This window comes from Halalkalicoccus jeotgali B3, assembly GCF_000196895.1.
Taxonomy (GTDB): Archaea; Halobacteriota; Halobacteria; order Halobacteriales; family Halalkalicoccaceae; genus Halalkalicoccus; species Halalkalicoccus jeotgali.
Genome location: NC_014297.1, coordinates 2,675,945 through 2,783,089 on the forward strand (window position 1 = coordinate 2,675,945; position 107,145 = coordinate 2,783,089).

A 107,145-nucleotide genomic window follows, 5' to 3' on the forward strand; every position below is an offset into this window, starting at 1 on the left:
GGTGCCGGCGTCGGGCAGGAGGTCCCGATGCTCGCGGATCGCGTCGTAGGGGACGAACGCGTCGGTCCCTTCGATGTGTCGTTGCTCGGGAGTGTGGACGTCGAGGGTGTAGACCGCCGGGCGGGCAACGACCGTGTGAAACGACTCCGGGCCGTGCTCGATAACGCCGTTCGATGGGGTCGCGTGCCGCTCGGGCTCGTCTTTCATACCGTAAGGGCAGCTCGATTACGGATACCCGTTGTGGCCGAGGGCTCGGGACGGCTCAGCGCGTCACGAGGTGGGTGATCACAACCAGACCGGCCGTCGCAGCCGCGAACAGGAGCCATGAGAACTCGACGGCACCGACGAATGCGAGCCCGCGGAGAGCGACGTAGCAAAAGGCCGCCGAGAGGAGGAGGTTCATGACGACGAGCACGCGCGGGTCGCCCTGTGACCGGGCCATACCGCCCCATCCGACGAGAGGGACTTATCGCTGCCGGCCCGCCTCCCAGTCGATCCACTCCTGTTCCCAGCCGTGCCGTCGCCGGGCGTTGCGCTCGGCGAACTCCCGGTCCTCGCGCTCGGTTCGGTTCCGTTCGGGCCGGCCGGGCTGTTGGCCCTCCAGGAGGAGGGGGCGGAACGCGACCGGACCGTGTCGCTCGCGGACCTCGCCGCCGGCGTCGAGTGCGACCAGCGTCTGTTCGGTCGCGCCCATGGGCATCGCCAATCGCCCGTCGGGCGCGAGTTGGTCGGTCAGCGCTCGGGGCGGGCGGACGGCCGCGGCCTCGACGAGGATCCGGTCGAAGGGGGCGTACTCCGGAAACCCCCGTGAGCCGTCCCGTCGGTCGACGAGCACCCCGCCGTAGCCCGCCTGCTCGAGGTTCCGGCGGGCGGCGTAGACCATGTTGCGGTCGATGTCGATCGCCTGGACGTTCTCGGCGCCGGCGATCTCCGCGAGGACGGCGGCGGTGTAGCCGACCCCGCTGCCGGCGATCAGTATCGAGTGGCTCGCGCGGGCGTCGAGTGCTTCAAGGAGGCGGGCGGCTGTGCTGGGGGCCAGAACGGTCGTGCCGTCGATCTCGGTCGCGCGGTCGGCGTAGGCGACGCGCTCGTCGTTGACGAACGCCTCGCGGGGTACCTCGCGCATGGCGAGTGCGACCCGCTCGGTATCGAGGGCGGCCTTGGCCTCGTGTTCGAGGCTGTCGACCATGTCCTCGCGCAGGACGGCGGGGTCCATACCGACCCTCGGCGACCGAGCACCAAGAGTCACGCGCTCGCGGGCGATACGGTCATGTCGGCTCGGGAACTAATAGTACGCATGGGGGACTCGAACGCCCTGACCAACGCGCTGATCGGCGCGATACTCACGGCGGTCCTCTCGTGGGTCGTGCCGCTGGCCCCGATCGGCGGCGGCGCGGTCGCGGCCTACCTCCAGGGGGCGGACACGGCTGCAGGCGTACGAACCGGCACGCTCTCGGGGGTGATCGCGCTGGTCCCGCTGGGAGTGCTCGGAGCGGCGGTCGTGGGGCTCGTCGGAGTGGTCACCCTCGATCCGACCGGGACGGCCGTCTCGCTTGCGGTGGTCGCGGCTGCCCTGTTCGTGAGCACGCTGTACGTCGTCGGTCTGAGCGCTCTCGGTGGATATCTCGGGACGTACCTGTTCGACGAGTACGGGCGGACGGGACGGTCGATCCGCCCCGAAGAGCGCCCCTGAGGCGGCCCGGTTGCCCGGAGAGGATCACGTCCGGACCGTGACGAACCGGACCGCACCGTGGGTCGTCCGCGCCGCGATCCCGTCGGGGCCCACCCGGGCACGGACGAGTCGCTGCCCGTCGGTGCCGACGGGCGCGACGATCGTTCCCCCATCTCGGACCTGTTCGAGGACGGGCGCGGGGATCTCGGGGACCGCACAGGTGAGGTAGGCGGCGTCGTAAGGGGCGCCCTCGGGCCAGCCCTCGCGACCGTCACCCTGCCTGATACTGATTTCGCCGTAGCCGATCCGCTCCAACGTTCTCCTCGCATTGTCGGCGAGGTCGGGACTGAACTCGACGCTGAAAACGCTCTCGGCGCCGACGACTTCGGCGGTGACGGCGGCGTGATAGCCACAGCCGGTGCCGATCTCCAGGACGCGATCCCCAGATTCGACGTCCAGCAGCTCGGTCATGATCGCGACCATGTGTGGCGCGCTGATCGTCTGGCCGTCGCCGATGGGAAGCGGACGGTCCGCGTAGGCGTCGTTTCGTCGGGGTTCGGGGACGAACACGTGGCGTGGCACCGCCTTCATCGCCGCGACGGTGGCCTCGGAGAGGCCCTCGCAGCGGGCGAGCCGATCCGCGAGCGCCTCGCGTTCGTCCTCGTACATGCCTACCAGACCGACCACGCCGTCGATGAGTCGTCCTCGCCGAACAGGCGTTTGACGTCCTTTGCGTGGACGGTGTCGCCCTCGAAGTCGAGCTTCGACTTGTGGTAGCCAGTCGCGTCGCGCTTGACGTGGATACCCGTGATGACGAACTCCTCGTCGCCCATCTCCTCTCGTTCGCCGACGGTGAACTCGTGATCGCCGGGGACCTGCAGTTTGACGCTGCGGCTCTCCTCGCGCTTCTCGTTGGGGTGGACGGTGAGATTGACCGAGACGTTGTCGACCGCGCGGGTCCAGAGCGTTTCGACCTCGTCGGCGCGGGCGCTCTCTTCCCGGCGCTCCTCGCCGAGTTCGACGCTTGTGATCCGGACGAGCATGATCGCTTCCTCGGTGTCCAGAACGAACTCCTCGCCGACGGCCAACTCCTCGTCCTCGGGGACCTCGGCACTCGCCGAGAAGGACTCGCCGTCCTGTGAGACAATCACGTCGATCTCCGCTTCGTTTTCCTCTTCGATCGTCGTCTTGTGGGTGTGTCCGCAGGCCGTACACCGGACCGTCGCCTGCCCGCCGGGTTTCAGCACCTCGTGGACCGTCTGCTCCTCGGGCGAACACGAGGGACAGACCAGCGCCACCTGACTCGCTGTGTTGCTCATTGAAGGCGAATAGTGTATCGCGCTATAAAAGTCGTCTGTGCTCGGGCTCGTGGGAATTCGATCGCCTCACTGTCTCACGGGCTACGCCCGTTCGACCGTTGGGAGGTCGACGACCTCCCCGCGTTCGCGACTATCATCGCTCACTCGATACGTGGAAGCTCCACTTCCACACCATCCGCAAACACGGTCGGCTCGCGCAGGATCCCGTCCGAATGGATCGGCGCGTCGGTGTCGCCGCCGATGCCCGCGTCGTCCCCGATCGCGATGTGGACCGTTCCCGCGGCCTTCTCATCGAGCAGGACGCTTCCGACCAGCTCCGTGACCGCGACGTTCGTCCCGATTCCGAGTTCGGCGAGGTTGTAGGCGTCCCGACCGACCGCCGCTTCGGCCTCTTCGAGCTCCGCGCGCACGTCGGGGTCGCTCACCGAGGTGACGAAGCCGTCCTCCACTTCGATCTCGATTTCGCCATCGAGCAGCCCGTGGGGGTGCATCGTCCCGTCGACCACGTAGGTTCCGGTCGCGTTCTCGGGGCTGACGAACACCTCGCCTGCCGGGAGGTTCGAGAAGTCGCCCGGCTCGTGGACGATCCCCGTATCCGCGAGCCACTCGCGGCTCCCCGGCTTGAAGGTGATGTCCGTTCCCTGCGGCGAGGTCACGCTGATCTCCGTCGCATCCGCAACCCGTTCGAGCATCCGGTCGCACTCCTGGCGGATGCGCTCGTAGTCGGCGTCGAGCCCGGTGGTGAAGACCTCCTCGGTGATCCCTGGGAGGGTCGCGGCGCGCGTCCCCGCGTCGGTCGCCGCACCGCGCGCGCGGGTGTGGCTCAGGCTCTTGCTGGTCGGGGCGAGCACCACGTCCGCGCCGCTCATCGCCGCGGCGACCGGTTCGGGCGGTTCGGCGCCGTGCTGCGGTCCGGGCGGATATCGCAGGAGGACCGCGTCGTCGGTGATCTCGCGGGCCACCGTATAAAGCGCCTCGCCGACGGGCTCGCGCTCGTCGTCGGTGACGACCGCACACGATTCGTCCCCTTCGAGCGCCATACACTGGCGCACCGCGGTCTCGGCTGCGGGTCGCAGGTCCATACCGGGCGCTCGCCCGGCGGGAGGATAGTCGTGACGATCACCGCAGGAAGTCGAGCACCCACCTGATCAGTTCGGAGCCGACGAGGACGCCGCCCTCGCCCCTTGAGAGGCGGTGGCCGCTCCACAGCGAGACGGTCACGAACCCGGTGACGGCGAGCAGCCAGCCCAGATCGGCGAGCGCGGCGGGATCGACCGCGAGCGGATGGACGAGCCCCGCGATCCCGAGGACGCCCAGCGCGTTGAAGACGTTGCTCCCGAGCAGGTTCCCGACCGATACCCCGACTCGCCCGCGCTGGAGCGCGAGCACGGAGACGGCGAACTCGGGCGTCGAGGTTCCCGCGGCGACCACGGTCGCACCGATGGCCCACTCGGAAACCCCCGCCGCCCGCGCGATATCGACCGCCGCGCCCACCAGCGTGTCGCCACTCACGAGCACGAGCACCAAGCCACTGATCAGGAGAACCGGATCGCGGGCACGAAACGGTTCGCCGTCTTCACCGCCGGTCGGCGGCGCCTCCCCGGCCCGCGCGAGCGCGAACAGGTAGGCCACGAGCGCGAGCACCAGCGCCGCGGCTTCCAACCGCCCGAGATGCAGATCCACGAGAACGAGCGCCGCGAGCGCGCTCGCGCCGAACAGGACGAGCCCGTCGCGGCGGGCGAGCGATCGGGGGACCACGATGGCACCGAACAGCGCGACGAACCCGAGGATCAACGCGAGGTTGAACACGTTCGAGCCGACGACGTTTCCGACCGCGATGTCCCCGGTGCCCGTGAGGGCGGCCCCGACGCTCACGGCGACCTCCGGCAGCGAGGTGCCGACCGCGACGACGGTCAGCCCGATGGCCACCTCCGAGAGGCCCAGCCGGCGCGCGAGTCGCACGGCGCTCCCGACGAACAGGCGTGCGCCCAGCCAGAGGCCGACCACCGACCCGGCGAGCAGCGCGATCGAAACGACGAGATCGGAGACCACTCGCTTATCGTTTCAGGGCTTCGATCGCGACCAAGGATTCGCCCGTCAGCGCCCGGACATACGCTCCGCCCGCGATCGAGACGTGCGAGAAGTCGTCCTCGTCCATTCCATAGAGTTCGATCGCCCGCGAGGTATCGCCCCCGCCCACGACCGAGAAGCAGTCGGTCCGGGCGATGGCCTCCAGCACGCCGACCGTCCCGTCGGCGAAGCGTTCGTCCTCGAAGACGCCGAGCGCCCCCTTGACGAAGACGGCCTCGCTGTCGGCGACGACCGACTCGTACTCTTCGACCGTCCCCGATCCGACGTCGAGGAAGGAGGTCTCCTTCTCGACGCCCTCGACGGCTATCTCCGCCCGGTCGCCCGCCTCGTCCTCGTAGGCGAGATCCACGGGCAGGCGGATCCGATCCCCGTAGGAATCGAGCAACTCCCGGATGGTCTCTTCCTGTTCTGCCCACTGCTCGTCGAAGAAGTCGGTGCCCTCGACGTCGTAACCCACGTCGTAGCCCGCCGCCCTGAGGAAGAGTTCGCCGACGATCCCGCCCATGAGGAACGTATCGACCGTGTCCTCGACGCGCTCCATCACGCCGATGAGGTCGTCGGCCTTCGTCCCGCCCAGCACCATCGCGACGCGGCCGTCGAACTCCCGCTGTTGAATCGCGGAGTTGGCCTCGTACTCGGTCTCCATGACGCGACCCGCGTAGGCGTCCATCACCCGCGGAAACCCGACGATCGAGGCGTGTCCCCGATGAGCGGTCGAGTAGGCGTCGTTGACGTAGGCGTCGAACTCCCCTGAGAGGGTCTCGACGAGCGCGCTTTCGGCGTGTGCTTCGGGCGTGCGGTCGGCGAGCTCCTCGTCGACCATCCGGACGTTTTCGAGCAGGAGGACCTCGCCGCCCCCGAGCCCGTCGATCGCCTCCAGAGAGGCTTCGCCGTAGGTGTCCGGGACGTATCGGACCTCGCGATCGAGGTGCTCCGAGAGGATCTCGGCGTGTTGTTCGAGTGATACGAAGGTGTCCCGGCCGGGGCGACCCTGATGGGCGAGGACGGCGACCGCGTGGCCCGCGTCGGCGAGCTCCCGAAGCGTTTCGGCGTGGCGCGCAAAGCGGCGGTTGTTCCGGACCTCGCCGTCTTCGACCGGGGAGTTGGCGTCGATCCGAACGAGCAGCCGCTGGCTATCGGGGAGATCGTCGAGCGTCTTGAACATGGCTCGTGGGTGGTCGAGCGCGATAATAAAGGTCGGTCCTACGCCGTCGCTTCGGCGGGCGTCTCCTCGTCCTGCGCGACGACGTACTGTGCGAGGTCGAGCATCCGGTTGGCGAAGCCGTACTCGTTGTCGTACCACGTCAGCACCTTGACCTGCCCGCCCTCAACCGCGATGGTCGAATCGAGGTCGACGTAGGACGAAAAGGGGAGCCCGACGATGTCCCGCGAGACGATCTCGTCGTCGGTGTAGCCGAGCACGCCGGCCAGATCGCCGTCCGCGGCCTCACGGAGCGCCTCGTTTACTTCCTCGGCCCCAACGTCGGCCGCGAGGTCGACGACGAGGTCGGTGATCGAGCCCGTCGGAACGGGCACGCGCATGGCCATCCCGTCGAGTTTGCCTTCGAGGTTCGGCAGGACCTCCGTGGTCGACTGGGCCGCGCCCGTCGAGGTTGGGATGATGTTCTCGGCGGCGGCCCGGCCCCGGCGCGTCTTGCCCGAGGGCCCGTCGACGAGGTTCTGGGTGCCCGTGTAGGCGTGGACGGTGGTGAGCAGCCCCGACTCGATGCCGAACTCCTCGTCGAGTACTTTCGCCACCGGCGCGACGCTGTTGGTGGTACAGGAGGCGTTCGAGACGACATCGTCGCCGTCGTATTCGTCGTGGTTGACGCCGTAAACGATCGTTTTGACCGGCGTCTCGCCTTTCGGCGGCGCGCTGATGATGACCTTCTCGGCGCCGGCCTCGAGGTGCTGGGCGGCGTCCTCCCGGGTTCGGAAGATGCCCGTCGCCTCGAAGGCGACGTCGACGTCCAGTTCGTCCCACGGGAGCTGGGTCGGGTCCTTCTCGCTGAACGTCGGGACCTCGGTGCCCTCGTAGACGAGCGAGTCGCCCTCCAGTTCGAGCCCGTCGAGGCGACCCTGGACGGTGTCGTACTTCGCGAGGTAGTGCATGTCCTCGACGTCCATGATGTCGTTGATCCCCACCAGCTCCACCTTGGAGGAGGTCATCGCGGCCCGGAAGACGTTCCGCCCGATCCGCCCGAACCCGTTCAGTCCCACCCGCACCGGTTCGTTTTCGAAGTTATTACTCATATTCGAGTTATTGTTCGCGGTTACTAAGTATCTTGCGCCGATTCGGGATAGGCGATGCATAACCGGCGTTCCAGTGGCTCTGCTCGCCTCATACGACGGTAGGGGCCGAACGGTCTTAGTCACTCCCCAAGGCACTGTTCGCGGCGAGTTACTCGGCACCGAGTTAATTACTTAACTATTAACTCGTAAATATTATTCCCCCCGACGGCCCACAGGGACGTGTATGCTCAAAGTCGGCATCAACGGCTACGGTACTATCGGCAAGCGCGTCGCGGACGCGGTCGCCGCCCAGCCCGATATGGACGTCTGTGGCGTCTCGAAAGCCAGTCCCGATTTCGGTGCCGACGGTGCGGTACGGCGGGGGTACGCGCTCTATTCCGCCCGGGAGGACCGTCTGAGTGCGTTTCGGGACGCGGGCTACGATGTCGCGGGAACCAGCGAGGACCTGATCGAGGAGAGCGACGTCGTCGTCGACGCCACCCCCGGTGGAATCGGTGCGGAGAACCGCCCACGCTACGAGGCCGCCGGGACGCCCGCGATCTTCCAAGGCAAGGAAGCAGACGACCTGGTCGAAACCAGCTTCAACGCGCGAGCGAACTTCGAGGCCGCCGAGGGAGCGGAGTACGTCCGCGTCGTCTCGTGTAACACGACCGGAATCTCGCGGCTGGTCGCGCCCTTGGAGGAGGCCTACGGCGTCGAGAAGGTCCGCGCGACGCTCGTCCGGCGCGGCGGCGATCCCGACCAGACCGGCCGGGGGCCAATCAACGACATCCTTCCGGACCCGATCACGGTCCCCTCCCACCACGGTCCGGACGTCAACACCATCTTTCCCGACCTCTCGATCGACACGATGGGGCTGACGGTGCCGACGACGCTGATGCACATGCACAGTCTGAACATCGAACTCGAGAGCGAGCCGACCTCCGCCGAGGTCCGCGAGCTACTGGCCGAAGAATCGCGCATCTTCGTCGTCGAGGACGACCTAGCGATCGACGGGACGGGCAAACTCCGGGAACTGGCGCGCGACCGGGGTCGGCCGCGCGGGGACCTCTGGGAGAACTGCGTCTGGGGCGAATCGATCAACGTCCAGGACTCCGAGCTCTACCTGTTCCAGGCGATCCACCAGGAGAGCGACGTGATCCCCGAGAACGTCGACGCGATCCGCGCGATGACGGGACTGGCGGACGGAGACGAGAGCATGCAGACGACCGATGAGGCCCTCGGAATCGGACTGCCCGACCCCCGGCGGGCGGCAGTAACCTCGCCGGCACCCTGAGACCCGCAAAACCTTTTGTCACACAGGGACCTACCCGGAGTATGAGACGCGACGACCGCAACGACCCCTTCGACGATATTTTCCGTGAACTCGAGCGGATGATGAACGACGTGATGGGCGGCGGCGTCGAGATCAACGACGCGGGGTTCGGCAGCGACACGCACGTCGATATCTACGAAACCGACGAGGAGATCCGCGTGATCGCGGACCTCCCGGGCGTCGAGAAGGGGGACATCGGGCTGACGTGCGACGGGAAGTCCCTGACCATCAGCGCCGCGAACGACCACCGGGAGTACGACGAGCGGATCGCGCTGCCCGGTCAAGTCGACGAACACTCCGCGCGGGCGACCTACAACAACGGCGTCCTCGAGGTCATGCTCTCGCGCGCGGACGGATCGGCCGCGATCGACGTCGACTGACCCGAGAAAACGGTTAACTCGCCACGAACCCAACGCGCGGTCATGGGCGATCCCGAGCGACCGGAGTACCACGGCGTGTTGATCTACGACGGCGAGTGTCCGTTCTGTTCTGCGGCCGCCTCGGCGCTGCGACGGATCCGGCGGGTCGGGGCGATCCCCTGGTACGACGACCCCGCCCAAGACTTTCTCGCCGCGCAGTTCGAGACGGTACCGTTCGCGCTGGTGTTCGTCGATATCGAGGAGGGGCAGGTCTACGCCGGTCACGCGGCCGCGAGCGAACTCTGTGAACGGGCCGGCCTTCCGGTGCTCGTCGGGGACATCGTCGGCGAGAACTACGAGTCGATCGCCGACGCCATCGGAACGGCCGTCGGACAGGAGCGCGATCCGGACCCCTATCACGACACCTACCCTCTCACAGAGGCAGCAAAGGGCCACTATCCTGCGCTTTCGGCGGACGCCGGGAGCATGCCACTCGTCGCTTCCCGGTGAGTCGCTTTACGAAATCTCAATCAGATTTGTCCAGAGAGAAACCTGCAATAGGTAATACGGAACCAACGGTTAAGTAGACGAAAACCCTGTATCCGACCGGAGGAAATCATGAGTGAGAAAGAACACGGAAGCGGCAGCGTTCAGCCGGGCGACACCAGCCAACGCGTCGGGATGGAGGTCATTCGGGAGCGTGGCGGTGACCCCGAGGAGATCCGCGAGAAACTGATCGACGCGATCGGCGCGGAGTTCTCGACGTACTACTACTACACGAACCTCCGTACGCATCTGGCGGGCAACGAGGACTACAAGGAGATCACCGAGGACGCGCGACTGGAGGACCGCGCGCATTTCGAGCTCGTGATGCCGCGGGTCTACGAACTCGACGGCAAGATCCCCGAGGATATCACTGACTTCATGGACCGTGCGAGCTGCCCGCACGCCGAACTCCCGGCGGATCCGAGCGCGGAGAACATCCTCGAGACGCTGCTCGAGGCCGAGCGCTGTGCGATCCGCACCTGGAGTGAGGTCTGTGACATGACCCAAGGATGTGACCCACGGACCTACGACATGGCCCAACGCATCCTCCAAGAGGAGATGGACCACGAGGCGTGGTTCATCGAGCTACTTAGCATGGAGCGCGACGGCGAGGTCAACCCGGCGGGCCACTTCGTCCGCGGCGAGCCCGGCGAGGCGCCCCTCTCGACGAACAACCGCTTCAACGACAGCGCCTGAGAACGGTTTCGCTCCCCGGTTTTCCGTTTTTCCGTACCCTAGCCGAGTGCTTCGAGTGCTCTGTGGACCCGCTGTGGTCGCGGTTCAGTCACTCTTGTGCGCGCGCGCGGATCAGCGCCGCGAGCCGGTCGTCGAAGTCCGGTTCGTACTTTGTGGCGTCGTCGACGGTCGGACGGGCGTTCGTCTCGGAGACGACGGCCCTGTCCCCGGAGACGAGTAGATCGACACCGAGAAACGGGATCCCGAGGGTTCGGGCGACCCGCTCGGCGAGGTCACGCAGGTCCTCGGGCAGAGTGACACCCGTTGCACGTGCGCCCGCGTGAACGTTGTGTTTCCAGCCCGTTCCCTCGCGTTCGACCGCGCCGACGTACTCCCCTTCGAGGACCATCGCGCGGTAGTCCCGCGCGTCGGGGAGGAACTCCTGGACGAGAAAGGATTTGTCACCGGTCGCGGGGAAGTCGTGGACGAGCCCGAGGTAATCACAGATCCCGAGGAAGGTGTCGAGGTCGCCCGCGAGCGTGATCCCGGTCCCGCGGGTGGTGGAGTTGGGCTTGACGACCACGGGCGGGTCGAAGCGCTCGAAGACGGTTCGGAGCTCCCGGCGGGAGACGGGGTTCGACACCACGACGGTCTCGGGAACCGGAATCCCGGCGCGTATGAGTCGTGCGAGGACTTCGCCCTTGTTTCGCGAGGTGAGGACCGCCTCGCGGTCGTTGACCCACGGCACGTCGAGGAGGGCGTCGACGACGCCGCCCTCCATGAGCCGCGAGGGGTAGACGAGACCGACGTCGAACTCCCCGGGTTCCCACGGCGGCTCCGAGAGAGCGAGAGTACGTCCCTCGGTTCGGAAGTGGCGGACCTCGATCCCCCGGTCGGGCAGCGTCGCCCCGAGGCGCTCGAACGTCTCGGCGCGGGTGGTGACCGCGAGTCGCACCATACCCGTCGCTGGGGGTGGACACCGAAAGACCCCTCGGATGGTTGCCGACGAGGGGTGGCCCGCGACAGAGCCATATACTCCCGTCGGATACGAGAGGACACGATGATGGCGACGACTCACGCGCTGGTCGGGATGGCGCTGGCCCTGCCGGTGGCCTACGCGGTGCCGGAGTTCGCGCCGGTCGCCCTCGGGGCGGGGCTGATCGGCGGGCTGGCACCCGATCTGGATCTGTACGCCGGGCATCGAAAGACGCTGCACTTCCCGGTGTACTACCCGACCGCCGCCGGGATCGCACTCGGCTGGATGGTCGTCTCACCAAGTTTCCTTTCTGTGACACTTGCGACCGCCCTACTGGGGGCGAGCGTTCACTCGGTCATGGACGCCTTCGGCGGGGGACTGGAGATGCGCCCGTGGCGACAGACGGCCGATAGAGCCGTCTACGACCACTACCGCGAGCGATGGATCGCCCCGAAACGGGGGGTTCGCTACGACGGCGCACCCGAGGACCTCCTGCTGGCGGTCGTGGCGGCGACACCGACGGTGGTCCTCCTCGATGGAGTCCCGTCAGAACTGGCCGTCGCTCTCGTCGTGGTCTCGGGGGGCTACGCGCTCGTCAGAAAACGGCTGGTGTGGCTCGCGATGTGGGTCGTGCCTCGATTGCCGGCGGCGATCCGGACGCAGTTACCGAACAGATACTACGAGAGATGAGGTCGAACGGCCGAAATCAGACGACGAGCAGTTCTTCGCCGCGCTCGACGCGAACGGTACACGGCGGCGAAACCTTGTTGTACGCACGCCGGAGGGCCTCCTTTGCGGCGGGAGCGTCCTCGACCTCACACCAGATGGTGAAGACGCGATCGTTCTTCTCGATCCGGGCGGCCGTCCCGACGACCTTCCCGAAGGCCTGGCGCATCCCGTCCGAAACACGGTCGGCCCCGGCACCGGTCGCCTGTTTGTTCTCGCGGATGACGTGGTGGGGGAACTTCCGCAACAGTGCGGCGTAGTTGAACTCGCCCAGTTCCTTGATGAGGTGGCGGTTCATCGCCAGCCGGGAGGCCTCCAGCGCGCCGTTTCGGATCTGGCACTCCTCGTCGAGGTAGAGGCTGATCTGGACGGGCCAGTCCTCGGGGTCGCGGTCCCGATCACCCATCCGGTGCTGTGCGATCTTCGAGCCGGGGATCCCCGTGATGTACTCACGGCGCGTATAGGGCTGCTTGGAGATCTCCCGGTACATCGAGGCAGGTTTGTCTACCATGGATACTCTTGTCGGTTCTCAGGCCGAGGCGACACATAATCCCTTCGAAGCGGCCCGGTCGGGACGGGTTAGCCCACCCCGACCCCGCAGATTGCCGGTCGCCCGTGTGGCTCAGGGGATCCGAGGGGCGCGACTCGCGGGCGAGCGCAGTCCGAGGAGGACCCAGGCGATCCAAACGGCCCCACACCCCGCGAAGGCGCCAGCGACGTTCGCGGCGATATCGATCGTCGAGAAGGTCCGGTAGGGAACGGCGGCGTGGAGCAGCTCGGTTGACACCCCATAGCCGGCGACCCCACAGAAGGCCGAAACGAACGGACGGGGCCGATTGCCGGACTGCAGCGCCACACAGAGGAGGACCGCGAGCGCGCCGTAGCCGAAAAAGTGCAACCACGCATCAGTCCCGACGGGACCGGTCGGCACCGGCAGGCCGGTCAGGACCGCGAGTGCTCCGTTGGGGACGCTCGCACCGAGAAACAGGAGCCCCGCACCGCCCGCAACGGCCGTCCAGCGCGCGACGGGATTGACCACGAACCGCCCGACTCGCTTCGCTATCGACTGTTCGCCGTTCATGTCATATATCAGTAGTTAAATTACTTATATATTCCGACAATTTAGTTATGACGTTCTCGTTACCCTATCGTGGTAGATAGTCGTTACTTTCGAACGCCACACCACCCCTCGTCGGGAGCCGTCAATCGCCGAAACGGCTTCGAGGGGCGCTGTGTAGATAATTCATCTATAGTAGCTCGGAATAAATAACCACCTCATCTTTGGAATCTCTCCCAAACACCTTTTAATTTCTATATTAATTCACAAAGCTTATTATATGACGACATCTCGATACGCCTACCCCTACCCGAAGGACGGTCCGAGTATCTCCCAATCGGTGGCCCATGTGGGTCCGACCGGGTGAGAAAGGGTTGTCGACCAAAAACGAAACATGAAACAAGAACACACACTACGCGAAAAGGGACAAGCGCTGTTCCTTGCCGCCCTGATGGTCCTCTCCGTGTTCGCCATGTCCGCTGCGTTTGCGGGCTCGGCGGCTGCGGCAGCGACCGATGTCAGTCTCACATCGTCGTCTGTTGACGCTGGCGACGGAAGTGCAACGACTGGCATTACTGTAACGGCAGATGAATCCTACACGAACTATGCGTACGCCATTGTAGACCAGAACGGTGACGTGGTTGCGAGCGACGACACCGTCCTTGAAACTGCTGGTAACAGCCACACCTTCTCAGATGTTGCTGTTGATGGCTTAGAGGCAGGCGAGTACTCAGTCGTCGCTGAAGCCAGCGCCGACGCTGCTGCGGCCACGACGGGCCAGAGTGTTGGTGACTTCGGCGACGGCAACGTCGAAGCTGCGTTGACAGTCAACCCTGAAACGCACAGCCTTACTGTGAACGTCAACGAAGGTGACGGCACTACGATCAGCGATGCTGACGTTACCGTTTCCCAGGACGGTACCGAAATCGACTCCGCATCTAGCGACTCGGCCTCGTTTGACTTAGAAGACGGTACCTACACGGTGACCGTCGAGGATGAGAACTTCGTGAACACCCAGCAGGAGATCACGATCGACGGTGCAGACGATACGCGTGAGATCGTTCTGGGTGAATACGGTGTCGATCAGGGAACTGCCTTCCAGGGTAGTGACGTGACCGCTACTGTTGCCGAGGGAGATACGGTTGAACTCCGCTCGGGCGACGCTGACGAGAACTCTTTCGTTAGCCAATTCAACAACGATGACGGTACGGTTACCATCGATACCAGCGATCTCGAAGGTGACTATGTCCTTCGTGTCAACGACGAAGACATAGAAAGCACCGAATTCGAAGTCGCCGAGCAGACGCTCGACGCACAGTGGAGTTCGGACAGCGTCGTCAGAGGCGACAGCGCTGACCTCGAACTCGACTCCAACCGCCAAGGTTACGATATCGAACTGACCTCCGAGGAACTCGATGCGACCGAGATCCAGAGCCTCTTCGGTGACGATGTTACCGTTAGTACCGACGAGGACGGTAACGACGTCGCTCAGGTTGAGGACATCTCCAGCAGCGAATCGCTGACGGCGAACTTCGCTGATGACGCCGATGTCGGTAACGTCAGTATCACGGCTTCGGCCACTGATACGACCGCCGAGGACAACGCGACCATCTCCGTCGAGGAGCAGGGCGATGCCGACATCTCCTTCGATTCCTCGACGTACTCCGAAGAAGCCGGTGACATCGTTGAGTTCACCGTTGAGATGGACAACACCGACAACGGTGTCGTGACCATCGAAGAAGACGGCGGTAACTACTGGGCCGACCTCTACGTCGAACCCGCGGAGGGTGAGGACGAGGTGACGGTTCAGTTCAACACGTATCAGGCTGGACACAGCGACGGTAGCGCGTTCTCCACGGAGAACGACGACGCGAACGTCGATGTCATCGACGAGCGATCTCTAGACGCAGGTGACGATACCTACCGTCTCCTCCCCGGTGACTTCGACATGGGTGTTCACCTGACTGGTGCACAGGACAGCGACAACGTTCCTCAGCTCGGTGACGCTGGGGATTACGAGGGGGACAACCCCGAGCGCGTTGACACTGACTCTCTCGACGAGGTCGGCGTTGCGACCCTCGTCCTGAACGACCGCTCGACGGGTGACGCCACGGTCGGCACCGCACCCGCTGACGTTGATCTCGAGGACGTCGAGACGATCAACAACGAGACGACCGTCGCCGACGAGATCGCCAAAGACGACAAGGCCGTCGTGCAGTTCGACGCCTCGGGTGTCTTCGGCTATCTCAGCGAATGGACGAACGAAAACGGCATTCTTGACCTCAGCTCCCTTGAGGAGGATGAGAACCTGGATGTCGCACTGAACATCAACCAAACCAACCCCGCACAGTACGAGAGCGGTGAACGTCTCACCGGTGAGGACGTCACCATCGTGACTGACGCGGAGAACAACCGCATCTTCGCGGTCCTGGACACCTCGGAGAATAACATTGAGGCCGGAGACGAGTACGACGCGAGTCTCACCATCGACGGTGAGAACTACGTCAGCTCCTACTCCGACAGCGATGACAACGAGGTCTCCGACACGAGCTTCAGCGTGGTCGAGCGCAACATCGAGGTCACCGGTGACTTCGAGGGCGACGACGACGAGGAAGTTCTGCAGGTCGAGAACGGTGAGGAAGCCAACATCACCGGCGAGTCCAACGCCGCACCCGGTACGGACGTGCAGATCCGACTGCGCGCCACCGGTGACAACCCGTTCCTAGAGACCCAGACCGCTGAAGTCGGCGAGGACGGCGACATCGACGCCTCCTTCGACCTCAGCGACTACGATGAAGGCCAGAACTTCACGGTCCGCATGACCGACGACAGCGGTGCTGAGGACGTGCAAGACGAGGTCAACGCGGTCCTCGTCGAGGACGTCGGCCAGCCCCACTCGGTGACGGTCACCGTCGAGGACGCTGACGGCAACGCGGTCTCCGGCGCCGACGTCTCGGTCGCCGACCAGACCGAGACCACCGACGACGACGGTCAAGTGACCTTCGAACTCTGGCACGGCGAGTACGACGTCACCGCCACCCACGATGGTGAGGAGACGACCGGTACCCTGACCATCAACGATGAAGACGACACCACCGACGAGGGCACGCTGGTCCTCGGCGAGGAGAACGAGAACATCAACGACGGTGACGATCAGAACCAGGACGATAACAACAACGACGACCAGAATCAGGACGACAACAACAACGACGATCGGAACAACGACGACAACAACAACGACGATCGGAACAACGACGACAACAACCAGGGCGGTTCCGACGACGGTAGCGACGGCGGGGACAGCTCCAACGACGGAGACGGCTCCGACGACGATGGCGACAGCGAGGATCAGCCCGGCTTCGGCATCGCCGTGGCCCTGATCGCGCTGCTGGCAGCGGCCGGCATCGCCATGCGAAACCGCGCCTGAACACCGACGACCGACCGGATTCCCTGTCCGGTCCCCGCTGACGCACTCCACCTTTTTTCGAGCGCTACCCGGAAAGCGGCGCCGCTATTTCAAATTACGGCGGAGAACCCAACAGACATATTATGTAAGCGACCCACGGGTCGGATATGCTCCCCGACCTGACACCGATAACCGACACCCTCGTCTGGATCGTCATGGGCGGGTTCGTCGCGGGGATCGCAGTCGACCGGCGCGACCGCCCGAGCGCGCGGTCGGTCACGGCCCTCGCATGGGCCGGGTTCGCGCTGTTCTGGCTGTTGATGGTCCCGTTTTTCGTCTTCGAGCACCGCAGCATCGTCGAGGCGGTCCTCGCGGCGGTCGCCGTCCCGGCCTGTGGCTACGTCGCCTACCGACTCCACGGGGGGCGGGATTCGCTGTTGATCCTCTCGCGGGCGGTCGGCGTCATGGGGCTGATCTACCTCCCCTTCGGCGCGATCCCGCTCTTTCACGACACGCTCATCGAGATCGTCGCGAACCAGACCCACGCCGGCCTCCAGTTGCTCGGATCGACGCCCGCCTTCGAGACCGACGAGGCGGGCCTGCGAAACACCTTCGCGTTCACCCTCGATTCGGGCCGGGAGTACTCGACGCGGATCGTCTTCGCCTGTACGGGCATCGGCAGCATGGCCATCTTCGGCGGGCTGATCGCGGCGGTTCGAGCCCCCATCGAGCGCCGCCTCGCCGCGCTCGTGGTCGCGGTCTCGACCATCTGGGTGCTCAACATCGGACGCAACGTCTTCATCGCCTACTCGATCGGCCACCAGCTGTTCGACCAGGCGGCGCTCGCCGGTCCCGTGATGTGGCTGTTCGGGGTCGAGGACCCGATCCGGGTGTCGTTTTTCGTCGCCGACCGGATCCTCTCACAGGGGCTTGCGGTGGTCGCGTTGCTGGCTATCGCGTGGGTCGTCGTGAAGGTGCTTCCCGAACTGTACGTGATCGTCGAGGACCTGGTCTACCTCGTTACCGGCGAGGAGTACGACCTCGCTCGTGGGCGCGGGCGATGACCCGGGACCGGATCAGCCGACGCCGGGTGCTTGGGGCGCTCGGCGTCGGCGGCCTCGGGCTCGGGTCGGCGAAGGCGATCGACAACGTCGTCCTCGGCTACGGCGTGGGCGGCGGGACGAACCTCCGGGAACAGGACCTCGACCCGCTGCTCGCCGAGAACCGCCAGTTCGGGGGTCGGATCGAGGACGGCGGGACGACATACCACGTCGACGAAGACGGGCTGTGGATCGAACGGGACGACGACCGGCGGCGCCATCCCTTCGACGAACGCCCCGGCGACCTCGCGGGGGACGCGCTGGCGCTGTTTCGCGACGCCGCAACACTGGTTGCCGAGACGACCTACGAGTACCACACCATGGCGGAGTTTTTCGAGCGGCTCGGCGAGGCGACCCCACGCCCGCTTGCGACGGCGGCCCTTCGCGGGAGCGTCTCGAACCCGGTTGCGCCCGCGGTCGTCGAACGGTTCTGTGGCGTCTCGCCGGCGAACGGTGCAAAGCTCCTCGAAGGGCTCAAGGAGGGCTTTCGCGAATACGGCCACTACGATATCCCCCGGTACGTCGCGGGCTCCGTCGAGGACAACATCGTCATCGGCAGGGTCGATCTGCGTGCGCCCTTCGAGGGACCGACCGACATCGAGACGCTCATCGAAGACGGCTCGACCGGTCTGTTCTGTTACGAACTGAGCGACCGGGCGATCGAGGCGATCCACTCGGTGGCCGCGACCGACCAGCGCCCGCCGCTTGCGGCTTTCTGGGTGCGCGACCGGCGCCACAAGCACGTCTACAACGGACTGGCGAGCGTGGTGCGCGATGACGGGCGGCTACGCGTGCCCGTGACCTTCCTCGATTACACCCACTCGACGCTGTACGACGACCTGCGGGCGAAGTGGGTCGTGGGCGAGGGACTCGACGCCTACGGGCGCAGACACCGCGCCGACGAGATCTACTGGAGCGTGTGAGCAACCGACGGCTCACGACTACAACTACAACTGCAGCCAACCGGTCGTCATCCCGCTATCGCGCAGGTACCAGCGCTGATAGAGGGTGTCCCCGCGCAGGCAGAGTTCGATCACCGCGTCGAACAGCGGTTCGAGCAGCGCGACCGTCCGGTTCGAGCGCTCGGTCGTGAGGTGGTAGTGGGCCATCCCGTCGACCGAGCGAACGCGATGGGTCAGCAGGTGTAAGAACCGAAAGAGCGATTCGGGGTCGTACTCCGAAACCAGGGGTGTAAGTGAGTCGAAACAGAGCCTGAGTTCCGCCGCCGAGAGCCCGCTGCTTGTCGCCTCGAACTCCGTGATGGCCTCCGAGATCGCGAGTCCGAGCGATCCGAGTCCCTCCTCGACGGACCGTTCGGGGACCGACTCGGGGAACGGAGACGACGAGTCCGAGGAGACGCTGCGGCTGGTCGCCTCGTATCGGACGACCGAACAGCGCGAGGGGTCCTCACAGCCGGCCGACAGACGGGTCGGGTCGGGCCCACAGGGGTCCGCACGGACGAACAGGCGGCGACGCGCCTGCGCGGAGGTCTCGCCGAGGAACTGTCGACAGGCCGCCTCGTGGGCGTCAGGCATCCGCGAACCGACGACGAGGAGGTTCGAACCGTGCTGTTTGAGCGCGTCGAGTTCCTGAACGAGCGCCGTCGTCTCCTCGTATGCCGATCCATCGGCGCCGTGCTCTCGTGGCATCCTCTCGGCGTAGTTTCAATGGATTAAAATATAAACGTTGCGCCTTTTCCTGCATCCGGCGAGCGGAACTGTCGTGATCACCGGACTCGGGCGCTCAAAGCGGGCGTTCGACTGGAAGCGGTTCGCGTCGGCCCGAGGGTTCGTCCGGGTAGCGAGAACCGGGCGGAGGGGAGGATGTCGGAAAACGGTCGATAGACTTTTGTTCGATATCGCTGATATTACACCGTGACGCGATGAGCCGATCGGCTTCGAGTGAACAGTCAGCGGCGATCCGCTTCGAGTACGACGACGGAACGCTCGGCGTCGTCGATACGGTCGAGCGACGGCGGTATTCCCTCTCGCTGGCAGGGTCGAACCGACCGACGCGGACCGATGGGGCGACGTTCCGATTCCCCGTTGACAGCGCCGTCACCGTCGATACGGAGGCGATCGTGCTCCCGACGGGGATCACGGTCTACGTCCGCGACGTCGAGGGTCGGATGCTGGCGGAGACCCGCCACACCGCCCAGCAGTCGTTCCCGGAGGGTAGTTACAGCCTCGAGTTGTGCGCGCCGATGAAGATCTACGTTCGGGTCGAGGGTCCGTTCGAGATCGGTTCGGACGCCGAGCGAACGACGATCAGCCTCCCGGAGCGCACGACGGTGTCGATCGGCGCGCGATCGAAACACGACCGACCGGCGGCGACGGTCACGACGACGGACGACCCCGAGGACGTCATGGCGGCGATCTCGACGTTCGGGTCGGCGCTGAAGACGACCAGTCCCGAGCGGTCGTATCCGACCCTCCGGGGCCACCCTCCGACGCTCGAACGCGGATCGACGCTCTCGATCCCGGACGGCCTCACCCCACCGGAAACGGGGATCACGATCGAGGTACCGGCGACGCTGCGCCACGCGTACGTGGTCGCCCCGCTGGCGTACTACCTCGGTGCGACCGTCGAACCCGGCGACCGCCCGCTGATCCGCACCGACTCGGGGTTCGTCCACCCGATGGGAACCGACGGGACGTTCGAATCGGCCGTCGAACGGACGTTGAAGCAGTCGTTCTTGCTCGATTGTGTGACGCGAACCGAGGGGCTGTACCCGATCGACCTCCACGAGCGTCGGGCGATCGAGCCCCACGTCGATCTCGATTTCGCGACGCTGTACGACCGGCCCATCGGCGATCGGCTGGAGGCGTATCTGTCAGTCCCGTACCCGACGATCGAACCACATCTCCCGGAGTGGAAACTCACCTCCCACGTCGCGCCGTTTCCCGCAAGCATCGAGATGCTGCCGTTTCTGGTCGACGACCTCGCGGTGATCCGGACGCCCGACGTCCGCCGACCCGCACCGACCCGGTCGGAGACGACCGCGATCGAGGGTTTTCTCCGGAATTCGACGCCACAGAACACCCGGAAAGCGACCGCCGCGGCGAGCGCCGCGCCGGAGTCGTACGTCGAACCGAGACGAACCGAATCGCTCGAACACGCCTGGGTCGGCGACGAGACGCCGATGGGTGCGAGCAAGGCGACGCCACAGGCCTACCGCAACCGTCTCGCACGCGAGCAGTCGGGCGGCGATATCTCGATCGCCGTCGTCTGTAACGACCCGCAGATGGACGAGGAGCGCGACCTCGTCGACGACGTTTACGGATCGCGCGAGGAACTGCCCTTCGAGGTGGCCATCCACAGGGACCTCACCCGCGAGGAGCTCTCTACCGTCCTCGAAACCGACGTCGACTTCCTCCACTACGTCGGCCACATCGAACCGGACGGCTTCGAGTGTTCGGACGGGCGACTCGACGCGAGAAGCCTCGAAACCGTCGGGGTCGACGCGTTCTTGCTGAACGGCTGTCGGTCCTACGATCAGGGAATGGCCCTGATCGACGGCGGTGCTATCGGCGGGATCGTCACACTGACCGACGTGATCAACACCGGCGCGGTCACGATCGGGTCGGCGCTGGCGCGCCTGCTTAACAACGGCTTTCCGCTTCGTGCCGCCCTCGAAGTCGCCAAGGACGAGGACGTCGCCGGCGAGCAGTACATTGTCGTCGGGGACGGCGGGATGTCGGTGACACAGGCGGAGGGCGGTGTCGCCCTCCTGTGTACGGTTGAGAAGAGCGGAGACGGGTACGACGTGAAGCTGAAGACATACCCGACGAACGTGGAAGGAATGGGTAGTATCGTGTATCCGACGATCGGCCAAAACAGGGAACACTACATCAACTCCGGCAGCCTGCGGGAGTTCGAGTGCACTACGGACGAACTACAGGATTTCTTTGTGGATTCACGATTGCCGATCCGAGTTGGCGGCGATCTTTACTGGAGCGATCAGGTTTCGATCGAGGACTTCTAATCAGGGCCCTGCGGTAACGTAGGCCCCGCCCGCTGCCGCGTTCCCGGCCTGCGTCAGCAACAGCAGGAGGGTAAACAGGACACCGGTCATTCGTGGGTGGTTCGCCAGGTACGTTTTGAGGTTGTCTTCCGACATCGCAACAGATCCATGGTCTGCAACTGATATGAATTTATTCGAATATTGAAGACACTAAATATAGTCATTTAACTTAAAACAAATAAGTAACAAAAATGTTGCTATTTTAATAAGTAGCCGAATCGATGGGGGGGAGAGCCGTCTCCACCAGCATGTTGAACATAAAGGATGAAATGTCTGTCGGTATTATTTACATATTTTACTTATGTGTTCTTTGAAATCGTATTAGATCTATCAATAGATACTACCGATAGTTCTCACCGATTAAGTAATGTCAGTTAATATACCAACATCAACGAAGGAAAGCGGTCGTTTCGGCGGTCGAATACGAGGACCCCGTCGGGCAACTCAAGGAGCGTGCGAGTGCGGTCGGAGTACGACCGTTCGGAAACCGTCTCGGTGAGTTGGGCGGGTCGTCGCCGACCGGGGACGACGGAGCCGATCGTAAGTCCGTGTTACGGATTCGAGTAGGGTTCGCGATAGACGTCTGTCGCCACTCCCATTGAGGAGTTTTTACTCGCTTTCGCTCGCAGGGACGAGGACGGTTCGGTCTTCACTCGATCGGGTATGGCTCTCAGATCCGAGTCGCGTAAAACGGGGATGCCGCCTCCCGGATTTGAACCGGGGACAGCTCGATCTTCAGTCGAGTGCTCTCCCAGTCTGAGCTAAGGCGGCCCGTCCGAAGCGACGGCGAGCGCCCCAAAAAGGATTTCGAAAGGCACCGGGGCGACCCAGTGTAGCGGGATAGCGGTCAGCACCGTACCAAATCAGTCGCGTTAACGTGGCCGTAAGGCGGTACGCCCGATGGAGGAGAGGGCGTCCCACGACGGGGCGAGACCGTATAACGTCCGGGTCGGTGACGAATTATGGTAGTAATAGTAACCACCGGACGGATCCGACTGTCGTATATGAGGACTCGTGTCCGCTGTCGTGGGGTCGAAACTGTATCTTTCGCCACGGCGGACCGCAGCATTGAATCCCCCTGCCCGTCCAGTGGAAAGTATGGTCGGTCAGCAAGAGGTGGCTGAGCGAATGGTCGGGCTCCGAGGAGCCGTCGGCCACGAGCTGCCGACGACGGGGTCGACGGTTCCCGAACGCGGCGTCGCGTCCGAACAGCACGAGGGTGACGTGTCGATACAGCTCAGTACGCATCCGCTGCTTTCGGGCGAACAGCCCGCCAAAACCGATGACGGGGTCGATATCTGGTTGCTCGGCGAGGTCTACGGGTTCGACGACAGCGCAGTCGGTGGGTCGACGGGCCACACGCCACGACCGAAACGCCGCGACAGCGTCCGGTACTGTGCGGACCTGTACGCCGAACACGGCCGCGCGTTCGTCCGCGGCCTCAACGGCAACTGCGTCGGGATCATCCACGATCCAGAGGCCGGGACCCTCTCGATTTTCACCGACCGTCTCGGCTCGGTCCCGATCTACCACGCGACCCCCGGCGACGGGATCGTCTTCGCGACGGAGATCGAGGCGATCGCGAGCCACCCGGACGTCGAAACGGAGTTCCACAGAGGATACCTCCACGAGTATCTCGTCTATCGCCGGCCGTTCGGCGTCAAGACCCCGCTGGTCGGTATCGAGGAGCTCCAGCCCGCCTCGATCACCACGATAGACCTCGCGGACGGGTCGGTCGACACCGAACAGTACTGGCGACCACGGTATCGACCGTGTGAGATGCCCTTCGGGGCGTTCGTCGACGAGTTTACCGACCGATTCACCCGCCTGATCGACGAGTGGCGCCGCGAGGACTGTCGGTACGGCGTCCTGCTCTCGGGGGGTAGCGATTCGCGGCTCAACCTCGCCGCGCTCGGTCCCGGGATCACCGCCTTCCACATGGCCGGCTGGATGAGCCGGGAGGCCCGCACCGCAGAGCGGGTCGCCATCGAATCCGGAAACGAGTTCGTCTTTCTGCGGCGCAACCACGACTATCAGGAGGAGGCGCTTGTGCGCAACCAGCCGTTCTCGAACTTCAACGGCTGGTTCACACAGGGGTACGCGACCGGTTTCGAGGGGGAGATCCGAGACCGGGTGGACGTCCTGTTGTCCGGGATGTACGCCGATACGCTGTTCAAGGGCCACGCGATCCCCAGCCCGAACTACGACCTCGGTCCGATCGGGAACCTCACGCTGCCCGTCGAGACGAAAATCGAGACGCTCCCCGAGTTCGTCGACTGGCTGTGTGAGATCGCCCCGAGCGACGACAACCTCCCGTTCCCGAACGACCTGCGTGCGACCCTCGAGGAGAACATCTACCGAGAGGACGGCGAGATCGTCCACCACGACGTGCGCTACGACTCGATCGAGGACCTGGTCTACTGTAGCGGCTACTTCCCGCTGACCAACGACGATGACGTCATCTTCCGCAACAGCCTTCGCGAGATGCTGCCCTACCGGACCCCGTTTCTCGACAATCGCCTCGTGGATCTCTCGCTTCGGATGCCGATCCGCTATCGGCTGCGGCGAAACGTCATCGACGCGGCGGTAAAGCGCCTCGACGAGCGACTCGCGTCGATCCCGCACGCCGACGCGGGAATGGGTCTGGGCCACTCGTTTCCCGTCGATTTCACGGGTCGAAAGCTGAAGGCACTCTGGCGAAAACACGTCGCCAACGAGGCCCCGCCACGGCCGTATCTCAGCAACGGCTCGTGGGTCAACGACGCCGAGTTGATCCGCCACGACGACTTCTACTGGCGGGCGATCGAGGCCCACGCCGACGTCATCGAGGGGCTCGACTTCCTCGAGTTCGACGACGTCCGTGCGTGCTACCGGGCTCACCTCGACGGACAGAACAACGTCGTGGAGCTGTACACCCTGCTGACCGTACTCACCATGCCAACCACCCAGCGACTCGCCGGGGTAGAACCCGGCCACCGAACCGCCCGCACAGACTCGAAACCGATCCGACGAGGGTCGCGATGAACGATCGCCTAGACACGCTGTTGATCGGGATCGACTCCGCCTGCGAGCGGGTCCTCGACCCCCTCATCGAATCGGGGGCGCTCCCGAACCTCGCGTCGCTCATCGAGGAGGGCGCAAGCGGCCCGCTCGAATCGCAGATCCCCCCCTGGACCGCGAGCGCGTGGCCCTCGCTGTACACCGGCGTCAACCCCGGTAAGCACGGCGTGTTCGGCTTCCTGCACTACGAGGGCTACGATTGGGACGTCGTCAACGCCACGCACGTCCGCGAGGCGTCGCTGTGGGACCTCCTGACACAGCAGGGGATGACGAGCGTCGTCGTCAATGTCCCCGTCACCGCGCCGCCCCCGGAGATCGACGGCGCGATCGTTCCCGGCTACACCGCCCCCGAAAACCCCCGATGCCACCCCGAGGGCACCCTCGAGGAGATCCGCGAGGCCATCGGCGAGTATCGGGTCTACCCCGACCCCGAACGCGACCAGCCCGGCGAGTACGTCGACCTGATCAGGATGCGCGGGGCGGCCTTTCGCCACCTCGCCGAGGAGCACGACCCGGAGTTCGGGTTCGTCGAGTTCCAGGGGACCGACAGCGTCTTTCACGAACACCCCGGTCGGGAGGACTACGTCGAGGCGATCTACCGCGCGGTTGACGAGGAAGTCGGCGACATCCTCGACTCGTGTGACCCCGAGACCGTAATCGTCGCGAGCGATCACGGGATGGGGCCCTACGAGAAGTACGAACTCCGGGTCAACGAGTTGCTCGACGAGGAGGGCTACGTCGAGACGGCCACCGGCGGGTCGGGAATGCCCGCGTGGCTCCCGATGTTGAACGGGCAGCTCCGGGAGGGCGACGACGCGAAGGCGCCATCGCCGGGGTTGGCGGGCCGGGCGATCGGCGCGGCCGCACAGATCGGAGTCACCCCCCGCGCGCGCGGGCAAGGCACTGCGGGCGGTCGGCCTCGAGGGACTCGTCAAGCGATTCGTCCCCGCCGACGCGCGTCGGGCGGGCACCGAGCAGGTCGACTTCGCCGCCTCGCGGGCGTACATGCGCTCGCGGATCGAACTCGGCCTGCGCATGAACGTCGAGGGCCGCGAACCACGGGGAGTCGTCCCCGAGGACGACTACGAGTCGGTTCGGGCGGAGCTGATCGACCTCCTCGCGGGGATCGAGACCCCCGACGGCGAGGCGATGTTCGAGGAGGTCGCCCCCCGCGAGGAGTTCTTCTGGGGGCCCTACGCCGAGGACGGCGTCGATATCGTGATGATACCCGACGACTTCGAGCAGTTCCTCTCAGCGGATTTCAAGGGCGAGGTCTTCGGCCCGCCGACCGAGCCGTACAACCACAAACTCCACGGGATGATCTCGATCAGCGGCGCGGGCGTCGATACCGACGCGGACCTCTCGGGTGCACACCTCTTCGACGTCGCGCCGACGGTCTGTGGGGCACTCGGGATCCCGAGGAGCGACCGGATGGACGGGAGTGTTCTTTCCGCAGTCGAACCAACCGAAGAATATGAGTACCCCCGACTCGATGGGTCGGTCGAGGAGACCGCCGACGAGGAGATCGAAGACCGCTTATCGGCGCTCGGGTATCTAGAGGGCAACGAATGAGTATCACAGTACGACGTGCGAGCGACGAGGAGTTCGAGGAGTGGAACAGCTACGTCAAACGGGCCGAGGCCGCGGGTCCGTTCCACCAGCGCGAGGGGATCGAGCTACTCGCGGATCATACGGACACGACCCTGCATCCGCTGGTGGCCGCCAAGGGCCAGCAGGCCATCGGGATCCTCCCCGTCTTCGAACAGGAGAAGGGACCGTTCACGATGGTCGTCTCGCCGCCCACCCACACCGAGGTCTACTACCTCGGGGCGGCGCTGCTCGACGCCCACCAGCTCAAACAGCGCAAAGAGGAGCGGCGAAACCGCCGCTTTGCCTACGCGTGTCACGAGTGGATCGAGGAGAACCTCGACCCCGATCTGACGCATATCAGAACCGTCGACCGGTATCAGGACCTCCGGCCGTACAAGGAGAAGGGATACGCTGTCGAGCCGTACTACACCTACGTCACCGACCTGACGCCCAGCGAGGACGACCTCCTAATGGCGCTGTCGAGCGACGCGCGCTCGAACGTCCGCAACACCGACGACGACGCCTACGAGATCGAGGTCGGCGGGCTCACGGAGGCAAAGGAGATCATCGAGCGGGTGCGAGAACGACACGACGATCAGGGGATGAACTACTTCATCGACGACGAGTACATCACCCGACTGCACACGACGTTTCCCGACGGACAGGTCAAACCCTACACCTGCTGGAACGCGGACGGGGAAATGGCCGGCGGGATCGTCGCCATCGAGCACAAAGACACCGTCTATCGCTGGCAGGGCGGGACGAAAGGCGACGCCGAGATCCCCGTCAACGACCTGCTCGACTGGCACGTCATGACCGACGCCAAATCGCGGGGGGTCGAGCGCTACGATCTGGTCGGCGCGAACCAACGGCGCATCTGCCGGTACAAATCGAAGTTCGCGCCCGATCTGGCGACCTATCACGGCGCGCTCAAGCGCTCGCGGCGCGCCGGAGCGGTCAACGCCGCCCGATCGCTGCTGTCCAGGTAGTCCCGGATGGCCCGTACGACCCCTCGACTCGGCCCGCGAGCCGTGTTCGGCCGGGCGAGAAGCGACGGCGTTCGATCGTTTTTCGACGATCACGGCGCTTCGCGCTACGCGTTTTACGGCTACGGGAAGGTCGCCGCACGCGACGGGATCGACGTCCTGCTCGGAGAGCGTCCCGAGGCGACGAACGTCGTCCTCCCGGCGTACCTCCCCTACGGGATCGTCGAACCGTTCCGCGAGGCGGGACTCGAACCGCGCTACTACACCTGCGATCGGTCCCTCCGGCCGGACCTCGACCGCATCGAGGAGTTGCTCGACTCGGGGTCGCTCGCGGTGCTGTTCGTCCAGTACTTCGGCCAGCCACAGCGACGCGAGGACATCGAGGCGATCACGGAGCTGGCTGCGGAGTACGACGCCTACACCATCGACGACAACGCCCATTCGGCGTTGAGTACGCTCGACGGACGGCTGCTCGGGACGTTCGGGGATATCGGCATCACGAGCCTGCACAAGACCCTGCCGATCCCCAACGGCGCAGCGCTCTTTCTCACGAACGACGCCCTCTCGGGGGCCGAATTGACCCGCTCTGCGGTTCGCGAGGGGTACACGAAAGCGGACTACCGATACTGTACGCGCTCGTTGGGCCGGTCGATAAGCGACACACCCGTTCTCAAACGGGCGCTCTCGACGTTTCGTCGGGTGAACGGCCACGAGTCCGACGGGACGAATCAGGTCCACACGGACAGCGAGGCGGATCCCCGCGAGATCTACGAGTCGACCAAGGGGCCGATGTCCCGCCTCGTGTTGCACGTCCTCGATCGAACCGATCCGATCGACGTGATCGCCGCCCGCCGGGCGAACTATCGGATCTGGGACCGCACGATACGCGACCTCGACGGCGTCGAACCGGTCTTCGAGTCGCTCGCCGAGGGTGCCTGCCCGCAGTACTACCCCGCCATCGTCGCGGATCCGGACGACCTCGGCGGGCTGGCGGGGATCGCAAAACCGTGGCCGCCGCTGCCGTACGAACTCCGGGACGAGGCGGCCTTCGAAACCGAGAACTTCCTGGCGTCGCACCTCCATACGCTACCGGTCCATCAGGACCTCGACCTGCGCAACAGGGCAAGTCTCGGCGTCGACGAATAGACGGTCCGTCGGACCGGTTCCGTGGGGGAAAGCGGACCGGACGGCTCCGAACCGCCCTCTCGTCACACTGCTGGTGCTCGTGAGTGGACTCGCGCCGGAACAGTGGGTTCGGGCGGATTCGAACCGCGAGGGCTTCGCTCCGCTTGCCCGCTGGGTTCCAATCGCCCTCGCGTTACGGTGTTGCGACTCGCGGATATGCTCGTCGCAAAACACATGGGTTCGGGCGGATTCGAACCACCGATCTCGGCCTTGTAAAGGCCGCGTCATAACCAACTAGACCACGAACCCTCATCGGAGGGTGTCGCCGCGGGCGAATAACGGTTTCTTTCTCGACCGGAAACGCTTACCCCGATCGGACCGATACCCCGACATGGACACCCGGCGTCTACCGCTGGTTATCACCGCCTTTCTCGTCGTCGCCATCGCTCTGGCCCTCGCCTACCAACTCGGGGCGGTCGGGCTGGTCACCGGCAGCGAGGACTCGGCTACGGTGTCGATCTCCGACGGGAACGAGCGGCTCGCGACGGTCGACGCGGAGGTCGCTGATACGACACCCCAGCGCTACACCGGCCTCTCGGATCACGACTCGCTGGGAAGCGACGAGGGGATGTTGTTCGCCTTCGAACGCGAGAGCACCCGAGGTTTCGTCATGCGCGACATGGCATTTCCCATCGACATGATCTTCGTCGGTGAGGACGGGACGATTACGGCGGTCCACGAAGCGCCCGTAGAGGAGGACCAATCCGACCTGCGGACGTATCGCGGCGAGGCCAAGTGGGTGCTCGAAGTCAACTACGGCTACGCCGCCGAACACGGGATCACGGAGGGCGATCGCGTGAGGATCGACTACTGACGGTTTCGGTTCGTAACAACCCTTTTTAACGTCGATCCCCGAAGTCGTTCAATGGCCGTCCACGACGCAGACGACGACCCGTTCGAGGAACAACGGGCGAAGGTGGACGACTCGATCCGTCGCCTCTTTCGGGAGTACGGGCTCGACAACACCTTCGAGTACGCCGTCGGGATCCTCGCGAGCCTCGTCGCCCGCCTGTTGGATCTGATCCCGCCGCTGATGCTGGGGGTGGCGATCGACGCGATCTTCCTCGGGGAGCGGGCCTTCAGCGTCCGGTTCGTCCCCGACGCGTGGTTGCCGACCACTCAAGAGGGACAGTTCGCGTTGACCATCGGGATCATCGCCGGGTCCTTCCTCCTCGGTGCGGTCTTTCACTGGCTGCGAAACTGGGGGTGGAACGCCGCCGCCCAGAACGTCACCCACGAGATTCGGGTCGACTGCTACGAGCGGATGCAGCGGTTGGGGATGGACTTCTTCTCCGATAAGCAGACCGGCGAGCTGATGAGTATCCTCTCGAACGACGTCAATCAGCTCGAACGCTTTCTCAACGACGGGCTGAACTCCGCCTCCCGACTGTTGGTGATGGTCGTCGCCATCGCGGGGATCCTCGTTACGATCAACCCCCAGCTCGCGCTGGTGGCGCTCGTGCCGGTCCCGCTGATCGCCGCCTTTACCTACGCGTTCATCACGATCATCCGGCCGAAGTACAAGAAGATGCGCTCGACGGTCGGCGCGCTGAACTCCCGACTGGAGAACAACCTCGGGGGGATCCAGGTCATCAAATCGAGCAACACCGAGCGCTACGAGGACGACCGGGTCGACGACGCCTCGATGGAGTACTACGACGCCAACTGGGACGCCATCTGGACCCGGATCAAGTTCTTCCCGACCCTGCAGGCGATCTCGGGCATCGGGTTCGTCCTCACCTTCCTCGTCGGGGGCTACTGGGTGTTCGCGGGACCGCCGGGCCCCTTCTCGGGCACCCTGTCGGTCGGCGACTTCGTGATCTTCATCACCCTGACCCAACAGCTCATCTGGCCGATGGCGCAGTTCGGACAGATCATCAACATGTATCAGCGCGCCGACGCCTCCAGTGCCCGGATCTTCGGGCTGATGGACGAACCCGGCGTGCTCGCCGAGGACGCCGAGGGCGAACTCGTCGTCGAGGAGGGGCGGGTGGAGTACGACGATGTGACCTTCGGCTACGACGACGAAACCATCGTCGAAAGCATTGATTTCACCGTCGAGCCCGGCGAGACCGCGGCACTGGTCGGTCCCACTGGTGCAGGGAAGTCCACTGTACTAAAGCTCCTGCTCAGGATGTACGACGTCGACGAGGGGGCCATCCGCATCGACGGCCAGGACATCCGCGAGGTCTCTCTCAGAAGCCTGCGCCAGTCGGTCGGCTACGTCAGTCAGGACACCTTCCTGTTTTATGGCACCGTCAGGGAGAACATCGCCTACGGCACGTTCACCGCCGACGACGAAGCGATCATCGAGGCGGCGAAGGCGGCCGAGGCCCACGAGTTCATCAGCGACCTGCCGGACGGCTACGACACCATGGTCGGCGAGCGCGGCGTCAAACTCTCGGGAGGACAGCGCCAGCGCGTCTCGATCGCCCGGGCGATCCTGAAAGACCCCGAGATCCTCGTACTCGACGAGGCGACCAGCGACGTCGACACCGAGACCGAGATGCTGATCCAGCGCTCGCTCGACGAGCTCACGGAGGACCGGACCACCTTCGCGATCGCCCACCGGCTCTCGACGATTCGGGACGCGGAACAGATCGTCGTCCTCGAGGACGGCCGGATCGTCGAACACGGTGGGCACGACGAGCTGTTGGAAAACGGCGGGCTGTACGCCCACCTCTGGGGCGTCCAGGCGGGGGAGATCGACGAGCTCCCCCAGGAGTTCATCGAACGGGCCGCGAAACGCCAAGCCCGCACCGAGGCGGGCGACGACTAGCCGTTAGAAGGACTCCTGGTCGTCGCGCTCCTCGTCGACCGCTTCGGATTCCGCCGACCCGCCGCGATCCGAGTATCCCTCGCGGCCGACCGCGTCGTCCCCGACCATGTTCATGATCATCGTCTCTAAGTCCTCCTCGCTCTCGTAGGTCTGGGCGTCGTCCTGGACGGGGTCGAGGACCTCCGCAAGCGTCGTCGGCTCGCCCGAGAGTTCGAGTTCGTCGTCGCCGTGTTCGTCGAGCAACTCGTCGTGTTCGATCGGGTAGTCGAGGCCCTCCATCGTCTCCTCGAACTCGCCGAACTCGACACCCTGCTCTCTGGAATCGTCGTCGCTCATAGCACTCGAACGTCGATGTCCGCACACAAAATCGTTCCTCCTGCACTCTCCGCCGGAACTAACTCGCCGCCTCCCGATCCGACCGCATGCACCTCTCGGACGCCACCTGGACTGACGCGGACAGTGTCGACACCGACCTCGCCCTGCTGCCCGTCGGCAGCACCGAACAGCACGGCCCACACGCCCCGCTTGGGACCGACGTCGAGACCGCAACGGCGGTCGCAGAGGCCGCAAGCGAGGCCTACGACGGCGAGGTAGTCGTCGCGCCAGCGATCCCCGTCGGCATCGCCGAGGAACACCGTCATTTCTCGGGAACGCTGTGGGTCAGTCCCGACACCTTTCGGTCCTACGTCCGCGAGACGGTCGCTAGCCTCGCGTACCACGGCTGGGACCGGGTGGTCGTCGTCAACGGCCACGGCGGGAACGTCCCCGCACTGGGTGAGGTCTGTGCGACGATCTGCCGGCACGACGCCGCCAACGCCGTACCCTATACGTGGTTCGAGGGTGTCGGCGACCAGCGACACGATATGGGCCACGGCGGTCCGCTCGAAACCGCGCTGTTGCGGTGGGTCGAGCCCGATCTGATTCGAGAGGACCGAATCGACGAGGCCAGAGAGGGAGCCGCCGAACGCTGGGGCGAGTGGGTTTCGAGAGTGAACCTCGCGGTCGATTCGGCGGAGTTCACCGAAAACGGCGTCGTCGGCGATCCCGAGGAGGGATCGAAAGAGCGGGGCGAGGAACTGCTCGCGCTTGCAAGCGCGGCGCTAGTCGAGCTCCTAGCAGCGATCGAGGGGCGCGATCTCACGGGGCCCGAGCGGCGCTGAGGCGGCTACTCCTCGGTTTCGTCCGCATCCTCGGTTTCGGTCTCGGCGTCTCCGTCGGCCCCGCCGACGTTCGCCTCCTCCAAATCGCTGCGCAGTTCGGGGACGGTGCTCGCCAGTTCGCCGACCCGTTCTTGGGCCTCCTCGACGGTTTCGATGAGCGCCGCCACCTCGTCGAGTTCCGCTTCGAGCGCGTCGGGGTCCTCGAATGCGTCGGCGCGCTCGCCGACCATGAACCACTTGCGCGCATCACGCAGGCTCTCGGCCGCATCGCCCGTGTCGAGGGCCGATTTCAGCGAGTTGAGCACCCCGAGCGTGTTCTCTGAATCGACCGCCCAGATCGCCTCGGCGCTCGGCAGTTCGCTTCTCGCGGCGGCCATGTTCTCCTCGACGTCGGCGCGGATCTCGCTTGCGGCCTCGCCGAGCAGGTCCTCCTCGTCCAGTGTCGACTGGCTCATGGCGAACGGTTCGACCCGCGTTGGTTTAAGAGTGACCCGCGTACGGGGTGAAACTGGAGTTACTCCCGTTCGACGCTCTCGACGCGCATCCGGGGATATCCCTCTTCGAGTTCCATTCTGGTGTGGACCGTAATTCCCTCGTACTCGACGGTGATCCCGGCGTCCAGCAGCGGTCCCTGGAGTTCGGTGTAGCCGACCGCAGGGTCGATCGCCTCGTCGAGGCGGTCCTCGCGTATCGTTACCGAAGCGTTCGTACAGTACGGTTGGTTCTCGATGGCCTCCTCCATCGCGTGCTCCAAGCCGGGTGCGCTGTCGTGGTCGACCGGCGTGCCGGTGAACTGGTGATAGAGCGTACCGAACTTGATGCCGGCCTCGAAGCAGGCGGTTTCGGCGTCGGTTGGCATGGCGAGGAAAAGGAGAACGCGCAGAAAGGCGCTTTCGGTGTCTGTGTCGGCCTATCACGAAGACCCTATACGCTCTCGGTTCGTTTTTCGGGTATGGACTACAGCGCGAGCCTCGACAGGGCGATGGACGAGGTACCCGACATCAAAGGCAGCAGCGAACGCCTCTCTATTCCCGACGCGCAGGCCCAGAAGGACGGTGCCTTCACCCGCCTGACGAACCTCGGCGAGATCGCAGACCAACTGAACCGGGAGGCCGAACACCTCCACCGGTTCATCCAGCGCGAACTGGGTACCAGCGGCAAGTTCGAGGACGGTCGCGGGCGGTACAACGGCAATTTCAGTGGGTCGGACCTCGACGCCGCGATCTCGAGTTACGTCGAGGAGTACGTCCGCTGTTCGGAGTGTGGGCTGCCCGACACCCGCCTCGTGCGCGAGGACCGCACCCCGATGCTGCGGTGTGACGCCTGTGGGGCCTTCCGCCCGGTCACGAAACGCACCCAGAGCACACAGACCCAACAGCGCGACGCCGTCGAAGAGGGCCAGACCTACGAGGTCAAAATCACCGGCACCGGACGCAAGGGCGATGGCGTCGCCGAACGCGGCAAGTACACCATCTTCGTTCCCGGCGCCGGCGAGGGCGACGTCGTGACGATCTACATCGAGAACATCAGCGGCAACCTCGCGTTCGCGCGCGTCTCCCAGTAGCCCCCCGACTCCAACCGTTCGACCGCCCGTCAGTCGCGCGCGAATCGCACGGTTCTTAGGCGTCGATAGCGACTCCCCACCTGAATGGACGCTCCCGTCTTGTTGACCGGCTCGGAGGGGCGGGTCGGGCGTGCGATCCTCGACCGACTCGCCGCCGAGTACGACTGGCGCCTGCTCGATCGCGAACCGCCGGCCGAGGAGCGTCCGGGCGAGTTCGTCATCGCGGACATCACCGACTACGACGAGGTCCGCGAGGCCATGGAGGGCGTCGGCGCGGTGATCCACCTGGCGGGCGACCCGCGACCCGAGGCGCCGTGGGATAGCGTCCTGCGGAACAACATCGACGGCACTCACACCGTAATGGAGGCCGCAGTCGACGCCGGCGTCGAAAAGTTCGCCTTCGCCTCCTCGAACCACGCCGTCGGAGCCTACGAGACCGAGGCGCGCACCCCCGAGATCTATCGGCCGGACGACGAGTTCCTGCTCGACGGGACCGAACTGCCCCGACCCGGCAACCGCTATGGCGTCTCGAAGGCGACCGGCGAGACGCTGGGGCGATTTTTCCACGACGAACACGACCTGAGCGTCGTCTGCGTGCGGGTCGGCAACCTCACCGAGGGCCACCCGCCTGAGGACTACGAGCGCGGGCAGGCGATGTGGCTGTCCCACCGGGACTGTGCACACCTCTTCGAGTGCTGTCTCGAGGCCGAGTACGACTACGAGATCGTCTACGGGATCAGCGACAACGACCGCAAGTACTACTCCATCGAGCGCGCCCGCGAAGCGCTTGGCTACGATCCGCAGGACAACTCCGCCGAGCACGACGACTGACGGGCGGCGGACGGACTACCCGTCGGGGTCGAACAGCCCCGCGACGTCGCGCTCGCGCGAGCGCCGCCGAGCGGCGTGGTCTGTCAGTCGCCCGTAGACGAGGTCCCGATGGGTCGGTCGGCGCACGTAATCGGTACAGAGCGCGAGAAACGGGTTCGACGTGCCGGTCTCGATCGCCTCCCGAGCGTACTCGCAGGCCCGCTCGACGGCGGCGACGTCCTCACCCCGGCCCGACGCCAACGGCATTGCGGCGAGCAGGCACTCCTCGGCGTCGAGGTCCGCCCCCGAGAGCGCCTCGCCGCGATGGGTGAGACGCGGCGGGCGGGCGCGCTCGATCCACTCGGGGTCGGCCCCGAGGTTGGCGAGCGCCCGCCGGACGGGGCCCAGATCGACGCCACGATGGGTCTCCGAGAGCCCGTCGAGATACTCGCGGGCGCTCCCCCCGAGCCCGGTCGCGCCCGCCCAGTTGCGCGCTCGAGCGTGATGGATCGCGGCAGTGTACTGGATCAACCCGTGGAGCAGACGTTCGTCCTCGCCATCGGGCAGATCGAGCCAGATCGCTTCCCACGCGTCGTGGGCGGCGTGGTAGTGTCCGGCGTTGTAGACGGCGATACCCGCCCGCAGCGAACGCTCTAGCCCGTCCCTCGATTCCCCGATCGGGGGCGTGTCCCGTCCGGTCATATATGAATACCCTGCGAGAGCAAGCGCCACCTATCTCGGTCGAATCGCCCGTGGATCCCGATACAATGAACCGTAGTCAAGATGAGCGACGGATCGTAGCTCGACGCGCGGGCGGGGCGACCGAACGGGGAGGCGAGAGTCATGCTTGAGCTCGCGATCCTGTTTTTCGTCCTCGCGATCGTAGCCGGGGCTCTCGGTGCCGGTGGAATCGCGGGGCTCTCGATGACGATCGCAAAGTGGCTCGTGATCGCGTTTCTGGTGCTGGCGGTCGTCTCGTTCCTCTTGTGAGGAACGATTACTGGACGGTGTAGTAGCCCGATTTGCCGGGGATGTGGTCGGATCCGTGGCAGATACCACATACCCACGTGTCGCCGTTGTACGACCCGACGGTCTTCGCTCCACACCACCCACAGTAGTGCTCTTGCATGTCCTATGGCTAGCGTTACCACGGTAAATGCTTTACTTGAGTTTATTGATACCAATGACGGCGCTGGAATCTGTCCGGGTGAACGGTCCGGACGGTTAGCACAACCGCTCGTCGTGGTGCGCCGAAGAGAAACGTCCTGACGGAGATTTGAACTCCGGTCACAGGCTCCGCAAGCCCGTAGGATGGTCCACTACCCTACCAGGACTCATTCCGACGTATGCCGGTTCCGGTTAAAGGGGTTACGATCCGCCGGCCTTACCGCGACGTGACCGCGGGCACTCACCCGGAAGTAATGTTAAATTTATATATTTATTCCATCTTGTTCTTGTCGTGATCAGTCGTGAGCGGTCCTGAACCGGGACGACGTTCCGCTCCCAACGAGGACGGTCGTGGTGTGACGCGCCGGTCGGTTCTGGCCGCTGTCCCGGTGGCCGCCGCGGCGATCACCCCGGGACTGGACGGGTCGAGAAGTGGTGTGGTCGGAACGACGAGCATGGAGTCGACGTTCGATCCGTCCCGTCACGGGTTCGGTTTTTATAACTGGCGGATCCGCGAGGGTCCGTATCCCGGTACCCCGCCTGATGCCATCGACGATGGGTGGCGCGAATCGTTCGAGCGCGCGTTCGACCGGCGCCTCTCGGAGCTCCCCGCAGGGGTAGTCGGAGCGCTGTCCCGCCACGCCCGCGAGGGGTTGCTCGAGGCGGTCCGAACCGACGGCTACTGCTACGGGATGATCTTCGCCGCCCAGCGGTACTTCGAGCGCCCGGAGACGATCCCTGCCGACTTCGGGACGGCGAGCGAGATCACCCACCCCCACGCGCCCCTCTCGGGCGAGGCGACGCCGGTCCTCGAGGACCTAATCGACTACCAGACCGCACAGTACGTCGATTTCCACGCGTGGCTGGGCCGGTACGCCCTCTTCGACGCCTCGTTGATCGACTACGAGAGCCAGATACCGGACCTGCTCGCGGCGGTCGATGCGTTCGGTACCGCCGCCATCACGCTCTTTACCGAGTCGTCGGTCCGCTCGCATCAGGTACTCGTCTACGACTACGAGCGCTCGCCCGGTCGTCTCGTCCTGTTCGCGTACAACCCGAACTACACCGCAGCGACCTACGAGGAGTACACCTACACCGTCGAAGTCGACACCAGCGGCGCGAGCCCGGTCCCTCGACCGACCGAACACGCGGGTTACGACCAGTTCGTCCACAACGAGTACGACCGCGCGATCCGCACCCGACGAGAGTCCGCCGGCGCCGGCCCGCTCGCGGACGGGAACTCGCTGTACGAGCGCCTGTTCGGGACGACGCTGTTCGTCGACGCCGATCCCGCCGTCCGGACGATCGTCGTCGATCCGGCAGGCCGACGGCTCGACCACACCGCCGGCCCCGAACCGCTTCACTACCGCTACGGGGCACCCGAAGGCACGTACACGATCGTGCTGCGGGGACGCGAGGACGCCGAGTACGCCGTCGGAATCCACGCCGCGAGCCAACACCGAACGTTTCTCGACGAGACCGTCGAGGGATCGCTCGAAGCCGGCGAAACCGACCGCTACGAGGTGCACATCGACGGCTCCGGGGCGACCCTCGAGACCGGAGTCGGAGCCACTGCCCTTCTCGGGGCGCTCGGAACCGGCTACGCGTACCGCACGCGGGGGCCCTCAAACCGAGACCACGATAATGACGTCTGATTGAGTATTTTTTAAGCAGGATCGCGAAAGCGGGCGGTTCGCCGAGATTCTGCAAGCGGAGTGCTTATCCGTTCGTTTCGTCATACTGAAACGTGAGGCATTACTCGGCCGACTTCTCGCGCGGACGCGGTCGAAGCGCGATCTGGGGCGGTTGGTCTGCGGTACGAACATAAATGGCAACGGACCACGCACATCGTAGTTTGACGGAGGGTGTATCGGCGGTAGTAAAGGAATACGGGCTCGCGTTCGTCATGGTCGCGAGCTACTTCGGGTCGGGGTCGGTTTTCATCGCGAGTCAGGCGGGGGTCGCACACGGTTACACCCTGCTGTGGGCGGTCGTCGGCGCGGCGCTGTTGGGTTTTATGGCCCAGGACATGAGCGCCCGCCTCGGGATCCACGGCACCTCGTTGATGGAGTTCATCAGGGAGAAACTCGGGCGTGGAGGGGCGCTTTTCGTCGCGCTGTTCCTCTCGATCGGCTGTGTCGCCTGGACGCTCGGACTCGTCGCGGCGGTCGGCGCCGCGGTCCAGTTCCTCTCCGGGGGGGCTGTCGGCTGGCAGCCCGTCGCGGTGGCGACGACGCTCGTCGCGATCGGGATCGGGATGCTCGATTACGACAAGGTCGAAAGCATCATGATCGCCATGATGCTCTCGCTGATGGCGATCTACGTGATCGTCATGCTGCCAAGCGGCGCCGATCCGGTGACGGTCGCGACCGGGTTCGTGCCCTCGGTTCCCAACGCCGCCGCGCTCACCGTCGCCGCCGGATTGCTCGGAACCACGGCGCTGTGGCCTAACTTCTTTCTCGAATCGATCCTCGTCGAGAGCAAGGGCTGGACCGACGAGTCGGACCTCCCGACGATGCGAAAGGATCTGGCGGTCGGCTACGCGGTCGGCGGGGTGACGACGATCGCGATCCTGATCGTCTCGGCCGCCATCCTGCCCGCGCTCGGCTACACTACCCTCGATACGTTCATCACGCCCGGCGAGGCGCTCGTCGAGGTCTTTGGCGCATGGGCGATGATCCTCTTTATCGCCGGGGCCGCGGCCGCGGCGTTCAACAGCATCATCCCGATCATGTGGACGCCCGCCTACATCATCCCGCAGGCGCTCGGCCACGAACCGACGAAAAACGGGCGGCTGTTCAAGCTCATCTTCATCGGCGGGACCGGGCTCGGCGTGCTCTCGCCGGTCGTCTCGGCGGCGCTTGGCCTCTCGGTCGTCGACATGGTCATCCTGTTTCCGACCTACAACGGCATCTTCGCGCTGCCGCTGGCGGCGGTGTTGCTGTTCTGGGCGGTCAATGACCGCGAGACCATGGGCCAGTACACCAACTCCCTGAAGCTCAACGTGGTCAACGCGACGCTCGTCCTCTTGGCGATCGTTCTCGCGGTCTCCTCTGCGCGGGACTTCGTCGGGATGCTCTTCGGCGGCGGCCTGTAGACCGTCCCGTCCCAGTGCGGGCCTCGCGGTCGATACCGCCAGCGCGGTCCGCGTATCGACCACCAGACTTACCACGCCCGACGGTTTTCGGCCGATAGTGTCGCCCGAACTCGCCGTCCTCCTCGCAGTGATCGCCCTGTTCGCGGGCGTTGGGATCACCGCGATCGGACCCGGCGGCGTCTTCGTGACGGTCGCCCTGTTCGCACTCGCGCCCCTCTCGACCGCGGAGGTCGCGGGCACCGCGAGCGCGACGTTCGTCGCGACCGGCCTGCTGGGCAGCGCCGTCTACTTCCAATCGGGCGAGTTCGCGCAGGGTCACGCCCGCGAGATGGCGATCGTCCTGAGCGCGACGAGCGTCCTCGGGGCGCTCGCGGGTTCGCAGCTCAACCTCGTCCTCCCCGAGCGCGTCTTCGGGTATCTCCTGTCGGTCTTCGTCACCACTATCGGCGCGGTGATCGTCTATCGCGAGCACGTGGGCCTAAAGCCCTCGAACCGGCTCGACAGCGTTCCCGACCGCCAGCGCCGGGTGCTGATCGGCGGGGTCGGCCTCGGGATCGGGATCCTGGGGGGGTTGCTCGGCGTCGGCGGGCCCGTCGTCGCCGTACCGGTGTTGGTGGTACTGGGCGTGCCGATGCTCGTCGCGGTCGCCGTCGCGCAGGTCCAGTCGGTCTTCATCTCGACGTTCGCGACCGCCGGCTACGCGCTCTCGGGGGCGGTGTCGATCCCCGTCGCCGTCCTGATCGGGATCCCCCAACTGGTGGGCGTCCTCGCCGGCTGGAAGGTCGCCCACCTGGTCGATCCCCACCGACTTCGGATCGTACTGGGGGCCGTGCTCGTGACGGTCGGACCGCTGCTCCTTCTCTGAAAATCCCCCGCACTCGCTCGACAGCGGGCGCTTCGCCTCCTTGTGTCCACCAGACCGCCGGTTCGCGGCGCGCGATTCCACGCTGCGTTCGAGTACCAGCCCTTTTCCGCCCTCCTCGAGCGTCGCCGGAAGTGGCGATCGTACACCTACCGGCCATCGCACCGCAACCGACGGCGACCGCACTGCTCCCGAATAGCCCCCGCGCTTTTGCCGTGGGCCGTCGTAGCTACCCGCATGGCCGAGAGGATACTCGTTCCGATCGACGACTCGGACCGGTCGACCGAGGCGGTGGAGTTCGCCTTCGACGAACACCCGGAGGCCGCGTTCGTCGCCCTGCACGTCCACGAACCGGTCTACGGCGAAGGGTTCGCGTGGCGCGAGCGCGAGGATGCGACGGAGGACGACGACGTCGAGGCACTGTTCGAGCGCCTTGAGGGGATCGCGGAGAAACACGGGGTGAGCATCGAGACGGTGACCAGCGAGGGCAAACCCTCCGACGAAATCATCGAGTACGTCGAATCGAATCCGATCGACGCGATCGTCATGGGATCGCACGGCCGGTCGGGGGCCTCGCGGGTCCTCTTGGGCAGCGTCGCCGAGACGGTCACGCGACGCTCGCCCGTGCCGGTGACGGTCGTTCGCTGAGTGGTGACAACCGGAGCGAACCGGGAAGCAACTCGTTACAACCGCGATCCACTGATCGCCCGACATCGGGGCGTTCGAGGGGCAACGACAACGCTTATGCGCGCGCCACGACACCCTTTCGAGAGAGAATGGGCGCGATAGAGGACGTGTACTCGGACCTCGATACCGACGTGTCCCTCGAGGAGTTCGAGGACGCAGTCGAGGCGAAAGTCGAGCAGATGGGCGGGCTCGCGGACGAGGAGACCGCCGCGATGTTGATCGCCCACGAACTGCGCGACGAGGAGGTGACGGGGATCAGTGACATCGAACCGGGGATGGACGAGGTGAAGTTCCTCGCGAAGGTCACCGGCGTCGGCGAACTCCGCACCTTCGAGCGCGACGAGGAGGACGAGGACGGCATGGTGATCAACGTCGAGGCCGCCGATGCGACCGGCTCGGTCAGGCTCGCCTTCTGGGACGAACAGGCCAAAGCCATCGAGAACGAGGGCATGGAACAGGGCACCGTCCTCCGGGTGAAGGGCCGCCCCAAGGAGGGGTACAACGGGCTCGAAGTCAGCGTCACCCAGGCAGAAGAGGACCCCGACGCCGAGGTCGACGTCGATATCCGGGACACCTACCGGATCGAGGACCTCTCGATGGGGCTCTCGGACGTCGATCTCAAGGGCAAGGTGCTCGCGACCGACGGCGTGCGGACCTTCGACCGGGACGACGGCTCCGAAGGGAGAGTGGCGAACCTGACCCTCGGCGACGAAACGGGGAGGATCAGGATCACCCTCTGGGACGAGCGCACCGAGGCCACGGAGGCGTTCTCGGCGGGCGAGTCCGTCGAAATCGTCGACGGCTACGTCCGCGAGCGAAACGGCGAGTTGGAGCTCCACGTCGGCAATCGCGGGGCGATCGAGGGGATAGAAGACGAAATCGAGTACGTCCCGGAGACGACCGCGATCGAGGACTTGGCAATCGAGGACGTCGCGGATATCGGCGGTGTGGTCCGTTCGGCGGACCCGAAACGCACCTTCGACCGGGACGACGGCTCGGAGGGCCAAGTGAGGAACGTACGGATCCAGGACGAAACCGGCGACATCCGGGTCGCGATGTGGGGCGAGAAAGCCGACATCGAGATGGGACCGGGCGATACCGTCCAGTTCGCCGACGTCGAGATCCAGGACGGCTGGCAGGACGACATCGAGGCCTCTGCGGGCTGGCGCGCGACGGTGACGGTCACCGATTCGGGCTCCTCGGCCCCGACGGCCGGTGGGGGCGATTCGGACTCCGCGGAACTCTCGTCGTTCGGCGACGACGGGTCGGCCGCCGGCACTGCGGAGTCGGCAGGAAGCGAGAACGCGTCGGGCTCGGCGGAATCGGTCGACTCCGAGACGGGCCCGTCGGCGGGCGACGGGGACGCAGAGACCGTCGAGTTCACCGGGACGGTCGTCCAGCCGGGCGACCCCGCGAAGCTCGATGACGGCACGGAAACCGTCTCGGTACACACGAGCGAGGAACTCTCGCTGGGCGAGGAGGTCACGGTCCGGGGGCCGATGCGCGAGGGACGGATCGACGCCGAGGACGTCGTTTAGAACCTTTTTTCATTATCGGCCCCGAGTATCGGGTATGTCACAACAGCGCATGGAGCCGGCAAGCGCGACGCTCGCTCACTGGTCGAGCCCCGACGGCGACCCGCCGACGATCGTCGAGGGCGAGGGGTGTTACGTGACCGACAGCGAGGGGACCGAGCACCTCGATTTCATCGCCCAGCTCTACTGTGTGAACGCCGGCCACGGCAACGGGCGCATCAACGCGGCGATCGAAGAGCAGCTCTCGAAGGTGGCGTACGTCTCCTCGGCGAAACACAACGACACGCGCGACCGCCTCGCAGACGAACTCGCCGAGATCGCGCCCGGAGACCTCTCGAACACCTTCTTCTCGGTGTCGGGCAGCGAGGCCAACGAGGCGGCCGTCCAGATCGCCCGCGAGTACACGGGCGCGCCGAAGGTGCTCACGCGCTATCAGTCCTATCACGGCGGGACCTACGGCGCGGGGAGCCTAACTGGCGATCCCTCCACCAGAGCGGCGCTCGAACCCTACGGCGGGACGGCCACTGGAAAGTTCCTGCCGCCGCTGCCGGAGGCGTTCGACGCCGAGGGCGAGGAGCTGGCGGCGAAGGCGGCCGATCACCTGGAGTACGTGATCCGCAACGAGGGCCACGAGACCGTCGGAGCCGTGTTGATGGAGCCGGTCGCCGGCACCAGCGGCGCGTACCCCGCCCCGCCCGGCTACTTCGAGCGGGTGCGCGAGATCTGTGATACGTACGACGTGCTGCTGATCGCCGACGAGGTGATCACCGGCTTCGGGCGCTGTGGCGAGTGGTTCGGGATCCAAACCGAGGGCGTCGAGCCGGACATGCTCACCTTCGCGAAAGGCGTCACGAGCGCGTATGCGCCCCTCGCTGGCGTGCTCGTCGGCCCGGAGATCGCTGCGAGCGTCCGGGAGGGTGGCTACGACCTCGGACAGACCTTCGGGGGCCATCCCCTCTCGTGTGCAGCGGGACTGGGCGCGCTTGAGGTCTACCGGGACGGGCTGCTCGACAACGTCCGCGAGAACGCGGCGTACTTCGAGAGCGAGCTCGGGGAGCTAGAAGCACACGACGCCGTCGCGGACGTCCGCGGCCGGGGCTTTCTGTGGGGGGTCACGTTCAGGGACGGCGACGAGCCGTTCGTCGACCCGTGGGTCGAACCGGACGTGGAGAACCCGGTGGAGGCGGTGCTCGAAGACGCTGCCGACCGGAACGTCATGTTGGGGTCGGGTCGGCCGTCGACCCAGGTCATCTGTGCGCCGCCGCTGTGTGCGGGCCGCGAGGAGATCGACGCGGGCGTCGCCGCCCTCGGGGCGGCGATCGAGCGCGTCTTCGGGTGAGACGACGAAAACGCTTAAGCGTCCCTGCGGATGGTTTGGTGTATGAGCGTCGAGTTGCCGTTCGCGCCGGTTGATACGATCATCCGGCGCAACGCCGGTGGGTTGCGCGTCAGTGCCGAAGCGACGGCGGAACTCGCCGAACTGATCCAACGACGGGGGGCCTCGATCGCAGCGGGAGCGACCGACGCGGCCGACGCCGAGGGCAGGAAGACCCTGATGCCCGCCGATTTCGGCGTCGAGGAGGTGGTCGATCCCGACACCCTCGAACTGCCGATCGCGCCGGTCGACCGGATCGCCAGACTGGACATCGACGACCGCTATCGGGTCTCGATGGACGCACGCATCGCGCTAGCACAGCTCCTGGAAGCCGATGCGGACGACGTCGCCGACGGGGCGGTAACGCTCGCACGCCACGCGGATCGGCGGACGGTGAAAGCCGAGGACATACGGACGTACGTCGAACTGGTCACATGAGACACGGGACACAGGCATGAGATTCGGATACAGCGACACCTGCCTCGAGCACGACACCGGGGGACGCCACCCCGAGACGCCGGACCGGCTCCGAGCGATCAAACGCGGGCTCACCAAGAAACACGGCGTCGAGTACGTCGAGGGCGATCCCGCGTCCGTCTCGGCCATCGAGGCGGTCCACGACCCCGAGTACGTCGCCGAAGTCGAGGAGTTCTGCGCATCGGGCGGGGGCAACTGGGACCCCGACACCGTCGCCGTCGAGGAGACGTGGGACGCCGCACTCCAGAGTGCCGGGCTCGCCCAGTGGGCGGCCGAAACCGCCCTCGCGGGCGAGCAGGGACGGGACACCCCGTTTTCGATCGGCCGGCCGCCGGGCCACCACGCGCTGTCGGACGACGCCATGGGCTTTTGTTTCTTCAACAACGCCGCCGTCGCCGCCCAGGCCGCCCGAGAGGAGGTCGACCGGGTCGCGATCGTCGACTGGGACGTCCACCACGGCAATGGAACCCAGGAGATCTTCGAGGAGCGCTCGGACGTCTTTTATGCCTCGCTGCACGAGGACGGCCTCTATCCGGGGACGGGCGACGCCGAGGAGATCGGTACCGGCGAGGGCGAGGGGACGACCTGTAACGTCTCGCTTCCCGCCGGCACCGACGACGGGGGCTACCTGTACACCGTCGAGGAGGTCCTCGCACCGGTCATCGAGCGCTTCGACCCCGGCCTGCTCGTCATCAGCGCCGGCTTCGACGCCCATCGCCACGACCCAATCTCACGGATGCGCGTCTCGACGGACGGCTTTGGCCACCTCACGATCGCGCTGCGGGAGATCGCCGACGCCGCCGATGCGCCCATCGCGTTCGTTCTGGAAGGTGGGTACGGCCTCGATACCCTCTCGGAGGGGGTCGCGATGGTCCACGAGGTCTTCGACGGTCACACCCCCGTCGAGAACGAGTCGGGGCCCGACGAGGACGTCGAGGAGCTCGTCGCCGAGCTCCGGGAGCATCACGGGCTGGGGTCGTAGTAGCGCGCGAGTTCGACCTCGAACTCGGGGAGGAGTCCGAGCAGGTCCTCGCCGACCAGCAGGTCGTAACCCGACCCGAGTGCGCGCTCGACGTCCGGGCCGAGTGCCACCGAGGACAGCCCGCCCTCCAGACACGCCGCCGCCGAGGTGTACTCCCGGTCGCGCTCGACGACGTAACGCCCCCGTTCGACGAACGGCCCGTAGGCGCCGGTTGGCTCGTACTTTTCGTAGAACGCGGCGGCGTGATCGCCGACGTGGACCGGCGGGCCGACGTGGCGCTCGACGGTCGGCAGCGAATCGATCGCGGGTTCGAACAACAGGAGCGCCCGGTCCTCGGCGAAGGCCGCCGAGCGGACGAGGCCAAATCCCCGCCGGTCGAGTTCGTCGGCGAGGTTCGCGCGGGTCTTTTCGAGCTGGGGGTAGAGCTGGTCGTCGACGATATCGGGCGCCCGAAACCCGAGCGCAAGGGGCGTCGTCCCACGGGAGGCGAGGTGGCTCTTTAGGGCCTCCCGGGAAATCGGTTCGGGGTCGGACGGCTCGAAGCGCTCGGCATCGGGGTCGGCAAGCAACGCGCGGGCGTGGTGCTGGAAACGCGCGAGGTTCGTCTCCGAGAGGACGGCCGCGACGTTTCGCTCGGGATCCGTGGGGTCGACGACGACCAGCGGATCGGCGAACGTCCGAATGCCGTGGCCCTCGGGATCGAGTTCGATCGGCGGGTGCCAATCGGCGACCGCCTCGATCAACGGGCGAACCCCGCCGAACTCGAGGACGAGGAGTTCACAGAGATAGCCCGAAAAGCCCTCCGTCCGGAGGTCGCTCCCGTAGATCCCACGAGCGGTGAGAAACGCCTTGAGGGTACGAACGTCCGCGGCGAGGGCGGGCGTGACCGCGCGTTCGACGTACTCGGTGTGAAACGGGGTGCGATCGACGGCCGAGCGCGCATCCGTAGCGGATTCGACGCGAAAGCAGGGGACGAGATCCACGTCGTAGCCCTCGAACTCTCCCGTGATGTAGGGGTGTTCGGCGTACTCGGCCCGGCCGTCGGGCAGGACCGCACGGCCGATCGCAAGCCCGAGGGACTCGAGGTCCTCGCGTGGCAGGTCGGGGGGAAAGCGCACGAAGAGGTCGATGTCCTGATCGCCGGGCAACCACGTTCCACGAGCGGTCGAGCCGACCCGGACGAGATCGGTTTCGGCGGGACAGTCGGCGGTCGCGGACTCGGCGCGGGCGAGGAGTCGGTCGGCCGCCCGCGAGAGGTGTCGGCGTTCCTCGCGCGAGGGGGTCGTCCGCTCGCGGACCGCGGCGAGAACGGTAGCGAGGACGTCGGTCATGGACGGAGGTTCCGCCGGAACGGGCGAAAGGGTATCGATGGGACGACGGCAAAACGAAAGCCCTATTTGACGAGTGCAGTTAGATGGGAGTGAAGCCGCCGTAGCTCAGTTGGTAGAGCACCTGGTTGTTACCCAGGTTGTCCCAGGTTCGAGTCCTGGCGGCGGCGTGAATTCCTGTAGACAGTTACTCCCCATGGGAATCGGCGAGTTCCCGCGACGGTGGATTCTCCGCGACCGGCACGGGCCACCGACCGAACTGGCGGACACTCGGCGACGCCCGGATCCGCGAACGAACCGACTGTACGGTGGTCGCAGTCGAGCGGGACGGGACCGTCCTCACCGATACCGGTCCGGAGTTCCGTCTGCACTCGGGCGACGAACTGGTCATCGCCGGCACCGACGACGGGACGAACCGATTCGTTCGGCCCTTCCCCTGAGTCGCCGGCGCGACATCCGGCAGAATTTTGGTCGACGATTCAGTACCACCGGGATGAGGGCCCGTATCTCAGTCTGGTTAGAGAGGTCGGCTCATAACCGACTCGTCCTTGGTTCAAATCCGAGCGGGCCCATCGATTCTCCGAGGAGCGGGCGAGCGGATTGATAGTATTCAACTGATATAAACGGTACTGGACCGGCCGGGAACCCCGGACGATCCAACGCGCCTGCTCGCGCCGTCGGCCCCGCCGTCTGCCGGTCGGGGAAAGATACGACCGCCCGAACGGTTGAGGTATATCTATTTCGAGTGATAAGTCAGAGTTATATCAATTGGGGTTGAACGGGTGATGGGGGAAAGACAGATGTCGATCAGTACGCTGCTGGAGACGGTAGCACTGGCTGTGGTTGGGGGTGTAGGGATCTACCTGCTCGTCGCGTTCGCCGTCGGGTTCCTCATCGAGTACCGACGGCGCGACCGGTCGCGATCGGAATCGGACCCGCGGCCCGAGGACGACTACTGGGCGTAGGCGGCGTCGGGTCCGGGTGAGGGCCGGCCCGTCACTCGTGGGTGAACAAGAACAGGCGGCCGTCCTCGTTGGTCACCGTACAGAGATTCATCACCTTTCCCAACGAGAGGCTCGTCTCCGGACGTTTACAGACCACGAGGTAGTCGAAGGACTCCTCGCAGACCGGGCACGCGATCGATGTGGTGTTCTGATAGCTCGCGGTCATCTCGTTTTCCTCGCGCGGCGTCAGGTAGCTCTTCATCTCGTCGATGTTCTCGACGCTGGCCATGAGAGGGAGAGGCAGGTGTGGAATGATAAAGGTACGTTTCAGGCGAGGCGCTCCGACGGAAGAGAACGTCCAAAGGACGGCTCCGGCCCATCACGACGAACGCTCGGTTACTGTGTGGCCGTCCGTTGAGGGGCGATATCGGAGGACGTGACCGCCCACGTGCGAAACCGTGCCCGCCCGACGGATCGCCGCCCCGAGTGCGACAACCTCCGGAACGACAGGTATGCACCCTCACTGGCCGACAGGGTCCGAAATCGCGTGAAGGCGACGCGAACCCGTCGCAATCGAGGGTTCAGGGATTCGATAAAATTCTTGGGCTGCAGCGAAGACTACATTACGGATAGACAATCTTAACAGGCGAGAGCGACAATTCCCCGCCGATGACCAGGTCCAATCACGACTGGTGGCCGAACCAGTTGAACATACAGATCCTCGACCAGAACGCTCGCCCGGTCGACCCGATGGGCGAGGAGTTCGATTACGCCGAGGAGTTCGAAAAACTCGACTTCGACGAGGTGAAGGCGGACATCGAGGACGTACTGACGACGTCCCAGGAGTGGTGGCCGGCGGACTACGGCCACTACGGCCCGTTGATGATTCGAATGGCATGGCACAGCGCCGGGACGTACCGCACCACCGACGGCCGTGGTGGCGCTTCCGGGGGCACACAGCGATTCGCGCCGCTCAACAGTTGGCCCGACAACGCGAACCTCGATAAGGCCCGGCGGCTGCTCTGGCCGGTCAAGCAGAAGTACGGCCGCAGTCTCTCGTGGGCCGACCTGATCGTCCTGACCGGGAACGTCGCGCTCGAATCGATGGGCTTCGAGACCTTTGGCTTCGGCGGCGGGCGCGAGGACGAGTTCGAACCCGACGAGGCCGTCGACTGGGGTCCCGAGGACGAGTGGGAGGCCTCCGACCGCTTCGAGGAGGAGGGCGAACTCGAGGGGAACCTCGCCGCTACCGTCATGGGGCTCATCTACGTGAACCCCGAGGGGCCGGACGGCAATCCGGACCCCGATGCGTCGGCGACGAACATCCGCGAGTCGTTCGGCAAGATGGCGATGGAAGACGAGGAGACGGCCGCACTCATCGCGGGCGGACACACGTTCGGGAAGGTCCACGGTGCCGAGAACCCCGACGAGCACGTCGGCCCCGAGCCCGAAGCGGCCCCCATCGATCAGCAGGGCTTCGGTTGGGAGAGCGACCACGGCTCCGGTAAGGGAAGCGACGCGATCACCAGTGGGATCGAGGGTCCGTGGAACGCCACGCCGACGATGTGGGACACGAGCTACCTCGACAACCTCCTCGACCACGAGTGGGAACCCGAACGGGGTCCCGGCGGCGCGTGGCAGTGGACCACGGCGGACGACTCCCTCGATAACACCGCACCAGGCACCGAGGACCCCGACGAGAAGGAGGACGTGATGATGCTGACGACTGATATCGCGCTGAAGCGCGACCCCGAGTACCGCGAGATCATCGAGCGCTTCCAGGAGAACCCCAAGGAGTTTCAGGACGCGTTCGCGAGGGCGTGGTACAAGCTGATCCACCGTGATATGGGCCCACAGTCCCTGCTTTTGGGCCCGGAAGTTCCAGACGAAGAGATGCTGTGGCAGGACCCCCTCCCCGAGGTCGATCACGAACTCGTCGGCGAGGAGGAGATCGCCGAGCTCAAAGACGAAATCCTCGCATCGGATCTCTCCACCTCCGAGCTCGTCAAGACCGCCTGGGCGTCGGCATCGACCTATCGCTACGGCGACAAGCGGGGCGGGGCGAACGGCGCTCGGATCCGGCTTCGACCCCAACGCGAGTGGGACGTAAACGACCCCGAGCAGCTGATGACCGTTCTGGACACCGTAGAGGAGATCCAAGAGGAGTTCAACGGTTCGCGCTCGGACGACGTGCGTGTCTCGCTTGCGGACCTGATCGTGCTTGGCGGCAACGCGGCCATCGAGCAGGCGGCGGCCGAAGCCGGCTACGACATCGAGGTGCCCTTCGAGCCGGGTCGTGTCGACGCCTCCCAGGAACAGACCGACGTCGACTCCTTCGAGGCACTTGAACCGAGAGCCGACGGGTTCCGTAACTACCTCGGGAGCGAGACCGACGACTCGGCCGAGGAGCTGCTGGTCGACAAGGCCGACCTCCTGAACCTCACCGCGCCGGAGACGACGGCGCTGGTCGGCGGGATGCGCGCGCTGAACGCGAACTACGACGACTCAGACCACGGCGTCTTCACGGACCGACCGGGGACGTTGACCAACGACTTCTTCGAGACCGTCCTCTCCATGGACTACGAGTGGGAGGCGGCCGAGGGATCCGAGTCCGAGGACGTCATGGAACGGGAGGAGCCCGGGGACGCCCACGACGTCTACGAGCTACGCGACCGTGAGACGGGCGACGTCGAATGGACGGGTACCCGCGTCGACCTCGTCTTCGGGTCGAACGCCCGGCTCCGAGCCCTTGCGGACGTTTATGCGTCCGCCGACGGCGAGGAGCAGTTCGTCCAGGACTTCGTGGACGCGTGGCACAAGGTGATGACCCTCGACCGCTTCGACCTCAAGTAATCGCGGCCGAGTCTGCGGGATTCTTTTCGGATCGGTGCGATTTCGAGGGACGAACTCTGTATCGAGAAGTGCTAAAACCGTTGCTTCCTACGCCCGTTTGTCACAGGATCGCATAGCAATCCGGTTTGCCAATCGGACTGCTCAGCAGTCCGATGACGTCGAAAAAAACAGTGAGCGCGACGGGAGTCCCGTGAGCGACAGCGAACGGGACGCAGGAGCGTCCGTGAACGAGCGAGGCGGGAGAACGGGCGCGACGGGATTTGAACCCGCGGCATCTTGGTTCGGAACCAAGGACTCTATCCACTGAGCTACGCGCCCTCACTGTGGGATATCCGCGGAAATCGTTTAACCGTTGTGAAGTACGGTCACTCCTCGCCGGCGACCCTCGGCACTGTGGGATCCTCGATCACGGACTCCTTCCAGGTCCCCCGCAGGAACCACGCCCCCGAGAGTACTGCGCCGACGACGTGGCCCATCGTCATCCCGACCCAGATCCCGGTCGGGCCCCATCCGGCACTAAAGGCAAGCAGGTAGACGGCGGGCACGCGCACGCCCCAGAGGTTGAGCCAGGACAGCGCCATCGCGGTCTTGGTGTTGCCGGCGCCGCGGAAGGCTCCGAGAACGACCTGCATCACCCCGATAAAGGCGAACTCCGCGGCGCGGATCCGCAGGTAGTCGGTCGCGAGCGCGATGGTTTCGGCCGCACCGGGGACGTCCTCGCCGAGGAAGACGGCGTTGATCGGGCGGGCGAAGACCACGGCGACTGCTGCGACCCCGAGCATCACGCCACCGCCCGTCCCGGCCGCGAGCCGGACGGCCCGTTCTGCCCGCTCGGGTTTCTGGGCCCCGAGGTTCTGGCCGACGATCGTCTCGGTGGCCTTCGAGAGTCCGAGTGCGGGCAGGAACACGAGCGAGATCAGCCGATTGCCGAGCCCGTAGGCCGCGACGACCGGCGGGGTAAAGGAAGCCACCATTGCGGTCAGGACCACGAGCGCGAGGGCGTTCGCGGACTGCTCCAAGGAGGTCGGCACGCCCAGACGAACGATCTCGCGGACGTTCGCGGGATCGAGGCGCAGGTGCGAGAGCGAGAGGTCGGGGCCGAACGAGGTCCGAAAGAGGACGTAGAAGGCAAGCGCGCTGGCGACGCCCCGCGAGAAGACGGTCGCCAGCGCCGCGCCCTCGATGCCGTAGCCCGAAAACCCGGTCAGCGAGAACAGCAGCCCCTCGAGCGAGGACAGCGAGAGCCACGCGAACAGGGGGTTGCCGTCGAACCCGAAGATCAGGAACGGGTCGATGGCGACGTTCAGGACGACGCTGACGAACATGAGCCGCATCGGCAGGCGGGTGTTTCCCGACCCGCGCATCAGCGCCTCGAAGACGTAAAAGCCGAACAGGAAGGGCAATCCAAGGAAGAACACCCGCATATAGTCGGCCGCGAGCGGGATCACTCGTTGAGTCGTCTGGGGGTCACTGGGAAGCAACGAGAGGGCCGGCGCGGTGTAGAAGTATCCGATCAGCCCCAAGAGGGTGGCGAGCAGGCCGACGAACGCAAGCGTCTGGCCGGCGAACAGCCCGGCGGATTCGTCGCTTTCGGCGCCGGTGTACTGGGCGACGAGGATGCTGCCGGCGGTGGTGAACCCGGCGGCGATCGCAATGAGCAAGAAGACGAGCGGGAAGGCGAGGCTGATCGCGCCGACGGCGTCGGCCGAAAGCTGGCCGAGCCAGAGGGTGTCGGCGAGGTTGTAGGCGACCTGCAACACCTGAAAGACGACGATCGGCCAGGCGAGGCGGGCCATCGGGCGGATCAGCCCGCCGCTGGTGAGGGTGCTCTCGGAGTCGGCCACTACGTTTCGAAACGAAGGGAAACGCGAAGAATGTACTGAAACCGATCAGGGCGTCTCGTCGGTCTCGATGGAGAACTCCCCGCGCGGGTAGGCGACGCAGGTCAGCGTGTAGCCCTCGTCGAGTTCGTTCTCGTCGAGCATCTGCTGGTTGTCGTGTTCGACGTAGTCCTCAGAGGGGCCATCCGTGATGCGACCGCCACACGAGACACACTGGCCCTGCCGGCAGGCGTAGGGGAGGTCCCAGCCCTGGTCCTCGCCCTGATCGAGGATCGGCTCGTTGTTCGCGAGTTCGATCGTCTCGCCCTGCTTGACGAACTCGACCTCGTAGTACTCGATCTCGTCCTCGGGGATGTCGCCCGGTCCCGCGGCTTGTTCCTCGCCGCCCTCTTCGAGTTCGCCCTCGGCGCCCTCGGCGCCGCCGACGGCCGCGGCGGCCCCGCCACCGCCGCCGATCGCTCGGTTCATCGGTTCGGGGAAGTCCGTCTCGGGGACGGTCGCCGCGCGGCGTTCGAGGACCTCCTCGGCGATGTCCTCGGAGGCGGGTCGTTCGGTGCCCCTCGCGTAGTGGAGCGCGACCGCGGTGAGGGTCAGAAGGGCCCCGATCGATACCGAGAATGCGTCTACCATATGCACGGGGCTACGGAAGGGTGGGTTAAGGGTATTTTGATCCGCCCGAGTCACCCGATACGGCGCACGAGGACGGCGCTTGCGAGGAAACACCCGATCTGTCCGGCGTAGGCCACCCGGTAGCTCGCGAACTCCGCGACGAACCCGGTATAGAGGGGCCCGAAACTGCCGACGCCGAAGAAGACCGCCCGGCTCAGCCCGTAAGTCCCCGCCCAGCGAGTCGGGCGCCAGACGGGCCATCAGATACGCGTTCATTACCGGCCAGAAGCTCATCAACCCGACGGCAAAGAGGACGATCCCCGCGCCCACGGCGAGCGGGTGGCCCGCGAGGACGAACAGCGACAGCCCGGTCGCGCCGATCACGGGGGCGGCCCCGCCGATCCGATGGTGGCCGAATCGGTCGCCCAACTCGCCGATGGTCGGGCTGATCGCCAGCCCGATCAGGAAGATCGCCACGAACGCCCCGGTCGCGGGAACCGGCCCGTAGCCCTTCCCGACGCGCAGGTAGGTCGGAAGGAAGCTGACGGCGGCCTGCCAGACGAACATGTACAGGCAGAACAGCGCCAGCACGCGACGGAGCTGCCGGGAGGCGAACAGCCGTCGAACCGTCCCACGGGCGTCGAGGTCGATCGGTGAAATCACGTAGGGCTCCCCGCGCCAGCGGTGGAGCAGCGCACCGATGACCCCGAGTCCGCCGGCGACCGGGAGGAAGGCGACGCGCCAACTGGCGAGCGAAACCGCGATAGCGGCCAGCCCGCCGGCGAGCGCGCTGCCGAGGCTATAGGAGGCGGCGATGACGCCGAGCGCGCGGCCCCGGCGGTCGGCGAAGGACTCGAAGACCAGCGCCATGTTCGTCGGCTCGTAGAGCCCGACGCCACAGCCGACGACCGCGAGACCGGCGAAGAAGACGGGGACGGTCGGGGCGCTCGCGACGACGAGGAAGCCGACGACCAGCACCGCGGTACTCGCGACGAGCACCGTCTTGCGCGAGAGGAGATCCGAGGACCGACCGCCGGGATACATCGCCAGAGCGCCACAGGACCACATCAGCGTCAGCCCCGCGCCCGCAGCCGAGGACGTGATATCGAACTCCTCGATGATCGCGGGCAGCGCGGGCGAGATCACCAACTGGCCGGCCAACAGCGTCGCGACCCCCAGCGAGAGGACCGAGAGCAGCCGACCGCGGCCGGCGTCGATCGGGGAGGAGGGCGAATCGTTCACGGACGATAGGTGTGATATGAAGGTGTTTCGGCGTTTCGTTCCGGGGAACCGCTATGGGAGTACTCCACGAACCCGAGGCATGGAGATCGAGATCCTGCTGTACGAGGGGTTCGACGAACTCGACGCGATCGGGCCCTACGAGACCTTTCAGACGGCGGCCGAGGCCGGCGGCGACCTCGCCGCCTCGCTGGTGACCCACCACCCCACCGAACGGATCACGGCGAGCCACGGCCTGCGGGTCGAACCCGACGGCGAACTCAGCGAGCCGGACCTGCTGGTGGTTCCCGGCGGCGGGTGGAGCGACCGGAACGACCGCGGGACGTGGGGGGAGTACGAGCGAAACGACATCCCGCCGCTGCTCGCCGAGCGATACGATCGGGGGGCGACCGTCGCCTCGGTCTGTACCGGCGCGATGCTTTCGGAGCGAGCCGGACTGCTCGACGGACGACCTGCGATCACACACGCGAGCGCGCTCGACGACCTCCGGGAGACGGCCGCCGAGGTCGTCGAAAACGTCGAAAATGCCGGCGAGAAACGCATCACCTCCGGTCGCACGAACGAGGCAGTGCCCCGCGTTGTGGACAGCGAGGAACACGGTCCCTCTGGCCCCACGAGCGAGACAGTGCCTCGCGTCGTGGACGACGGCGACCTCCTGACGGCGGGCGGGGTCACCTCGGGGATCGACCTGGCGCTGTGGCTCCTCGAACGAGAACTGAGCGGTGGCCTCGCCGAGGAGGTGGCGACGACCCTGGAGTACGAGCGCGGCGCGGTCTATCGGTCCTGATCGCGCCGGGCGACCTCGTGGCGGCCGAAGCCGTAGCGAAGCCGGTTGGCGAGTCGCCGGGAGAACCGCCCCTCCTCTGGCGCGCGCGAGCCAAAGCGCTCCGAAAGCGCCTGATAGATCAACGGCAGGGCGATCTCCTGTTCGAGGGCCTCCTGGACGGTCCAGGTACCGGTCGAACCGCCGGCGACGTAGTCCTCGACGTCCCCCAGGTCGACCCCCTCCTCACGGAAGGCCTCCTCACAGAGTTCGAGCAGCCACGAGCGGATGACGGCGCCGTTGTTCCAGGTCCGGGCGACGCTCTCCAGATCGAGGTCGTAGCGTCCCTCCGCGAGGAGTTCGAAGCCCTCGCCGTAGGTCTGCATCAGGGCGTACTCGACGCCGTTGTGCACCATCTTCACGTAGTGGCCCGCCCCCGCAGGCCCCATCCGGTCGTGGCCCGCCGGGCCGGTCGCGATGGCGTCGAAGGCAGGAGCGAACTCGTCGTAGGCCCACTGGGGGCCGCCGACCATGAGCGAGAAGCCCGCCTCGGCGCTGGCGGGCCCCCCACTGGTCCCACAGTCGAGGTAGGCGGCGTCGGTCGCGTCGCTTCGCTCAACAGAGCGCTCGAAATGCGAGTTCCCGCCGTCGACGACGATATCGTCCGCTCCGAGGTGAGGGTCGAGTTCGTCGAGCGTGGCGTCGACGGCCTCGCCGGCAGGGACCATCAGCCAGATCCGTTTTTCCTCCCCGAGTCGCTCGGCCAGATCCGCGATCGAGTCGGCGGGGGTCGCACCCGCCTCGCGTGCGCGCTCGACGGCCGCCTCGTCCAGATCGTAGGCGACCACGTCGTGGCCCCCTTCGAGGAATCGGTCCGCGACGATCAGTCCCATCCGTCCGAGTCCGACGACGCCCAGTTGCATGGTGGGTCCTGTCCGTGGCGCGGGCATACGGGTTGCGGTTCCCCGCGCAGCGTGGCCGAACTCTAGAGGGAATTGGGTCCCATTTCAGGGAGTTTTCGGAGACAGTCCGCAAATGCCTCAAGTGAGTACGGCGCCACGGTCCACTCGCATGGTATCATTAGAGCGACGTGAGCTGCTGAAAACGGCGGGAAGCGTGGTGGTCGTCGGAACGGTCGCGGGGTGTATGGGGCAGGAATCCGGGGGCGGTAGCGGCGATAGTGAGGGACAACAGAACGAAACCGGCGGGTCGGGCAACGACAGCATGGAGAACGAATCCGAGGGCGAACAGGGGAGCCAGATGGCGATGGTTCGGGTCGCCCACCTCTCGCCGGACGCTCCGAACGTCGACGTCTACGTCGACGGCGAGGTCGTCCTCGAGGACGTCGCCTACCGCGACGTGAGCGACTACCTCGAACTCCAGCCGGGCACCTACGGGGTGCAGATCACGGCCGCCGGCGATCAGGAGACGGTGGTCTTCGATGAGGACGTGGAGGTACAGACCGGCGCGTTCACGCTCGCAGCGGTCGGCGAGATCGAAGGCGAGAGCCAGCCCTTCGACGTGCTCGTCGTCGAGGACGACCTCTCGGATCCGGGCGAGAACGCCCGCGTAACCGCCCTGCACGCCTCGCCGGACGCCCCGGAAGTCGACCTCGTCGAGGCCGAATCCGGCGATCCGCTCGCGGCGGGACTGGCCTTCGGCGACACCGCGACCTTCGAGGTGCCGGAAGGGTCCTACACCCTCGAAGTCAGGCCCGCGGGCGGGGAGGAGGCCGTCGCCGAGTTCGACGTCGAGGTCGCCGCGGGGACCGTCTACAGCGCCTTCGCCGTTGGGTACGTCGAACCGGCGAACGCGCCCGTCGACGCGCCCTTCGAACTCGAAGTGGTCGAGAACACCCAGTAACGCGGTACGCCCGGTCCTCGCCGTTTCACTCGCTGGAACGGCACGCGGGGTTTTTGCCCGACGGGCGGCTAGGACGGACGTGTCGATCGAGAACGACCTGTGGTACCTCATCGGCAGCGTTCGTGGGGGCGAAAACCGGATCCGGATCATCCGGCTGCTCGAGGAGCGACCCCACAACGCCAACCAACTCGCGGGACGACTCGGCCTGAGTTACAACACCGTCCGGTACCACCTCGACCGGTTGTGCGAGCACGGCATCGTCGAGGCCGGCGGCCAGCGCTACGGGGAGCTGTACCACCTGACCGAGCGCTTCGAGCGCCACCGGGAGGCCTTCGAGGCGGTCACCGAGCGGGCCGGCTGATCGCCGGTCGGTCGCGAAGCTTTATCAGGTCCGGGGCGTTCACTCCGGGTATGAGCGTCGCTGGGCCGGTAGTACGTCGGTAGTTCCCGCTTCGACAACGCAATTCACTTACGCTCACTGGAGAGACTCAGGACATGGACGATAGTTACGACCCCGGCGCGATCGAGCCACGGTGGCGCGAACGCTGGGCCGACGAGGACGTGTATCGCTACGACGGAGACGAAAAGCGCCCCGAGTACGTCATCGACACGCCGCCGCCGTACCCGACGGGCAACCTCCACATCGGCAACGCACTGGGCTGGTGTTACATGGACTTCGCCGCCCGCTTTCAGCGCCTCCAGGGTAAGGACGTGCTGTACCCGCAGGGCTGGGACTGTCATGGCCTCCCCACGGAAGTGAAAGTCGAGGAGAACCAGGGGATTCACCGGACGGATGTCTCCCGCGAGGAGTTCCGCGAACTCTGTGTCGAGCACACGGAATCCCAGATCGACGCGATGAAGGAGACGATGGGGTTGCTCGGCTTTTCCCAGGACTGGGACCACGAGTTCCGCACGATGGATCCCTCCTACTGGGGCAAGACCCAGCGCTCCTTTGTCGAGATGCATTCGAGCGAGTACGTCTATCGGGACGAACACCCGGTCAACTGGTGTCCGCGCTGTGAGACCGCGATCGCGGACGCCGAGGTCGAAAACGAGGACCGCGAGGGCACCCTCTTTTCGATCCGATTTGCGGGCGTCGAGAACGCCCCGATCGAGATTGCGAGCACGCGGCCCGAGCTGCTCGGAGCCTGCGTCGCGATCGCGGTTTCGCCCGACGACGAGCGATACGAGGACCGCGTCGGCGAGTCCTTCGAAGTGCCGCTCTTCGGCCAGGAGGTCGAGCTCATTTCGGATGAAGAGGTCGACTCGGAGTTCGGTACCGGCGCGGTGATGATCTGTACGTTCGGCGATAAACAGGACGTCGACTGGTGGGCCGAGTACGACCTGCCGCTCAGGACCGTGCTGACCGAAGACGGTCGGCTGAACGAGCGTGCCGGCGAGTTCGAGGGGCTGGAGATCGACGAGGCGAAAACGGAGATCGCTGCGGCGCTCGACGAAGCCGGCAACCTGCAGGGCGAAGAGCCCGTCGAGCAGTCGGTCGGCTGTTGCTGGCGGTGTGATACGCCCATCGAGATCCTCTCGAAGGAACAGTGGTTCATCCGGGTCGACGGGGAGGAGATCCTCGAGAACGCCCGAGAGATCGAGTGGATCCCCGAGCACATGTACGCCCGACTGGAGGAGTGGACCGAGGGCATGGAGTGGGACTGGGTGATCAGCCGCCAGCGCGTCTTCGCCACCCCGATTCCCGCCTGGTTCTGTGAGGAGTGTGAGTACGTTCACGTGGCCGACACCGAAGCGCTGCCGGTCAAACCCACCAGCGACGGTCCCGATATCGCGTGTCCGGAGTGTGGCTCGGAGGACTGGCGCGGCGAAACCGACGTGATGGACACGTGGATGGATTCGTCGATCTCGGCGCTGCACGTCGCGGGCTGGCCCGACGAGGAGTTCTCGCCGGTCCAACTGCGCGAGCAGGGCCACGACATCATCCGCACCTGGGCGTTTTACACCATCCTGCGGACCGCTGCCCTCGAAGAGCAGATCCCGTGGGAGCAGGCCCTCATCAACGGCATGGTCTTCGGCGAGGACGGCAACAAGATGTCCAAATCGCGGGGCAACTTCGTCCAGCCTGAGGAAGTGGTCGAGGAACACGGTGCCGACGCCTTTCGCCAGGCGATCGCACTCGGCGGGCAGCCGGGCAGCGACATCCAGTTCCAGTCGAAAGAGGTCACCTCCGCCTCCCGGTTCCTCACGAAGCTCTGGAACATCAGTCGCTTTTCGGACAACCACCTTGACGAGGACACCCCCGATGTCGACGCGCCCGCCTACCGTGACGCCGACCGGTGGATCCTCACCGAACTCGATTCGGTCGCAGAGGAGGTCGAGCGCGACATGGAAGCCTACCGATTCGACGCCGCACTCAGGAAGATCAGGGAGTTCGTCTGGCACGATCTGGCCGACGACTACCTCGAACTGATCAAGGGACGGCTCTACGAGGGACGACCGGGAGAGCGCGACGCCGCCCGCCACGCGCTCTATACGGCGCTGTCGGGCTCGCTCAGGATGCTGTCGCCCTTCTCGCCGTTTTTCACCGAAGAGGTCTACCGGGACCTACCCGGTACCGAGGGGAGCGTCCACACCGCAGAGTGGCCCGACGTCGAGGCCGATTGGGACCACGAGGAAGCGACGGCCGACGGCGAGTTGATCGCCGACGCTGCGAGCACGATCCGCGGGTGGAAGTCCGACTCCGGAATGGCGCTCAACGCCGAGCTCGACCGGGTCGAGCTCTACGCAGCGGACGACATCGAAGGACTCGACACCTACGACCTGAGCGGGGCGGTCAACGCACCGGTCTACATCGAATCGGGCCGGCCCGACGTCGAGCTGGTCCCCGTCGAGATCGAGCCGGATCAGAGCGTCATCGGTCCCGAGTTCCGCGACCGGGCCGGGGCGGTGCTCGGGGCGCTTTCGGAGGCCGACCCCGCCGAAATCAAGGCCCAAAAGCAGACCGGCGAGATCGAACTCGATATCGGTGAGGAGACCGTCGCGCTCTCGCCCGAAGCCGTCTCGGTTCACGAAGAACGGCGCGCCGAAAGCGGCGAGGAGGTCGCGGTGCTCGAAACCGAGCGCGCGACCGTGCTCGTCTTCCCCTGAGCGGCGAAAACGCTCCCGGCCAAGACCGTACCGATCGCCGCGCTTTTCTCCCCGCTGTGCGCTCTCCCGGCATGGACGAACGAACCCACGAACACGCCGAGGTACTGGTTGACTGGAGCGCACGGGTCGAACGGGGCGATGACGTCGTCCTCTCGGTCGCGGAGGGGGCCCACGACCTCGCGGTAGCGGTCGCGGAGAAGCTGGGCGAGCGCGGTGCGAACCCGCTCGTGACCTACGATTCGGACGAGGTGAGCCGGGCGTATCTCCGGGCGCACGACGGCGAGTTCGGGACCGGAGAACACGAACTGGCGATGATGGAGTCGGCGGACGTCTACCTCCGACTGGGTGGTGGGCGTAACACGAGCGCGCTTGCGGACGTCCCCGGCGAGGTCCGCCAGGGGTACGCCACGGCGACGGCGGCGCTCCGCGAGACCCGAATGGACACCGACTGGGTTTCGACCGTACACCCCACGCGAAGCCTCGCCCAGCAGGCCGGCATGGCCTACGAGGAGTATCGGGACTTCGTCTACGACGCGATCTGTCGGGACTGGGAAGCACTGGCCGAGGAGATGGCCGAGATGAAGGAGCTCCTCGATGCGGGAAGCGAGGTACGTATCGAGAAGGGGGGCACCGATCTCACGATGTCTATCGAGGGCCGAACGGCGGTGAACAGCGCCGCCTCGGTCGCCTACGACTCGCACAACCTGCCCTCCGGTGAGGTCTTTACCGCGCCCCACGCCACGGAGGGCGAGGTCTTCTTCGACGTGCCGATGACGATCAACGGAAAGCGCCTGCAGGACGTCTCGCTGGTCTTCGAGGGCGGCGAGGTCGTCGATTTCTCGGCGGGAACCAACGAGGACGAACTCGAAACGATCCTCGACACCGACGCGGGCGCGCGGCGGCTCGGGGAACTGGGCATCGGGATGAACCGCGGGATCGACCGCTTTACCGACAACGTCCTCTTCGACGAGAAGATGGGCGACACCGTTCATCTGGCGGTGGGCCGGGCCTACGACGCCTGCCTACCCGAGGGCGAGTCGGGCAACGACTCGGCGGTCCACGTCGACCTGATCACCGACATGAGCGAGGGCGTCATGGAGATCGACGGCGAAGTCGTCCAGCGAAACGGCGTTTTCCGCTGGGAGGACGGGTTCGAGGTGTAGGTAACCCTCTGTCGTGCAGGTTTGTGTGTCAGTGTAGGTCCAACGGTTCCATAGCCCGTGCGAACCGCCGACGGCGAGCGCGTCGACGACGGCGCCTGGATCCGCCGTATTCGAGGGCGTGGTAGTCGCCGGTGAGGGTTATCCGAGCGCCTCCGCGACCGGGGCGACTCGGACGTGGCGGGCGACATCCTCGGGTAGCGAGACGCGGCCGTCGTCGGTGCTGACGGTCACCATCCCGAAGGGGGCGACCTCCTCCACCGAGAGGGAGACCCCGGGGTTGACGCCGTGTTCCGAGAGGTATTCGAGGACATCGGGGTCGCGGTCGCTGACCTCCCGGACCTCGACGGTCGCGCCGACCTCACACTCGGACAGCACGTCGCCGGCGGGTTCGGCGGGCGGTTCGAGGTCCTCGTTGGGGATCGGCGCGCCGTGGGGGTCGACCGTCGGGTCCTCCAAAACAGCGGCGACACGCTCCTCGAAGGCCTCGCTGATGTGGTGTTCGAGCCGGTCGGCCTCGTCGTGGACCTCGCTCCACGCGAAATCGAGGTGCTCGCTCAGGTAGGCCTCGAGCAGTCGGTGATGCCGGATCACCTCAATGGCGACGCGCTCGCCTTCGGGAGTGAGGACGACCCCCTTGTACTTCTCGCGGTCGAGCAGTCCCCGCGATTCGAGCTTCGAGAGCATGCTCGTGACCGTCGGCGGTGTCACTCCGAGGTGGTCGGCGAGCGCCGAGGTGCGCACGCGCTCGTCGGCGCCCTCCCGCTGGAGCTGGTAGATGGCCTTGAGGTAGTCCTCCATGACGGCGCTGAGCGTCATCGCTCGCATTAGACGCGCCGAAAGCCTAAGTCTACCGCCATCGAATCCGGCGGTTGCGTCGCTATCGGTTCGACGTGTGGTTGAGGGGAGTAAGCCCCCTTCTGTTCGGCCCGGCATTCGGCTGAGCGCCCGCACCCGTGTCCGGGCTACCATGGCGACGCTCTCGCGTCGCGTGGCGCGGGCTTGCACCGGCGAGGGTGGCCGTTCCATCCGTTCTCCCCCGTCGGCGCTCGGTCGGTGACTCCCCGCCCTCTCGGGTCGGGTTCGCGGACCTCATCGCTCGGGGGGAGCGGTATCGTTTCTGTTCCAGTGCCAGCGCTCTCGCACTCCGGGTTTGCACCCGGTCGCCCGCCCGGACGGTGGGGGGACTTTCCTCGTTTGCGTGCCCGCAGGGCACGATACGGTGGCCGGGCTCCCTCTACCGAACGGGCCTAGTCGCGATCGGGTCATAAGTCGTTCGCTCGGCGCGTCAGACGTCCCGTCTCAAACAGAAGGCTTGAAGGCAAATACACCCATCATACGGGATATGTCCGAGGCCCAGACCGTACGCCTCAGCTACGAAGACGGCATTCGGGCCGTCGAACTGGCGCGCGAATCGATCGAGTCCTACGTTCGTCACGGTCAGCGCGAGCAGCCGGGCAGCATGCGCGAGGCGTTCTATCAGCGAACCGGGGCGCTGGTGCGCATCGAATCGACTCGCGGACGGGGCAGCCTGCGGGGGTGTGCCGGCTCGTATCAGTCGAGCGACCAGTTGGGTCACGCCATCGTCGACGCCGCCATCGCTGCCGCCAGTGGCGATTCGTGTGGCTCGGAACTCACCGCCGCCGAACTCGACAGCGTCGCGGTCTCGACGTGTATCGTCCGTGACGTCCTCCTGACCGACGATCCGCTTGCGGACCTCGAACTCGGCGTCCACGGGATCGCGATCGATGCCGGGGACCGGGGCGGGTGGCTCTACCCGACGATCCCCGTCGAGAACGACTGGAGCGCCCGCGAGTACCTCGATCGTACCTGCCGGAAGGCCGGCCTCCCGCCGACGGCCTGGCAGGACGACGACGTGATGGTCGTGCTCTTCGGCGGCGAGGTCTTCCGCGAGCGCGAGCCGAACGGCTCGGTCGAGCACCGCTCGAACCTATAACACGGCCGCCGCGTCCGCACGCAACCGTTCTTCCGCCACGTCGATACCGAACTCCCGGACGATCTCCCCATCCTCGATCAGCGGCTCCAATAGCGCCTCCCCGTCGGCGTCCTCGCGATCGGCGAGCGCGACGTGATGGCCGCCCTCGGACGTCCGGTAGACCTCCTTGACGCCGGGGAGCTTTCCGCGCTTTGCGATCGCCTCGCCCTCGATCTCGACGATATCGAGCGCGAAGTCGACCGGGTCGGCGCTCGTGATCGCGCCGCCGACGCCAAAGCCCGCCGCCACGTCCCGCAGTTCGCGTAAGTCCGCGGGGCCGAGCCCGCCCGAGGCGAAGATGCCCACGTCCTCGTAGCCCCGCGAGTCGAGGTGCCAGCGCAGTTCCTTGAGGATGTGTTCGAAGTCGCCGCGTCGGGAGCCGGTGGTGTCGATGCGCACGCTGTCCAGATCGTCGCCGAGCGCCTCGATCGCGCCGAGTACCTCCTCGATCTCGTCCGAAAAGGTATCACATAGCGCGATCCGGGGCACGTCCTCTGGGACGGCCTCGTCGAACGCGCGGAAGGCCGCCTGCTGGTTGCCTCGGCCGTAACACAGCAACAGGGCGTGGGGCATGGTCCCGCCGGCCTCCCGTCCCAGGACTTCGCCGGCAGCCACGTGCGAGAAGCCATCCAGCCCGGCGATCAGCGCCGCCCGCTCGACGGTGGGTGCGAGCATCGGGTGGAGGTGCCGAGCGCCAAAGGAGAGCACCTGCGAGTCGGGGGCCGCCCGGCGCACGTCGAGGGCGGCCGAGAGGAAGGCGCTGGCCTGCGAGAGAAAGCCCAGAATCGAGGTCTCGAAGCGCGCGAACTCCAGGTACGGCCCCTCGATACGCATGACGGGGCCGCCGTCGAACAGCCGCCCCTCGCGGATGGCGTGGACCGTCAGCTCGCGACCGGCGAGCAGGTTCGCGACGTCTTTGATCCCCCCGAAGGCCTCGAACTCGCCGGTGGGGAACTGATCCGCGGTCACCTCGGCGACGACGCGAGGGTTCTTCCCGGCGTGTTCGAGGGTCGTCTCGGTCCGCAGGAAGTAGGCGTCGGTCGCGGTGCCCTCGCGGATCGCCGCCGGCGAGAGCGTCTCGAATCGGTCGTCCATGCCCCGGATTCGTGGGGCGACCTCGAAAAAACACGTGGTTAGCCTCGTCGGACGAAAAGCGCCCCCGCGGCGAACACGACCAGAAGCGCCACCAGCGGGGCGGTGATCCCGAAGCCGGGCAGGGCCTCAGCGTCCACACCCGACCCCTCCTCGGCACTCGCGTCGGCCCCGGGCGCGCCCTCGTCGGAGCCGGGTCGGGCCTCGGCCGAGATCCCACCGAGCGAATCGACGTCGGGCGCGTGAGTGATCGTGACGGTATCGCCATCGACGGCCACGTGATACGCCCCGTCGTAGCCGCCCTCCTCGATGACGTAGGTGTCGCTCTCGACGCGCTCTGCGCCCCAGTAGGCGAGCAGGTCGTCGAAACCGCCCGCGAAGGTCTCGACGTCTTCGGGCGACTCGTACGTCAGTTTCAAGACGTAGCCCAACTCGTCGCCGTTCTCGTAGGCGACGAGTCGGTCGCCCGCCCAGCCCGCGGCGTACCGGCTCCCGTAGTCGAACATCCCGTACGGGGGCGGTTCGTCGCCCTCGTAGGTGAACCACTCGTCGGCGGGGATCACCGGATCCTGTCCGTTGCTGTCGTACAGCGGATTGACGAACATGGTCGTGATCGCGCCCGCCCCCAACCGGTCGTAGTCGGGCCCGCCCTCGGGGTCGAGGCGCTCCCACTCCTCGGCGGACGAGTCCTCGATACTCACCTCGCGGGGGTCGTCGTTCGGGTAGCGCTCGGGGGAGATCACCTGCTCGGTGCTTCGTGGTGGGTCGTCGTAGGCGGCGTCGACGGCGTTCCAGCCGCCCGCCCCGTGGATCGTCTCGACGAAGGCTGGGCCGGCGTCGTAGGGCAGGTACTCGAGGATCAGGACGCCGATGTTCGCGGGGCGGTTCTGGCCCTCGGCGGGCTCCCCACCGGTATCGCCGGGGATCATACACTCCCACTCGACGCCACAGCGCCGTTCGTACAGCGTCTCGGTGTAGACGGCGTCTCCCTCGATCAACCCGAGTTCGCCGCCCGAGCCGTCCTGCGTACGGGCGTCGTAGTTCGCGAGCCCCCAGCGGTCGTCCTGGTAGGCGTGGACGAGTTCGTGTGCGAGGGTGAGTTCGTTCAGTCGGGGTTCCTCATTGTTCGAGACGACGACGATCTCGCCGGTTGCGGGCTCGTAGAACCCCGCGATGGAGGTGTTTGCGTTCTCGGTCCGGACGGCGGTCGCGTTCTCCTCGTCGCCGACCAGAAACAGCGCCTGGAGGCGCGCGTTCTCGAACGTCGCCTGCTCTCCGGTCACGGTCCCGCCCAGCCCGGCGTACTGGCGCTGGAACTCCTCGCGGGTGACGACGGTCACCGGGGGCCGGTCCTCGAACTCGATCCCTCGAACCGCCTCGATGCGGACCATCGCCCGCGAGACGACCGCCTCGAGTTCGGTCTCGGAGAGGCCGTCCGAGGCGTCGACCGCGAGCTCGTCGTCGGGATTGTACTGTCGCCAGTCGCCCCCCGGTTCCGACCCCGTTTGTGCCTCGGCGGGCACGCTGAGGCCGAACGCGCCCGGAGCGGCGCCGGAGAGGACGAGCAACACGACGAGCGAGAGCACCGCGGGACGACGCATGATTCACCCACGGCTCGCCCGACCAAAAGTCACCCGACGCGGATGTTCTTGTAGCCGGACACCCAACGGCGGGTATGCGATTCGACCCTGATCGGACGGCGCTGGTCGTCGTCGACATGCAAAAGGGCTTCTGTCACGAGGAGGGGAGCCTGTACGCACCCGCGAGCGAAGCCGCGATCAGCTCGGTGAAAGAGGCCATCGAAACCGCACGCGAGGCGGGCGTGCAGGTGGTCTACACCCGGGACGTCCACCCACCGGAACAGTTCGAGGACGCCCACTACTACGACGAGTTCGAGCGCTGGGGCGAACACGTCCTCGAGGGCTCGCGGGAGGCCGAAATCGTCGGGGAACTGGCTCCCGAAGAGGGCGATCACGTCGTCGAGAAACACACCTACGACGCCTTCTACAACACCGAACTGGAGGGATGGCTCCGCGCACGCGGCATCGAGGACCTACTGATCTGTGGTACGCTGGCGAACGTCTGTGTGTTCCACACGGCGGGCAGCGCCGGCCTGCGCGATTTCCGGCCCGTCGTGATCGAGGACGCCTTGGGCTACATCGAGGAGGACCACTTGGAGTACGCCCTCGAACACTCGGCGTGGCTATTCGGGGAGACGATCGGGCGCGACGGGATCGAGTTCGATCCATGAGCGACGGGGATCCCGAGTACGATACGGATTTCCGCGAGAACCCCGAGGACTACGAGATCGGCCGCGGCGAGGAGGGCGTCTTCAAGGTCCAACCGTATAAGAGCGAACTGCTCCCGCTGTGGACGTTCAAGACGCCCGAGGAGGCCGAAGAGTCGGCGGAAGCGATCCTCGGGAAGTACGAGGAGTATCGTGAGAACGACGACTTCCCGGGGATGGACATGGCCCGCAAGTACCTCCGGATGGGCTACACCCGGTCGATGCGCTACGCGCGATATCCCGGCGGGACGAAGTACAAAGACGGCGAGGAGCGAGAACCGGAGGAGTGGGCCGACCCCGAGAAACGCGAGGCGGCGCTTCGTTTCGAGCAGCGTTTAGAGCGCGTTCGCGATGACGAGGCCTATCGGCGGGCGAAGGAGGCCCACCGGAAACGATGAGCAATCGATCGCCGGCGACGAGCGCCCGAGTCATCGAGTTCGAGCGCGGGGCCTACGACGCGATCGTCGAACACGCCCGCGAGGGGGCTCCCGAGGAGGTCTGTGGCGTTCTGGGCGGCGTCGCTGGCGAGACGTGCTCGCGGGTGCGGACGGTCCGTCGGGCGGAAAACGCCGCAGAGAGGCCGAAGACGCGCTACGCGATCGCCCCCGCCGAGGCGATCGAACTGATCGAGGGCGTTGAGGCCGAGGGCGACCTCGTGGGGTTCTATCACTCGCATCCGGCGGGCCCGCCCGAACCGAGCGAGACCGACGCGGCGCGGGCGGCGTGGCCGGGAGCGAGCTACGTGATCGTGGCGCTTGGCGGCGAGCCGTGCGTCGGCGCGTGGCGCTGGACGGACGGGGACGGGTTCGAGGCGGAGACGGTCGGCATGCTCCCGGCGGAGCGATAGCCTCACGGGGCTCGATCCCTGAGGGCACCCATGGTCGAGGAACTCACTCCCGAGGAGGTAAAGGAGAAGGTCGAAGAGGGAGAGGTACGGGTCGTCGACATCCGCTCGCCGGCCGAGTTCGAGCGGGGACACATCCCCGGCGCGATCAACGTCCCGATGACCCGGCTCCCGAGCGAGATCGACCAACACGACTGGGACGGCGAGGTCGTCGTCGCCTGCCCGATCGGCAAGAGTTCGATCCAGGCCGCCAAACTCATCGGGAGCTACGAGGGCGTCGAGAACGCGAACCGGATCGCGAGCATGGAGGGTGGCTACGACGCCTGGGAGTACGACCTCGAGAGCGGCGAGGCCTGAGAACGCTCACTCGCCCCGGAACAGCCGGTAGGCACCCTGTCCGGTGGCGACCGGCCGCGATTCCGCGTCGGGCCCGCTCTCGAGGCGGATCTCGCTGACGCCGACGCTCCCGCCCGAGCGGATGACCTCCGCGGTCGCGGTCAGATCGTCCGTGGCCCGTTCGAGGTAGTTGACGTTCAGGTTGATCGTAGCCACGCCACCCTCGAACGGGTCGTCGAGGGTGGTCCGCAGGGCGAGCCCGCCCGCGGTGTCGATCAGGGTCGCGGCGACCCCGCCGTTGATCTCGGGACGCCCCTCGCTCCCGCCGGGATGGACGTTGGTGAGTTTCTCGTCGTAGGGGATCGACATGACGAGACGGCCCTCCTCGAGCGCGTCGACGCGGGTGCCGAGCCAGGAGAGGTACTCGTGGTGGTCGTCGATGTACGCCTGGAGGAACGAGCCGTCGTCGATGGGGAACTGCGTCATACTCCCACCACAGGAGCCGGCGGCTTGAACTCACCGACCCGGTCGGATCGAGACCTCGATCCGCTCGCCGACCGCGAAGTCGTGGCCCGGGCAGACGAGTTTCGCGCCCAGCGTCTCCCGACCGGCGAACAGCGAGAGCCCCGTAATCGGGTTGCCGTTCGCACGCACCTCGATGGGATCCCACGCGAGGTCGCGTCCCGTGGCGGTTCCGATCCGCTCGCCGAGCAGCGAGAGCGGTCCTGACGCCCCCGCGAGCGCCCCCGCACCCGCGTAGTGGGGCAGGCCGCCGTCTATCGCCGTTTCGCCCGAATCGTCGGCGATGCCTGCAAAGTGCTGACCGGGTGCGGGGTGGGCCGGCGCGTCGAGGACGACGAAGGTCTCGCCGACCGCGTTCACGCGCCCCGTTCCGTCCCAGACGACCGGTTCGACACGCGCGTCGATCTCGATCGGGAGCGATCCCGACGCCCGATACGGGTTCGCGTCGGGCGCGCGAAAGCCCACGTGGAGGTGGTCGTCGACCCACGGCGCGAAAAAGCCCGCCCGAAGCGTACTCCCGAGCGGATCGCCGACTTCGACGTGATCGCCCGCCTCGACGGCGGGGTCGACGTGGAGGATCCGGGCGATTCGATCCCCGCAGTCGATCACGAGCAGGTGGTCGTGCTCGGGCGCGTAGGGTTTCGGCGGCGCACGTACCGTCCGGGTGTCGAGGACCTCGCCGGAAACGGGGCTCGGCGCGCCCTCGGCAGGGTAGAGGTCGATCGCGCGACCCCGGTCGTGGGCGGTGTACGGCGAGTTGTAGAGGCTGAATCGGGGGTAGCGCGCGAGGAGCGCCTCCGAGAGGGTCACGGCCATGACCGGGGGTTCGGGCGCGGGGGTTTAGCCCCGTCGGCTCCAACCCGTCCCATGCGCGTGCTCCGAGGGCGGGCGGCGTCGATCGAGGCCGACCGGCGGGTGATACGGGAACTGCTGGAGGCGGCCGGCGAGGAGCGCGACCCCGGGGTTCGGGTCTGGACGCCACACCGCCAGCTCGCGTTCGGCCGACGGGACACGAACGAGGCCGGGTACGAAAAAGCGCGCCGTGTTGCCGAAGGACGGGGGTTCCCGGCGCTCTCCCGGAACGTCGGTGGGCGGGCGGTCGCCTACACCGGGCGGACGCTCGCGTTCGCCCACGCGATCCCGATCGACGATCCCCGAACGGGACTGGGCGAGCGATACGACGGGGCGACAGCGCGGGTGAAGCGAGCGCTCGCGGACTGCGCGGTCGCGGTCGAGCGTGGGGAGCCCCCCAACAGTTTCTGTCCCGGCGCTCACTCGCTGTCGAGCGACGGAAAGGTCGTCGGGATCGCCCAGCGGATCACCTCGCGGGCGGCGCTCGTCTCGGGGATCGTCGTCGTCACGGATCGCGAGGAGATCGCGGGCGTTCTATCCCCCGTTTACGACGCCCTCTCGATCCCCTTCGACCCCGTTTCAGTAGGAAGCGTCGCGCAGGCGGGCGGGCCGGACGACCCCGAGCGGGTCGCGCGGGCCATCGAGGGAGAACTGGTCGGCGACGACCGAATCGAGGTCGAGCGGATCGACGGGTGAGACGGCCCACACGGGAACGGGCGGCCCCCGGACGGACCCGCGGCACTTACGACCCGTCGACTCACTCTACCGCGTATGCTCATCACGAACGCCACGCTGGCCGACGGCCGGACCGTCGACGTCCGGATCGAGGGCGAGCGGATCGGCGCCGTAAAACCGCAACTCCCGGGCGAACCCGACGTGGACGCGACCGGTAAACTCCTCATGCCCGGCGCGATCGACGCCCACGTCCACTTTCGCGAACCCGGCTTTCCACACAAGGAGACGTGGGAGACGGGGTCGCAAAGCGCCGCCGCGGGCGGGGTCACGACGGTCGTGGACCAGCCCAACACCGACCCGCCGACGGTCGACGGGGCGAGCTTCGACGCGAAGGCCGAACTGGCCCGCGAGTCGTACGTCGACTACGGGATCAACGGCGGCGTCACCGAGGGGTGGGATCCCGACGAACTGTTCTCCCGGCCCGTCTTCGCGCTCGGGGAGGTCTTTCTGGCGGACTCGACCGGCGAGATGGGGATCGGGACGGAGCTGTTCGAGCGGGCGGTCGAGCGCGCTGCCCACGAGGACACGGTCGTGACCGTCCACGCCGAGGACGCGACCCGCTTCGACCGGAGGGCGCTCGAAGCCGCGGGCGACGGAATCGGCCGCGAGGGCGACGCCGACGCCTGGAGCGCCTTCCGGAGCGCCGCGGCCGAGACCGCGGCCGTCGAACTGGCCTGCGAGGTCGGCGCCCGGAGCGACGCCGCGATCCACATCGCCCACACCTCCACGCCCGAGGGGATCGACGCCGCCGTGAGGGCGGGCGCGACCTGCGAAGTCTGTCCCCACCACCTGTTTCTCTCCCGGGACGACCTTGAGGAACTGGGCACCCTCGGCCGAATGAACCCGCCGCTCAGAAGCGAGGAACGGCGGGAAGCGGTATTCGAGCGGGTCCGTGACGGCACTGTCGATATCGTCGCGACGGACCACGCGCCCCACACCCGCGAGGAGAAGGAGGCCGGGATACGGGAAGCGCCGAGCGGGGTGCCCGGCGTCGAGACGATGGTCCCCCTCCTGTTGGCGGCGGCCGAACGCGGCGAGTTCGCCCGCGAGCGCGTGCGCGATCTGGTCGCAACGAACCCCGCGCGGGTCTTCTGTCTGCCCCGGAAGGGGAAAATCGAGGAGGGGATGGATGCGGATTTGGCGCTGTACGATCCCGACCGGATCGAGGCGATCCACGGGGAGTCCCTGCACTCGAAGGCGGACTGGACCCCCTTCGAAGGACACGAGGGGGTCTTCCCGGAACTGACGCTGGTCCGCGGAACGGTCGTCTACGATCACGGTAAAGAGGGTGAAAACGGGGAGTTCGGCCGACCGGCCGGTCGGAACGTCCGGCGGTAGCCGGCCTATTCGAGGTCCTCCCCGCAGTGGGGACAGACGTCGTGGTCGTGGCCGGTCTCCTCGGTACGAAAGCGCTCGCTGGAGCGCCGGACGTCCCGCATCACCTCCGAGATGCGGTCCTCGACGTCGAGTTCCTCGGTGGCAGCCAGATCCGTTCCCTCGACCTCCAGCAGGAATTTGGCGATCTCGGTGACCTCGTACATCAACTCGTCGAGCTCCTCGGCGGTGAAAAAGCCGCTCATCGCGCCGTAGAGGAAGGTCGCGCCGGATTTGGTGACCTTCTCCTCGAAGGCGGCCCGCGCCTGGTTGACCGCCTGCGGGGAGTAGGTGTCGGTCATGAAGGGGACCAGTTCGGGCAGGTTCTCGCCGATCTTGGTCATCTCGACGCCCGTCTCGGTTCGAAAGTCCGCACACAATCGAGCGATGGCCCACTCGCGGGCGGTGACGTAGGTGCGATCGCGCAGGAAGCCGTTGACCCGGTCGTAGGCCGCCCCGTCCATCTTCGTAAAGCGGGCATAGCGGCGGACGTCGTCGGGAACATCCCGACGATCCGACGACCCGGACGGATCGTCGACGTCATCGGGGGCGGCCCGATCGGCGCCCGAGTCGTCTGCCTCGGCGACGTCGGCGGGTCGGATCCGAGCTGCCGGGGACCCCTCCGGTCGGTCGCCGGTTTCGGGGGAGTCCTCGGCCTGGCGTGGCTCGTCGACGGGGTCGGAGGGCGGTCGGTCGGACATGGGGTGGCTTTCGGAGCCGGGGGAAAAAGCGTATCGCCCGGTAGGCTTTTGCGAGGAGCCCGCGAACCGCCGGCCATGAAACTGCTGTTGGGCATCGGCGGGAGCGACGACTCTTGGCACGCGCTCACACAGACCGCAGAGCGCGCCGCCGAGGCGGGGGACTCGCTGACGGTCGCGATCCTCGAGAACCCCGACTCGGAGATGGCTCCCGAGGCCATCGAGGGGAAAGTCGAGGAGACGCTCGACGAATACGACCTCGAGGCCGAGGTGCGCCACGTCGAGGGCGACCCCGGCGCGATGCTCGTCGAGATCGGCGACGGTGAGGGCTACGATCAGATCGTGCTCGGCGGCGGGCAGCGAAGCCCGATGGGGAAGATCCGGGTCGGGCAGGTCGCGGAGTTCGTCGTGTTGAACGCCGAAACCAGCGTCACCCTCGTGAGATAGATGGCCGAGTACGACTACCCCGAGGAGGCCGCCGGCCCGTTCGAGGCACCCCCAATCGAGTTCGAGGACCGGGAGGGGCGCTCGATAGAGATCCGCGTCTACGACGAGGGGCGGGACTTCGATGCGCTGTGTGAGATGTACGATACCTTCGACCCCGCCGACCGGGCACAGGGGATCCCGCCGGCCCGCGAGGAGCGGGTCCGAAGCTGGCTCGACGTGATCCTCGGGGAAGGACAGGACGTCGTCGCGGCCCACGGAGAGCGGGTCGTCGGCCACGCCACCCTCGTCCCCGACGGCGACGTGGCGACCGAACTCGCGATCTTCGTCCACCAGGACTACCAGGGCGCGGGCATCGGTTCGCGGCTCATCCGCGCGCTGCTTGGCTACGGCGCTCGGACAGGCATCGAGAAGGTCTGGCTGACCGTCGAGCGCTGGAACCACCCCGCGGTCACCCTCTACGAGTCGGTGGGCTTCGAGTCCAGTAGCGTCGAGAGCTTCGAACTGGAGATGACGCTCCGTCTCGACTAGGTCGAGAGGACCGGCTGGCTCGCATACAGCAGGACGTACTCGGCGGCGCGCTCTAAGACGTCGCCGGGCCCGTCGGTCGAGGGCTCGCGTGGAATGACGAGGAAGTCCGCATCGACCTCTTCGGCGCAGTCGAGGACGGCGCTGCCGGGGTGGCGGGTTTTCTGGGTCCTCGAAAAGCCATAGGCCGACGAGGAGGTCACCTCGACGCCGGTTCCCGCCGCGGTCTCGCTTGCGGCCTCGGCGAAGGCCTCGGCCTCGCTCGCGACGGCCTCGCGGTCGACGGTGTCGGTCTCGATCCCCCTGACGAGTTCCTCCCCGAGCACGTAGACGACGTGGACGGCGGCGTCGTACTTCTCGGCGATTTCGACGGCATACTCGATCGCGGTGACGGACTCGTCGCTACCATCGACCGGGACGAGGACGGTCTCGACGAACAGTGGCTCGCTCATAGCTATCCCTGCGTTACCCCTCCCCAAAAACCCATCTCCCAACGGGTGGTTTTATTCTCGCGGGGGCAGTAGCTCCGCCATGTTCGATAGCGTCGTCATCGCCACTGACGGCTCCGAGAGCGGCAAGCGGGCGGTCAGCGTGGCGCTGGATTTCGCCGCGCGCTTCGGGGCGACCGTCCACGCGCTGTACGTCGTCGACGCCACGGAGGTCGAGGCCTCCCCCGACGGCCTCCGCGAGGACCTCCGGGTGGCCCTCGAACGCGACGGCGAGAGCGCGCTCGAATCCATCAGCGAAGCGGGCGGCGACGTGATCACGAGCGTCCGCGAGGGCCGCCCCGTCGTGGAGATCTGCGCGTACGCCCGCGAGCACGACGTCGACGTCGTCGCCACCGGTACGCGCGGTCGCCACGGCGAGAACCGCCTCCTGCTCGGCAGCGTCGCCGAGGGTGTCGTCCGGACCTGCCCGGTGCCCGTCCTGACGGTCCGCCAGCTCGAAACCGCGGGCGACGGGGCCACGAACGGAGCGAACGCGGTCTGAAGGGGGTGAAACCGGGGACCCTTTGACCCCGCGTGTGTTCGTCCCCGTATGGACGACGCTCTCATCGACGAGTTGCCCCTCGCACGGAAGTCGGTTCTTCCGGGCGCGGGATTCTTCTACCCCGACGAGTTCGAGGAGGCCGCCGAGGACGCCGCCGCCGAGGAGGCTCTCGCCGGCGTCGAAACCGTCGTGATCGCGGATCCCGACGCCGACGGGCTGGCCTGCGTGGCGATCCTCCGTGCGGTCTACGGCGAGGCCGCGTTACTCCCGACCGGTCCCCACGAGATCGAAGACTCCCTACAGCGGGTCGCCGAGTACGGCGAGGACGGACTCCGATTGTTCGTCTGTGATCTGTGTCCCGATAAGTACGAGTACGTCGGGACGGAGCTCGCGGCCGCACTCGAGACCGCAGGCGAGACCCGCTGGTTCGACCACCACCAGTGGGACGCCGAGGTAGCGAAACGCGTCCGGGAGGCCGGTACGGAGCTCGTCGTCGGCGACTCCGACGAGGAGTGTACCGCCGACGTGGCCGTGCGCGCGCTCGAGGCCGAGGTGCCCCGCCATCTGGTCGAACTGGCCGCCGTGACCCGCGATCACGACCTCTGGCTCCGCGAGGACCCACGAAGCGACGATCTGGCGGACTTCTCGTACTGGAGCGAGCCCGAGGACTACGTGGAGATCGTCGCCGAACACGGTCCGGATCTGCCCGAGGAGGTACTGGAGTTCCTCGCCGAGAAGCGCGTCGAAAAGGAGGCCCTGATCGATCTGGCGGTCAAGCGAAGCGAGACCAAGGAGATCGGTCCGTGGACGGTGGGTGTCACCTACGGGCGCTGTTCGCAAAACGAGGTCGCAGAAGCCATGCGCGAGGCGGGCGCGGACGCCTCGGTGATCGTCAAGCCCGCTGGAAGCGCCTCCATCCGGGGTACAGAAGGGTTTGAGCGGTGTCACGAGGTCGCCGGACAGGTCAACGGCGGCGGGCATCCGAAGGCCGCGGGCTGCAAACCCGACATCTACGAGGACATGCTCGATTACGCCCACCACTGGACGACCCGCGGGGCGGTAACCAAACGAGTGATCCTCGATGCCTTCGGGGCGCTCGCCGAGGAAGAAGAACGGGCGGGAGTCGAGGAGGGCCCCGAAGTGGGGACCGACGAAACCGGATCAGCCCTCGAGGAGTGACGCGCCGGTCCCGACGGCGCGCTCGACGGTCGCGGCGTCGAGTGCCGGATACGGGGTCGGCGGGTCCGGGTCCGTCGGTCGCTCGGCGAGCGCACGTTCGTACCACCGGACGTCGTGCCACTCCCCGTCCTTGTGGCCGACGTCGTGATACGTGCCGACCGGTTCGAACCCCATCGACTCGTGGAAGGCGGTGCTCGCGGGGTTCGGCAGGGAGATTCCCGCGTAGGCGTTGAGAAAGCCCTGTTCGCCCGCCAGCGCGAACAGCGCGCCGTAGAGTGCGCGGGCGATCCCGCGGCGGTGGTAGGCGGGATCGACGTAGACCGAGACGTCGATCGACCAGCGGTAGGCCTCGCGCTCGCGGTGGGACGTGGCGTAAGCGTAGCCGATGACGTCCCCGTCGGTACAGACGAGCCACGGGTGGCGCTCGGTCGTCGTGGCGATGCGGGTGCCGACCTCGGTGGCGGTCGGCGGGCGGGTCTCGAAGGAAACGGCAGACTCCTCGACGAACGGGGCGTAGATCCGGCGGATCGCGGGCGCATCGTCCGCGGTCGCAGGCCGAAGCGTCGGCGTCATACGTCCCGCTCACGGCGGACCGCGAAAAATCCCCCCGCTCAGTCCGAGGGCGCTCAGCGTTCGCCGGCGACCCAGCGATCCGAGAAGGCACTCGAACAGCCACACCGGGCGTAGGCGTGGATCACGTCGCCCTCGGCGTAGATGCCCCCGACCTCCTCGTTTCGCTCCTCGGCGAACGCGAAGACGTATCGTACGTCCTCGGCGTCACAGGCCGGACAGATCCCTCCGGCAAGGTCGGCGTCGATATCGCCCTCCTCGTCCATCGCCTCCTTCGCGAAGGCCATCGCGTCCGTGCCCGCGACCGTCGAGAAGGCGTTGCGCCCGCTCTCGCCGGGGACGACCAGCACGATCCCGTCCTCTGTCTCCTCACCGTAGTCGGCGAGTTTGCCCAAGTCGTCGACGACGCGTTCGTCGAGGTAGATGGCCACGTCCTCGGGGCGCTCGCCCGCGAGGAACTCGGCGAGACGGCTCATCGCTCCTCCAGCTCCCGGGCGATGTTCGCGAGGCTCGCTTTGGGTTTCTCGACGGCCTCGTAGACGACCTCCGTACCGGGCTCGCGAAGCCCGTAGGCGAACTCGGGTTCGATCACGTCCACCAACACCGAGCTTCCGACCGGGCGTTCCGCCGCGTCGAGCCACTCGTCGAGACGGTTCGTCCCCGACCCCTCGCGGGCCATATCGGGGGTGTCGTAGGCCCCGCTGAGGTGCGGGCCGTCGGCGAACCCGCCCTCGACGCGCGCGTGGTAGGTCGTCCCATCGATCACCAGCCGGACGACCTCGCCCTCGGGCAGCGAGTCCTCGCGGAGGTCGACCCGTTTCCGGCGCGCGCCGTGGCGCGCGACCGTCGCCCGCAGCGTCTCGACTGCCGGGTTCTCGCTCGAGATTCGATCCATGAAAAGGGGGTTACTCGTCGTCGGCGTCTTCGTCCTCGCCGTCCTCACCGCCCTCTCCCAGTAGCTCCTCGACGCTCTCGTCGCCGTAGGCTGCGATCTTGGCGTTGATCTGGACGACCTCCTCGCTGATCTCGCGACCCCGAACGGTCACGCGCTTTCGCTCGCCGTCGCGCTGGGGGCGATAGCCCGTCCCGCCGGTCAAAAGCACCTGCTTCAGGTTCGGTCCCGCGACATCGTCCCGGAGCGGACGACCCGCCGTATCGGAGCCGCCGGTGAGTTCGAGCGAGTACCCCGAGAGTCCAACGGCGGTCCCGTCGACCTCCTCGCCGAGGTCCCGACCGAGGAACCGGTTCGCGTCCTGTCCGTCCACGTCGCGCTGGTAGGTCGTCCCCGCCTCGGGATCCGAGACGACGACCTTGAAGTCTGCCATGCGCGAAATCAGACGGGCGCGGGTAAAAAGGGTGTTGAACCGGCCTCGTCCCCAGAGAGAAGGTCTCGCGTATCGACGGGCACAAACCGCCCGGTCCCCGAGGAAGAGCAAATGGACATCGAGTTCCTCGGCGGTGCCGGGGAGATCGGCCGCAGTGCGATCCTCCTCGGTGGCGACGACGGAACGCTGTTGCTCGATTTCGGGATGAGCACCGACAACCCCCCGCGCCTGCCGCTTGATTGTGACCCCGACGCGGTCGTCGTCTCCCACGGTCACCTCGACCACGCCGGGGCGCTGCCCGCGTTACTCTCGGGCGATGCGCGCCCGTCGGTCCACTGGACGGCCCCCACCCGGGAGCTCGCGACGACGCTCGCGCGCGATACGCTGAAACTCCACGGAGGGTCCTACCGGTGTCCGTTCACCCGGACGGACCTCGCGCGGCTCACACAGGTTTCGGAGACCCACGAGTACGGCGAGCCATTCTCGGCCGCCGGTTTCGAGGTCACGCTGTTGGCTGCGGGCCACATCCCAGGGAGCGCACACGTCCTGATCGAAGACGGCGACACCCGTCTGCTCTACAGTGGCGACTTCCATACGGACTCACAGCGGCTAGTGTCGAAAACCACCGCACGCCCCGACGCGGACCTCGTGATCTGTGAGAGTACCTACTCGGACGTGACCCACGAGCCCCGCGACGAGGTCGAGCGGCGGTTCGCCGAAAGCGTGCGAACGACCCTCTGGGAGGGCGGGACGGTCGTCGTTCCGGCGTTCGCGATCGGACGCACCCAGGAGATGCTGCTGATCTGTGCGGAGTACGACATCCCCTGTTACGTCGACGGAATGGGCAAGGAGGTGACGCGGATGCTGCGGCGCCACCCGGAGTTCGTCCGCGATCCCGAGGCCTTCGATCGAGCAGTCTCACACGCGCGGTTCGTCACGGGCCAGGACGGGCAGCGAAAACGGATCGCGAGACAGAACGCGGCGATCGTCACCACCAGCGGGATGCTCTCCGGTGGCCCTGCTATGACGTACATTCCCGAGATCCGGGGAAACCCCACCAACAAGGTCGCGATGACGGGCTATCAGGTCGAGGGCACGCCCGGACGCGAGCTACTGGAGACCGGAAGCGCGGAGATAGATGGGAGAGTAATGCCGGTCGCCGCGCGAATCGAGTCGTATGACTTTTCGGCCCACGCCGACCGCGAGGGGGTACTGGAGTTCCTCGCGGCCTACGAGAACACCCCGATACTGGTGAACCACGGCGACAGATGTGGGGCGTTCGCGGCCGAACTCCGCGAGAAGGGCTACGAGGCCAGCGCACCGGAGCGCGGCGAGACGATCACAGTACCGTCGTCCACGCGAGCACGGCGATGAACAGGCCGATCACGAGCGCCGAGAGGACGTCGAGCGCAAAGCCACTCTCCCCGCGAAGGTCCCGCGTCGTGACGGCGAGCGCGAGCAGTCCGCCGACGGTCACCAGCAACACGAGCCCGACGTAGACGTAGTACTGAAGCGCGGCCATGGTCGCGCTAGCGTGACACTTCCACTAAGCGCTTCCGGAGACGAGAACGCAGGACGGCCTCGTGCGTGGTCGACACCGTAATGCGTCCCCGTCGGCAACTCCGAGCCATGCGAATCGAGCTTCGAGTGTGCAGACACTGTTTCGAGGGCGAGCACGGCAACCCCCAGAAGACGGCCGTCACGCGCGATATGGTCGAGTGTGCAAAACAGGTCAGGGAGTACAAGGACCTCATCGGGCTCGAGGGGCTCTACATCACGATGGTCGAGGAGGGCGACACCGGGGGTGCAGAGGCGCTGTCGGTCATCGTCGCGAGCATCGACGGCAATCGGGTGAACCTCGCGGATACCCAGCTCGTGATGGAGGACGCAGAGGGCAACATGCTCGTTTACCCCGAACCGACCGACATCCTCGAGGTACTGACGCGCAATCTCGATCAGATCGACGGCCAGACGAGAAACGACGTGACGGTCGAACTCTCCGAGGAGGCGACGGATCTGGTCGGCTAGGCCGGCTTGCGAACGCGTGGGGAGGGCCTTTACCCGCGCCGTATATAGGAGGGGTATGGAAAACGACCCTGGCGACGGAGACGACCGAATCGATGGGGAGGACGACTGGAGCGAGGATGGAGTCGACGGGGCCGACGACTTCGAGTGGACGCTCGAGGACCTCCCGCTGTCGGGGGATCTCGAGGCGACGCTCGAACGCATCGAGTTCGTCGGCGACCTGCTCGACGAGGCGATCACGATCCCGGGGACGGACTACCGCATCGGGCTCGATCCCCTGCTGGGGATCATCCCCGTGGGCGGTGACGCCGTCGCGACGGTGATCTCGCTGTACATTATCGGGGAGGCCGCCCGCATCGGCGTCTCGAAATCGACGCTCGCGCTCATGATCGGGCTGGTCCTTACGGACGCCGTCATCGGCTCGATCCCGGTGCTCGGAACGCTGTTCGACGCGGTCTGGAAGGCGAACAAGTGGAACGTCTCGCTGCTCAAACGCGAAATCGACGTGTAGGGACGACCGACAATCGGATCGTCGCCGTCGAACGAGACCGTCACGAGTCGCTACCGCGGGTGAGAACGCTCGGTAAGCGACTAAAGCGTTGGACCGCCCCGACAGTGGACGGCTAGTCGTCGGTGCCGCCGTCCGTCGCGGTCGTGGTGCTTCGGTCCTCCTGGCGGCGCTGGCGCATGTAGCGTGCCCGAAGCACGTTACCGTACATCGAGAGGAACAGCCCGATAAAGAGGACGAGGACGCCGATGTTGACGCCGACGGTCCGGAGCAGACTGCCCTCGCCGAACACCAGCGTCTCGCTGATGGGATAGCCCCCGTAGTCCATGCTCGTGATCAGGATGCTGACGACCCCGATGATCGTCAGCACGCCCATCACGTTGGTCACCCAGCCCCAACTGGGCTTCAGTCGGAGGCGTTCGATACCCGTCGCCGAGCCGGCTTCGGCCTCACCGTGGTACTCGGGGGTGTCCGATTTGGGGAGGAACGCCTTCATCTCGACCGGGTAAAAGGCGGGATGAAAGCCGTGTTCGAAGGTGTGAAACATGATCCCCATCACCATGATCACGCCCAACGACCCGTGGAACGCGACGAAGGCGATGACGACCGACTGGGTGTTGTAGAAGTCGATCAGCATCGTCTTCTGCCAGATGAGGAGTCCGGAGATCATCAACAACAGCAACTCGACGGTGAAGATGGCGATGACACCCTTGCCGACGTAAGAGAGCAGCGGGATCTCGTCGGCCGAGTAGCCAGCGAACTGCCGGGCGTTGGGATGGCGTTCCTCGGCCAGTCCGGCGGCGAACTTCAGGTCCTGAACGAACGCGGCGATGTCGCCGGGGGTTGGCAACACCTCGGTGAGGCTGACCGAGCCCCCGGCCCGAAGGACCATGTAGAACACCCAGAAGGCCGTCAGGAAGATCAGCGCGAACCCGGCGATGCGGTGGACCGCAAGCACGCCGGTGTTCCCGCCCATGAGCTCGACGAGCCACCAGAGTTCGGCGTTGAACGCGACGGCATACCCCGTAAAGAACAACAGGAACACCGTCAACGCGAGCAGCGAGTGAAACACCGTCGTCACGCGGGAGAACTTCCCGTGGTCGAGGTTGGTCACTCCTTTTCACCTCCGTCGGTCGCGACGGCGTCGCTCCGACGGGGCGCGTCGGGTGCGCGCATCCGCGCGCCGAGCCGTCGGAAGGCGATCCAGTGGATGAAGATCATCACGAGGATGAACACGCCCATGAGCACGTCCGCGAGGTGGACGAGCGTGATCAACCAGTCGAGGATCGGCTCCGTGTTACCCTGGATCCACCCCGTTCCGACCCCGCCGCCCTCGACGGTCGGGCGCACGCGCTGGAGCGCCTCGAACTGGATCGCCCGGACGCCGACCAGCCAGACCGACCCGACCGCCAGCGCCAGTGCGAGCACGGCGCTGGTCCAGAAGGCGGTCCGATCGGAGAGCCCGCGGTTCCCGCCGTCGGACTCATCGTGACCGTCGGCCGCGTCGTGATTGGGGGCGTCGTCCCCGCCGATCTCGGGGTCCGTGTCGCTCATCGGTCGAACATCTCCGCGTCGTCGCCGAAGATGATCTCCATGGCGGTGTCGTTGAAGAACGCTCCGCTGTCGCGTTTCTCGAGTTCGTCGGCGATCTCGCCCGACGAGCCCACGAGGATGGCGTCGGTCGCACACTCCTCGGCGCAGGCGGGGCCCTTTCCGACGTCCTGGCGCTCCTCACAGCCCGTACACTTGTCCATGGTACCGCCCGAGCCGACGACCGCGGTCAGCCCCTCGTTCGATTCGGGGAACTGGGGGGCTCCGAACGGACACGCCGAGAGGCAGTACTGACAGCCGATACAGAGGTCGTCGACGACCTCGACGAAGCCGTTGTCCTTCTTTTGAAGGGCGTTGGTCGGACAGACCGACACGCAGGGGGCGTTCTCGCAGTGATAACACTGCATCGGGAGGCTCGTCTCGCCGGGGCTCATCCCCTCCTCGATGGCGCTGACCTGCTGGCTGTTGAACCCGCTCTCGCCCTCGACGCCCTCGAGCATCGTCGTGATGTCGATGCGCTGGTCGTCGACCGGGACGTCCCAGGTACGCTTGCAGGCGACCACGCAGCCGCCACAGTCGATACACGCCTCGACGTCGGGGAAGATCCGCATCCCCTCGCCGGTGCTCATGACGCCCTGTCCGAGTCGCTCTTGGGCCGATTCGTTCGCTGACATTCTAGTCGTCCCCCGTCTGTGGTTGCATGCTCTGATTTCTGACGTCCCACTCGTAGGAGTCGCCGATGCCGGCCTCCTCTTGTGGGTAGTCGATGAACTCCATGTTCAGTTCCTCGATGCGCTGTTCGGTCGCCTTCTCGACCCGGACGAGCCCCGCCTTCGTCTCCTGCATCTGCGTTTCGGCGTCGAACCCGCTGGAGGTGATGAAGTTCGCGCTGTCGCCGATCGCGAGCGGCTTCGACCCGTCGGGGTAGTTGTCGCTCATGTTCTGGCCGTGTGCGACCCCGCCCCAGTGGTACGGCAGGAAGATCTCGTTGCCGCCCTGCGGGCGGTAGGTCACCTTCGCCTTGACTAAGATCGAGCCCTTGTCATTGTCCGCGGAGGTGATGATGACGTGGTCCTCGCCGCCGACCAGATCGAGGTCCTCGGCCATGTCGGGATGGATCTCCGCGTACATGTGGGGCTGGAGGTCGGCGGTGTACTGGTTGTTTCGCGTCTCGGCGCCCCCGCCCTGGTGTTCGACCTGTCGCCCCGAGGTGAGGATGACGTCCATCCCCTGATCGTAGGCACGCTGAGTCGCCTCCTGCTGGGTCGTCGCGTTGTTCTGATCGAGCCGGAAGAAGTTGGTCTGTTGGCCGTTTGCGGGCCACTGTTCGGCCAGATCCGGTCGCGGGCTCTGGATCGGCTCGCGGTGTTTCGGGACCGTGTCGATGAAGTTCCAGACGACCGCCCGTGCCCGGCCACGTCCCGTCGGCGGGTCGGGCTGGGGGTTGTCGTACTGCTCGTAGAACGCCAGATCGTGCTGGTGGCCCCGCTGTTCGTTCAGCGCGGCCGCACAGTCGTAGATCGAGACGTCCTCGCGAAGCGCGTACTCCATCGGGATCGTCATCGAGGAGGCCTCTGCCGGGTCCTCGGGAAGCGTCGTCGTAAAGCCCGGATACTGGGGGACCCCGATGACCTCGCCGTCGAACCACTCGGGCTGGTAGGACTCGCGAAGCATGTCCAGTCCCGCCTCGCCCTCCTGCTCGTAGGTCTCGGCGAGCGGGTACTCCTTGTCGACGCCCGTCGCCTCCCACTCCTCGGGCGTCGGGGCGTCGGCGCCCCAGTTCGCGCGGAAGTCGTGACCGCCCTCGGCCGGAGGGAGGTCGTCGCGCCAGATGATCGGCGTCCCGGGGTGGCCCTCGCCCCAGCAGGGCCACGGCAGCCCCCAGAACTCGCCGCTGACCGGCAGACCCTCGCTGTCGGCCCGCAGCGTCTCGGTGCTGAAGGCGTCGTCGTGGTCCTTCTGGCGCTGGAGGCGTTCGGGACTCTGCTGGTAGCCGACCGTCCGAACGCCGAGGTTGATCTCCCGCAGCGCGTCCTCGTAGGTACTCTTGCCGTTGTAGAGTTCGGGGCCGCTCCCCCAGTCGAAGTGCTCGCCGAACCCGAAGCGGTCGGCCAGTTCCTGCATGATCTGCAGGTCGGGTTTGGAGGCGTGGGCCGGCGAGGAGACGGGTTCGCTCCACTGGACCGAGCGATGGGAGTTGGTCACCGAGCGGTGGTGCTCGTACTGGCTGGCCGCCGGGAGCAACAGGACGTTGTCGGCCTCGGCGTCCGCGAGCGTGCCGGCGACCGCGGGGAAGACGTCGACGACCACCAGCAGGTCCAGCGCCTCCATCGCCTTTTTCATCTTGTCCATCTCGGTGATGGAGTTGGCCGAATGCCCCCAGAAGAAAGCCATCTTCAGCGGGTCGGGCTGATAGAGGTTCGATTCGTGGAGGCGGTCCTCCTGTTGGAGCGCGGCCTCGTACCAGCGGGCGACCGACAGGCCGTCCTGGAGCATCATCGTCCGCGGGTCGACCTGTCGCTGGGAGCCATCATCCCCGGAGCCGTCTCCTCCGGAGCCGCCGCCCTCGGTGCTGCCGTCCCCGCCCGATCCCCCTTGGGCGGCGGGATCGCCCGTCTGGGAGTCGGCCTCGGTCGGGGACTGGGAGTTCGGACCCGCGCCGGTGTCCTCGGCCTGGGAGACGTCCTCGGAGGCGTCGCTCCGTTCGGTTTCCGCCGACTGGAGCTCCCCGGCGGCGGGCGGGCCGCCCCCGCCCGCCGAGAGCTGCTGCCAGATATCGTTGGGCATCAGCGCGAAGCGGTCGTGGAGGTCCCAGAAGTCCGTCGAGCCGCTCGTCCACGGGCTCTGATCCCAGACGTTCGTCCAGTGGACCCACGAGCCGGGCGCCGACACGGAGTAGTAGCCCGGCAGGATGGTGCTGTCGACACCCAGGTCGGTCGCGCCCTGGACGTTGGCGTGTCCGCGCATCACCTGCAGGCCGCCGCCACTGCGGGCGGCGCTGCCCGAGGCCAGCGAGTGCAGCGCGTACGACCGGATGTTCTGGGTGCCGTTGTTGTGCTGGGTGCCGCCCATCGCCCACTCGATCTGGATGTTCGGCTTGTTCTCGATGATCAGATCGCCGAGTTCTTCGAGTTGCTCGACGTCGATCCAGGTGATGTCGGCGACCGTCTCGAGGTCGTACTGATCGAGTTCGGCCTCGGCGTCGGGCCAGCCGTTGACCCGCCCCGAGAGCATCTCGTCGTCGAGTTCGCCCTGCTCTCGGAGGTAGTTCATCAGCCCCATCAGCAGGGCCACGTCGGTACCCGGACGCATCCGGTAGTAGTTATCGGCGTGCGAGGAGGTCTTCGTATACCGGGGGTCGATCGAAACGACGGTCCCGTCCCTCGCTTGGCCCTCGAGGATGTGCTGCATTGCGATCGGGTGGGACTCGGCGGGGTTCTGCCCGCAGATGATGAGGAGATCGAAGTTCCGGTAGTCGTTGATCGTGTTGGTCATCGCCCCGTAACCCCACGTGTTCGAGAGGCCAGTGACCGTCGGGGAGTGACAGATCCGCGCCTGGTGGTCGCAGTTGTTCGTCCCCATGAAGGCCGCCAGCTTGCGGAAGGCATAGGCCTCCTCGTTGGCGTAGTGGGCGCTTCCCATCATCATGACGCTCTCGGGAGTGTACTCCTCGACGACCTCGGCGTACTGCTCCTCGATGATGTCGTAGGCCTCGCTCCACGAGATCGTCTCCCACCCGCCGTCGACCCGGTGCATCGGCCGTTTCAACCGACGATCCGAATGTTCGGTCTCGAGGATCCCCGCGCCCTTCGAACAGAGCGAGCCGTTGTTGATCGGGTTCTCGTGCCACGGCTCCATGCCGACGAAGGAGTCGCCGTCCTTGACGCCGCGAAAGCCACAGCCGACTGCACAGTAGTTACAGATCGTCTTGGTCATCTCGCCGTCCGGAGTGGTGCCTTCCCCCTCGTCCTCGCTCTGGGCGAGCGTCTGGCCAGCCGCGCCGCCGCCGAGCGCGACCGCACCCGCGAGCGCGCTCGCTTTGAGGAAGGACCGACGGTCCAGATCGAGCGAAACCGGCTCCGTGCTCATCCGCTGGACTCCCCCCGCCCCCAGCGGTCCGTTGCCCGATGGATCTGATGGACCGTGATATATCTACTCATGCACTATTCGTATCGAACAAACGCTCATTAACGTTGTGCTTTCAGAGGTAAACCCGGCAAGGGCGTCGGGTTCTTCGGGTCGCAAGGCCTTTCCCCGCCCCTCACTACCCATCGTCAATGAAGACCGGTGCGTTCGTCTGCTCGTGTGCGGACACCTGCGAGGTCGACCTCGAAGCCGCCCGCGAGGGGATCGAGGGGGTCGACGTCGCCGCCAGCTCCGAGCTGCTCTGTGGGGACGGCCTGCCCGCGATGGAGCAAGTCATCGAGGAGTACGACCTCGATCAGCTTCTCGTAACCTGTCCCGAACCGGGAGTCCAGAAGAAATTCGGCGGGGTCGCCGAGGACCACGGCCTCCACCCTGAGGCGGTCTCCTTTATCGACCAGCGTGAGGGCGCCGGCTGGGTCCACGCCGAAGCGGAGGCGACCGACAAGACGGCACGGATGATCAACGCCCGTCGGGCCGGCCTCGAGGAGGAGGCCGTCTCCCGAACGGTCTCGCGGGAGACCGGAGACCGGGTGGCGGTCGTCGGCGACCCGACAGCGGCCGCCACGCTCTCGTCGGACGCGGAGGTGACGCTGATCGCGAACGACGAGGAGCTCGCCGGCGTCGACGGCTTAGAGGACGTCACGATCGAGCGCGGGCGAGTGGTCGGTGTCGCCGGCGAGTTCGGCGCGTTCGAGATCGGGCTCGAAACCCGGGTGACCGACGAGTGCATCTCGTGTATGAAGTGCGTCCACGAGGGTCCGGACGGAATGGTTACGCGCCGCCCGGTCGACATCCATCCCGAGGCACCCGATGGGGAATGGACCGACGTCTGTCCGACCGACGCCATCGAGATGGACGGCGTCTCGAAGGAGCTAGAGGTCGATCAGGTAATCCACCCGGGCGGCGACCCCAAGGCCCGGGGCGGACGGATCGGCTACTATACTGATAGTGGGCCGGCGACGATGGCCGCCGTCGAGAGCCTTCTCGGCGGGATTACGAAACCCGACTTTCTGGACTTCGAGATGGACGTCTGTGCCTCGGGCGAATCGAACCAGGAGGGCTGTCGGGCCTGCTACGACGCCTGCCCGCACGACGCGGTCGCCAAGCCCCGGCCCGACGAGGTCGACATCGACCCGGTCGCCTGTCAGAACTGCGGGGCCTGCACCAGTGCCTGCCCGACCGGCGCGGTGAGCCTGCGCGAACCATCGAACGAGCGGATCGCCCGCGAGGTCGAGGCGCTGCTCGGCACCGGCGCCGATCAGGACGGCTGGTTCTCACGAGCGTCGGGCATCGAGACACCGATCGTGGCCTTCGTCTGTGGCGAGCGTGCCGACGACGCCCTCTCCGAGTACGGCAAACGCGCTGCGTCGGGAGGGCGAATCGAATACCCGCCGATCCTCCCCGTCGGCGTGAACTGTGCGGACACCGTGGGCGAATCACACATCACCCACGCGCTGGCCTGTGGCGCGGCGGGCGTCGCGGTGCTCGGATGCGGATGTGACTGTCGCCACTCCGGGCCCGACCCGAAGGAGGAACTCGTCGAGCGGCTCAATCAGGCAACGGCGGACCTCGGGCTGGGCGAGCGCGTGGGCTTCTTCGCGCCCGAAGCGGGTGAACCCGGAGAGTTCGTCGACTCCCTCTCGGAGTTCGAGGAGTCGCTCTCGCCCTCGCCGGTCCCGGAGGGTGAGCACCGCGCCGACGGCACGCTACTGCACAGCGACCACGACAATCCGGAATTCTACAACCACGGCTGGACCCTCGAGAGCGTGCGGGCGATCCTCGAACACGCCGAGCCCGACCGCGAGGTGATCCGCGGGCTCGAGGACTTCGGCCGGATGGAGGTTTCGGATGCCTGCACCCTGACTCCCACGTGCTCGAACCTCTGTCCGACCGACGCGATTCGCCGGACCGAATGGGGCCTGGAGTTCAACCACGAGAAGTGCGTCAACTGCGGGCTCTGCGAGGAGGGCTGTCCCGAGAGCGCGATCACGATGCGCGACGGGTTGGACCTCTCCTTGCTTCCGGAAAACCGCGCTGCTGCCGCGGGAACGGAGAGCGCGGACGGCGACCCCGCCTGGACCCAGACCTTCGAGGGCGAGATGCTCGAATGTGCCCGGTGTGGCGACCCGTTTACGAGCGAGCGCTCGGCCGCGAAGATCGAGGAGGAGGTCGGCGACCTCGTGGCGGGGCTGGCCCCGAGCGCCGAGGAGAGCGTCTTCGAGTACTGTCCGGACTGTCGGGCATACCTGCTCTACGATCGGGGGAACTGAGATGAGCGACGAGGAGATCTACGCCGCCCGACTCGAACTGGTCGACTTCCTGATCGAGGCGCTGTGGGACACCCCGAACGAGGAGTTCGTCGAAACCCTGCTGTCGGGGGAGATACGAACTCCGGAAGGCGTCGACGACGATCTGGATACGGGCTTCGAGAAACTGCGGGCGTACGTCAAGGAAAACGAGGGCCGGGATGTCGAGACGGTCCGCACGGAACTCAAACGCGAGTACACCCGCGTGTTCGTCGGCCCGCGACCCCCGGTGATGGCCCACGAGAGCTACTACCGCGAGGACATGGACTTCCTGGGGACGGGAAAGGCCGAGGTCGAGGCGAGTTACGGCGCCGCGGGCTGGACTCCCCCCGAGGACTACCCCGAAGAGGGCGACTTCGTCGCCGTCGAGTTGGCCTTTCTCAGACACCTGATCGAGCGCCAGCGCAGGGGCGCCGAGGAGGCCTTTGGATACGAACGGGTCTTCCTCGAGGAGCACACGACCCGCTGGATCGACGACTGTGCGGGCGACATCGTCGAGTACGCCGACAGCGCGTTCTACGAGGCGGTCGGACGCCTCCTCTCGGGCGTCGTCGAGTTCGAGGCCGAACTCGCGGGCCAGATGGCGTAGAAGGCACAACGTTTTTGCGCGAGACACGCGCTCAACGGAGTATGGCGCTCAAGACCGCACTCGAGCACAACCCCGTGCTCACGATCGCGTTCCTGCTGTTCGGCGGGTGGCTCGCGATCACGACGCTGAACGTCGCATCGAGCATGGGGCCCGTGATGGGTGCCGACTGGATCGGTCATTCGGGACCCGGCGGAGTCGTGGGACTGGCCGTAATGGTCGCCCTCGGGGTCCTGTTGATCTATCTCTACGCCGAACTCGCCGAATCGGACCCCGCACCCGATAGCTTCCCGCCCGAACGCTGATGACCGGGACCAGCGAACCGATCGCGATCGAGCCGAGCGAGCGCTTTCTCGAGGCCGCCGGCGAATGGGGCGAGCGCCGGATGCTCGACGAGGAGGCGGCGGTCCGCGCGAAGGCCGAACAGGCGCTCTTGGAGATCGAACACCTCGTGTCGGGTGCCACCGAAGTCGAGTTCGCCGTTGAGGCCGGAGTCGTACGGTACGAACCGAGCGAGGAACTGGCGGCGTTCCTCGACGAACAGGCCGCTCTGGCCGGAATCGACCGGCAGACGGTCCTCGAACTGTACGTGAACCTCTTCTCGCGGGTCTTCCTCGAGGAGTAGGGACAGGGTATAAGCGGGTCGAGCGGCACTGTGGAGATATGACACACGAGATCGAGAAGATCGACCTGCGGACCCGGCCGACGATCGAGGAGGTAGACGGCCACGAGACGTGGTCCCACACCGGCCCCCACGTGATCAACACCGGCGTGGTCGACGGCGAGGTCTCGTTCGACCTCGACCCCGAGGACCGCAAAAACGACTAATCGAGGTCCCAGCCGGCCTTTTCGGCGGCCGTTTCGATAGGAACGAACTCCCAGCCCGCTTGCTGGGCGATCCACTCCTCTCCGTTGCAGCCGAGGACGACCATCCGCTCGGCGAAGAACATCGACATCTCGGTGATCTCGGCGAGGCGCTCGGCCGGCCCCGTCCCGGTGCCGTTGAAGAAGTCGGCGTCCACACCGTGAGAGCGCTGGAAGGCGGTGATGACGTGGGCGTCGACCCCGCCGACGATGCCGATCCAGTCGGCGAAGGTCGCCGTCGCGAGCACGTAGCCCGGATCCGCGAGGCGCTTTGCCGCCTCGTAGGTGAGCGCCATCGTCATCTCGTCGGCCCCGCCGCCGTGGGGCCCCGAGGCCTCGGGGGCGTCCCCGGTCGTATCGTGCTCGCGGGCCGCTTCGCGTGCTGAGGTCCCGCCGGCCCCGCCCCGTTCCTCGGGAAGGCCGACGGGCTTGTCCCGGTTCTCGTGGGGGACGTGGGGTGTCGTCCCCTCGGGACCGGACGACTCGGAAACGGTTCTCAATTCGGGCGCCGGTTCCCCGTCGTCCGCCGACGCGTCCGGGCCGGCGTCGGTCCCGAGCGCCTCGGTCTCGTCCTCGAAGTCGCCCTCGCCGCGCCAGAACCAGTCGCCGCGGTTCGGACGTGGCTCGTCCGCCGATTCGGTCTCGATCTCGTCGAGGTCGATACTGTCGGTCACGCGCCATCGCCCCCGTCGAGAGAAGCCAGCTCCAGTCGTTCGAGCGTCCTCAGGATGGGCCGGCCCCGCTCGTCCCAACCGCGGGCGGCGTAGTAGCGATCGAGCAGCCCCTCGAACTCCTCGGGGTCGATCGACTCGCCGTCCGCGGCGGATTCGGTGAGTGGCGCGGGCACTCGGTCGGCCTCGCGGTCGAGCCCCTCGCGGACGTTAAAGAGGCGGGTCAGCGTCCAGACGCGCTCGCCGAGGGTGGCCAGATCGGCCGGCGAGAGATCGTAGCCCAGTTCCGAGAGCCAGGCCGCCCCGAGGTCGGCAAAGGAATCGCCGACGAAGTCGTCGACGATCAGGCTCCACAGCACCGAGCGGCGGTTCTGCTCGGCGATCACGCGCTCGACGCGCTCGTCGTCGCTCCAGTGAGAGAACGGTTCGTCCTCGATGGGGCGGGCCCGGCGATGACAGCCCCCCCGGTCGCTCGTGGCGTAGGCCAGCGCCATCGACCGGGCACCCCGGGGATCGTAGGCGGGCAGTTCCATCCCCTTGATCGCGGGGACGAAGTCCTCGCCGCCGAACGTCGCCGATGCCCGCTCGACCCCGTCGGCAAGCGCCTCGCCGAGCGGGGTGGTGCGGGTGGCGATCTCCGCTAACAGTTCGCGGGCGGCGTCGCGGTCGCCGAAGGCGAGATCGCGCTCGATCAGCCCCGCCTCGCTGGCGCGGATCGCCCACGCGACCGCACTACCCGCCGAGATCACGTCGATTCCGAATCGGTCGCACTGGGCCCCGAGCGCCGCGACCGCATCGAACTCGTCGATTCCCAACCCGGCGCCCAGCGTCATCTGAGTCGCACCCCGCGGGACACTCTCGCCGTCGGGCGTGGGGACGGTGAACCCCCCCGGGATCGCTCCCTCGCTCTCGCGGCCGGTCGCGGCCCCACGGGCGGCCTCGATACCGATCCCCTCGATCCCATCGAAGCGGTTCTCCTGCCAGCCACGGGTCGCCAGCGCACCGACCGCATCGGCGAAATCGACCGATTCGAGGGTTTCACTGGCGGCCTGCCAGCGCCCCGTCTCGTCGTCTACAAAGCGCTCCTCGTAGATCTCGCGCAGATCCGAGTCCTCCGTGGGGCGCTGGCCGCGGGCGACGACAGCCTTCAGTCGCTTTGCCCCCATCACCGCGCCCGCACCGCCCCGCCCGGCGTGGTGGTCGCCACCGTCCGCGGCGATGGTGGCGTAGCTCACCCGGTTCTCGCCGGCGGGGCCGATACAGGCGACCCGACCGTCGAAGGCGCCGGCGGTCGCGGCGGCGTCGGCACCCCACGCGTCGGTGGGTTCGAGGGTCGCTTCGCCGTCCTCGATCGTCAGGGCCATCGGCTCGTCGGCCCGACCCGTGACGAGCACGCCCAGACAGTCCCCGAGGGCGCCGGCGAGCGCGCCGGCGAACTCGCCGCCGCTGTACGAATCCAGAAACGCCCCCGTCAGCGGGGACTTGGTGATCGCGGCGTAGCGGGGTTCGCCCGGGGTACGGCCCGTGAGCGGTCCGACGATGAACAGCAGGGCGTTGTCGGACCCCATAGGGTCGGTACCGGGGTCGAGTTCCTCGAAGAGGTACCGTGCGCCCAGCCCCTTTCCCCCGACGTACCGGTCGAGCCACCGCTCGGGGATCGGCTCCCGCGAGGCGGTTTCGGCACCCAGATCGACCCGAAGCAGGTGGGAGAGGCGGGCCATGTGTAGGGTCCGTAAGAGCTGAAACGTCCATAAACCCTGTCATGGGGACGCCCGCCCGGGAAAACGTTATTCCTATCCTGATTGTCAGTAGCTATCATGGTAGATGACGGGGACGTAAGCGAGCGGGAACTGGCCGTGCTCCACGAGTGTCAGCTCGCGATCGAGTACCTCCATCGAGCGTACGGGAACCTGCTGGCGTTTCACCACGGGGTCGGCCACGCGATGGATCGCTTCGCAGTCGCCGAACGGGAGTTGCGCGCGCTTGGCTACGACGCGCTGGCCGACGAGTTGCGCGACGAGCACCTGCCGGCGGGAGCCGTCGGCGGGACGTGGACCTACGAACTCGTCGAGGCGTTCCAAAGCGGGATGCTGGCGACGGTCGAGGGCTTCGAGCGCGACGTTCGCGAGGAACTGGCCGACGGTACGTCCCACCTCCACGAGCGCAGACAGCAATCGGACTGGCGCGAGCGCGCCGGCTGGGGGGAAGGAAACCGGAAATGAAACCGGAACGCGGCGAAGCGAAAACAGCGTCGTCAGTCCCAGTCGTCGTCCAGCGTGTCCTCGTCGACGGTATCGTCGCCGCCACGCGATCGGAGCGCGAGCGCGATCAGGACGACCACGAGCACGAACGCGACCGTCACGCCGAGTCCGCGCCCCGAGTCCTCCTCGACCTCGCTGTCGGCGTCCGCGACCTCGTCCGCGAGGTCCGACTCGTCGGCCTCCGCCGGGTCCGCCTCGCTGTCGGCGTCCGCCTCCTCGTCGACGGCGTCCTCGCCCACGACGCTCTCGACGAACGACTCGGCTTCGGCCTCGCCCGCGCTCGCGGTAGTCTCGGCGGTTTCGTCCTCCGAGCGAAGCTGCTTGAGGATCCCCGCGAGGGTCGTCACGGCGGTCAGGATCGTGCTGGCGGTCTTCAGTGCGTCCCCGAGCCCGTCGTCGGTTTGAGTGTCGGTCGTCGAGGAGTCGACGTCGACGCCGTCGGTCGCGTCCGCGGTTTCGTCGGCCGACTGCTGGTCGTCGCCGGTGCTGATCAACGATGGGCGATCGACAGTGATCTCGATGAGTGCCATACCCTACCCACAGCGGTCACGTTCTTAAAGGTGCAGGCGGTCCGACGGGACCGTAACCCTCAGGCCCGTCGGCCACCTCCGGCGGGTATGAGCCACACGCGAGGGGGCGGCGCGACCGATGGGGACGACCCCGCGTTGCCGATCAACGAGCTCTTTCACTCGCTGCAGGGCGAGGGGAAACTTGCCGGGGTGCCCTCGACGTTCGTGCGCACGAGCGGCTGTAACCTCCGGTGTTGGTTCTGTGATTCGTATCACACCTCCTGGGAGCCCGCGGGCGACTGGATGGGTATGGAGGCGATCCTCGAAGGGATCGAGGATCACGGCGCGGACCACGTCGTGCTTACCGGCGGGGAGCCCCTGCTCCACGACGCGAGCAGTGAACTACTGGAACGGCTCGCCGAACGGGGCTATCACACCACCGTCGAGACCAACGGGACGATCGTTCCCGACGCGCCCGTCGACCTCGCGAGCGTCAGTCCGAAACTCGCGAGCAGCACCCCTACCCCGGAGAAGGACCCCAAGGGCGAGGGCGAATGGGAAGAGCGCCACGAGGCGCGCCGGATCGACTACGAGGCGCTCGCGACGATCTGCGAGCGCTACGACCACCAGTTGAAGTTCGTCGTCACGGGTCGGGAGGACATGGGCGAGATCACCGACCTGCTCGCCCGGCTGCGCGAGCGCGTCGGGATCAGGGACGAGGACGTCCTGTTGATGCCCGAAGGGGCGACCCGCGAGCGACTCGACGAGACGCGCAATCGGGTGGCCGAGCTGGCGATGGAGTACGGCTTTCGGTACACGCCCCGACTGCACGTGGACCTGTGGAACGACGCGCCGGGGACGTAACCGGTATTCGCACTCGATACGTCTACTCGCCCATGAGCGAAGCCGTCATCCTCCTCTCGGGGGGCATGGACAGCGCGACCGCCGCCTACGAAGCTAGGGAAACGGGCTACGAGATCGCGGCGTTACACACCTCGTATGGCCAGCGCACGGAAGGAAAGGAGTACGACTGTGCCCACTGGCTCGCGGAGGAACTCGACGCCGCGGACTTCCTGCACATCGAAACCGACCACCTCGCGGCGATCGGCGGGTCCAGTCTCACCGACGAGTCGATGGCGGTCGGGGACGCGAGCGAGGGCGAGGAGATCCCCGACACGTACGTCCCGTTTCGCAACGCGAACCTGCTCTCGATGGCGGTCTCGTACGCCGAGGCCCGCGGCGCGGAGGCGATCTACATCGGTGCGCACTCGGAGGACTTCGCGGGCTATCCCGACTGTCGACCCGCCTTCTTCGAGGCCTTTCAGGGGGTCGTCGATACGGGAACCAAACCCGAAACGGAGATCGGGATCGAGGCACCCTACGTCGAGTATTCGAAGACCGAGATCGCAGAACGCGGCCTCGAACTCGGGGTCCCCTACGAGCACACGTGGAGCTGCTATCGTAACGAAGCGCCGGCCTGCGGGACCTGTGATTCGTGTACCTACCGGCGCGAGGCCTTCGAGCGCGCCGGTAGCGAGGATCCCATCGCCTACGCGGGGGACTGACCTGAGCGGGCGATCCGGTGTTCGAGAAACGCCCGAACGCGATCGACCGTAGCGTCCCACGTGGGATGGCGCTCGAAACGTCGGCGGGCGGCGAGGCTCATCGCGGCGAGCCGGTCGCGATCGCTCGCGAGCGCCTCGACCGTCGTTGTGATCGCCCGTTCGTCGCTTGGATCGATGAGGTGGCCGGTGCGTCCCTCCGTGACGAGGTCGCTGGCCCCGCCCGAGGCGGCTGCGAGCGCGGGCAGCCCGAAGGCCATCCCCTCCAGATAGACCATGCCGAATCCCTCGTGGGTCGAGGGCACGGCCAGGAGGTGGGCCGATCCGAGGCGCGCGGCGAGTTCGCCGTCGTCGAGCCAGCCCGTAAAATCGACGCGGTTGGCGAACCCCCGTTCACGAACGAGGTCGCGGACCTCGGCGGCGTACGCGGGGTCGCCCGCCGTGCCGACGACGGTGAGGTGCCAGTCGCCCCCGACGCGCGCCAGTCCGCGGACCAGCGCATCGAGGCTTTTTCGGGGGAGCAGGTTGCCGACGAAGACGACCTCGAAGGGGTCCCGTCGAGCGCGCGCCGTGATCTCCGCGTCGGTCGGGAGCCCCGCGAACCGGTCGACGCCGGGCCACGCGATGAGCCCCGGCGCGGCGGTCAGTTCGGCGACCGCCGCCCGGGTGTGTCGGCTGTTGCAGACGACGGCATCGACCGTCGAGAGGTACGCGCGTTCGAGTTCGCGCGAGAGGCGACGACGGAGCCCCGAGTGCTCGCTGGCCCGGAGGTGGTGGACGATCGAGACGATCGGGTACTCGCGGTCGATCCGGCGGTTCAGCCCCACCAGCGAGGGGTGACAGAGTTCGTCCTGCAACAGCACGTCGAACGGGCGATCGAGGTCGCGCACGACCCGTCGCGAGAGGTTCTGTGTGAACGCGCGCGCCCTGCTCGTCTCGGGCAGCGAAACCACCTCAACGCGATCCCCGCGTTCCCGGAGTCCCTCGACGAGTCGGCGGTCGTAGCGATAGCCCCCCGATCGGGGTTCGAGGTCGCCGTAGACGACCAGCCCGACGTTCATACCGTTCGCTCGTAGGCCGCCCACGCGACGTCGTCCTCGCGGATCCGCACGCGAAGCGTCTCGACCTCGGGAGCGTCGAGGTCCTCGGCCAGTCGGTCGGCGACGATCCGCGAGAAGTGCTCGACGCTCGGGTTCAGTCCCGAGAACTCGGCCAGGTCGTTCAGGAGTCGATCGCGGTAGCGGTCCTCGATCGCGTCGAGCGCGGCGGTCAGGTCGTCGATGTCGAGTAAGTAGCCGTACTCGTTGAGCCCGGGGCCCTCGCATTCGGCGGCGAGGTCGTAATAATGGGAGTGGACCTCGCCCTCGGGACCGGGATCCGGGACCGTGAGGAAGTGCTGAGCGACGAAATCGCGCGAGACGGTGACGGTGTACATGGACCGTGATTGGGCACGAACGAACAAATAGCCCGGCCCCGCGTCGCGTCTCAGGTGTACAGCAGGCGGTGGAGCTTCGTGCGCTCCTGGGCGCGCAGGCGTGGCAGCGAGGCGACGATGGAGTCGTCCTCGCCGCGCAGCGGGCACGTCGAGACGAGGTCGGCGTTCCGGAGGTCCGTTAGCGCCTCGTAGGCGACGGTCTCGTCCATCGAGAGACGCTCGGTGAGGGCGCTGAACCGGACGTTGTTCTGCCGGCTGACCGCCTCGAGGATCGCGAGTCGGTCCTCGACGCTCGCCGCCTGCGGGGCCTGATAGGTGCTCATAGTGTGCTACTGTGGCTCATGGACCTTAGCCGTTTCGGTTAATTAACTACAGTCCGAATAAGCGTTGCATCGGGTCGGCGGCGCGTGGCGGGGGCTATCGGGCGGCATGTCCGGAGGAGCGGCGTCAGTCGTCGGCGGGCAGGGCGCGTTCGACGCGGGTACCGTTGTGGCGACACTCCTCTAGGGCGTGTTTGGCGGCCATCCCGGCGTCGTGGGCGCTCGCGCCCCGTCCCACGCCGACCTGGAGGTCGACACCGACTTCGCCAGAGACGTGGACGATGGCGTCCTCGTAGGCGCTCGCCGGGAGGTCGGGACAGACGGCGATGACGTTGTCGCCGCCGACGAAAAAGGAAAGCGAGTCGTGTTGGCCGTACATGTACCGCATCAACGCGGCGTACCCCTGTTCGATGGCGATGAACGTCTCGAAGGCGTCGACCCGGTCGGTGTAGGTGCCCGTGACGTCGATCACGTCGAAGTGGGCGACCTGGACGCCCTTGGCGGCGCGTTCGTCCTCGTCGAGGACGTCACCCCCGAGGATCTCGGTGCGCGTTCCGTCCTGTGCGCTGCCGGCGGTCTGAAGCACGCCGGTGGCCTCTGCGAGCGCTTCTTGCGGGGTGGTGCCGGTGCCGATCCCCATGCTGACCGAAACGGGATAGCGATTGGCGATCGACTCCTGAATCAGTTCGTGGTCGGCCCAGTCGAGGCCGTTGGTGACGGCGATCATGTTGTCGAAGCGGGCGAAGAAGACGTACCCCCCCTCGCGCCCGATCTGCTGACAGAGGTCGGCGTACAGCCGCGACTGGAGCGTCTGGAGATCGACCTCCCGGCGTGGTTCCGGGGTGACGGTCCACGGTCCGTAGTTGTCGATCTGGACCAGCGTGATCTGTGTCCTCGTCACGATGCCGGTCGTTGGGCCCGGGTCCTTATTGCGTTTCGGAAACGTCCCACCGACGGCGAACGCACCCGGCCAGTCCCCGCAGGCGCTGGACGAACGGTTCGAGGACGGGGTTCGCGCCGACACAGAGGTACGCCGACACCGGTTCGTAGGCCACACCACGCCACAGGGCAAGCGCTATCGCGGTCGCACGGTGGTTGCCGTCGGCGACGTGCCAGGGCACCGCTCCGCGCCGCGTCGAGAGCACCAGCGGCTCCGTGGTCGGCGGATCCTCCGCGAGGCGCTCGATCAGGGGGACGTCGACGCCCGTCTCGCGGGCCAGTTCCCGGGTGTCCTCGCGGTCGATCCGACGGGCACAGCCCCGGATCGTTCCGTCGGGCGAGAGCGCCCCCCAGCGCAACTCGGCGGGCCCCTCGACGACGTGCAGGCGGTCGAAGCGGGCCCGCGAGAGGACGAGTCGATAGCAGGCGTGGGGGGCGTCCCGCCAGAGGAAGGCCGCAGCACCGGGGTTCGATTCCAAAAGCGCTTCGAACGCCTCGCGGTCGGAGCGGTCCGTCCCGCACTCGCCGCTCGACTCTCGCTCGCGGGCGAGCCACGCACGGATCACCGCCTCGCGGGGGACCCGTTCGACCGTCCCGGGACCCGGGATCATCTCAGTGGAACTTGAGTTCGACCCGCCGGCCGTCGGGATCGCGGACGTACGCCGCCCAGTCGCGGCCGTAGGCGCCGAGGCGCTCGCGGGGTTCGCCCGCTTCCACCTCGACGCCGGCCTCGCGCAGGTCCTCGAGGTACGCCTCGATCGCCCCACGGGAGTCGGTCTCCCCGGAGCGAACCAGCAGACAGACGTGTTCGCCACCCACGTCGATGGGCTCGTCGGTGGGCACGAGGTGCAGGTGGCGCCCGCCGGCGACGCAGGCGACGAAGGGCAACTCGTCGTTCTCGAAGGCCTCGCGGTCCCTGATCGGCAGGCCGAGCAGGTCGTGGTAGAACGCGAGGGCCCGCTCGATGTCCCCGACGCGGATCGCGACGTGGTCGACGTCCGAAACCTCGATCATGCGCTACGGTGGGGACGGACCGACAAAACTCCGGGGGAGCGTTTATGCAGCCGACGGTCGTTCGAGGTGTATATGCCCGGAGCCGCGACGGCGGGGGTGGTGTGAGATGGTGGCCCGAGAGCGCCGGCACCTCCACGAGCACGAGCGGGCGTTCCGGCGGTTCACCGAGAACGCCGACGAGGGGTTCTGGATCAGCGATCCGGATTTTCGAACGATCTCCGTCAACTCGGCGTTCGAGGAGATCTGGGGGCGCCCTCACGAGGTGCTCTGTGGCGATTCCGGAGCGGTGATCGAGGCGATCCACCCCGAGGACCGCGAACGGGTCGAGCAGGGGATCACCCACATGACCGAGACGGGCGAGTTCGACGAGACCTACCGGGTCCAGCGCCCGGACGGGACGGTGCGTTGGGTCCACGACAGGGGGTTTCCCGTTTACGATTCGGCCGGCGAGTTCGTCAACATCGCCGGGATCGCGACCGACGTCACCGAGCGCCGGCGGATCGGCGCCGAACTCCGGCGAAACCGCGCTCGCACCGAGCGGATCGTCGAGACGAGTCCCGTGATGTTGCTGGTGCTTGGCGCGGATCGGATCATCACGTTCGCGAACGAGCGCGCCGAGGAGTTGGCCGGGGTCGAGGACGTCGCCGGCACGCCCTTCGAGCGGTTCCCGTGGGAGTTGTTGGGACCCGACGGGGGAGAAAAGAGCGACGAAAGCGACGGCCCGTGGCCCGAGAATCGAGAGCCGGTATCGTCCGACCGCAAACCGTTCGCCCTCGTCAGAGAACGGGAACGCCCGGTGTATGACCTGCAGTACCCGGCGTGGATCGGGGGGACGTTTCGCTGGCTCGACATCAACGGCGCGCCGCTTTTCGACGACGGCGAGTTCGACGGTGCGGTGTTCGCCGTCGAGGACGTGACCGACAGGAAGCGACGCGAGCGGGCGCTGGCGGCGCTCCACGAGAGCTCCCGAGAGATGATGCGCGCCGACTCTTCGGAGGCGGTCTACGAGGTCGCCGTCGCGGCGGCCGACGACGCGTTGGCGCTCTCGCGGGTCGCGTGCTATCGGCTCGAACCCGAGGGCTACGCGCTCGAACCAGCGGCCCACAGCGCCGCGGCAACCGAGTTCGTCGAGGAGAACGACCGGATCGAATCGGGGCCGATCTGGGAGGCGTTCGTCGAGGGGCGTCTCATCCGCGGGACGGGACACGCGGCGATCCCGCTCGGATCACACGGGGTGTTCGTCCTCCTCAACCCGGCCGCGGAGTCGCTCTCGCCGGTGCGGATCCTCTGTAACAACGCGGAGGCCGCCCTCGACCGGACCGACCGCGAGGGCGTCCTGCAGGCCCAAAGCGAGACGCTCAGGCGGGCCAACGACGAACTCGAACGGCTCAACGTCCTCACCGACCTCGTGCGCGACGTGACGACGGCGCTCGTCCGGGCCGATTCGCGCGAGGAGATCGCCGCCACCGTCTGTGAGCGTCTGGCGGCGAGCGAGCGCTATCGCTTCGCGTGGATCGGCGACGAGACCGGGAGCCCGACGGCGTGGGCCGGCATCACCGAGGCGGCGCTCGCGGGGATCGCCGCCGCGGGATCGGACGCGGAGTGCGAACCGCCCGCGGCCCGCGCGCTTTCGAGCGCCGATGACGATCCCGTCGTCGAGGGCGACCTGCTTTCCGGCGCCGATCCCGACCGGCGCGCCGACGCCCTCTCGAATGGCTATCGGTCGGTGGCGGCGGTCGCGCTCACACACCACGGGCGGACCTACGGCGTGTTGAGCGTCTACGCCGACCGCGAGGGGGCGTTTACGGGTGACGAACGCGAGGTGCTCTCGGAGCTCGGCCGGACGGTCGGCTACGCCATCGACGCGGTCGAGGCGCGGACCGCGCTGACCAGCGACGGGGTCACCGAACTGCGCGTGTCGATCGACGACCCCGGGGCCCTGCCCGTCGAACTGGCCGGCAGCGCCGAACTCGACCATCGGGGGCTCGTCCCGCGTGCGGACGGCTCGATCAGCTGGTTCGTCGCCGTCGAGGCCTCCCTCGACCGGGTCCGCGAGACGGCCGCCGAGGACGACCGCATCGAGAGCCTGCAGGAACTGCTCACCGAGGGGACGACGCTGGTCGAGTGTGCCGTGCGCTCGCCGTGTCTGTTCACCCCGTTCGTCGAGCACGGGGCGACGATCACGGCCGTGACGGTCGAGGGGACGCGAACCGTCATCACCGCCGAGGCGACCGCGGCCGACTCGCGGGCGCTCTCGGCGGCGCTCGAACGCGAGTACGACGCCGAACCGATCGGCAAGCGGACCTTCGACCGGCCGCCCCGAACCCGCGAGGAGCGACGCGGGGAGGCGACGGGAAAGCTGACCGACCGCCAGCGCGAGATCCTCGAAATCGCCCACCACAGCGGCTACTTCGAGACGCCCCGGCGGATCACGGGCGCGGAACTCGCCGAGCGACTGGGCGTCAACCGCTCGACGTTCCACCGCACGCTCCGGGCGGCCGAGCAGGCGACGTTCGAGGCGCTACTGGAGTGAGTGCAACCAGTTGCATTCACCGCCGAGTCAATCCCAACAGGTTGCACCCCACCCTTTCGGGCCTGAGGGGTGTATCGACGAGTGACGTGTCCGTTCGGACACGTGTGTCAGAGGCACTGAAAGCGGGGTATCGGGAGTACCTCGCACGTTCGTCCGCGGTATGCAGGGATCCTCCGGACTCCCGTCCGGGGACGGTCGTTGTCGTCCGTTCTATCGAGTTTCCGTTCCGACCGGTCCGTGGACCGCGACCCGCGGGTCTCAGTCGAGAGACCGGGGTGCAGTGAGGCGACGGACCGCGCCGGCCGGGGGGTCGTCGAACCGGTCGGGGTGGAGTGTGCTCGCGAGCGCTTCGAGCGAATCGACGAGCCGGTGGCTCGGGCGGTTGAGGTACGCCGAGCCGTCGACGAGGACGACCCGCCCCTCGCGGACGGCCGTCAGTTCGGACCATCCCTCCCGGTTCCGGAGGTCACCGAGGTTCGCGAGCGTCTGCTTGAGGTCGAACCCGCAGGGCGCGACCGCGAGCGCCTCGGGGTCGTACTCTACCACGGAGTCCCACTCGACGGGCGTCGAGGCCTCGCCGGCCTCCACCAGCCCGTACTCCGCGCCCGCGATCTCGAACAGTTCGGGCACCCAGTGGCCCCCGATCATGACGGGATCCATCCAGTCGATGTCGAGCACGCGCGGGCGCTCGGCGTCGTCCGGGCTGCGTTTGCGGACCGCCTCGACGCGCGCTCGCAGGTCCGCGAGGAGCTCGCCAGCCCGTTGCTCCCGACCCAACGCGCGCCCGATGCGTTCGATATCGACAAGGACATCCTCCAGACTGTGGGGATCGGTCGTCAGGACCTCACAGTCGAGATCGAGTTCCTCGACGGCCTCCCGGACGAGAACGGTATCGACCGCACAGACCTCACAGACCCCCTGGGTGACGATCAGGTCGGGCTCCGCGCGTTCGAGTTCGTCCATGCGGATCTCGTAGACCCCGCCCGCGCGCTCGGCCGCCAGCACCTGCTCGTCGATGGTCGCGCTGTCGGCACCGGCGTCGACCCGCGAGCGCGTGATCGTCGGAAGCTCGCCGACAGCCGGCGGGTGATCGCAGCTATGGGAGACGCCGACGGGCGTGACCCCGAGCGCACAGACGATCTCCGTGGCCGAGGGCAACAGGGTGAGGACGTTCATACCCCTCGTAGGGGGGTGAGTGACATAGCTTCCGGGACCGATGGGGACTTCGGGGCGGGCCATCGAGCCTAGGCCGATGGGACGGTGGACCTACCGGGCGACGGTCATCACGCTGTGTACGCTCGCGTTCTTCGCGACGATGGTCGCCCGGCTGGTCATCAGCCCGGTCCTCCCGGAGATCGAGGCCGAGTTCGGCGTCTCCTCCGCGATCACCGGCCTCGCGTTGACGGGGATGTGGATGGCCTACTCGCTCTCGCAGTTCCCCTCGGGCGTGCTCGCTGATCGCTACGGCGAGCGGCGGGTGATCCTCGCGGCGGTCGGGCTCACGGCGGTCGCGAGCGGCCTGCTCGCGCTCTCGCCGTCGATCCACGTCTTCGTCCTGTTGACGGTCTGTCTGGGCGGGGTCGCGGGGCTCCACTACAGTGTTGCGACCACACTGTTGACCAAGGAGTTCGAGAACATCGGCTCGGCGATCGGGATCCACAACTCGGGGGCGCCGCTTGCCGGCCTGCTCGCGCCGATCGCCGCCGCGGCGGTCGCCGGCTGGGTGGGCTGGCGCTACTCGATCGCGCTGGGGGCGGTCTGTGCGGCCCCGATTGCCCTCGTCTTCGCGTGGAAAGTGAGAGACACCGAGCCCGCACGCCCGAACCAGCCCATGGGCGAGCGGATCGCGCTCGGGCCCGTCATCGAGCTGTTGACCCGCCCGCAGATCGCCTTCACCGCGCTCGTGGCGATCTGTTTCGAGTTCGTCTGGCAGGCGACCGCCTCGTTTCTGCCGACGTTTCTGGTCGCCCACCACGGCTACTCCATCGGGATGGCGAGCGCGCTGTTCTCGGCCTACTTCGTGATTCACGGGCTGACACAGCCGGCGGTCGGCTCGCTGTCGGATCGCTTCGGTCGGGACCGCACCGCGACCGTGTGTGCCGTCCTCGGGATCGCGGGCTACGGCCTGCTGGTCCTCGGCTCCGGATTGCTCGCGATCGCACTCGCCATCGGACTCGTCGGCACGGCCATGAGCTGGGGGGCGGCGGTCCTGCCACGGTTCATGGACCACCTCTCGCCCGAGGAGCGCGGTGCGGGGTTCGGGCTGGTACGCACGAGCTACATGCTCGTGAGCGCGACCGGCAGCGCGGTCGTGGGCACCGTCGCCGACTTCGCCTCGTGGGGTATCGCCTTCTCGGTGTTTCTCCTCTTGCTCTCGGCCGTCGCCTGCGCGCTGGTGGCGAACCGGACGCTGGATCTCGGGCTATAGAGGGGCAGCCTTATGGGAGGGTCGCTCGACACACGATCATGACTCGACCGCACGGCCCGGAGGTGGACGGATGGAACTGACGCTGACGCTGCTGTTGATCGCGGCGACGCTGTCGTTGGGACTGCTCTCGCCGCTTGCGTTCGCGGCCTTCCTGTTCGTGCGGGGACGAAGCGACGAGGACCGGGCGACGACCGAGAGCTGACCGACGTGAGCGAAGATGACGGACCAACGACCACGAGCCGAACGTGTTCGGGACTGTCGTTTCGGTCTATCGGCCCCTTCGTCGGGACGTGAGCGCAATAGAGACCGCAGGCGAGGCGAGCCAGCACAGAACCACCGTGACCGTCGTCTGTACCGGCCACGTCTACACCGCGGTCGGCGAGCACCGCTTTCCCTACACGTTCGAGGGTACCACCCTGCGCGAGTTGCTCGAAGAACTGTTCGAGGAGTACGACATCGCCGACATGCTGATCGCCGAGACCGAGGCCGACGCGACCGCCCACGGCTGGGCGACACCACCCGAAACCCTTCCGGGCACCTGGAAGAAGAACCCCGAAGGCGAGCAGACCCGCGCGTACGCCCGCGTCACGATCAACGGCCGGTTCAACGAACACTACGAGGGACTCGACACCGAACTCGACGAGGGCGACCGGGTGGGGTTGATCTACCCGTTCATGTTCTGCTGTTAGCGTGGCCCGAGTGCCCGCGCGAGCGCGCTTGGAGGACCGGACAATGACCGAGGCGCGACTCGCGGTCACGCTCCCCGAGGGGGTCTGGATCGCCGACGTCACGACGGCCCACCCCGAGACGACCGTCCGGGTGCTGGCGGCGATGCCCGGCGAAAACGTCGGGTTCGGGCTGGCGCGCGTCGAGGAACCCGGCGTCGACGCGGTCCTCGAGGGGATGGACGCCGCAGCGGACGTCACGTCGCTGTCGGTGCTCCGCCGGGGCGACCGGGGGGCGCTCGTCCAGTTCGAGACGACCCAGCCGCTGCTCGTGCTCTCGGCTCGGGAGTCCGGGATCGCCCTCGAACCGCCCGTCGAGATCCACGAGGGGGTCGCCACCGTCGAGGTCACTGCCTCGCGTGAACGCCTCTCGGAGCTGGGCGAGCAGTTGCGCGCGTTCGGACTCGGCTTCGAGGTCGAGTACGTCCGCGAGGGAAGCGATCGCGAGCGGGTTCTCACCGACCGCCAGCGCGAGGTCCTGCTGATGGCCGTCGAGGCGGGCTACTACGAGACGCCACGGCGGTGTTCGCTGACCGATCTGGCGGCGGCACTCGGCGTCGCGAAGTCGACCGCGAGCGAGACGCTTCACCGGGCGGAAGGGGCGGTAATCGAGCGGTTCGCGGCCGAGCGGTTCGAGGAGACGTCGCTCTGAACCCGGACGTACTTCTCCGCGGCGGGCGAGAAGCCGGTATGGGCGGCACCTACACCCTCCTGATCGCGCTCGACTCCTCGGCGACGATCACCGTCGGCGCGCTCGGCCCGCAGGAGTTCCCGACCGGGAGCTACGCCTACACCGGCAGCGCCTTCGGGCCCGGCGGCTTCTCGCGGGTCAAGCGCCACCGCGAACTCGCCCGCGGCGAGCGCGATACGCGCCACTGGCACGTCGATTACCTGCTCGGGCATCCCGACGCGGGAATCGAGGCGGTCGTCCGCACCCCCGACCGCGACGTCGAGTGTGCGGTCGCCCGCGCGCTTCCGGACGCGGGGATCGCGGGCTTCGGGGCCTCGGACTGCGAGTGTGGGTCCCATCTGGCCTACGGCGACGGGCGCGACGAACTGCTCGGGGCGATCGAGCGCGCACACGACGCCCCCGAGGACACGTAACCCGGTTCGATTTCGGCTATTTCAGACGCAACTGAGGACAGCAGATCCGAGGGCCCGGCCCACACGGAAGGAGGACACGCGGCCACGCTCTCGCGGAGCCCGACCCAGACCCGGTTGCGCTCCTCAAGACGGTCCGTTATCGAGTCGGTCTGTTCGCGATCACGGCGGCGGTGGCGGTTCTCGTGACCGGAGCGACGGGCGAGGCGCTCAGCATCGGGTTGGCGACGAACGTCCCGAAAACGGGGACGGACTACAGCTACGAGCGCGCGTGGGCACGCGTTGCGTGGGAGAATTCGGTGATTAACGGCGTGTTTCGAGGTCGACGAGCGTCTCGGGATCGGCGCTGATCCAGGCGGTGTAGCGCTGGTCGTCGTCGGGGTCCGTTGGGGCGAGCGTCCAGCGATCGAGCGCCCGGCCGTCCTCGTGGGTGATGAGCCGAAGCGAGCCACCGGGGTCGTCCGAGAGCTGTGAGGTGCTCACACACGGAACGAGGGGGCGAACGCATAACAGCCGCCGGCTTGCACACGCCGACGCCCGAACCCGGGCGGCGTCTTGCGGTTCGACCTCACTCGGTCCCGAGGATCGCGTCGGTGTCGGCGTGGTCGGTGAGCAGCGCGCGCATCCGTGCGACCGTCTCGGGACTGCGGGTCCGCCCGCGCCTGACGACGTCCTCCGCGCGCTCGATCGTCGAGAGCGTATCCGAGCGCACGGTCATGATCGGGACGTCCCTCTCCTCTGCCTTGCCGACCACCGCACTCGACGGCTGAAGCCCGCCCGTGAGGACGAGACACTTCACGCCGGAGGCTTCGAGGGCCACCGTCTGGATATCCGAGCGGTCCCCGCCGGTAATCAACGCGGCGTTGCGGGCCCGCCGAAAGTGACGAAGCGCCGAGTCTCCGCCCATCGCCCCGACGAGAAAGCGCTCGACGAACGCGTCGGTGGCGGCACTCGTCAGTAGCTCCGCACCGAGCTCGTCGGCGAGTTCCGAGACGGTGACGCCCGCCAACTCCTGCGTTCGTGGGAGCGCACCGAGGACCGGGACGCCGCGGCCTTCGAGGAAGGGGACGGTGTCCGACTCTAGCGAGGCGAAACTCGCGTCGCCCACGGCGTTGAAGACGACGCCCGCGAGGCGCTCGCCGAGTCGATCTGCCGCTCCGAGGACCGCGTCGGTGTCGCCCGCACTCTGGTAGGGCGAGACCAGGATCACCTCGGCGTCGAGCAGTTCGGCGAGGTCGGGGTCGGTGAGCGAAACGATCCCGCCGACGTCGAGGTCGCTCGCACCCTCGACGAGCATCAGGTCCCGCTCTTCGGAAAGCGCCTCGAAGTTCTCCCTGATCGTCGCACGGAGCTCCTCGGAGTCCTCCCGGCCGCGGATCGCCTCCTCGATGAACGTCGGCGAGTAGACGACGGGTTCGAGTTCGTGCATCTCGGCCTCGATGTCGAGCAGTTCCCGGGCGAGCATCGGGTCCTCGTCGATCGTCTTGCCGACGTTGCTCTGGAGGCGGGTGCCCCGCGGTTTCATGTAGCCCACGCTCAGGCCGTTTTCGGCCGCCAACTGCCCCAACGCGAGCGCGATCGCTGTCTTTCCTGTGCTGTCCTCGGTGCCGGTGATGAGTACGGTTCGGGTCATTGCTCTACGGTGAGGGCGATGTCGATGGCCGTCGCTCCCTCGGGCGTGACGACCAGCGGGTTGATGTCCAGTTCCACGATCTCGGGGAAGTCGGTAACGAGCTGTGAGAGCCGTCCGATCGTCTCGGTTATCGCGGTCTCGTCGACGGGCTCGCGCCCGCGAGCGCCCCGCAGCAGGGGGGCGGCGTCGATCCCGTCGATCATCTCGGTCGCCTCACTCTCGCTGACGGGTGCGATCCTGACGGTGACGTCCTCTAGGGTCTCGACGAAGATCCCGCCGAGGCCGAAGAGGAGGAGCGGGCCGAACTGCGGGTCGCGGTTCGTCCCGACGATCGTCTCGACCCCGCGGTCGAGATCGACCATCTCCTGGATCTGCACACCAAGCAGCGTCGCGTCGGGCTGGTAGTTGCGCGCGCGGGCCACGAGGTCCTCGTAGGCGTCGTAGACCTCGCTCTCCGGAACGCCGACCTTCACCCCGCCGATGTCGGACTTGTGCATGATGTCGGGCGAGACGATCTTCATCACGGCCTCGCCGTCGATCGATTCCGCGACGCGCTCGGCCTCGACGGGATCGGAGACGACCTCTCTCTCCGGAATCGGGATCCCGTAGGCATCCAGTATTCCCATCGCCTCGACACCGATGCGGTTGTCGCCGCGCTCCTCGGCGCGATCGAGCAACTCCCGGACGCGCTCGCGGTCGACGTCGAACGCCGTCGGGGCGTCGTACTCCCTCGCGCTGATCTCGCGATACCGTGCGAGCGAATCGAGGCTGTCGACCGCGCGGGCGGGGTCGAAGTAGTTGGGGATCCCCGCCTCCCGCAGCAGTTCGGCCGCGGGTGCGACGCGCTCGCCGCCCATGAAGCAGGCCGCGACGGGCTTGTCGTACTCCTCGCGCAGCTCGACGGTCCGCTCGGCAAGCACCTCGTAGTCGAGCACCGCGGTGGGCGCCGAGAGGACGAGCGCCATCCCGACGTTCGGGTCGGAAAGCGCCGCCTCGAGCGCGTCCGCGAAGCGCTCGATATCGGCGTCGCCGACGATGTCGACGGGGTTGTAGATGTTCCCTTCGGCCGGGAGCGACTCGCGGAAGCGTTCGAGCGTGTCCTCCGAAAAGGAGGCCATCGAGAGTCGCGAATCGCCGACCGCGTCGGTCGACATTACGCCGGGGCCGCCGGCATTGGTGATGACGGCGACCGACTCTCCCTCGGGCAGCGGTTGGTTCGCGAGCATCTGGGCCGAATCGAAGAGTTCCTGCACCGATTCGGCCCGGAGGACGCCAGCCTGCGCCAGTCCGGCCTCGTAGGCGCGCTCGGAGCCGGCGATGGTCCCCGTATGCGAGGAGGCGGCCTGTGCGCCGGCGTCCGTCCGGCCGGACTTGACCAGCACGACCGGGGTGTCTCGGGTGACCTCACGGGCCGTCTCGATGAACTCCCGGCCCTCCTCGATCCCTTCGAGGTAGCCGATAACGACGTCCGTCCCGTCGTCTTCGTTCCATGCCTCGACGAAATCCGCTTCGTCCAGTACCGCTTTGTTCCCCAGGGAAACGACGTCGTTGAAGCCGATCCCCTGGTCGTTGGCCCAGTCGATGACCGCGGTGATGAACGCGCCCGACTGGCTCATAAACGAGAGGTTTCCCTCCAAGGCGTCGTCGGGGCCGAACGTGGCGTTCAGTCCGACGGAGGTACTCATGATTCCTAAGCTGTTGGGGCCGACG

General features: G+C 66.7%; 117 protein-coding genes, 6 tRNA genes, 1 other RNA gene and 2 pseudogenes (2 of these 126 only partly in view). 67 read left to right on the forward strand and 59 right to left on the reverse strand.

The features are described 5' to 3' along the window. The 3 genes in view from HACJB3_RS14015 to HACJB3_RS14025 are tightly spaced (at most 55 nt apart) and all read right to left on the reverse strand, a layout consistent with a single transcriptional unit that may run on beyond the window. On the reverse strand, nt 1-207 hold the 5' portion of the coding sequence (locus HACJB3_RS14015; RefSeq protein ID WP_008416349.1) for a rhodanese-like domain-containing protein. Its footprint begins 177 nt before the window's first position; 207 of the gene's 384 nt are visible here — the first part of the coding sequence; it begins with the start codon at nt 205-207; its stop codon lies beyond the left edge, outside the window. A 55-nt stretch (nt 208-262) separates the two neighbouring features. After that, the gene (locus tag HACJB3_RS14020; protein ID WP_008416350.1) at nt 263-442 is read right to left on the reverse strand and encodes a hypothetical protein; all 180 of its coding nucleotides are present in this window, start codon (nt 440-442) and stop codon (nt 263-265) included. 24 nt (nt 443-466) lie between these two features. After that, complete coding sequence (locus HACJB3_RS14025) at nt 467-1,216, reverse strand: protein-L-isoaspartate O-methyltransferase family protein (RefSeq protein ID WP_008416351.1); 750 nt, start codon at nt 1,214-1,216, stop codon at nt 467-469. Nucleotides 1,217-1,297: 81 nt separating this feature from the next. Between HACJB3_RS14025 and HACJB3_RS14030 the strand changes: the two genes are divergently transcribed. Beyond that, the gene (locus HACJB3_RS14030) at nt 1,298-1,693 is read left to right on the forward strand and encodes a DUF5518 domain-containing protein (protein ID WP_008416352.1); all 396 of its coding nucleotides are present in this window, start codon (nt 1,298-1,300) and stop codon (nt 1,691-1,693) included. Nucleotides 1,694-1,717: 24 nt separating this feature from the next. Here the strand turns inward: HACJB3_RS14030 and HACJB3_RS14035 are convergent, their stop codons facing one another. The 6 genes from HACJB3_RS14035 to gap form a co-directional block, all read right to left on the reverse strand. Further along, nucleotides 1,718-2,341, reverse strand: a complete 624-nt coding sequence (locus tag HACJB3_RS14035) for a protein-L-isoaspartate(D-aspartate) O-methyltransferase (protein WP_008416353.1) — start codon at nt 2,339-2,341, stop codon at nt 1,718-1,720. A gap of 2 nt (nt 2,342-2,343) precedes the next feature. Then, nucleotides 2,344-2,991 carry an HVO_0476 family zinc finger protein gene (locus HACJB3_RS14040; protein ID WP_008416354.1) on the reverse strand — a complete coding sequence of 216 codons (648 nt, stop codon included), beginning with the start codon at nt 2,989-2,991 and terminating at the stop codon, nt 2,344-2,346. Between the two features lie 140 nt (nt 2,992-3,131). Continuing rightward, nucleotides 3,132-4,073, reverse strand: a complete 942-nt coding sequence (locus tag HACJB3_RS14045) for an aminopeptidase (protein WP_008416355.1) — start codon at nt 4,071-4,073, stop codon at nt 3,132-3,134. 37 nt (nt 4,074-4,110) lie between these two features. Beyond that, nucleotides 4,111-5,043, reverse strand: a complete 933-nt coding sequence (locus HACJB3_RS14050) for a sodium:calcium antiporter (RefSeq protein WP_008416357.1) — start codon at nt 5,041-5,043, stop codon at nt 4,111-4,113. 4 nt (nt 5,044-5,047) lie between these two features. Further along, nucleotides 5,048-6,247: a phosphoglycerate kinase gene (locus tag HACJB3_RS14055; RefSeq protein WP_008416359.1), complete on the reverse strand. Its 1,200-nt coding sequence runs from the start codon at nt 6,245-6,247 to the stop codon at nt 5,048-5,050. Between the two features lie 38 nt (nt 6,248-6,285). Then, nucleotides 6,286-7,335 (reverse strand): type I glyceraldehyde-3-phosphate dehydrogenase, encoded by a 1,050-nt coding sequence (gene gap, locus HACJB3_RS14060; RefSeq protein WP_008416360.1) that lies wholly within the window; start codon nt 7,333-7,335, stop codon nt 6,286-6,288. A 223-nt stretch (nt 7,336-7,558) separates the two neighbouring features. Between gap and HACJB3_RS14065 the strand changes: the two genes are divergently transcribed. From HACJB3_RS14065 to dps, 4 genes are all read left to right on the forward strand, one after another. After that, nucleotides 7,559-8,611, forward strand: coding sequence for a type II glyceraldehyde-3-phosphate dehydrogenase (locus tag HACJB3_RS14065; protein ID WP_008416361.1), 1,053 nt, complete (start codon nt 7,559-7,561; stop codon nt 8,609-8,611). 41 nt (nt 8,612-8,652) lie between these two features. Further along, nucleotides 8,653-9,030 (forward strand): Hsp20/alpha crystallin family protein, encoded by a 378-nt coding sequence (locus tag HACJB3_RS14070; RefSeq protein ID WP_008416363.1) that lies wholly within the window; start codon nt 8,653-8,655, stop codon nt 9,028-9,030. A 42-nt stretch (nt 9,031-9,072) separates the two neighbouring features. Next, entirely contained in the window at nt 9,073-9,519 is a 447-nt protein-coding gene (locus HACJB3_RS14075) for a DCC1-like thiol-disulfide oxidoreductase family protein (RefSeq protein ID WP_008416364.1), read from the forward strand. A 105-nt stretch (nt 9,520-9,624) separates the two neighbouring features. Then, complete coding sequence (dps, locus tag HACJB3_RS14080; RefSeq protein WP_148258251.1) at nt 9,625-10,251, forward strand: DNA protection during starvation protein; 627 nt, start codon at nt 9,625-9,627, stop codon at nt 10,249-10,251. A gap of 88 nt (nt 10,252-10,339) precedes the next feature. On the opposite strand, the gene HACJB3_RS14085 is transcribed toward dps, so the two are convergent. Then, a complete protein-coding gene (locus HACJB3_RS14085) occupies nt 10,340-11,188 on the reverse strand; it encodes an ATP-grasp domain-containing protein (protein ID WP_008416368.1) in 849 nt (282 codons plus the stop codon). Nucleotides 11,189-11,293: 105 nt separating this feature from the next. On the opposite strand from HACJB3_RS14085, the gene HACJB3_RS14090 reads away from it, so the two are divergent. Continuing rightward, on the forward strand, nt 11,294-11,896 hold the full coding sequence (locus tag HACJB3_RS14090; protein WP_008416370.1) for a membrane protein: 603 nt from the start codon (nt 11,294-11,296) through the stop codon (nt 11,894-11,896). A gap of 16 nt (nt 11,897-11,912) precedes the next feature. Here the strand turns inward: HACJB3_RS14090 and HACJB3_RS14095 are convergent, their stop codons facing one another. Both HACJB3_RS14095 and HACJB3_RS14100 read right to left on the reverse strand, forming a co-directional pair. Beyond that, nucleotides 11,913-12,443, reverse strand: a complete 531-nt coding sequence (locus HACJB3_RS14095) for a 50S ribosomal protein L16 (protein ID WP_008416371.1) — start codon at nt 12,441-12,443, stop codon at nt 11,913-11,915. Between the two features lie 111 nt (nt 12,444-12,554). Further along, nucleotides 12,555-13,013, reverse strand: a complete 459-nt coding sequence (locus HACJB3_RS14100; protein WP_008416373.1) for a VanZ family protein — start codon at nt 13,011-13,013, stop codon at nt 12,555-12,557. Nucleotides 13,014-13,383: 370 nt separating this feature from the next. Here HACJB3_RS14100 and HACJB3_RS14105 point away from each other — a divergent pair, with 370 nt between their 5' ends. The 3 genes from HACJB3_RS14105 to HACJB3_RS14115 all read left to right on the forward strand — a co-directional run bounded on the left by HACJB3_RS14105 (nt 13,384) and on the right by HACJB3_RS14115 (nt 18,418). Then, entirely contained in the window at nt 13,384-16,416 is a 3,033-nt protein-coding gene (locus HACJB3_RS14105; RefSeq protein ID WP_081461319.1) for a carboxypeptidase-like regulatory domain-containing protein, read from the forward strand. A gap of 146 nt (nt 16,417-16,562) precedes the next feature. Further along, complete coding sequence (gene artA / locus HACJB3_RS14110; protein ID WP_008416375.1) at nt 16,563-17,459, forward strand: archaeosortase A; 897 nt, start codon at nt 16,563-16,565, stop codon at nt 17,457-17,459. Continuing rightward, nucleotides 17,456-18,418, forward strand: coding sequence for a hypothetical protein (locus HACJB3_RS14115; RefSeq protein ID WP_008416376.1), 963 nt, complete (start codon nt 17,456-17,458; stop codon nt 18,416-18,418). The genes artA and HACJB3_RS14115 overlap by 4 nt, the downstream gene beginning before the upstream one ends. A 24-nt stretch (nt 18,419-18,442) precedes the next feature. Here the strand turns inward: HACJB3_RS14115 and HACJB3_RS14120 are convergent, their stop codons facing one another. Beyond that, nucleotides 18,443-19,144 (reverse strand): DUF7504 family protein, encoded by a 702-nt coding sequence (locus HACJB3_RS14120; RefSeq protein ID WP_008416377.1) that lies wholly within the window; start codon nt 19,142-19,144, stop codon nt 18,443-18,445. 233 nt (nt 19,145-19,377) lie between these two features. Here HACJB3_RS14120 and HACJB3_RS14125 point away from each other — a divergent pair, with 233 nt between their 5' ends. Continuing rightward, nucleotides 19,378-21,480, forward strand: coding sequence for a hypothetical protein (locus HACJB3_RS14125; RefSeq protein ID WP_008416378.1), 2,103 nt, complete (start codon nt 19,378-19,380; stop codon nt 21,478-21,480). Here HACJB3_RS14125 and HACJB3_RS21085 read toward each other — a convergent pair whose 3' ends face one another. Next, nucleotides 21,481-21,615 (reverse strand): DUF7503 family protein, encoded by a 135-nt coding sequence (locus HACJB3_RS21085; RefSeq protein WP_008416379.1) that lies wholly within the window; start codon nt 21,613-21,615, stop codon nt 21,481-21,483. It abuts the gene before it with no gap. Nucleotides 21,616-22,216: 601 nt separating this feature from the next. After that, nucleotides 22,217-22,290, reverse strand: a tRNA-Phe gene (locus HACJB3_RS14130). Nucleotides 22,291-22,617: 327 nt separating this feature from the next. On the opposite strand from HACJB3_RS14130, the gene HACJB3_RS14135 reads away from it, so the two are divergent. The 4 genes and pseudogenes from HACJB3_RS14135 (at nt 22,618) to HACJB3_RS14150 (ending at nt 28,301) form a co-directional block, all read left to right on the forward strand. Next, nucleotides 22,618-24,543: an asparagine synthase-related protein gene (locus tag HACJB3_RS14135; protein WP_238532769.1), complete on the forward strand. Its 1,926-nt coding sequence runs from the start codon at nt 22,618-22,620 to the stop codon at nt 24,541-24,543. Next, nucleotides 24,540-26,151: pseudogene (locus HACJB3_RS14140) on the forward strand (alkaline phosphatase family protein). The gene HACJB3_RS14135 and the pseudogene HACJB3_RS14140 overlap by 4 nt, the downstream one beginning before the upstream one ends. Further along, nucleotides 26,148-27,158 (forward strand): lipid II:glycine glycyltransferase FemX, encoded by a 1,011-nt coding sequence (locus HACJB3_RS14145; RefSeq protein WP_008416383.1) that lies wholly within the window; start codon nt 26,148-26,150, stop codon nt 27,156-27,158. Before HACJB3_RS14140 ends, HACJB3_RS14145 begins: the two are co-directional and overlap by 4 nt. 6 nt (nt 27,159-27,164) lie before the next feature. Beyond that, nucleotides 27,165-28,301, forward strand: a complete 1,137-nt coding sequence (locus tag HACJB3_RS14150; protein ID WP_008416385.1) for a DegT/DnrJ/EryC1/StrS family aminotransferase — start codon at nt 27,165-27,167, stop codon at nt 28,299-28,301. Between the two features lie 214 nt (nt 28,302-28,515). On the opposite strand, the gene HACJB3_RS14155 is transcribed toward HACJB3_RS14150, so the two are convergent. Further along, nucleotides 28,516-28,589, reverse strand: a tRNA-Val gene (locus tag HACJB3_RS14155). Between the two features lie 82 nt (nt 28,590-28,671). Here HACJB3_RS14155 and HACJB3_RS14160 point away from each other — a divergent pair. Then, nucleotides 28,672-29,154 carry a DUF192 domain-containing protein gene (locus tag HACJB3_RS14160; RefSeq protein WP_008416386.1) on the forward strand — a complete coding sequence of 161 codons (483 nt, stop codon included), beginning with the start codon at nt 28,672-28,674 and terminating at the stop codon, nt 29,152-29,154. A gap of 51 nt (nt 29,155-29,205) precedes the next feature. Further along, nucleotides 29,206-31,119: an ABC transporter ATP-binding protein gene (locus tag HACJB3_RS14165; RefSeq protein ID WP_008416388.1), complete on the forward strand. Its 1,914-nt coding sequence runs from the start codon at nt 29,206-29,208 to the stop codon at nt 31,117-31,119. A gap of 3 nt (nt 31,120-31,122) precedes the next feature. On the opposite strand, the gene HACJB3_RS14170 is transcribed toward HACJB3_RS14165, so the two are convergent. Further along, nucleotides 31,123-31,455, reverse strand: a complete 333-nt coding sequence (locus HACJB3_RS14170) for a DUF5789 family protein (protein ID WP_008416390.1) — start codon at nt 31,453-31,455, stop codon at nt 31,123-31,125. Nucleotides 31,456-31,541: 86 nt separating this feature from the next. On the opposite strand from HACJB3_RS14170, the gene HACJB3_RS14175 reads away from it, so the two are divergent. Beyond that, complete coding sequence (locus tag HACJB3_RS14175) at nt 31,542-32,279, forward strand: creatininase family protein (protein ID WP_008416391.1); 738 nt, start codon at nt 31,542-31,544, stop codon at nt 32,277-32,279. A gap of 5 nt (nt 32,280-32,284) precedes the next feature. Here the strand turns inward: HACJB3_RS14175 and HACJB3_RS14180 are convergent, their stop codons facing one another. Both HACJB3_RS14180 and HACJB3_RS14185 read right to left on the reverse strand, forming a co-directional pair. Then, nucleotides 32,285-32,734, reverse strand: coding sequence for a DUF5790 family protein (locus tag HACJB3_RS14180; RefSeq protein WP_008416392.1), 450 nt, complete (start codon nt 32,732-32,734; stop codon nt 32,285-32,287). Nucleotides 32,735-32,793: 59 nt separating this feature from the next. Next, nucleotides 32,794-33,138 carry a dihydroneopterin aldolase family protein gene (locus tag HACJB3_RS14185; protein ID WP_008416393.1) on the reverse strand — a complete coding sequence of 115 codons (345 nt, stop codon included), beginning with the start codon at nt 33,136-33,138 and terminating at the stop codon, nt 32,794-32,796. A 93-nt stretch (nt 33,139-33,231) separates the two neighbouring features. Here HACJB3_RS14185 and HACJB3_RS14190 point away from each other — a divergent pair, with 93 nt between their 5' ends. Together HACJB3_RS14190 and azf are read left to right on the forward strand one after the other, a co-directional pair. Continuing rightward, entirely contained in the window at nt 33,232-33,843 is a 612-nt protein-coding gene (locus HACJB3_RS14190; RefSeq protein ID WP_008416394.1) for a translation initiation factor IF-2 subunit beta, read from the forward strand. A gap of 84 nt (nt 33,844-33,927) precedes the next feature. Continuing rightward, nucleotides 33,928-34,674: an NAD-dependent glucose-6-phosphate dehydrogenase Azf gene (gene azf / locus HACJB3_RS14195; RefSeq protein WP_008416395.1), complete on the forward strand. Its 747-nt coding sequence runs from the start codon at nt 33,928-33,930 to the stop codon at nt 34,672-34,674. A gap of 15 nt (nt 34,675-34,689) precedes the next feature. Here azf and HACJB3_RS14200 read toward each other — a convergent pair whose 3' ends face one another. Beyond that, on the reverse strand, nt 34,690-35,355 hold the full coding sequence (locus tag HACJB3_RS14200) for a DUF309 domain-containing protein (protein WP_008416396.1): 666 nt from the start codon (nt 35,353-35,355) through the stop codon (nt 34,690-34,692). A 141-nt stretch (nt 35,356-35,496) separates the two neighbouring features. Between HACJB3_RS14200 and HACJB3_RS18830 the strand changes: the two genes are divergently transcribed. Beyond that, entirely contained in the window at nt 35,497-35,643 is a 147-nt protein-coding gene (locus HACJB3_RS18830; protein WP_008416397.1) for a DUF1328 family protein, read from the forward strand. A gap of 7 nt (nt 35,644-35,650) precedes the next feature. On the opposite strand, the gene HACJB3_RS21090 is transcribed toward HACJB3_RS18830, so the two are convergent. Further along, the gene (locus HACJB3_RS21090) at nt 35,651-35,782 is read right to left on the reverse strand and encodes a hypothetical protein (RefSeq protein WP_274378061.1); all 132 of its coding nucleotides are present in this window, start codon (nt 35,780-35,782) and stop codon (nt 35,651-35,653) included. 132 nt (nt 35,783-35,914) lie between these two features. Beyond that, nucleotides 35,915-35,987, reverse strand: a tRNA-Arg gene (locus HACJB3_RS14205). Between the two features lie 189 nt (nt 35,988-36,176). On the opposite strand from HACJB3_RS14205, the gene HACJB3_RS14210 reads away from it, so the two are divergent. The 8 genes from HACJB3_RS14210 to HACJB3_RS14245 all read left to right on the forward strand — a co-directional run bounded on the left by HACJB3_RS14210 (nt 36,177) and on the right by HACJB3_RS14245 (nt 44,835). Next, nucleotides 36,177-37,475 carry a hypothetical protein gene (locus HACJB3_RS14210; RefSeq protein WP_238532770.1) on the forward strand — a complete coding sequence of 433 codons (1,299 nt, stop codon included), beginning with the start codon at nt 36,177-36,179 and terminating at the stop codon, nt 37,473-37,475. Nucleotides 37,476-37,648: 173 nt separating this feature from the next. Continuing rightward, the gene (locus tag HACJB3_RS14215; RefSeq protein ID WP_013199543.1) at nt 37,649-38,917 is read left to right on the forward strand and encodes an Nramp family divalent metal transporter; all 1,269 of its coding nucleotides are present in this window, start codon (nt 37,649-37,651) and stop codon (nt 38,915-38,917) included. Between the two features lie 97 nt (nt 38,918-39,014). Then, the gene (locus tag HACJB3_RS14220; RefSeq protein WP_008416400.1) at nt 39,015-39,782 is read left to right on the forward strand and encodes a sulfite exporter TauE/SafE family protein; all 768 of its coding nucleotides are present in this window, start codon (nt 39,015-39,017) and stop codon (nt 39,780-39,782) included. A gap of 234 nt (nt 39,783-40,016) precedes the next feature. Next, nucleotides 40,017-40,427 carry a universal stress protein gene (locus tag HACJB3_RS14225; RefSeq protein ID WP_008416401.1) on the forward strand — a complete coding sequence of 137 codons (411 nt, stop codon included), beginning with the start codon at nt 40,017-40,019 and terminating at the stop codon, nt 40,425-40,427. Between the two features lie 128 nt (nt 40,428-40,555). Beyond that, nucleotides 40,556-42,004: a single-stranded DNA binding protein gene (locus tag HACJB3_RS14230; RefSeq protein WP_008416402.1), complete on the forward strand. Its 1,449-nt coding sequence runs from the start codon at nt 40,556-40,558 to the stop codon at nt 42,002-42,004. A 49-nt stretch (nt 42,005-42,053) separates the two neighbouring features. Then, on the forward strand, nt 42,054-43,340 hold the full coding sequence (locus HACJB3_RS14235; RefSeq protein ID WP_008416404.1) for an aminotransferase family protein: 1,287 nt from the start codon (nt 42,054-42,056) through the stop codon (nt 43,338-43,340). 42 nt (nt 43,341-43,382) lie between these two features. Beyond that, nucleotides 43,383-43,814, forward strand: a complete 432-nt coding sequence (locus HACJB3_RS21095; protein ID WP_008416406.1) for a histone family protein — start codon at nt 43,383-43,385, stop codon at nt 43,812-43,814. A 16-nt stretch (nt 43,815-43,830) separates the two neighbouring features. Continuing rightward, a complete protein-coding gene (locus HACJB3_RS14245; RefSeq protein WP_008416407.1) occupies nt 43,831-44,835 on the forward strand; it encodes a histone deacetylase family protein in 1,005 nt (334 codons plus the stop codon). Here the strand turns inward: HACJB3_RS14245 and cca are convergent. Further along, nucleotides 44,817-46,166, reverse strand: coding sequence for a CCA tRNA nucleotidyltransferase (cca, locus tag HACJB3_RS14250; protein ID WP_008416408.1), 1,350 nt, complete (start codon nt 46,164-46,166; stop codon nt 44,817-44,819). The two genes, HACJB3_RS14245 and cca, sit on opposite strands and share 19 nt — an antisense overlap. 94 nt (nt 46,167-46,260) lie before the next feature. Between cca and HACJB3_RS14255 the strand changes: the two genes are divergently transcribed. The 4 genes from HACJB3_RS14255 (at nt 46,261) to HACJB3_RS20305 (ending at nt 47,128) form a co-directional block, all read left to right on the forward strand. Beyond that, nucleotides 46,261-46,333, forward strand: a tRNA-Asn gene (locus tag HACJB3_RS14255). 138 nt (nt 46,334-46,471) lie between these two features. Further along, a complete protein-coding gene (locus HACJB3_RS20695) occupies nt 46,472-46,603 on the forward strand; it encodes a hypothetical protein (protein ID WP_008416409.1) in 132 nt (43 codons plus the stop codon). Between the two features lie 57 nt (nt 46,604-46,660). Beyond that, nucleotides 46,661-46,735, forward strand: a tRNA-Ile gene (locus tag HACJB3_RS14260). A gap of 228 nt (nt 46,736-46,963) precedes the next feature. After that, entirely contained in the window at nt 46,964-47,128 is a 165-nt protein-coding gene (locus HACJB3_RS20305; protein WP_008416410.1) for a hypothetical protein, read from the forward strand. A 31-nt stretch (nt 47,129-47,159) separates the two neighbouring features. On the opposite strand, the gene HACJB3_RS14265 is transcribed toward HACJB3_RS20305, so the two are convergent. Next, complete coding sequence (locus HACJB3_RS14265; protein WP_008416411.1) at nt 47,160-47,396, reverse strand: DUF7385 family protein; 237 nt, start codon at nt 47,394-47,396, stop codon at nt 47,160-47,162. Nucleotides 47,397-47,776: 380 nt separating this feature from the next. On the opposite strand from HACJB3_RS14265, the gene katG reads away from it, so the two are divergent. After that, nucleotides 47,777-49,960: a catalase/peroxidase HPI gene (gene katG / locus HACJB3_RS14270; RefSeq protein WP_008416412.1), complete on the forward strand. Its 2,184-nt coding sequence runs from the start codon at nt 47,777-47,779 to the stop codon at nt 49,958-49,960. A gap of 245 nt (nt 49,961-50,205) precedes the next feature. On the opposite strand, the gene HACJB3_RS14275 is transcribed toward katG, so the two are convergent. The 4 genes and pseudogenes from HACJB3_RS14275 to HACJB3_RS20705 form a co-directional block, all read right to left on the reverse strand. Further along, nucleotides 50,206-50,278, reverse strand: a tRNA-Arg gene (locus tag HACJB3_RS14275). A 47-nt stretch (nt 50,279-50,325) separates the two neighbouring features. Continuing rightward, nucleotides 50,326-51,804, reverse strand: coding sequence for an MATE family efflux transporter (locus HACJB3_RS14280; RefSeq protein WP_008416413.1), 1,479 nt, complete (start codon nt 51,802-51,804; stop codon nt 50,326-50,328). A 45-nt stretch (nt 51,805-51,849) separates the two neighbouring features. Then, on the reverse strand, nt 51,850-52,431 hold the full coding sequence (locus HACJB3_RS20700) for a 2Fe-2S iron-sulfur cluster-binding protein (protein ID WP_238532871.1): 582 nt from the start codon (nt 52,429-52,431) through the stop codon (nt 51,850-51,852). A 276-nt stretch (nt 52,432-52,707) separates the two neighbouring features. Next, a pseudogene (locus HACJB3_RS20705) lies at nt 52,708-53,652 on the reverse strand (MFS transporter); the annotation flags it as partial. Nucleotides 53,653-53,731: 79 nt separating this feature from the next. Between HACJB3_RS20705 and HACJB3_RS14290 the strand changes: the two are divergent. Then, nucleotides 53,732-54,436, forward strand: coding sequence for a DJ-1/PfpI family protein (locus HACJB3_RS14290; RefSeq protein WP_008416416.1), 705 nt, complete (start codon nt 53,732-53,734; stop codon nt 54,434-54,436). Here the strand turns inward: HACJB3_RS14290 and HACJB3_RS14295 are convergent. Then, nucleotides 54,424-55,335 carry a decarboxylating 6-phosphogluconate dehydrogenase gene (locus HACJB3_RS14295; RefSeq protein WP_008416418.1) on the reverse strand — a complete coding sequence of 304 codons (912 nt, stop codon included), beginning with the start codon at nt 55,333-55,335 and terminating at the stop codon, nt 54,424-54,426. The two genes, HACJB3_RS14290 and HACJB3_RS14295, sit on opposite strands and share 13 nt — an antisense overlap. A 223-nt stretch (nt 55,336-55,558) precedes the next feature. Here HACJB3_RS14295 and HACJB3_RS14300 point away from each other — a divergent pair, with 223 nt between their 5' ends. The 4 genes from HACJB3_RS14300 (at nt 55,559) to HACJB3_RS14315 (ending at nt 60,549) form a co-directional block, all read left to right on the forward strand. Next, the gene (locus tag HACJB3_RS14300; protein WP_238532773.1) at nt 55,559-56,275 is read left to right on the forward strand and encodes a DUF4397 domain-containing protein; all 717 of its coding nucleotides are present in this window, start codon (nt 55,559-55,561) and stop codon (nt 56,273-56,275) included. 85 nt (nt 56,276-56,360) lie between these two features. After that, entirely contained in the window at nt 56,361-56,636 is a 276-nt protein-coding gene (locus HACJB3_RS14305) for an ArsR/SmtB family transcription factor (RefSeq protein WP_049934598.1), read from the forward strand. A gap of 134 nt (nt 56,637-56,770) precedes the next feature. Beyond that, complete coding sequence (locus tag HACJB3_RS14310; RefSeq protein ID WP_008416424.1) at nt 56,771-59,386, forward strand: valine--tRNA ligase; 2,616 nt, start codon at nt 56,771-56,773, stop codon at nt 59,384-59,386. 71 nt (nt 59,387-59,457) lie between these two features. Continuing rightward, nucleotides 59,458-60,549, forward strand: coding sequence for an aminopeptidase (locus HACJB3_RS14315; protein WP_008416427.1), 1,092 nt, complete (start codon nt 59,458-59,460; stop codon nt 60,547-60,549). Nucleotides 60,550-60,687: 138 nt separating this feature from the next. Here the strand turns inward: HACJB3_RS14315 and HACJB3_RS14320 are convergent, their stop codons facing one another. Both HACJB3_RS14320 and rnpB read right to left on the reverse strand, forming a co-directional pair. After that, complete coding sequence (locus HACJB3_RS14320) at nt 60,688-61,365, reverse strand: metal-dependent transcriptional regulator (protein WP_049934600.1); 678 nt, start codon at nt 61,363-61,365, stop codon at nt 60,688-60,690. Between the two features lie 78 nt (nt 61,366-61,443). Beyond that, nucleotides 61,444-61,788: RNase P RNA component (gene rnpB, locus HACJB3_RS14745), an RNA gene on the reverse strand. 103 nt (nt 61,789-61,891) lie between these two features. Between rnpB and HACJB3_RS14325 the strand changes: the two genes are divergently transcribed. After that, nucleotides 61,892-62,503: a TIGR00296 family protein gene (locus HACJB3_RS14325; RefSeq protein ID WP_008416430.1), complete on the forward strand. Its 612-nt coding sequence runs from the start codon at nt 61,892-61,894 to the stop codon at nt 62,501-62,503. Here the strand turns inward: HACJB3_RS14325 and HACJB3_RS14330 are convergent. Together HACJB3_RS14330 and HACJB3_RS14335 are read right to left on the reverse strand one after the other, a co-directional pair. Beyond that, on the reverse strand, nt 62,498-63,637 hold the full coding sequence (locus HACJB3_RS14330; protein WP_008416431.1) for a nicotinate phosphoribosyltransferase: 1,140 nt from the start codon (nt 63,635-63,637) through the stop codon (nt 62,498-62,500). The genes HACJB3_RS14325 and HACJB3_RS14330 overlap by 6 nt on opposite strands. Before the next feature lie 38 nt (nt 63,638-63,675). Further along, nucleotides 63,676-65,235: an Hvo_1808 family surface protein gene (locus HACJB3_RS14335; protein WP_008416432.1), complete on the reverse strand. Its 1,560-nt coding sequence runs from the start codon at nt 65,233-65,235 to the stop codon at nt 63,676-63,678. Between the two features lie 74 nt (nt 65,236-65,309). Between HACJB3_RS14335 and HACJB3_RS14340 the strand changes: the two genes are divergently transcribed. Genes HACJB3_RS14340 through HACJB3_RS14355 form a run of 4 tightly spaced genes read left to right on the forward strand, consistent with a single transcriptional unit; the run spans nt 65,310 to nt 67,122 of the window. Further along, complete coding sequence (locus tag HACJB3_RS14340) at nt 65,310-65,885, forward strand: cysteine hydrolase family protein (RefSeq protein ID WP_008416433.1); 576 nt, start codon at nt 65,310-65,312, stop codon at nt 65,883-65,885. Next, nucleotides 65,882-66,319 carry a DUF4385 domain-containing protein gene (locus tag HACJB3_RS14345; protein ID WP_008416434.1) on the forward strand — a complete coding sequence of 146 codons (438 nt, stop codon included), beginning with the start codon at nt 65,882-65,884 and terminating at the stop codon, nt 66,317-66,319. The genes HACJB3_RS14340 and HACJB3_RS14345 overlap by 4 nt, the downstream gene beginning before the upstream one ends. Then, on the forward strand, nt 66,316-66,768 hold the full coding sequence (locus HACJB3_RS14350) for a desampylase (protein WP_008416435.1): 453 nt from the start codon (nt 66,316-66,318) through the stop codon (nt 66,766-66,768). The genes HACJB3_RS14345 and HACJB3_RS14350 overlap by 4 nt, the downstream gene beginning before the upstream one ends. A 30-nt stretch (nt 66,769-66,798) precedes the next feature. After that, complete coding sequence (locus HACJB3_RS14355) at nt 66,799-67,122, forward strand: rhodanese-like domain-containing protein (protein ID WP_008416436.1); 324 nt, start codon at nt 66,799-66,801, stop codon at nt 67,120-67,122. A 6-nt stretch (nt 67,123-67,128) separates the two neighbouring features. Here HACJB3_RS14355 and HACJB3_RS14360 read toward each other — a convergent pair whose 3' ends face one another. Both HACJB3_RS14360 and HACJB3_RS14365 read right to left on the reverse strand, forming a co-directional pair. Continuing rightward, the gene (locus HACJB3_RS14360) at nt 67,129-67,587 is read right to left on the reverse strand and encodes a PaaI family thioesterase (protein WP_008416437.1); all 459 of its coding nucleotides are present in this window, start codon (nt 67,585-67,587) and stop codon (nt 67,129-67,131) included. 30 nt (nt 67,588-67,617) lie between these two features. After that, entirely contained in the window at nt 67,618-68,439 is an 822-nt protein-coding gene (locus HACJB3_RS14365) for a hypothetical protein (RefSeq protein WP_008416438.1), read from the reverse strand. Between the two features lie 51 nt (nt 68,440-68,490). Between HACJB3_RS14365 and HACJB3_RS14370 the strand changes: the two genes are divergently transcribed. Together HACJB3_RS14370 and HACJB3_RS14375 are read left to right on the forward strand one after the other, a co-directional pair. Then, nucleotides 68,491-69,171 carry a lipoyl protein ligase domain-containing protein gene (locus HACJB3_RS14370; protein WP_008416440.1) on the forward strand — a complete coding sequence of 227 codons (681 nt, stop codon included), beginning with the start codon at nt 68,491-68,493 and terminating at the stop codon, nt 69,169-69,171. A gap of 75 nt (nt 69,172-69,246) precedes the next feature. Next, entirely contained in the window at nt 69,247-70,548 is a 1,302-nt protein-coding gene (locus HACJB3_RS14375; RefSeq protein ID WP_008416442.1) for a dihydroorotase, read from the forward strand. Between the two features lie 5 nt (nt 70,549-70,553). Here the strand turns inward: HACJB3_RS14375 and HACJB3_RS14380 are convergent, their stop codons facing one another. Further along, nucleotides 70,554-71,285, reverse strand: coding sequence for a DUF5806 family protein (locus HACJB3_RS14380; protein WP_008416443.1), 732 nt, complete (start codon nt 71,283-71,285; stop codon nt 70,554-70,556). A gap of 75 nt (nt 71,286-71,360) precedes the next feature. On the opposite strand from HACJB3_RS14380, the gene HACJB3_RS14385 reads away from it, so the two are divergent. Both HACJB3_RS14385 and HACJB3_RS14390 read left to right on the forward strand, forming a co-directional pair. After that, on the forward strand, nt 71,361-71,729 hold the full coding sequence (locus HACJB3_RS14385; protein WP_008416444.1) for a universal stress protein: 369 nt from the start codon (nt 71,361-71,363) through the stop codon (nt 71,727-71,729). Continuing rightward, nucleotides 71,730-72,257, forward strand: a complete 528-nt coding sequence (locus tag HACJB3_RS14390; RefSeq protein WP_008416445.1) for a GNAT family N-acetyltransferase — start codon at nt 71,730-71,732, stop codon at nt 72,255-72,257. Here HACJB3_RS14390 and HACJB3_RS14395 read toward each other — a convergent pair. Next, complete coding sequence (locus HACJB3_RS14395; RefSeq protein ID WP_008416446.1) at nt 72,254-72,706, reverse strand: universal stress protein; 453 nt, start codon at nt 72,704-72,706, stop codon at nt 72,254-72,256. The two genes, HACJB3_RS14390 and HACJB3_RS14395, sit on opposite strands and share 4 nt — an antisense overlap. Nucleotides 72,707-72,785: 79 nt before the next feature. Between HACJB3_RS14395 and HACJB3_RS14400 the strand changes: the two genes are divergently transcribed. Continuing rightward, a complete protein-coding gene (locus HACJB3_RS14400; protein WP_008416447.1) occupies nt 72,786-73,244 on the forward strand; it encodes a universal stress protein in 459 nt (152 codons plus the stop codon). A 48-nt stretch (nt 73,245-73,292) separates the two neighbouring features. Further along, nucleotides 73,293-74,423, forward strand: coding sequence for a DHH family phosphoesterase (locus tag HACJB3_RS14405; RefSeq protein WP_008416448.1), 1,131 nt, complete (start codon nt 73,293-73,295; stop codon nt 74,421-74,423). On the opposite strand, the gene HACJB3_RS14410 is transcribed toward HACJB3_RS14405, so the two are convergent. The 4 genes from HACJB3_RS14410 to HACJB3_RS14425 are packed head-to-tail and all read right to left on the reverse strand — an operon-like array spanning nt 74,406 to nt 76,318. After that, nucleotides 74,406-74,996: an arsinothricin resistance N-acetyltransferase ArsN1 family B gene (locus HACJB3_RS14410; protein WP_008416449.1), complete on the reverse strand. Its 591-nt coding sequence runs from the start codon at nt 74,994-74,996 to the stop codon at nt 74,406-74,408. The two genes, HACJB3_RS14405 and HACJB3_RS14410, sit on opposite strands and share 18 nt — an antisense overlap. Nucleotides 74,997-75,049: 53 nt before the next feature. Further along, a complete protein-coding gene (locus HACJB3_RS14415) occupies nt 75,050-75,469 on the reverse strand; it encodes a DUF5807 family protein (protein ID WP_008416451.1) in 420 nt (139 codons plus the stop codon). Next, nucleotides 75,466-75,888 (reverse strand): DUF7112 family protein, encoded by a 423-nt coding sequence (locus HACJB3_RS14420; RefSeq protein WP_008416453.1) that lies wholly within the window; start codon nt 75,886-75,888, stop codon nt 75,466-75,468. Before HACJB3_RS14420 ends, HACJB3_RS14415 begins: the two co-directional genes overlap by 4 nt. Nucleotides 75,889-75,898: 10 nt before the next feature. Then, a complete protein-coding gene (locus HACJB3_RS14425) occupies nt 75,899-76,318 on the reverse strand; it encodes a 30S ribosomal protein S6e (RefSeq protein ID WP_008416454.1) in 420 nt (139 codons plus the stop codon). Between the two features lie 111 nt (nt 76,319-76,429). Here HACJB3_RS14425 and HACJB3_RS14430 point away from each other — a divergent pair, with 111 nt between their 5' ends. Beyond that, entirely contained in the window at nt 76,430-77,692 is a 1,263-nt protein-coding gene (locus tag HACJB3_RS14430) for an MBL fold metallo-hydrolase (RefSeq protein ID WP_008416456.1), read from the forward strand. Here HACJB3_RS14430 and HACJB3_RS14435 read toward each other — a convergent pair. Then, a complete protein-coding gene (locus HACJB3_RS14435) occupies nt 77,658-77,840 on the reverse strand; it encodes a hypothetical protein (protein ID WP_008416457.1) in 183 nt (60 codons plus the stop codon). The genes HACJB3_RS14430 and HACJB3_RS14435 overlap by 35 nt on opposite strands. A 107-nt stretch (nt 77,841-77,947) precedes the next feature. On the opposite strand from HACJB3_RS14435, the gene HACJB3_RS14440 reads away from it, so the two are divergent. Together HACJB3_RS14440 and HACJB3_RS14445 are read left to right on the forward strand one after the other, a co-directional pair. After that, nucleotides 77,948-78,346 carry a hypothetical protein gene (locus tag HACJB3_RS14440; RefSeq protein WP_008416459.1) on the forward strand — a complete coding sequence of 133 codons (399 nt, stop codon included), beginning with the start codon at nt 77,948-77,950 and terminating at the stop codon, nt 78,344-78,346. 55 nt (nt 78,347-78,401) lie between these two features. Further along, entirely contained in the window at nt 78,402-78,854 is a 453-nt protein-coding gene (locus tag HACJB3_RS14445) for a DUF4112 domain-containing protein (RefSeq protein WP_008416460.1), read from the forward strand. A 112-nt stretch (nt 78,855-78,966) separates the two neighbouring features. On the opposite strand, the gene HACJB3_RS14450 is transcribed toward HACJB3_RS14445, so the two are convergent. The 4 genes from HACJB3_RS14450 to HACJB3_RS14465 are packed head-to-tail and all read right to left on the reverse strand — an operon-like array spanning nt 78,967 to nt 84,491. Beyond that, complete coding sequence (locus HACJB3_RS14450; RefSeq protein ID WP_008416461.1) at nt 78,967-79,965, reverse strand: cytochrome b/b6 domain-containing protein; 999 nt, start codon at nt 79,963-79,965, stop codon at nt 78,967-78,969. Further along, nucleotides 79,962-80,405: a hypothetical protein gene (locus HACJB3_RS14455; RefSeq protein WP_008416462.1), complete on the reverse strand. Its 444-nt coding sequence runs from the start codon at nt 80,403-80,405 to the stop codon at nt 79,962-79,964. The genes HACJB3_RS14450 and HACJB3_RS14455 overlap by 4 nt, the downstream gene beginning before the upstream one ends. Beyond that, nucleotides 80,402-81,076, reverse strand: a complete 675-nt coding sequence (locus tag HACJB3_RS14460) for a 4Fe-4S dicluster domain-containing protein (protein ID WP_008416463.1) — start codon at nt 81,074-81,076, stop codon at nt 80,402-80,404. The genes HACJB3_RS14455 and HACJB3_RS14460 overlap by 4 nt, the downstream gene beginning before the upstream one ends. Nucleotide 81,077: 1 nt before the next feature. Next, a complete protein-coding gene (locus tag HACJB3_RS14465) occupies nt 81,078-84,491 on the reverse strand; it encodes a molybdopterin-dependent oxidoreductase (protein ID WP_008416464.1) in 3,414 nt (1,137 codons plus the stop codon). A gap of 188 nt (nt 84,492-84,679) precedes the next feature. Between HACJB3_RS14465 and HACJB3_RS14470 the strand changes: the two genes are divergently transcribed. From HACJB3_RS14470 to HACJB3_RS20310, 5 genes are read left to right on the forward strand one after another with little or no spacing between them, the layout of a single operon-like run. Then, nucleotides 84,680-86,818 (forward strand): 4Fe-4S binding protein, encoded by a 2,139-nt coding sequence (locus HACJB3_RS14470; RefSeq protein WP_008416465.1) that lies wholly within the window; start codon nt 84,680-84,682, stop codon nt 86,816-86,818. A gap of 1 nt (nt 86,819) precedes the next feature. Further along, nucleotides 86,820-87,443, forward strand: a complete 624-nt coding sequence (locus HACJB3_RS14475; RefSeq protein WP_008416466.1) for a TorD/DmsD family molecular chaperone — start codon at nt 86,820-86,822, stop codon at nt 87,441-87,443. A 41-nt stretch (nt 87,444-87,484) separates the two neighbouring features. Further along, nucleotides 87,485-87,745 carry a hypothetical protein gene (locus HACJB3_RS14480; protein ID WP_008416467.1) on the forward strand — a complete coding sequence of 87 codons (261 nt, stop codon included), beginning with the start codon at nt 87,485-87,487 and terminating at the stop codon, nt 87,743-87,745. Next, entirely contained in the window at nt 87,745-88,065 is a 321-nt protein-coding gene (locus HACJB3_RS14485; RefSeq protein WP_008416468.1) for a hypothetical protein, read from the forward strand. The genes HACJB3_RS14480 and HACJB3_RS14485 overlap by 1 nt, the downstream gene beginning before the upstream one ends. A 38-nt stretch (nt 88,066-88,103) precedes the next feature. Next, nucleotides 88,104-88,268 carry a hypothetical protein gene (locus HACJB3_RS20310; RefSeq protein ID WP_008416470.1) on the forward strand — a complete coding sequence of 55 codons (165 nt, stop codon included), beginning with the start codon at nt 88,104-88,106 and terminating at the stop codon, nt 88,266-88,268. Here HACJB3_RS20310 and HACJB3_RS14490 read toward each other — a convergent pair. Continuing rightward, nucleotides 88,265-88,978: a DUF7124 domain-containing protein gene (locus HACJB3_RS14490; protein ID WP_008416471.1), complete on the reverse strand. Its 714-nt coding sequence runs from the start codon at nt 88,976-88,978 to the stop codon at nt 88,265-88,267. The genes HACJB3_RS20310 and HACJB3_RS14490 overlap by 4 nt on opposite strands. Beyond that, the gene (locus HACJB3_RS14495; RefSeq protein WP_008416473.1) at nt 88,975-90,696 is read right to left on the reverse strand and encodes an aldehyde ferredoxin oxidoreductase family protein; all 1,722 of its coding nucleotides are present in this window, start codon (nt 90,694-90,696) and stop codon (nt 88,975-88,977) included. The genes HACJB3_RS14490 and HACJB3_RS14495 overlap by 4 nt, the downstream gene beginning before the upstream one ends. A gap of 96 nt (nt 90,697-90,792) precedes the next feature. Here HACJB3_RS14495 and HACJB3_RS14500 point away from each other — a divergent pair, with 96 nt between their 5' ends. After that, nucleotides 90,793-91,197: a hypothetical protein gene (locus tag HACJB3_RS14500; RefSeq protein ID WP_008416474.1), complete on the forward strand. Its 405-nt coding sequence runs from the start codon at nt 90,793-90,795 to the stop codon at nt 91,195-91,197. A gap of 32 nt (nt 91,198-91,229) precedes the next feature. Here the strand turns inward: HACJB3_RS14500 and HACJB3_RS14505 are convergent, their stop codons facing one another. Continuing rightward, nucleotides 91,230-91,766: a hypothetical protein gene (locus HACJB3_RS14505; protein ID WP_008416475.1), complete on the reverse strand. Its 537-nt coding sequence runs from the start codon at nt 91,764-91,766 to the stop codon at nt 91,230-91,232. Between the two features lie 87 nt (nt 91,767-91,853). Here HACJB3_RS14505 and HACJB3_RS14510 point away from each other — a divergent pair, with 87 nt between their 5' ends. After that, nucleotides 91,854-92,609, forward strand: coding sequence for a 7-carboxy-7-deazaguanine synthase QueE (locus HACJB3_RS14510; RefSeq protein WP_008416476.1), 756 nt, complete (start codon nt 91,854-91,856; stop codon nt 92,607-92,609). 32 nt (nt 92,610-92,641) lie between these two features. Further along, nucleotides 92,642-93,310: a 7-cyano-7-deazaguanine synthase QueC gene (gene queC / locus HACJB3_RS14515; RefSeq protein ID WP_008416478.1), complete on the forward strand. Its 669-nt coding sequence runs from the start codon at nt 92,642-92,644 to the stop codon at nt 93,308-93,310. Here the strand turns inward: queC and HACJB3_RS14520 are convergent. The 6 genes from HACJB3_RS14520 to HACJB3_RS14545 form a co-directional block, all read right to left on the reverse strand. Beyond that, nucleotides 93,295-94,368, reverse strand: coding sequence for a glycosyltransferase family 4 protein (locus HACJB3_RS14520; protein WP_008416480.1), 1,074 nt, complete (start codon nt 94,366-94,368; stop codon nt 93,295-93,297). The two genes, queC and HACJB3_RS14520, sit on opposite strands and share 16 nt — an antisense overlap. Further along, nucleotides 94,365-94,742 carry a 6-pyruvoyl trahydropterin synthase family protein gene (locus HACJB3_RS14525; RefSeq protein WP_008416482.1) on the reverse strand — a complete coding sequence of 126 codons (378 nt, stop codon included), beginning with the start codon at nt 94,740-94,742 and terminating at the stop codon, nt 94,365-94,367. The genes HACJB3_RS14520 and HACJB3_RS14525 overlap by 4 nt, the downstream gene beginning before the upstream one ends. A gap of 50 nt (nt 94,743-94,792) precedes the next feature. Next, nucleotides 94,793-95,065, reverse strand: a complete 273-nt coding sequence (locus HACJB3_RS14530; protein ID WP_008416483.1) for a hypothetical protein — start codon at nt 95,063-95,065, stop codon at nt 94,793-94,795. A gap of 124 nt (nt 95,066-95,189) precedes the next feature. Continuing rightward, complete coding sequence (locus HACJB3_RS14535; RefSeq protein ID WP_008416485.1) at nt 95,190-95,963, reverse strand: GTP cyclohydrolase III; 774 nt, start codon at nt 95,961-95,963, stop codon at nt 95,190-95,192. 25 nt (nt 95,964-95,988) lie between these two features. Next, the gene (locus HACJB3_RS14540; protein WP_008416487.1) at nt 95,989-96,612 is read right to left on the reverse strand and encodes a hypothetical protein; all 624 of its coding nucleotides are present in this window, start codon (nt 96,610-96,612) and stop codon (nt 95,989-95,991) included. A 1-nt stretch (nt 96,613) separates the two neighbouring features. Further along, the gene (locus HACJB3_RS14545) at nt 96,614-97,015 is read right to left on the reverse strand and encodes a VOC family protein (RefSeq protein ID WP_008416489.1); all 402 of its coding nucleotides are present in this window, start codon (nt 97,013-97,015) and stop codon (nt 96,614-96,616) included. A gap of 106 nt (nt 97,016-97,121) precedes the next feature. Between HACJB3_RS14545 and HACJB3_RS14550 the strand changes: the two genes are divergently transcribed. Beyond that, nucleotides 97,122-99,548 carry a PAS domain S-box protein gene (locus HACJB3_RS14550; protein WP_008416490.1) on the forward strand — a complete coding sequence of 809 codons (2,427 nt, stop codon included), beginning with the start codon at nt 97,122-97,124 and terminating at the stop codon, nt 99,546-99,548. A gap of 258 nt (nt 99,549-99,806) precedes the next feature. Here HACJB3_RS14550 and HACJB3_RS14555 read toward each other — a convergent pair whose 3' ends face one another. Next, nucleotides 99,807-100,724 carry a cobalamin-binding protein gene (locus tag HACJB3_RS14555; RefSeq protein WP_008416491.1) on the reverse strand — a complete coding sequence of 306 codons (918 nt, stop codon included), beginning with the start codon at nt 100,722-100,724 and terminating at the stop codon, nt 99,807-99,809. Between the two features lie 76 nt (nt 100,725-100,800). On the opposite strand from HACJB3_RS14555, the gene HACJB3_RS14560 reads away from it, so the two are divergent. From HACJB3_RS14560 to HACJB3_RS18840, 6 genes are all read left to right on the forward strand, one after another. After that, nucleotides 100,801-101,976 carry an MFS transporter gene (locus tag HACJB3_RS14560; RefSeq protein ID WP_008416492.1) on the forward strand — a complete coding sequence of 392 codons (1,176 nt, stop codon included), beginning with the start codon at nt 100,801-100,803 and terminating at the stop codon, nt 101,974-101,976. A 70-nt stretch (nt 101,977-102,046) separates the two neighbouring features. Continuing rightward, nucleotides 102,047-102,178, forward strand: coding sequence for a hypothetical protein (locus tag HACJB3_RS21100; RefSeq protein ID WP_008416493.1), 132 nt, complete (start codon nt 102,047-102,049; stop codon nt 102,176-102,178). Between the two features lie 88 nt (nt 102,179-102,266). Beyond that, nucleotides 102,267-102,665, forward strand: a complete 399-nt coding sequence (locus HACJB3_RS14565; RefSeq protein ID WP_049934602.1) for a MoaD/ThiS family protein — start codon at nt 102,267-102,269, stop codon at nt 102,663-102,665. A gap of 43 nt (nt 102,666-102,708) precedes the next feature. Further along, nucleotides 102,709-103,353, forward strand: coding sequence for a helix-turn-helix domain-containing protein (locus HACJB3_RS14570; RefSeq protein ID WP_008416495.1), 645 nt, complete (start codon nt 102,709-102,711; stop codon nt 103,351-103,353). 38 nt (nt 103,354-103,391) lie between these two features. Then, entirely contained in the window at nt 103,392-103,805 is a 414-nt protein-coding gene (locus tag HACJB3_RS14575) for a GIY-YIG nuclease family protein (RefSeq protein ID WP_008416496.1), read from the forward strand. A gap of 170 nt (nt 103,806-103,975) precedes the next feature. Next, nucleotides 103,976-104,152 carry a hypothetical protein gene (locus HACJB3_RS18840; protein WP_238532774.1) on the forward strand — a complete coding sequence of 59 codons (177 nt, stop codon included), beginning with the start codon at nt 103,976-103,978 and terminating at the stop codon, nt 104,150-104,152. Here HACJB3_RS18840 and HACJB3_RS14580 read toward each other — a convergent pair. The 3 genes from HACJB3_RS14580 to HACJB3_RS14590 all read right to left on the reverse strand — a co-directional run. After that, complete coding sequence (locus tag HACJB3_RS14580; protein WP_008416500.1) at nt 104,106-104,285, reverse strand: DUF7511 domain-containing protein; 180 nt, start codon at nt 104,283-104,285, stop codon at nt 104,106-104,108. The genes HACJB3_RS18840 and HACJB3_RS14580 overlap by 47 nt on opposite strands. 85 nt (nt 104,286-104,370) lie before the next feature. Further along, nucleotides 104,371-105,435 carry a phosphotransacetylase family protein gene (locus tag HACJB3_RS14585; RefSeq protein WP_008416501.1) on the reverse strand — a complete coding sequence of 355 codons (1,065 nt, stop codon included), beginning with the start codon at nt 105,433-105,435 and terminating at the stop codon, nt 104,371-104,373. Further along, nucleotides 105,432-107,145: the 3' portion of an acetate--CoA ligase family protein gene (locus HACJB3_RS14590; protein WP_008416502.1), read on the reverse strand. 374 nt of this gene lie beyond the right edge of the window; only the last 1,714 of its 2,088 coding nucleotides appear in the window; its start codon lies beyond the right edge, outside the window; it ends in the stop codon at nt 105,432-105,434. The genes HACJB3_RS14585 and HACJB3_RS14590 overlap by 4 nt, the downstream gene beginning before the upstream one ends.

What these genes read in the sequence shown, in the direction of transcription:
- HACJB3_RS14085 (WP_008416368.1), bottom strand. Translation starts at nt 11,188, where the DNA reads ATGGTGCGACTCGCGGTCACCACCCGCGCCGAGACGTTCGAGCGCCTC.
- HACJB3_RS21095 (WP_008416406.1), top strand. Translation starts at nt 43,383, where the DNA reads ATGAGCGTCGAGTTGCCGTTCGCGCCGGTTGATACGATCATCCGGCGC.
- HACJB3_RS14425 (WP_008416454.1), bottom strand. Translation starts at nt 76,318, where the DNA reads ATGGCAGACTTCAAGGTCGTCGTCTCGGATCCCGAGGCGGGGACGACC.
- HACJB3_RS14575 (WP_008416496.1), top strand. Translation starts at nt 103,392, where the DNA reads ATGGGCGGCACCTACACCCTCCTGATCGCGCTCGACTCCTCGGCGACG.
- HACJB3_RS14020 (WP_008416350.1), bottom strand. Translation starts at nt 442, where the DNA reads ATGGCCCGGTCACAGGGCGACCCGCGCGTGCTCGTCGTCATGAACCTC.
- HACJB3_RS14295 (WP_008416418.1), bottom strand. Translation starts at nt 55,335, where the DNA reads ATGCAACTGGGCGTCGTCGGACTCGGACGGATGGGACTGATCGTCGCG.
- HACJB3_RS14500 (WP_008416474.1), top strand. Translation starts at nt 90,793, where the DNA reads ATGGTAGATGACGGGGACGTAAGCGAGCGGGAACTGGCCGTGCTCCAC.
- HACJB3_RS14075 (WP_008416364.1), top strand. Translation starts at nt 9,073, where the DNA reads ATGGGCGATCCCGAGCGACCGGAGTACCACGGCGTGTTGATCTACGAC.
- HACJB3_RS14030 (WP_008416352.1), top strand. Translation starts at nt 1,298, where the DNA reads ATGGGGGACTCGAACGCCCTGACCAACGCGCTGATCGGCGCGATACTC.
- HACJB3_RS14460 (WP_008416463.1), bottom strand. Translation starts at nt 81,076, where the DNA reads ATGTCAGCGAACGAATCGGCCCAAGAGCGACTCGGACAGGGCGTCATG.
- HACJB3_RS14145 (WP_008416383.1), top strand. Translation starts at nt 26,148, where the DNA reads ATGAGTATCACAGTACGACGTGCGAGCGACGAGGAGTTCGAGGAGTGG.
- gap (WP_008416360.1), bottom strand. Translation starts at nt 7,335, where the DNA reads ATGAGTAATAACTTCGAAAACGAACCGGTGCGGGTGGGACTGAACGGG.
- HACJB3_RS14390 (WP_008416445.1), top strand. Translation starts at nt 71,730, where the DNA reads ATGGCCGAGTACGACTACCCCGAGGAGGCCGCCGGCCCGTTCGAGGCA.
- HACJB3_RS21100 (WP_008416493.1), top strand. Translation starts at nt 102,047, where the DNA reads ATGGAACTGACGCTGACGCTGCTGTTGATCGCGGCGACGCTGTCGTTG.
- azf (WP_008416395.1), top strand. Translation starts at nt 33,928, where the DNA reads ATGGACGCTCCCGTCTTGTTGACCGGCTCGGAGGGGCGGGTCGGGCGT.
- HACJB3_RS14555 (WP_008416491.1), bottom strand. Translation starts at nt 100,724, where the DNA reads ATGAACGTCCTCACCCTGTTGCCCTCGGCCACGGAGATCGTCTGTGCG.
- HACJB3_RS14090 (WP_008416370.1), top strand. Translation starts at nt 11,294, where the DNA reads ATGGCGACGACTCACGCGCTGGTCGGGATGGCGCTGGCCCTGCCGGTG.
- HACJB3_RS14465 (WP_008416464.1), bottom strand. Translation starts at nt 84,491, where the DNA reads ATGAGCACGGAGCCGGTTTCGCTCGATCTGGACCGTCGGTCCTTCCTC.
- katG (WP_008416412.1), top strand. Translation starts at nt 47,777, where the DNA reads ATGACCAGGTCCAATCACGACTGGTGGCCGAACCAGTTGAACATACAG.
- HACJB3_RS14355 (WP_008416436.1), top strand. Translation starts at nt 66,799, where the DNA reads ATGGTCGAGGAACTCACTCCCGAGGAGGTAAAGGAGAAGGTCGAAGAG.
- HACJB3_RS14225 (WP_008416401.1), top strand. Translation starts at nt 40,017, where the DNA reads ATGGCCGAGAGGATACTCGTTCCGATCGACGACTCGGACCGGTCGACC.
- HACJB3_RS21090 (WP_274378061.1), bottom strand. Translation starts at nt 35,782, where the DNA reads ATGCAAGAGCACTACTGTGGGTGGTGTGGAGCGAAGACCGTCGGGTCG.
- HACJB3_RS14445 (WP_008416460.1), top strand. Translation starts at nt 78,402, where the DNA reads ATGGAAAACGACCCTGGCGACGGAGACGACCGAATCGATGGGGAGGAC.
- HACJB3_RS14440 (WP_008416459.1), top strand. Translation starts at nt 77,948, where the DNA reads ATGCGAATCGAGCTTCGAGTGTGCAGACACTGTTTCGAGGGCGAGCAC.
- HACJB3_RS14095 (WP_008416371.1), bottom strand. Translation starts at nt 12,443, where the DNA reads ATGGTAGACAAACCTGCCTCGATGTACCGGGAGATCTCCAAGCAGCCC.
- HACJB3_RS14235 (WP_008416404.1), top strand. Translation starts at nt 42,054, where the DNA reads ATGGAGCCGGCAAGCGCGACGCTCGCTCACTGGTCGAGCCCCGACGGC.
- HACJB3_RS14025 (WP_008416351.1), bottom strand. Translation starts at nt 1,216, where the DNA reads ATGGACCCCGCCGTCCTGCGCGAGGACATGGTCGACAGCCTCGAACAC.
- HACJB3_RS14455 (WP_008416462.1), bottom strand. Translation starts at nt 80,405, where the DNA reads ATGAGCGACACGGACCCCGAGATCGGCGGGGACGACGCCCCCAATCAC.
- HACJB3_RS14395 (WP_008416446.1), bottom strand. Translation starts at nt 72,706, where the DNA reads ATGAGCGAGCCACTGTTCGTCGAGACCGTCCTCGTCCCGGTCGATGGT.
- HACJB3_RS14150 (WP_008416385.1), top strand. Translation starts at nt 27,165, where the DNA reads ATGGCCCGTACGACCCCTCGACTCGGCCCGCGAGCCGTGTTCGGCCGG.
- HACJB3_RS14065 (WP_008416361.1), top strand. Translation starts at nt 7,559, where the DNA reads ATGCTCAAAGTCGGCATCAACGGCTACGGTACTATCGGCAAGCGCGTC.
- HACJB3_RS14405 (WP_008416448.1), top strand. Translation starts at nt 73,293, where the DNA reads ATGGACGACGCTCTCATCGACGAGTTGCCCCTCGCACGGAAGTCGGTT.
- HACJB3_RS14170 (WP_008416390.1), bottom strand. Translation starts at nt 31,455, where the DNA reads ATGAGCGACGACGATTCCAGAGAGCAGGGTGTCGAGTTCGGCGAGTTC.
- HACJB3_RS14485 (WP_008416468.1), top strand. Translation starts at nt 87,745, where the DNA reads ATGACCGGGACCAGCGAACCGATCGCGATCGAGCCGAGCGAGCGCTTT.
- HACJB3_RS20700 (WP_238532871.1), bottom strand. Translation starts at nt 52,431, where the DNA reads ATGGTAGACGCATTCTCGGTATCGATCGGGGCCCTTCTGACCCTCACC.
- HACJB3_RS14160 (WP_008416386.1), top strand. Translation starts at nt 28,672, where the DNA reads ATGGACACCCGGCGTCTACCGCTGGTTATCACCGCCTTTCTCGTCGTC.
- HACJB3_RS14470 (WP_008416465.1), top strand. Translation starts at nt 84,680, where the DNA reads ATGAAGACCGGTGCGTTCGTCTGCTCGTGTGCGGACACCTGCGAGGTC.
- HACJB3_RS14525 (WP_008416482.1), bottom strand. Translation starts at nt 94,742, where the DNA reads ATGTACACCGTCACCGTCTCGCGCGATTTCGTCGCTCAGCACTTCCTC.
- HACJB3_RS14415 (WP_008416451.1), bottom strand. Translation starts at nt 75,469, where the DNA reads ATGAGCCGTCTCGCCGAGTTCCTCGCGGGCGAGCGCCCCGAGGACGTG.
- HACJB3_RS20305 (WP_008416410.1), top strand. Translation starts at nt 46,964, where the DNA reads ATGTCGATCAGTACGCTGCTGGAGACGGTAGCACTGGCTGTGGTTGGG.
- HACJB3_RS14070 (WP_008416363.1), top strand. Translation starts at nt 8,653, where the DNA reads ATGAGACGCGACGACCGCAACGACCCCTTCGACGATATTTTCCGTGAA.
- HACJB3_RS14545 (WP_008416489.1), bottom strand. Translation starts at nt 97,015, where the DNA reads ATGATCGAGGTTTCGGACGTCGACCACGTCGCGATCCGCGTCGGGGAC.
- HACJB3_RS14335 (WP_008416432.1), bottom strand. Translation starts at nt 65,235, where the DNA reads ATGCGTCGTCCCGCGGTGCTCTCGCTCGTCGTGTTGCTCGTCCTCTCC.
- HACJB3_RS14510 (WP_008416476.1), top strand. Translation starts at nt 91,854, where the DNA reads ATGAGCCACACGCGAGGGGGCGGCGCGACCGATGGGGACGACCCCGCG.
- HACJB3_RS14055 (WP_008416359.1), bottom strand. Translation starts at nt 6,247, where the DNA reads ATGTTCAAGACGCTCGACGATCTCCCCGATAGCCAGCGGCTGCTCGTT.
- HACJB3_RS14550 (WP_008416490.1), top strand. Translation starts at nt 97,122, where the DNA reads ATGGTGGCCCGAGAGCGCCGGCACCTCCACGAGCACGAGCGGGCGTTC.
- HACJB3_RS14100 (WP_008416373.1), bottom strand. Translation starts at nt 13,013, where the DNA reads ATGAACGGCGAACAGTCGATAGCGAAGCGAGTCGGGCGGTTCGTGGTC.
- HACJB3_RS14035 (WP_008416353.1), bottom strand. Translation starts at nt 2,341, where the DNA reads ATGTACGAGGACGAACGCGAGGCGCTCGCGGATCGGCTCGCCCGCTGC.
- HACJB3_RS14340 (WP_008416433.1), top strand. Translation starts at nt 65,310, where the DNA reads ATGCGATTCGACCCTGATCGGACGGCGCTGGTCGTCGTCGACATGCAA.
- HACJB3_RS14175 (WP_008416391.1), top strand. Translation starts at nt 31,542, where the DNA reads ATGCACCTCTCGGACGCCACCTGGACTGACGCGGACAGTGTCGACACC.
- HACJB3_RS14360 (WP_008416437.1), bottom strand. Translation starts at nt 67,587, where the DNA reads ATGACGCAGTTCCCCATCGACGACGGCTCGTTCCTCCAGGCGTACATC.
- HACJB3_RS14040 (WP_008416354.1), bottom strand. Translation starts at nt 2,991, where the DNA reads ATGAGCAACACAGCGAGTCAGGTGGCGCTGGTCTGTCCCTCGTGTTCG.
- HACJB3_RS14125 (WP_008416378.1), top strand. Translation starts at nt 19,378, where the DNA reads ATGAGCCGATCGGCTTCGAGTGAACAGTCAGCGGCGATCCGCTTCGAG.
- HACJB3_RS14135 (WP_238532769.1), top strand. Translation starts at nt 22,618, where the DNA reads ATGGTCGGTCAGCAAGAGGTGGCTGAGCGAATGGTCGGGCTCCGAGGA.
- HACJB3_RS14045 (WP_008416355.1), bottom strand. Translation starts at nt 4,073, where the DNA reads ATGGACCTGCGACCCGCAGCCGAGACCGCGGTGCGCCAGTGTATGGCG.
- HACJB3_RS18830 (WP_008416397.1), top strand. Translation starts at nt 35,497, where the DNA reads ATGCTTGAGCTCGCGATCCTGTTTTTCGTCCTCGCGATCGTAGCCGGG.
- HACJB3_RS14190 (WP_008416394.1), top strand. Translation starts at nt 33,232, where the DNA reads ATGGACTACAGCGCGAGCCTCGACAGGGCGATGGACGAGGTACCCGAC.
- HACJB3_RS14570 (WP_008416495.1), top strand. Translation starts at nt 102,709, where the DNA reads ATGACCGAGGCGCGACTCGCGGTCACGCTCCCCGAGGGGGTCTGGATC.
- HACJB3_RS14520 (WP_008416480.1), bottom strand. Translation starts at nt 94,368, where the DNA reads ATGAACGTCGGGCTGGTCGTCTACGGCGACCTCGAACCCCGATCGGGG.
- HACJB3_RS14185 (WP_008416393.1), bottom strand. Translation starts at nt 33,138, where the DNA reads ATGCCAACCGACGCCGAAACCGCCTGCTTCGAGGCCGGCATCAAGTTC.
- HACJB3_RS14320 (WP_049934600.1), bottom strand. Translation starts at nt 61,365, where the DNA reads ATGACGCTCAGCGCCGTCATGGAGGACTACCTCAAGGCCATCTACCAG.
- HACJB3_RS14505 (WP_008416475.1), bottom strand. Translation starts at nt 91,766, where the DNA reads ATGGCACTCATCGAGATCACTGTCGATCGCCCATCGTTGATCAGCACC.
- HACJB3_RS14120 (WP_008416377.1), bottom strand. Translation starts at nt 19,144, where the DNA reads ATGCCACGAGAGCACGGCGCCGATGGATCGGCATACGAGGAGACGACG.
- HACJB3_RS14165 (WP_008416388.1), top strand. Translation starts at nt 29,206, where the DNA reads ATGGCCGTCCACGACGCAGACGACGACCCGTTCGAGGAACAACGGGCG.
- HACJB3_RS14330 (WP_008416431.1), bottom strand. Translation starts at nt 63,637, where the DNA reads ATGGACGACCGATTCGAGACGCTCTCGCCGGCGGCGATCCGCGAGGGC.
- HACJB3_RS14420 (WP_008416453.1), bottom strand. Translation starts at nt 75,888, where the DNA reads ATGGATCGAATCTCGAGCGAGAACCCGGCAGTCGAGACGCTGCGGGCG.
- HACJB3_RS14300 (WP_238532773.1), top strand. Translation starts at nt 55,559, where the DNA reads ATGGGGCAGGAATCCGGGGGCGGTAGCGGCGATAGTGAGGGACAACAG.
- HACJB3_RS14480 (WP_008416467.1), top strand. Translation starts at nt 87,485, where the DNA reads ATGGCGCTCAAGACCGCACTCGAGCACAACCCCGTGCTCACGATCGCG.
- HACJB3_RS14410 (WP_008416449.1), bottom strand. Translation starts at nt 74,996, where the DNA reads ATGACGCCGACGCTTCGGCCTGCGACCGCGGACGATGCGCCCGCGATC.
- HACJB3_RS14435 (WP_008416457.1), bottom strand. Translation starts at nt 77,840, where the DNA reads ATGGCCGCGCTTCAGTACTACGTCTACGTCGGGCTCGTGTTGCTGGTG.
- HACJB3_RS14180 (WP_008416392.1), bottom strand. Translation starts at nt 32,734, where the DNA reads ATGAGCCAGTCGACACTGGACGAGGAGGACCTGCTCGGCGAGGCCGCA.
- HACJB3_RS14315 (WP_008416427.1), top strand. Translation starts at nt 59,458, where the DNA reads ATGGACGAACGAACCCACGAACACGCCGAGGTACTGGTTGACTGGAGC.
- HACJB3_RS14385 (WP_008416444.1), top strand. Translation starts at nt 71,361, where the DNA reads ATGAAACTGCTGTTGGGCATCGGCGGGAGCGACGACTCTTGGCACGCG.
- queC (WP_008416478.1), top strand. Translation starts at nt 92,642, where the DNA reads ATGAGCGAAGCCGTCATCCTCCTCTCGGGGGGCATGGACAGCGCGACC.
- HACJB3_RS14345 (WP_008416434.1), top strand. Translation starts at nt 65,882, where the DNA reads ATGAGCGACGGGGATCCCGAGTACGATACGGATTTCCGCGAGAACCCC.
- HACJB3_RS14245 (WP_008416407.1), top strand. Translation starts at nt 43,831, where the DNA reads ATGAGATTCGGATACAGCGACACCTGCCTCGAGCACGACACCGGGGGA.
- HACJB3_RS14430 (WP_008416456.1), top strand. Translation starts at nt 76,430, where the DNA reads ATGGACATCGAGTTCCTCGGCGGTGCCGGGGAGATCGGCCGCAGTGCG.
- HACJB3_RS14560 (WP_008416492.1), top strand. Translation starts at nt 100,801, where the DNA reads ATGGGACGGTGGACCTACCGGGCGACGGTCATCACGCTGTGTACGCTC.
- HACJB3_RS14265 (WP_008416411.1), bottom strand. Translation starts at nt 47,396, where the DNA reads ATGGCCAGCGTCGAGAACATCGACGAGATGAAGAGCTACCTGACGCCG.
- HACJB3_RS14230 (WP_008416402.1), top strand. Translation starts at nt 40,556, where the DNA reads ATGGGCGCGATAGAGGACGTGTACTCGGACCTCGATACCGACGTGTCC.
- HACJB3_RS14380 (WP_008416443.1), bottom strand. Translation starts at nt 71,285, where the DNA reads ATGTCCGACCGACCGCCCTCCGACCCCGTCGACGAGCCACGCCAGGCC.
- HACJB3_RS14400 (WP_008416447.1), top strand. Translation starts at nt 72,786, where the DNA reads ATGTTCGATAGCGTCGTCATCGCCACTGACGGCTCCGAGAGCGGCAAG.
- HACJB3_RS14540 (WP_008416487.1), bottom strand. Translation starts at nt 96,612, where the DNA reads ATGATCCCGGGTCCCGGGACGGTCGAACGGGTCCCCCGCGAGGCGGTG.
- HACJB3_RS14215 (WP_013199543.1), top strand. Translation starts at nt 37,649, where the DNA reads ATGGCAACGGACCACGCACATCGTAGTTTGACGGAGGGTGTATCGGCG.
- HACJB3_RS14115 (WP_008416376.1), top strand. Translation starts at nt 17,456, where the DNA reads ATGACCCGGGACCGGATCAGCCGACGCCGGGTGCTTGGGGCGCTCGGC.
- cca (WP_008416408.1), bottom strand. Translation starts at nt 46,166, where the DNA reads ATGACCGACGTCCTCGCTACCGTTCTCGCCGCGGTCCGCGAGCGGACG.
- HACJB3_RS14530 (WP_008416483.1), bottom strand. Translation starts at nt 95,065, where the DNA reads ATGAGCACCTATCAGGCCCCGCAGGCGGCGAGCGTCGAGGACCGACTC.
- HACJB3_RS14475 (WP_008416466.1), top strand. Translation starts at nt 86,820, where the DNA reads ATGAGCGACGAGGAGATCTACGCCGCCCGACTCGAACTGGTCGACTTC.
- HACJB3_RS14495 (WP_008416473.1), bottom strand. Translation starts at nt 90,696, where the DNA reads ATGGCCCGCCTCTCCCACCTGCTTCGGGTCGATCTGGGTGCCGAAACC.
- HACJB3_RS14290 (WP_008416416.1), top strand. Translation starts at nt 53,732, where the DNA reads ATGGAGATCGAGATCCTGCTGTACGAGGGGTTCGACGAACTCGACGCG.
- HACJB3_RS14325 (WP_008416430.1), top strand. Translation starts at nt 61,892, where the DNA reads ATGTCCGAGGCCCAGACCGTACGCCTCAGCTACGAAGACGGCATTCGG.
- HACJB3_RS14105 (WP_081461319.1), top strand. Translation starts at nt 13,384, where the DNA reads ATGAAACAAGAACACACACTACGCGAAAAGGGACAAGCGCTGTTCCTT.
- HACJB3_RS21085 (WP_008416379.1), bottom strand. Translation starts at nt 21,615, where the DNA reads ATGTCGGAAGACAACCTCAAAACGTACCTGGCGAACCACCCACGAATG.
- HACJB3_RS14365 (WP_008416438.1), bottom strand. Translation starts at nt 68,439, where the DNA reads ATGGCCGTGACCCTCTCGGAGGCGCTCCTCGCGCGCTACCCCCGATTC.
- HACJB3_RS14310 (WP_008416424.1), top strand. Translation starts at nt 56,771, where the DNA reads ATGGACGATAGTTACGACCCCGGCGCGATCGAGCCACGGTGGCGCGAA.
- HACJB3_RS14200 (WP_008416396.1), bottom strand. Translation starts at nt 35,355, where the DNA reads ATGACCGGACGGGACACGCCCCCGATCGGGGAATCGAGGGACGGGCTA.
- HACJB3_RS20310 (WP_008416470.1), top strand. Translation starts at nt 88,104, where the DNA reads ATGACACACGAGATCGAGAAGATCGACCTGCGGACCCGGCCGACGATC.
- HACJB3_RS14370 (WP_008416440.1), top strand. Translation starts at nt 68,491, where the DNA reads ATGCGCGTGCTCCGAGGGCGGGCGGCGTCGATCGAGGCCGACCGGCGG.
- artA (WP_008416375.1), top strand. Translation starts at nt 16,563, where the DNA reads ATGCTCCCCGACCTGACACCGATAACCGACACCCTCGTCTGGATCGTC.
- HACJB3_RS14350 (WP_008416435.1), top strand. Translation starts at nt 66,316, where the DNA reads ATGAGCAATCGATCGCCGGCGACGAGCGCCCGAGTCATCGAGTTCGAG.
- HACJB3_RS14585 (WP_008416501.1), bottom strand. Translation starts at nt 105,435, where the DNA reads ATGACCCGAACCGTACTCATCACCGGCACCGAGGACAGCACAGGAAAG.
- HACJB3_RS14375 (WP_008416442.1), top strand. Translation starts at nt 69,247, where the DNA reads ATGCTCATCACGAACGCCACGCTGGCCGACGGCCGGACCGTCGACGTC.